Below are 112,315 nucleotides of genomic sequence, written 5' to 3'. Positions count from 1 at the left end.
GGCATCGGCGATAACTGGGTGCTGGAAGCCAACCTCGAAGCCCAATTTTACGCCAAGAATGACGACTATTTTGGCAGCGAACTCAAGCAAGCCCCGCTGTATCGCCTGCAAGCCTTCGCGTCCTATGACTTCAGCGCCGCCACTTACGGGGCACTGCGCCTGATCCAGGCGGATGGTGGTGCGCTGCGCATCAACAATCGCCGTATCGACGATACCCACAAACGCTACACGCAACTGGGCCTGGAACTGGGGCATTGGCTCGACACCCAGAACCAACTGATGGTCAGCCTTTCGCAAAACGTCGCTGCCTCCAACGGCTATGCCGGGACCGAGGCATTGCTGCGTCTGGTCCATGTGTTCTGATCCCCATTCCTGGAGTTTGAAAATGCCTACTCAACCCTCTGCGGCAAAGGCACGGCTGGCAGCAATCGTGCTGTTTGCCGCCATCACCCCGACCATCCTGATGACCGCACCCGCCGTGGCCGCGCAGTTGGCCAGCGAATGGCAACTGAGCCCGGCACGCATTGGCGATTTGTTTTCCGTGGAGCTGGGCGCGATGAGCCTGGCGACCTTGCCTGCCTGGTGGTGGCTCAAGCGCGTTGACTGGCGCACCGCGGCCCTGATTGCAGCGCTGCTGTTTATCGTGGCCAATCTGTTGTCGATGCGCGCCGACACCTATGCAGCGTTACTGGCGCTGCGCTGTGCCAGCGCCCTGGCCGGCGGCTCATTGATGATCCTCTGCTTGGCCAGCGCCGCCACTACCGCCAATCCCAGCCGTGTCTACGGGCTGTGGGTGATGGGCCAATTAGTCGTCGGTGCACTCGGGCTGATCGTACTGCCGGGCTTGTTCGAGCGGTTTGGACTGAACGCCTGCTACCTGATCCTGGCAGGCTTGATGACCCTGTTGCTGCCTCTGGCCCGGGCGTTTCCCGCTGGCAATGCCACGGCACCGGCAAACCACGGCCCTTCATTGCCTGGCTCGCGCTGGAAAGCCGCGCTGGGGGTCGGCGCGGTCCTGGCCTTTTACATCAGCCTGGGCGGTGTCTGGACCTTTATCGGTGCCTTGGGCGCCAGTGTCGGGATTTCCCCGCAACACAGTGGTGAGGTACTCGCCATCGCAACCGTAATGGGCATTGCTGGCGCCGCGAGCGCGTCGCTGATTGGCGGGCGACTGCCCCGAGCAATTCTGTTGCTCGGGGGTTATGCGCTGATGGTGGCGGCTGTGCTGCTTTTGCTCGGCGAGCCAGCGCTGCTGCGTTTTGCCCTGGCGGCGCTGCTGTTCAAGTTCACCTGGACGTTCATCCTGCCGTTGGTGCTGGCCTGCCTGGCCGACCTTGATCACAGCGGCAAACTCATGAACGCCTCCAACCTGGTGATCGGCGGTGGCCTGGCCATCGGCCCGGCGATTGCCGGCCGCCTGATCGAGGCCAGCGGCGGGTTCACCCTCCTGCTGCTGGGCGCTGCCGTCATCACGTTGCTTTCCCTGGTGATGATCCTCACCAGCCGTCCCAACCACCTCACCGAACTGGAGCCGGTATGAACCGAACCACCGCATTTTTCTTCGATGAAATGAGCCTGTGGCACAGCGCAGGTGCGCACGCGCTGACATTACCCGTAGGCGGCTGGGTACAGCCGCCGGCTGGCAGCGGTCATGCCGAATCCCCGGAGACCAAACGCCGCTTGAAAAGCTTGTTGGATGTGTCTGGATTGACGCGTCATCTGCACCTGCTTAGCGCACCGCCGGCCAGTGAAGCAGACCTGCTACGGGTGCACAGCAGCGCTTATCTGCAACGCTTCAAGGCCCTGAGCGATGCTGGCGGCGGCGAGCTCGGCCCGCAGGCGCCGATTGGGCCGGGCAGCTACGAGATCGCGAAACTGTCTGCGGGCTTGACCATCGCCGCCGTAGACACGGTGCTCAAGGGTCAGGCGCACAATGCCTATTCCCTGTCTCGGCCGCCTGGGCATCACTGCCTGGCAGACAGCGCCATGGGCTTCTGCTTTCTCGCCAATATTGCCATTGCCATCGAAGCGGCCAAGGTCCATAACGGGCTCGGCAAAGTCGCAGTGATCGACTGGGACGTGCACCACGGTAACGGCACGCAATCAATCTTCGAGGAGCGCGCCGATGTGTTGACGGTTTCACTGCACCAGGACGCTTGCTACCCACCGGGCTACAGCGGCGAACGGGATCGTGGCCGGGGTGCCGGCCTGGGCGCCAACATCAATATCCCGCTGCCGCCGGGCAGTGGTCACGCAACCTATGCGCATACGATGGAACGCATTGTGCTGCCCGCCCTGGAGCGTTTCGAGCCAGAGTTGATCATCATCGCCTGCGGCTATGACGCCAATGCCGTCGACCCACTGGCGCGCATGTTGCTGCACAGCGAATCGTTCCGGCTGATGACCCGCAGCCTGCGCGAGGCAGCCGAGCGTTTGTGCCAGGGCCGTCTGGTGCTGGTGCATGAAGGCGGTTACAGCGAAGCCTACGTACCGTTTTGCGGGTTGGCGACTCTGGAGGAATTAAGCGGCGTGCGCACCGCGGTGCAAGACCCAATGCTGGAGTTTGTGCAATTGCAGCAACCCGGTGCGGCGCTGCAAGCGTTTCAGGAGCAGTGGGTGGAGCGGTTGGCGCAGGGGGTCAGCGATTAGCAGCAAGGCGCCACACCCGCGCAATATCCGCGGCGCGCTCGCGCAACAGGCGTGGCGCCTCGCTGCAGGCTTGTTCCAGGCTCATTGGTCCCGACGGTAGGGCAAATGCTGCATCCACACCGTGGGCATACATCTGCTCGTAACCGTCGCCCAAGGTGCCTGCGATCACAATGACCGGTACGCCGTGCTGGCTGGCGATGCGCGCAACCCCGAACGGGGTCTTGCCGCGCAGGGTCTGAGCGTCGAAGCGGCCTTCGCCGGTGATGACCAGGTCGGCGCCACGTACGGCGTTTTCGAGGCCGACCAGTTCGGCGACCACCTCCACGCCCGGACGAAATTGCGCACCGAGGAATGCCTTGGCCGCGAAGCCCAGACCACCGGCAGCACCACTGCCGGGTTCATCGCGCACATCCTTGTGCAGCACCTGGGCGCAGTGGTGGGCAAAATGGTCAAGGGCGGCGTCCAGTTGTGCCACCTGCTCGGGACTCGCACCTTTCTGCGGGCCGAAAATCGCTGAGGCACCGTGAGGACCGCACAGGGGGTTATTGACGTCAGCAGCGATCTCAAAACGCACCTGCGCCAAACGCGGGTCGAGCGTTTCAAGGCTAATACGCGCCAAGCGCGCCAACGCCAGCCCACCCGGGGATAGCGGCTGACTTTCTGCGTCAAAAAGTTGCACACCCAGGGCCTGCATCGCACCAGCCCCGCCATCGTTGGTAGCACTGCCGCCAATCGCCAGGATAATACGCCGCGCCCCCGCATCCAGGACGGCGCAGATCAACTCCCCGGTGCCATATGTTGTCGTCGAACACGCGTCGCGCTGGCCGGGCGCGACCAGTTGCAAACCACTGGCCTCGGCCATCTCGATAATCGCGGTATGGCTGTCGGCCAACCAGCCCCAACGCGCCTCGACTTCGTCTCCCAGTGGGCCTCGCACGGTTTGCCGGCGCAACTGGCCATTGCACGCGGCAAGTACCGCATCCACCGTGCCCTCACCGCCATCGGCCATCGGGCATTCGACCAACTGCGCATCCGGCCAGACCTGGGCCAACCCTTCGGCAATGGCCTGGGCCGTGCCTGCGGCACTGAGGCTGTCCTTGAACGAGTCGGGGGCGATGATGATCTTCATGATGGGCTTTCTCCGGTTTTTATAATGCCCATGCTGCCAGTTGGCCTGGGCAATGACGCCGGTCCGATGCACAAGTGCATATGGGGTTTGTTGGTCATTTCTACAAAGCCTGCGCCTCCAGAGGGTGAGGCAACAACTGCACGCCCAGGTACAAGGCAAGCATACCGTCGAGGGTCAGCGGGTCGACGCCGCTGAGTTCGGCAATACGCTCCATGCGGTAACGCAAGCTGTTGCGGTGGATGCCCAAGGCATCGGCACACGCCTGGCTTTGCCCGTCGTGCTCGCACCAACTGCGCAAGGTCGCCAGCAGTTGCCCATTGCTATCCTTGGCCAGCACCTTGCGCAATGGGTTGAGCAGCTCGTCCAGCGCGTCGTCGTTGCGATGACGCCAGAGCATGACCGGCAGACGATAACGGGTGAGGGTCAATAGGCGTGTTTGCGGCAGGAGATCGCGGCCATAGGCAAGTAGATCACTGACCCTGCGGTAACAGCGGCGCAGCCCTGGCAAGCCATCCGCTTGCCCGCCAACCGCAACACGCAGGATAGTCCAACCCAGGCCGTCGAGCTTTTCCAGCAAACGCGGATTATCGACCTGCACAGCGGCAGGCCGGCACCACAGCAGGGAGAACTGCGCAGGGCTGACGCACCAACTGTCGGGATAGCGGCTGGTAAGCCAGGCACTCAAGGCTTCTGCCGATTGGCCCGGGCCCAGTTCGAACAGGTATGGCGTGCGCGCCAGATGCGGTTTGAGGCCCAGTTGCCGGGCTTCGTCCACCAGGCGGGGGGAGTCGCCATTGTCGGCCAGCAGCAAGGCCAGCAAATCATCGCAACGCTGGCGTCGCCATTGCTGCTCAGCTTGCTGATGGCGGTGGCTGACCAACATTTCAGCCGTCATACGCACCAGTTCGGCATAGGTGCGCAGGCCATCGGGTTCGCCGGTAATGCCCAGCACGCCGATCAGCCGCTGATCGTGCATAAGCGGCAGGTTAATGCCCGGTTGCACGCCCTTGAGATGCTTGGCGGTCTGCCCGTCGATTTCCACCACCCGGCCATTGGCCAGGACCAACTGCGCCCCTTCGTGACGAGTATTGATACGCTCCGGCTCACCGCTGCCGAGGATCAGGCCCTGGCTGTCCATGACGTTGACGTTATACGGCAGGATTGCCATGGTGCGATCGACAATCTCCTGCGCCAAGTCATGATCCAACTCGAACATGGGGCTAATTTCCTGAAAAGACGGGTTGTTCACCGGCACAGCGCAAAGGCGGCTTCGCTGTGCGCCGGCACAAAGACAGTCGCCCATTACGTCGCCGAGACTGTTGGGGCGGTCAACGTTACCCTCGCGCCGCGAAAAATCATAATAAAGAGAGAATCCCATGCCACAGAGCGCCACTGCAGCACTGGCCAGCGATGACGATAAAAACGCCATCTACAAGCGCATCACCCTGCGCCTGATCCCCTTCATCTTTATCTGCTACCTGTTCAATTACCTCGACCGGGTAAACGTTGGCTTTGCCAAGCTGCAGATGCTCGATGCGTTGAAGTTCAGCGAAACCGTGTACGGCCTGGGCGCCGGGATTTTCTTTATCGGCTATGTGCTGTGCGGCGTGCCGAGCAACCTGGCACTCACCCGGTTCGGCCCACGGCGCTGGATCGCGTTGATGATGATCGTGTGGGGGACGCTGTCTACCTGCTTGCTGTTTGTGACCACGCCGACGCATTTCTACACCTTACGCCTGTTTACCGGTGCCGCTGAAGCCGGCTTCTTCCCCGGCGTGGTGCTGTACCTCTCGCAGTGGTTCCCGACCTTCCGCCGTGGGCGGATCATGGCGCTGTTCATGTCGGCAATCCCGGTGTCCGGCTTGCTCGGCAGCCCGTTCTCTGGGTGGATCCTCAACCACTTCGCAGCCGGCCAAGGTGGCCTGGCGGGCTGGCAGTGGATGTTCCTGCTGCAGGGCATCCCGACTGTGATCCTCGGCGCCCTCGCCTACTTTCTGCTCAGTGACAGCTTCGCCAATGCCAAGTGGCTCAAGCCCCATGAGCGCGCAGTGTTGGAAGCCGACCAGGCCACGGACCTGGCGAACAAGCCCGCAACCACCAGCGATTCGCTGGCCGAAGTCTTCAAGAACCCGGCGATCTGGGCGTTCGGCCTGATCTACTTCTGCATCCAGAGCGGCGTGTATGCGATCAACTTCTGGCTGCCTTCGATCATCAAGAACCTGGGGTTCAGCGACAACCTGGTGATTGGCTGGCTCAGCGCGATCCCCTATTTGCTGGCGGCGGTGTTCATGCTGCTGGTGGGCCGCTCCGCTGACTTGCGCAAGGAACGCCGCTGGCACTTGGTAGTGCCGATGCTGATGGGCGCCATCGGCCTGGTGATTGCGGTTAACTTCGCCACCACCCCGGCCATCGCCATCCTTGGCTTGACCATCGCCACCATGGGTGCACTTACCGGCCTGCCAATGTTCTGGCCGGTGCCCACCGCCATGCTCAGTGCCGGTGCCGCAGCGGGTGGCTTGGCGTTGATCAACTCCATGGGGCAGATGGCGGGGTTTCTCAGCCCGTATATCGTCGGTTTTGTGAAAGATGCCACTGGTTCAACCGATGTGGCGTTGTACCTGCTGGCGGCGGTGATTGTGGGTGGGAGTATGTTGGCTTTGCGGATGACGCGTGCGCTCAAGGTTTAACCTCCATGGGACGGCGCAGATGCTCTTGGAAGGCGTGAGGGTGTTTGCGTCGGCACACGCTGCCTTGAATGGAATTAAAGGCTTGCTTTTTATACCTGTCACTTTTGACAGTATTCAAATTTTTGGATCGCATTTAGCCTTCACTGTGAATTCATTTCACTTCTTGAAGGGCTATCGAGATGATCAGTAAAACAGCACAGGGCACCCAAGGTAAGTTAACAGTCACAGTAGCAGGCGCGCACAACCTGACCTTCCAAGGTGACGCGGATAAAATGGATATGTACCAGGAGCCAAATGGAATATGGCATTTGGTGGCGACAAAACGTCTCTCTCCAGAGCCCAACCATTTTTATGGCATTGATATTTATCTTCCCGCTGAGCTACCGAGTGACGGGACCGAACACAGCTATAGCTTTGCCGATGGGCACGCCAGGTTGCTCTTTTCTGCGTATGAAAACTCGGGCATTTCTCCCTATTGGGCAACTGCCGGGGAGATAACAGTGTCATTCGACGGTGAACGGATGCAGGCGTCTTTCTCGGGTAAAGCGCAGTTTGGTAGCGATAAACAAATAACGCTGACAAAAGGTGATGTCGACCTGACAGGCGTGTCAATGGTTCACAGCGCCCAGTATCCGGCCAAGGGTGAACTGGACCTGACTTTCGAGGGTGGGCCGCTACCGGGTTCTTACTCGTTCAAAACCGACCTGCGGATTGATAGCTCCGACTTCGGGGGCCACCGCCCGGATCGCCGAATCTTCATGGGCGACTATTACGATGACGGCTTGCCGCAGACTCGGAATATTTTTGCCATCGTGGTCTATAACGACGCGAAGGGATTGATCCATGACCTGGCCGGCAATAATGACGTCCGCGTTCAGTTTCAACGACTCGACACTTATGGGACGGTGACAGCCCATGCTGGGGTGCTGAAACTGAACGAAGAAGTCACTGACGAGCATGGCTCGGGTGAGTTTGCCTGTTCCTTTCGAAGAAATGACGGGCCTGAGTTTACTGCCATAGGGACGTTTACACTGGACAAGGCCCGTCATTAACCAAAGGGCACCGGCGGTGGGCGGTTACAGCTGCCCGCCGCCGTCGATATCGATGATGCTTCCCGTTATAAAGCTGTTCTCCATGGCCAGCACATACCCCGCCGCCACTTCTTCAGCCTGCCCTACCCGGCCAACCGGCAATGCCCCGCCTGCGTTGGCAAACATCGCCACGCGCTGCTCTTGCGCCAACCCGGCATAGGCCGGGGTGTCAATCACGCCCGGGCTGATGACATTGACTCGACGTGGCGCCAGTTCCTTGGCCAGTTGCTTGCCCAATGCTTCGGTCGCAGCGTTGATGCCGGTCTTGATGAACTGCCCCGGTGCCAGCTTGCGCCCCAACTGACCGGAAGTCAGGCTGATGCTGCCGTGTTCATTCAGGAACGGCAGCGCCTGTTGAATCGCACGCAGCGCGCCCCAGAGTTTCACATTGAAATTTTCCTGGGCTTCGTCAAGGTCGGTTTCGATCAGGGGCTTGGCCCGCACCGAAGGGCCCGAGGTGTAGACCAGGTGGTCAAAATGCCCCACCGTTTCGAACAATCGCTGCAACGACGCGCTATCGGTGACGTCCACCGGTTCGCTGCGTGCGCCTTTCTCGATGCCGGAGGTCAAGCGACGCCCGGCCAGCACCACGTGCGCGCCGCGAGCAATGGCCGCCTGGGCCACTGCCGCGCCGATACCGCTGCTGCCGCCAATAACGATGACGGTTTTACCGCTCAGAGAAGAGACCATGTGCAAACTACCTGGATAAGAAAGTGAGCCTTCATCTTCACAGCTTGGCAATCGGTGAAAAATCCGGGTAAAACGACAAGATCTTTAAAGGATTTTTATCAATGGGCTCGATTCTCGACCTTGAAGTCTTTGTGCGCAGCGCCGACACCGGTAGCCTGACCGCTGCCGCCCGTAGCCTCGGCCTTACCCCAGCAGCGGCCAGTATTGCCCTCAAGCGTCTTGAAACCCGGCTCGGCATCCGACTGCTTGCCCGCTCCACCCGCAGCATGCGCCTGACCGAAGAAGGCCGGCGTTATCTGGACAGCGTGCGAGTGGCGCTGGAAGCCCTGTCCGAAGGCGAACATGCCATCAAGCAACAAGGCCAAAGCCTCAGTGGTTTATTGCAATTGGCCGCTCCCTCGGACTTTGGCCGCAATGTGCTGCTGGGCTGGCTGGATGAGTTCAAGCTCGAGCATCCGAACATCCGCCTGCAATTGTTACTCAACGACAGCAATGCCGATTTGTTTCGCGACACCGTCGATATAGCCCTGCGCTTTGGCGTGCCGAGGGATTCCAGCCTGGTGGCGCTGCCGGTGGTGCCCGGCCACCAGCGCATCGTCTGCGCCAGCCCTGACTACCTGGCGCGCTACGGTGCACCGCAGGTGCCTGCAGATTTGGCGCAGCACAGTACGCTGCGCTACATGCGCCGCGGGCAGGCCAATAGCACCTGGTATTTCCGCCAGGGCACACTGCTGCAGGAGGTCGAAGTCAGCGGCGACTACCTCAGCGATGACGGCGAAATCGTTCGGCGCTGGGCGCTGGCCGGCCATGGCATTGCCTATAAAGCCAACCTGGATGTGGCCCGAGACATCCAGGCCGGGCGGCTGGTGCCGCTGCTTCCCGACTGGCAAGGCGAACCCACGCCGTTCAACCTGATGTGCCCTCACCGTCTGCAAGTATCGGAGCGGGTGAAAGTGCTGCATCGTTTTTTACAGGCCCGCTGCCAGACATTGCTGCGCGGATGAAGAAATGCGCCCAGGGCTTGTTCCAGAGCCGTCGGGTCTGGTATTGCATGACTCACATTTGCCTGCAATGAGGAGCTTTGCATGATTTACCGCACATTGGGCCAGTCCGGGTTGAAAGTCAGCGCACTGACGCTCGGCACCATGATGTTTGGCGAACAAACCAGCACCGAAGACTCGCTACGTATCATCGACAAGGCCTGGGACCAGGGTATCAATTTTATCGACACCGCCGACGTCTACACCGGCGGGCGCTCCGAAGAGATCGTCGGCGAAGCCATTGCGCGCAATCGCCAGGATTGGGTGCTGGCCACCAAGGTCGGCTTCGGCCCCGCCGATGGTTTGCCCAACCGCAGCGGGTTGAACCGCAAGCGCATCTTCAATGCGTTGGAAGCCAGCCTTGCGCGCCTGGATACCGATTACCTGGACATCTACTATCTGCACCGTGAAGATCACGACACGCCTTTGGAGGTAACCGTGTCGGCCATTGGCGACCTGATCCGCCAAGGCAAGATCCGCTACTGGGGCCTGTCCAATTATCGCGGTTGGCGCATCGCTGAAGTGATTCGCGTGGCCGAGCGCCTGGGGGTAGATAAACCCATTATCAGCCAGCCGCTGTATAACATCGTCAACCGCCAGGCCGAGGTCGAGCAAATCACAGCGGCGGCAGCCTATGGTTTGGGTGTAGTGCCTTACAGCCCGCTGGCACGTGGGGTGCTCAGTGGCAAGTACGCACCTGACGTTACACCCGAGCCAGGCAGCCGTGCCGCGCGCCAGGACAAGCGCATCCTGGAAACCGAATGGCGGGTGGAGTCGCTACGCATCGCCCAGCTGATCCAGCAATACACCCAGGGACGTGGCGTGGGGATTGTAGAGTTCGCAATTGCCTGGGTGCTGAACAACGCGGCAGTGAGTTCGGCGATTGTGGGGCCGCGTACCGAGGCGCAGTGGGATGCCTACACTCACGCGCTGAACGTAAACATCACGCCTGAGGATGAGGCCTTCATTGATTCGTTGGTCACGCCCGGGCACTCGTCCACTCCGGGGTTCAACGACCTGGGCCATTTTGTTTCCGGCCGCGTGGCGTTGCGAGCGGACTGAAATCTGCCTGATAGCATGGAGATTGAAATGTGGGTGGAAGCAAACTCCCGCCCGCATTCTATTTCTCGCAAAAAACGCCATACTCCCCTCCTGGAACTGGATATGAATCGGCTTTCGCGAGGACAGTGTGTCTAAAGGTGTGGTGTTATCGGTCTTGGCCTCGGTGTTGTTTGCCGTGATGTATTACTTCACGTCACTGCTCACACCGTTGAGTGGTCTGGAGATTTTCGGCTGGCGCATGTTGCTTACAGTACCGTGCATGACGGTGTTCATGATCGTCAGCGGCGAGTGGCGGCGGGTGTGGGAACTGTTGCGGATGTTGGCGGCCAAGCCGCGCCTGATCGCCGGGGTGCTGGTGTCTTCTGCCTTGCTCGGCGTGCAGTTGTGGCTGTTTATGTGGGCGCCGCTGAATGGGCGCAGCCTGGACGTTTCCGTGGGGTACTTCCTGCTGCCGCTGACCATGGTGCTCACCGGGCGCCTGGTCTATGGCGAGCGGTTGTCACGGTTGCAACAGATCGCCGTGGTGTTTGCCGCGCTGGGCGTACTGAACGAGTTGTATCAGGCTGGTGGTTTTTCCTGGGCAACGCTGGTGGTGATCATAGGCTACCCGGTGTATTTCGTGGTGCGCAAATACCTGACCACCGATCATTTGGGCGGGCTGTGGCTGGATATGGCGTTGATGCTGCCGGTGGCCTGGTGGTTTGTGCAGAGCGGCGAACAGGGTTTTGCGGTGCTCGATGTGCATCCCAAGCTATACGGGTTGATTCCGATGCTGGGCTTGATCAGCGCTTCGGCGCTGGTGAGCTACATCATTGCCAGTCGCTTGCTGGCCTTCAGCCTGTTCGGGCTGCTGAGCTACGTAGAACCGGTGCTGCTGCTGGCGGTGGCCCTGCTGTTGGGCGAAGGCATCCAAGGCGGGCAATGGCTGACCTATATCCCGATCTGGCTGGCGGTGATGGTCCTGGTGTATGAAGGGTTCAAACATCTAGTGCGTCAGCACCGAGCTTGAGTGGCTGGATGGAAGTGGCGCAATGGCGTGGGGTATCCATTCCCCTCTGTCGAGTCAGGTCCTGACTTCGGTCGTCGGTAATTCAGGCGTACCTACGCTTTGTTCAATGACGTCGGCTGTGTTCTCCAACCTTTTCCTCCACTTACCGTAATGGGGGATGTTGCTCTGGATTTGACTGCCCACCCTTTCCAAGTTGGCATCCATCTCTGCCTTATCAACACCAAACACCTTGCCGACACGATTGTCGTGATTCAATTCAAGCAGCGTTCCTTTGATGGGGTCTTTCAGGATGGTTTCGATGGAATTCGCCACGTTGTCAGAAAGACCCAGCGCTTTCAACGCGGTGGCCAGGCCATGCCCAGGACTTCTGAGTTGCTTCAGGAACTCGTCGTAAAGACCCATTAGGTCATTAGCGCGCACGTTGTCCAGGGAGACACTGGTTATTTTCTTGCGGAACTCGTTGAAGGTCATGGGTTCAAGCGGTTTGTTTTGGTTCAACCCGTTTTGGACGAAATAAAATCTCCTCGCCTTGGCGTCCTTTTTTTGGCCGCCGCCTTGCAAGTTTCCATAAGCGTCGTAGCTATAGACGATGGCTTCTCCATCTGGCCGATACCCGACATAAAACGCCTTTCCATCTGGTTCCAGTTTATAGAGCTGCGTTCGCACCAGCCCGTCGACCTGAGCGGGTGGGACCGAGGCGTCTTTGTTCAACCGCTCGAAAATATCCCCCCGCTCATGGCCGAAACTACCCACGACCGCATTAATATCGCCAGCCGCGAACTCGCCGAACTGCTTGTTGACCCGTTCCTGCTGTTTGGGTGCTTCAGGATTGGAAAAATGCTGGGTAAATCGCTTTCGCTCAGTCGGGTCATTGGCTACGTCCTTGAGCCAGGCCGTCATGTCCTCTGCATCCTTGAACTCATGAAACGAGGTCACGTCATCTTCCGGCATATACAGGACGAGATTAGGCCCATCTTCGGTAGGCAGCACCCGCTTGATCACCATCATGTCATTGGACTGGGCGCCATCAACCGCGAATGTCGAGACCTGCACTCCGGGCGCACCCGGTTTGTTGGGTGAGACCACAGCCTTCACCAACTGATAACCCTCGGCACTGAGGGTGTCGCCCAGGAACTCGGTTTCGCCATCATCCAGAAACTTCTTACGCGCCTGATTGACCAGGTCTGCATCATCGGATGAACGCACATAGCGAACTGGCTCGGTCTGTTCCGCTGGTAGGCTGGGCTCGATCGGGCGTTGAGGGGTAGGACAATTCACATTCATAAGCGGACCTCTTCGGAATGGAAGCGCAGGTTTTTCTGCGCTCCTCGCCTCTGTGTGATATTTGAAAAACCATTTGTTCCTATTTCACCGCCCGGCAATTACAACCCGATATAACAGACACAAAAAAGCCCGGTAAAAACCGGGCTTTTTCGTTATCCATTGAATTACTCGGCAGTCAGTACGCCACGACGCACCTGGTCGCGCTCAATCGACTCGAACAGCGCCTTGAAATTGCCTTCGCCAAATCCATCGTCGCCCTTGCGCTGAATGAACTCGAAGAACACCGGCCCCATCAGGGTTTCCGAGAAGATCTGCAAAAGCAGGCGCTTATCGCCTGCAATCGAGGAACCATCCAGCAGGATGCCACGCGATTGCAACTGGTCTACCGGCTCGCCGTGGTTCGGCAGGCGGCCTTCCAGCATTTCGTAGTAAGTGTCTGGCGGTGCGGTCATAAAACGCATGCCGATCTTCTTCAACGCGTCCCAGGTTTTGACCAGGTCGTCGGTGAGGAACGCCACGTGCTGGATGCCCTCGCCGTTGAACTGCATCAGGAACTCTTCGATCTGCCCGGCGCCCTTGGACGATTCTTCGTTCAACGGGATGCGGATCTTGCCATCCGGTGCGCTCATGGCCTTGGAGGTCAGGCCAGTGTATTCGCCCTTGATGTCGAAATAGCGCGCTTCGCGGAAGTTGAACAGTTTTTCGTAGAAGTTGGCCCAGTAGATCATGCGTCCGCGATAGACGTTATGGGTCAGGTGGTCGATGACCTTGAGGCCGGCGCCTACCGGATTGCGGTCAACGCCTTCGAGATAGACGAAATCGATGTCATAGATCGAGTTACCTTCGCCGAAGCGGTCGATCAGGTACAGCGGCGAACCGCCGATACCCTTGATCGCCGGCAGGTTCAGTTCCATCGGCCCGGTTTCAATATGAATCGGCTGGGCGCCCAGTTCCAGGGCCCGGTTGTAGGCTTTTTGCGAGTCCTTGACGCGGAATGCCATGCCGCACACCGACGGCCCATGTTCGGCCGCGAAGTAGGCGGCGAGACTGCCGGGTTCGTTGTTGAGGATCAGGTTGATCTCGCCCTGGCGATACAGGTGCACGTCCTTGGAACGGTGGGTCGCCACCTTGGTGAAGCCCATGATCTCGAAGATCGGCTCCAGCGTGCCAGGCGTCGGCGATGCGAATTCGATAAATTCAAAGCCCATCAGGCCCATCGGGTTTTCATATTGGTCGGTCATTTCGATGCCTCATCATTCTTGTAGGTAGCAATTGATCAGTTGCGAGCAAGGATGAGGTTCGAGGGTGGCGCACAGGAAAGACCCCGCACGCTGCGGGCGAGGAAGTCACCAAAGATGAGGGGGGAGCCGAGTAGCTTCATGGTGTCATCAATCTCTGACGGCCGAGGCTTGCGTGAGCGCAAGTCCATATTCTTGTATGCGTAAACCGATTCTACACAGCGTAAACAGATTTGTCCGTACTCTTATCAAATCCCCATTGCCCTCCTTCGTGCAAGAGGTTTGTAGCAAGCGCGCCGGCTGGTTAAGCACCCGGGACACGCGTGAATAGGCCCACAGCCCAGAATCAACAATAGGTAGCGAGCGTACTTGGGCAATGCCATCTATCATCGGCACATACCCTTCTTTTTTCAGCGACTGACTGTCCCTATGCCCCTGACCTCCAAAGGCCCACGAGGCCGAGCCACACGTTACGTCATCAGCGCAACCTGTGGACTGCTCCCGATTCTGCTGGGGGTCGCGATTCTTTACTGGCAAGCTGAACGCACACTTGAACAAAGCACCACACAAACGGCTCAGGAAGCAGTGCGCCAGTTCGATTTGATGCTCGACAATACCGCCCTCGCCGCCCGGGATTTGCTGCCATTGGCAGGCAAGCCGTGCGATAACGCGGCGAAACTGGCGCTGCGCGAACAGGTCACGCGCCGGCCGTTCGTACGCGCCACCACGTTGTCCTGGCAGAAAAACATTTATTGCAGCTCACTGTTTGGCGGCGACTACCAATCGCCGGTCAACCCGGACGACTATGTGGATGGCCGGTTGTGGTTGATGAATGGCAACCCTGTCACGCCAGATACTGCGTTACTGGTTTACCGCCTGGTGGAGGGTGAGCAAGGCGCGTTTGCCTCGATCGACAGCTACCACCTCACCAATGCCTTGCGCCTGATCAGTCGTTACGCCTATTTGGTGCTGCAAGTCGGGCCCAATTGGCTGGATGCCGACGGCAAAGTGCATAACGACGCAGTGCCCGTGTTCGCCGTGGCGCATCATCACCTGGCGTCGGCGCGCTATCACTACAGCGTCGAGGCCGGGATGCCTGCCGGGGAAACCTGGCGTTATATGCAGGCCCGCTATCCGGCGGTGTTCAGCCTGGTGGCGTTCTTTGGTGTGCTGGCTGGCATCCTCGCCCATTGGCTGCAAAAACGCTCGTCGGCACCCACCCACGAACTGCAACGTGCATTAAGCGCCAACGAATTTATCCCGTATTTCCAACCCGTGGTGCGCGGTGATACGCGTCAGTGGGCCGGTTGCGAAGTGCTGATGCGCTGGAAACATCCCAAAGAGGGCCTGGTGCGGCCAGATTTGTTTATTCCCCTGGCCGAAGACTCCGGCCTCATCGTGCCGATGACCCGCGCCCTGCTGCGCCAGACCGCCGCGCAACTGGCGCCCCATGCCGAACGCTTCAACCCCGGTTTTCATATTGGCGTGAACATTACCGCGCGGCATTGCCAGGACCTCGAACTGGTGAACGATTGCCAGGAGTTTCTCGCAGCCTTCCCGCCCGGCCAGGTCACCTTGGTACTGGAGCTGACCGAACGCGAACTGATCGAGCCCACCGAAACCACCCGCAGCCTGTTTGACGCCCTGCATCAGTTGGGGGTGATGATCGCGATCGATGACTTCGGCACCGGCCATTCCAGCCTCGGTTACTTGCGCAACTTCAATGTCGACTACTTGAAGATTGATCAGAGCTTTGTCGCCATGATCGGTGTGGATGCACTGTCACGGCATATTCTGGACAGCATCATAGAACTGTCAGCCAAGCTTGACCTTGGCATTGTTGCCGAAGGCGTGGAAACAGCAGAACAGTGTGAATACCTCGTCGCCCAAGGTGTGGATTTCTTACAAGGTTACCTGTTCGGCAAGCCGCTACCCTGCGATGAGTTCATTAAATCGTTAGGCAACCGATGAAAGATTGTTATTTGGACAGAAGACATGATTTACTCCAGAGGGATTAACTACTACAATTTTTCTGCCTGTGCAGAACTCGCAGAAGGGTCTTCTTCGTTGACGTCGTGTTAACGTTTCTGGCTTATAGCTTTGTCTGCAGTTGATATCAGCCACTACACTATTGGAGTACAGATTTTGTCCAGACTCGCCGAATTTCGCGCAGCAGAAAGAGCCCTTCAAGAGCAGCTGGCCCAGCTGGAATCCTTGAAGAATGACGCAGGCTTGAAGAAAGAAATCGAATTCGAAGAAAAGCTCAAAAAGCTGATGGACAGCTACGGCAAAAGTCTGCGCGATGTCATCGCCATTCTTGATCCAGCCCCGCGCAAGGCGGGTGCAACCATCGCCGCAGCGCCAAAGCAGCGCCGTGCACGGGTCGTCAAGGTTTACCACAACCCGCATACCGGTGAGCTGATCGAGACCAAAGGCGGCAACCACCGCGGCCTGAAAGCGTGGAAAGAAGAGTACGGCGCTGCCACGGTAGATTCCTGGCTGCGCGGTTAATCATCCCGCACTAAAAAAAGCCCCGCACATGCGGGGCTTTTTTGCAGTTGACTGTTCGAAAGCGAACTTAACCAGCCGTTCATTTTGTTCAAAACCACTAAAAAGGGTCGATTCAAAGTTTCAGGCTGTTGCGCACCGAACTGACTTCGTCTTTGCTCGCCTCGTAGGCTTGCGCCTGGCCCGCGTAAGAAAATACATAGGCCTTATCTGTATCCACTGCGCCGACTAATGTTTGTGACAACACGTGCCGTCCATTTTCGGTTATCACGCAAGTAGTCTCCAACGCTTCAAGGCGACTCAGTGTCGTAGGATGCATCTTGCTGCACACGCTTTGATAACCGCCCTGGGCGAAATCTTTCTGAATCGATTTGCGCATTTCCAGTAACACGCCTGGAAGATTAACTTTATGTCCGGTTTCAATTGGCGTGCCGGTCAACTCCATGACCATCAGGGTTGCGCCGTTTTCATCATTTTTGATCGCGCGCTGGCGAGACACTGTTTGAGCCTTCGCGGGGACTTCGTCGTCAGGTATGACTTCTTCGACCTGCCAGCCGCTGGGCCAATGAATCTCCGGGTCGGCCGCCAATACGAACGGGCTCCCCAGCATCAGGCACAACGTACTCAACAGCGATTTACGAAACTCGATCATTATGAAAAACGCCCAGGGTTCAAGCCGCAAAGTTTGCGGCCCCGGACCCGCCGCTCGCAAGGGCCGCGTGCGTTTTTTCATTTGGCGCGGCAGGTAGCCCTTGCGTATCATGAGCCGGCAGCACGGATGCTTGCCGCACGCCAAGGGACCGCTTTGCCCCATTTTTTCTGGAGGGCCCATGAGCCTGCACGAACTGAACACCTTCCCGGGCGTCACTGCCCAACCTGACACCGCCACTGCAAATTTTGTGTTTAACCACACCATGTTGCGGGTCAAGGACATCACCAAATCGCTGGACTTCTACACCCGCGTGCTGGGTTTCTCCCTGGTTGAAAAACGCGACTTCCCGGAAGCCGAATTCAGCCTGTATTTCCTCGCCCTGGTGGACAAGGCCCAAATCCCGGCCGACGCCGCCGAGCGCACCCAGTGGATGAAATCGATTCCGGGCATCCTTGAGCTGACCCATAACCACGGCACCGAAAACGACGCCGACTTTGCCTATCACAACGGCAATACCGACCCGCGTGGCTTTGGCCATATCTGTATTTCGGTACCGGATATCGTCGCTGCGTGCGAGCGTTTCGAAGCGCTGGGCTGCGATTTCCAGAAGCGCCTGACGGATGGCCGCATGAAGAGCCTGGCCTTCATCAAGGACCCGGATGGTTACTGGGTCGAGATCATCCAGCCGGCGCCGATGTAACACGCGGCGCGTCTCGCGCAGTACGCAGGAATGAAAAAGCCCCATGATTGCTCATGGGGCTTTTTTGGTTTTTCGCGTGTCACTTATGCCGGGGCTGATGTGCGAATCAAGTGATCGAATGCACTCAGGGAGGCCTTGGCACCCTCGCCCACCGCAATGACGATCTGCTTGTAGGGCACGGTAGTGACGTCACCGGCCGCAAATACACCCGGCAGTGACGTCTCGCCACGGGCATCCACGATGATCTCGCCGCGAGGCGTCAGCTCCACCGTGCCTTTGAGCCAGTCGGTGTTGGGCAACAAACCGATCTGCACGAAGATACCTTCCAGGTCGATAGTCTTGAACTCACCACTGTCGCGATCCTTGTAGGCAAGGCCGGTGACTTTCTGACCATCGCCTTTGACTTCGCTGGTCAGCGCGCTGGTAATCACATCCACGTTCGGCAAGCTGTAAAGCTTGCGTTGCAGCACCGCATCGGCGCGCAACTTGCTGTCAAACTCCAGCAACGTGACATGGTTGACGATCCCGGCCAGATCAATAGCCGCTTCCACACCGGAGTTACCGCCGCCGATCACCGCAACGCGCTTGCCCTTGAACAGCGGCCCATCGCAGTGCGGGCAGAAGCACACGCCCTTGGCCTTGTATTCCTGCTCGCCCGGCACACCCATCTCTCTCCAGCGGGCGCCAGTGGCCAGGATAACGGTCTTGGACTTGAGGGTCGCACCGCTTTCGAAGCGAATCTCATGCAACTCACCGGCATTTTTCGCCGGCACCAGGCTGCTGGCGCGCTGCAGGTTCATGATGTCCACGTCGTACTGACGCACATGCGCTTCCAACGCACTGGCCAGTTTCGGCCCTTCGGTTTCCTGTACCGAGATAAAGTTCTCGATGGACATGGTGTCCAGCACCTGGCCACCAAAACGTTCAGCCGCTACACCGGTACGGATACCTTTACGGGCTGCGTAGATGGCCGCCGAGGAACCGGCTGGGCCGCCGCCGACAACCAATACATCGAACGCCTCTTTGGCACTGATTTTCTCGGCGGCTTTTTCGAGGCCGCTAGTGTCGAGCTTGGCAAGAATTTCTTCCAGGCCCATGCGGCCCTGGCCGAAGTTCACTCCATTCAAGTAGACACTGGGCACCGCCATGATCTGGCGTTCGTCGACTTCGGCCTGGAACAGCGCGCCGTCGATGGCCACATGACGGATATTGGGGTTCAGCACCGCCATCAGGTTCAGGGCCTGGACCACGTCCGGGCAGTTCTGGCACGACAGCGAAAAGTATGTCTCGAAGCTGAACTCACCTTTAAGGGCGCGGATCTGTTCAATCACTTCGACACTGGCCTTCGACGGGTGGCCACCGACTTGCAACAGAGCCAGCACCAGCGAAGTGAATTCATGACCCATGGGGATGCCGGCGAAGCGCAGGCTGATATCGGCACCCGGGCGGTTGATGGAGAACGATGGCCGGCGCGCATCATCGCCATCGGTTTTCAGGGTAATCAGCGTGGTGAGGCTGATGACGTCCTGTAAAAGAGCAAGCATTTCCTGGGATTTCGCGCCGTCGTCGAGGGAGGCGACGATCTCGATCGGCTGGGTGACCCGTTCCAGGTATGACTTCAACTGAGCTTTAAGATTGGCGTCCAACATACGGGCGATTTCCTGTTCATTCGGTTTATTGCAGACAAAAAAACGCCCGAGCGAATCTCGCCCGGGCGTTTTGAGGGCGGATGCAGCTTACTTAAGTGCGGATTCCCGCCCTTGATACGTCTTCACAGACTTAGATCTTGCCGACCAGGTCCAGGGACGGAGCCAGAGTGGCCTCGCCTTCTTTCCACTTGGCTGGGCACACTTCGCCTGGGTGGGCAGCGACGTATTGAGCAGCCTTGATCTTGCGCAGCAGCTCGGAAGCATCACGGCCAACACCACCGTCGTTCAGTTCGACGATCTTGATCTGACCTTCCGGGTTGATCACGAAAGTACCGCGGTCAGCCAAGCCAGCTTCTTCGATCAGCACGTCAAAGTTGCGGGAGATGGTCAGGGTTGGGTCACCGATCATGGTGTACTGGATTTTGCCGATGGCTGGCGAAGTGTTGTGCCAGGCAGCGTGGGCAAAATGGGTGTCGGTGGACACGCTGTAGATTTCGACGCCCAGTTTCTGGAATTCGGCGTAGTTGTCAGCCAGGTCTTCCAGTTCGGTTGGGCAAACGAAGGTAAAGTCGGCTGGGTAGAAGAACACTACCGACCACTTTCCTTTCAGGTCAGCGTCGGTCACATCCAGGAAGCTGCCGTTTTTGAAAGCGGTGGCTTTAAACGGTTTTACTTGGCTGTTGATGATAGGCATCGTTGACTCTCCGTCAGGGGTTAAGAAGTTGATGAGATGAATCCTACCGACTCTTTCGGTCGATGGCCCATTGGCAAACCTGATGCTGATGATTGGCTTTCTCTATCAAGTGGCGGTATTAATAGAAGAAATTTCAAATCAGCGGCTGGGTGGCCAGGGTCATGCCGAGAAACGGCGTCGCTTCAACATAGCGCATGGCGGATTTCATGTCGTTCCACCCGACGTAATTCATCAGCGACTTCAAGTCCCAGCCACTGCGATGGGCCCAGGTGGCAAAACCGCGCCGCAGGGAGTGGCTGGTGTATTGCTCGGCGGGGATGCCTGCGCGTTCCAGGGCCTGGCGCAATAATGGGATGACACTATTGGGATGCAGCCCCTCCTCGCCCAGGTTGCCCCAACGGTCGATGCCGCGAAAGACCGGGCCGCGAACCAGCGCCGAGGCGCTGAGCCAGTCGCTGTAAGCTTGCACCGGGCACAGGCGCAGCAGCGCTGGCGTCTGGTATGTCTTGCCCAGGTTTTCCCGATCGCCTTTGCTACGCGGTAGGTACAGGCTGATCCCGGCGCCGGGCACAGCCTGGACGTGCTCAATGCTTAATCGGACCAGCTCATCACTGCGAAACCCCCGCCAAAAGCCCAGCAGGACCAGCGCAGTGTCACGCTTGGCGCGCAGCAATCGGGGCTGGTCCTGGTTTTCGCTGGCCTGGCTTGCTTCAAGCGCCAGTGAAGTGACGACCTGCTCAAGATGCTGTAGCTGCAAAGGCTCTGCCTGCCGCTCGCGCGCTGGATGCACGGCACGAATCCCCTTGAGCACCTTGCGCACCACGGGCGCTTTCGTCGGATCGGCAAAGCCCTGGCTGGTATGCCACTGCGCCAGTGCCGAAAGCCGCAGTTTCAAGGTGTTCACCGCCAACACTCCGGCGTGCGCCACCAGATAACGCGCCACGCTGTCGCTGGTGGCCGGCAGAAACCCTCCCCAACTCACTTCGAAGTGCTCGATCGCCGCACGGTAGCTGCGGCGCGTGTTGTCGCGGGTCGCAGCGTTGAGATATCGATCCAGCTCGCTCATGGGTGTCGTTTCGTACTGCCGTCAGGGGAAGTGGCGGTTAAAACCGTTATGACACGGGATAATACGCCAATATCCCATCTGTTAAATCATGAATTTCAACGATTTTTTATACGTGCTAAAGTATGTATATACATACCATGTACCACAGTACTAAATCGACGGAGACTCCATGGCTCGCGGCGGCATAAACAAAGCAGTAGTTCAAACGGCACGCTTGGCAATCCTTGCCCGCGGCGAAAACCCCAGCATCGACGCAGTACGGATCGAGATGGGTAATACCGGTTCCAAAACCACTATTCATCGCTATTTGAAGGAGCTGGACGAAAGTGAAACCCGGCTGACCATCACCGAGGCGCCGATTGACGACGAGCTCGGCGAGCTGGTCGCACGCCTGGCCCAGCGCCTGAAAGAGAAGGCTCAGGAGCCGATTGACTTGGCGCTGGCGCAATTCGAACAGCAGAAAACCGCCCTGCTCGCCCAGGTTGAAGCGCTTGAAGAGGCGCACACTCAGCTCAAGCAGCAATTTGACATCCAGGCCGCGGCTCTGGCGGAAGAAAGCGCTGCGCTGCAAACCGCCAGCACGAGCCTGCAAGCCGAGCAAACCCGTAACGCCGGGTTGAGCCAGGCGTGCAGGGATTACGAGTTGAGGATCAACGACAAGGACGAGCAGATTCGTTCACTGGAAGAGAAACACTTGCACGCACGCGACGCGCTTGAGCATTACCGCAACGCGATAAAAGAACAGCGCGAGCAAGAGCAGCGTCGCCATGAAGGCCAGCTGCAGCAGATTCAAGCCGAATTGCGCCAGGTTCAGCAAAGCGCACTCGTACGCCAGGATGAAATCACCCAACTGCATCGCGATAATGAACGCCTGCTGATTGAGCAGCGAGTGACCACCAAGGAACTGAACGCATTGCAGGATCAGACTCGCAAGGATCAGGCCGCACAACTCAAGCTCAACGAGCATCTGAGCAAGATCGACAGCGAGCGCGCCCTGCTTCAGGAGCGCCTGCGGGTTGCAGCACTGGACAGTCAGGCACGCCAGGAGGCGCTGCTTGAAAATCAGCAGCGCAACAAGGCACTGGAACTGGACCTGATCAAGGCCCAGGCCAGCATCGACGCGCTGCGCCTGGCCGCCGCCGTTGCAACGGCGCCAGAGGCAGCACAACCATCCTGATCAATCGGCCACAGGCGTGCGCATGGTGACGAACTCTTCGGCCGCCGTCGGGTGCACGCCGATGGTCTCGTCGAAATGCTGTTTGGTCGCGCCCGCCTTGAGCGCGATCGCCAGCCCCTGCACGATTTCGCCTGCATCCGGACCGACCATGTGGCAGCCCAAGACCTTGTCGGTGTCGGCATCGACCACCAGCTTCATCAGGGTCTTTTCCTGGCAATCGGTCAAGGTCAGCTTCATCGGTCGGAAACGGCTTTCAAAGATCTGCACGTTGCGGCCTTGCTTGCGCGCGTCTTCTTCCGTCAGCCCAACGGTGCCGATATTCGGCAGGCTGAACACCGCCGTTGCGATGTTGGCGTAATCCACCGCACGATACTGCTCCGGCTTGAACAGGCGCCGCGCCACGGCCATGCCTTCAGCCAGGGCCACCGGCGTCAGTTGCACCCGACCAATCACATCGCCAATGGCCAGAATCGATGGTTCGGCGGTCTGGTAAAGATCGTCCACTTCGACAAAACCGCGCTCGTCCAACTTCACGCTGGTATTTTCCAGCCCCAGGTTGTCGAGCATCGGGCGGCGGCCGGTAGCATAGAACACACAGTCGGCTTCCAGCACGCGGCCATCCTTCAAGGTGGCGTTGAGGCTACCGTCGGCTTGCTTGTCGATGCGCTCGATATCGGCATTGAACTGCAGGTCCAGCCCGCGCTTGGTCAGTTCTTCCTTCAGATGGGTGCGCACCGAACCGTCGAAACCGCGCAAGAACAAGTCACCGCGATACAGCAAGGTGGTGTTGGCACCCAACCCATGGAAAATTCCGGCGAATTCCACTGCAATGTAACCACCACCCACCACCAGTACGCGCTTGGGTAGCTCTTTAAGAAAGAACGCCTCATTGGAACCGATCGCGTGTTCACGCCCTGGAATTTCCGGGATCTGCGGCCAGCCGCCGGTAGCGATCAGGATGTGCCTGGCAGTAAAGCGCTCGCCGTTGATCTCTACCTGATGCGCATCTACCAGACGCGCATGGCCTTCATGCAGGGTCACCCCGCTGTTGACCAGCAGGTTGCGATAGATGCCATTAAGACGGTTGATCTCGCGATCCTTGTTGGCAATCAGGGTTGCCCAGTCAAAGTTCGCTTCGCCCAATGACCAACCGAAGCCACTGGCTTGCTCGAAGTCTTCGGCAAAATGCGCGCCGTACACCAACAGCTTTTTCGGCACGCAGCCGACGTTCACACAGGTGCCGCCCAGATAGCGGCTTTCCGCAACGGCCACCTTGGCACCGAAGCCTGCGGCAAAGCGCGCCGCACGAACACCGCCGGAACCGGCGCCAATTACATACAGGTCAAAATCGTAGGCCATTTCACTCTCCTCGGCAGAACACCAGCATACCGACTTACATGGGGCTGAAAAACGAAAAAGCCACCCGAAGGTGGCTTTCTCTTGAAACAGTGCGGCAAGCGTGAATCAGTAGGCCTTGCCAGTCTTGTAGAAGTGCTCGTAGCAGAAGTTGGTTGCTTCGATGTAGCCTTCGGCGCCACCGCAGTCAAAACGCTGCCCTTTGAACTTGTAGGCAATTACGCAACCGTCTTTGGCTTGCTTCAACAGCGCATCGGTGATCTGGATTTCGCCACCCTTGCCCGGCTCGGTTTCTTCGATCAGTTTGAAGATGTCCGGGGTGAGGATGTAACGACCGATGATCGCCAGGTTCGACGGAGCATCTTCCGGCGCTGGCTTCTCGACCATGTCACGCACCCGGATCAAGCCATCGCCAATATCGTCGCCGGCGATAACACCGTACTTGTTGGTTTCGGTTGGGTTGACTTCCATGACCGCAACGATGGTGCAGCGGTATTTCTGGTAGAGCTTGACCATCTGGGTCAGCACACCATCACCTTCCAGGTTCACACACAGGTCATCCGCCAGAACCACGGCGAACGGTTCGTCACCGATCAGCGGGCGACCGGTAAGGATAGCGTGGCCGAGGCCTTTCATTTGAGTCTGACGGGTGTAGGAGAACGAGCACTCGTCGAGCAGTTTACGGATACCGACCAGGTATTTTTCCTTGTCGGTGCCTTTGATCTGGTTTTCCAGCTCATAGCTGATGTCGAAGTGGTCTTCCAGGGCGCGTTTGCCGCGGCCGGTAACGATGGAGATCTCGTTCAGGCCGGCATCCAGGGCTTCTTCCACACCGTACTGAATCAGTGGCTTGTTCACCACCGGCAGCATCTCTTTGGGCATGGCTTTGGTCGCTGGCAAGAAGCGAGTGCCGTAACCGGCTGCTGGGAACAAGCATTTCTTGATCATATGAGTCCTTACAAAGGGCTGTGCGTACGGAATTCGGCGCAGTCTAATCAGGCCGCAGTCACCTTACAATGGGTCCTGCTGGCGTTGCGATGTCATCATAGAGAAAAAATGTCGGCGTAAGTTCCGCTGATCTTGCAAAGGGGTTGCCCACGATCAGACGAAACACACCCGCCCCCCCTTTATTTAAAAGGGCTGCAATGGTTTTAGCACGCTTTTCGCCGCCTGGCACTGACCTGCAACAACTTGCGCCCCCCCTAGCCGTTTGGCGGTATCATGGCCGCCTTGAATCAGACCACGAGATTGCCAATAGATGTCAGAACCCAAAGGTGTAAACGGCTACCTGATCACGCAGCGTGCAGACGGCTGGCACTTGATCAATTTTCACGGCGACAGCGTTGCCGGAACATTTGCGACCGAGAGCCAGGCGATTGCCGTAGCTGAAGTGTTTGTGGATGAAGCAGGCCACGCGTCGAGCAAACGTCCGAAAAACAAGTAAGCCTCGCCACACCGCCACAAAAAAGCTCCGGTCGACGGGGCTTTTTTTTGGACGCCTGTATTTGTCGGCGCCGTGCGACCTCTCCGCCCTCGACACTTAGTTGTTTCGCTTCGTAATTAACTATTGTTTTTTAGTTCGCGTAATCCCATTCTTACATCCGCAGCCCCAACTAACATATTCTTATTTATTAGAGTGTGGCTCATTTCCTACAGTCAAAATCAGCTTTTTGGCAAATCGCCATATCCTTCCTATATATCCTTACACCGTGTAGCTACACAACTAACGGAATGTGCCGACTTACTTTCTCATGGCAACACAGCACAATCACTTCCACTTCGAGCGTACCCGTGAATTGCAATACAACTAGTTGGAAACTGTGATTATTCAACAGCCGACTCGGCCGACGACTGGCCGGCGTTCCGGGAGCTACGTTTGGGGTGAAACAGTCAGTCCCGCTCGCAATGGTGACGGGGCTCTTCAATGACATTTTTATGCGGGCATCTGCAAATGAAAACCAAGTTCAAAACTGCGCTGTTTACCCTCGGGCTGTTCGCGGGCTCGATTTCTGGAGCTAACGCGGCAGATGGGACCATTACCTTTCTGGGATCGGTCCACTCGGGGGCCTGCTCCATCAAGCCTGAATCCGTAGATCAGAGCGTTCACCTGGGCGCAATCGCAAAGCATCAATTGCAGGCAGGCGGAAAGTCTGAAGCCCGCCGTGTGCTGATAGAGCTTGAAGGCTGTGACCTGGCGGGCCTCACCGACAACACCGTGACCACAACCTTTACCGCGGCGCCGTCAACCGACGTCCCTGGGGCGATCGGCACCGTCGGTAGTGCAGGCCGCGTGGGCATCATGATGACCCATGGCGGCAGCCCTGTTCAGCTCGGTGTGGCGACGGTGCCCCAGGCCATTTCTACCGGTGATAACACCCTGGAGTTCGGCGCCTATGTTCAAGGCGCTGCTACCGGCGACATCGTCCCGGGCGATTTCAGTGCAGTCACTAATTTCACCTTGGCTTATCAGTAAGTTTTCCCCCCGCCACTTTCGGTGGCGGGGGGCTGGTGGAGATAGCGGTGAAAACATTCATAAGTCTAGCGATCACCTCGTCGCTGGCGATGCTCATCAGCCCTTACGTTTTTGCGCAGACGCTTGCACAGGGCGAGGGTGTGGTCACGCTGGGCGGAGAAGTCGTTGACTCGGCTTGCGGGTTGGAGCTGACCAGTGCTGATCAATCCATTGAAATGACGCCCGAACCCATAGGTCGGCTTTTACGCAATGCGTTGGGAGAGCCTCACCCTTTCGAGTTGCGCCTGGTCAATTGCTCGCTGACACGTCCCGACCCGCATCGCCCAGGGGCGACGTTGCCTGATTGGCAACATCTGCGCGTCACGTTTGACGGCCCTCGCGACAGAGAAGGCCGCTCCTTTGCCGCCTTTGGTGATTCACAGGGGATCGCCTTCCATATTTGGGATTCGGCCGGCCAGGAGAGTGTTCCGGGTGAGCAGATGGCGCCGCACCCCTTGGCGGAAGGTGACATGACACTTCACTACACGCTGCGGCTGGTGGGTAACGGGCTGCCGCTGGCACCTGGCGCACATCGCGTCGCCGTGCGGTTCAAGTTGGAATACTTTTGAACATTGATGGGTTGCTTTCATGCTGAATGCGTCGAAGATCAAAAACAAGCTGCGTCCGAGCCTGGTTGGCGGGCTGATGTCACTGGCAGGAACTGCATGGGCCGGCGGTGATATCGAATTCAATACGGACGTTCTTGATCTCAATGATCGCACCAATATCGATTTGTCTCGATTTGCACGCAGCGGGTTCATTTTGCCCGGCACCTACACGATGCTTGTACAGATAAATGGCCAGCCTGTTTCCGAGCAATCGGTGGCATTTTACCCGCCCGAGGATGACCCCAAAGGAAGCCAGGCGTGTTTGTCAGTTGACCTGGTGGAACAACTGGGCCTGAAGGCATCCGAAGCGGCCAGCCTGACCTGGTGGAAAGGTAGCGAGTGCCTGGACATTCACAGCCTGCCAGGTACGGAGGTCAGCGCGGATCTGGCGACCTCCACGCTGAGCATCAACCTCCCCCACGCCTACCTTGAATACAGCGCGATCAATTGGGACCCACCCGCACGCTGGGATGAAGGGGTGCCAGGGCTTTTGATTGACTACAACATGACGGCGCAGTCCAACGCTCAAAAAAACGAGCGTACCCGCAATCACCTCAGTGGTAATGGCACCGTGGGTGCCAATGCCGGGGCTTGGCGCCTGCGGGCCGATTGGCAGGGGCGTGTCGACAGCGCGAGGGACAGATCTGCCGGGGAGCAAAAACTGGAATGGAGTCGTTACTACGCTTATCGCGCAATACCTGCGCTGAAGGCGCGCCTGTTGGTGGGAGAGAACTACCTGTATTCGGATCTGTTTGACAGCTTCCGTTTTACCGGGGCGGCGCTCAACTCGGACGAAAGCCAGTTGCCACCTAATTTGCGCGGTTACGCCCCTGAAGTGGTCGGGGTGGCCAAAACCAATGCCAGGGTGGTAGTCAGCCAACAAGGACGCGTGCTGTATGAAACCCTGGTGGCAGCCGGCCCATTTCGCATTCAGGATCTTAATGATGCCGTCGCCGGTACGCTGGATGTGCGCGTCGAGGAGCAGGATGGCTCGGTGCAGACTTTCAAGCTCAACACTGCTGGTGTGCCCTACCTCACGCGCCCCGGGCAGGTTCGATACAAACTGGCAACTGGTCGCCCTTCCAGTCTTCAGTACGGCGCTGACGGTAATCTCTTTGGCACGGGCGAGTTTTCGTGGGGGGTCAGCAACGGCTGGTCGCTGTTTGGCGGCGCTATAACGGATAAGTACTACCGGGCGGCAACGATTGGGGCGGGACGTGACCTTTTGGCTTTGGGCGCCCTCTCGCTGGATGTTACCCAATCCCACGCCAACGTGTGGAATGAAACGCTGTCCGGTAAATCTGTGCGCCTGCAATATTCGAAGAACTTTGAACAATACGACAGCCAAGTAACCTTTGCCGGTTACCGGTTCTCCGACAAGAACTTCTTGAGTATGAGTGAATACTTGGATGCTCGTCACTACGGAATGAACGGCGAACTGGCTGGGCGCGAAAAATACGATGAGCACGGTCAATACACGGGTGGATGGAAGCCTGTGGGTGGCAGCAAGGCGCTTTATACAGCCACTGTAAATAAGCAGTTTCGAGACTTGGGTGCCACCGTCTACGCCAGTTACAACAAACAAACTTATTGGACCCGACCGGCGACTCAACGTTGGAACTTATCGCTGTCACGTTATTTCAATATTGGTACCGTCAAAAACATGAGCCTGTCTTTGAACGTGTACCGCACTCAGGATTATAACTATAAGGATAACGGTATGGCGCTGACGGTCAGTGTGCCACTGGGACGCAGCGGCACGCTATCGTTGGACGCTAACAGAACCGCGGGCAAAAACGGGTTTTCAACCCGCTACAGTGATCGCATTGATGAGCGCAACAGTTACCAACTCAGTGCGAGCGACAATTCGGCCAGCGGCTATCTGAGCCATGCGGGTGACCAGGCTGACTTGACGCTTGCTGCCAGTCGGCAGCAAGGCAACTACACCAGCCTCAGCATGTCAGCTCGCGGCGGTGGCACGCTCACGCCTCACGGGGCAGCGCTGCATCGTACCAACAGCATGGGCGGGACCCGCCTGATGGTCGATACCGGCGGTGTTGCTGATGTGCCGGTGCGCGGTTACGGCACGCCAACCCGCAGTAATGCGTTTGGCAAGGCCGTCATTTCCGATTTGAGCAGCTACCAGCGTACGGCCGCCAGTGTCGACCTGGAACGCTTGCCGAGCAATGTCGAAGCCACCCAGTCGGTCACCCAACTGACGCTCACGGAAGGGGCCATCGGTTATCGCGCCCTGGAACTCATTTCCGGTGAGAAAGCCATGGCTGTCCTGCGTCTGCCGGATGGCAGTGCGCCGCCCTTCGGTGCAATGGTCAAAAACACAAAACAGCAGGACACCGGGATTGTGAATGACGGCGGCAATGTCTACCTGAGCGGTATTCAGCCAGGCGAGCAGATGGTCGTCAGTTGGAGCGGCCGCGAGCAATGCACCCTCACCTTACCCGTCGTTTTGCCTGCGGATGGCCTGACCAACGCACTGCAACTGGACTGCCGGATGGCAGTCACCGATCAACCCTTGTCCGCGCCGGCAGAGCTGACCGGCAAGCACACCGCCCCGGAGACTACATCATCATGACATTGAACATACGCATCACACTCTCGACCCTCACACTGCTGGCGCTCAGCCTGAGCCAAAACGCCACCGCAGCGATTGGCCTGGACCGTACCCGGGTGATTTTTGATGGCGGCAAGGATGCCACCAGCGTGAGCATCACCAATAACAACACCCAGCTGCCTTATCTGGCCCAAGGCTGGATCGAGGATGAGCAAGGCCAGAAGATAACCACACCCTTGATCGTGTTGCCACCGGTGCAGCGCGTAGAACCCGGCAAACAAAGCCAAGTGAAGGTCCAGGCGTTACCGGCAGCCAAGTCCCTGCCCCAAGACCGGGAGACGGTCTATTACTTCAACCTGCGGGAAATTCCACCTCGCACCGATAAGGCCAACACGTTGCAAATCGCGTTGCAGACCCGTATCAAATTGTTCTACCGACCACAAGCCATCGCGCCCAGCCAACAAGAAGTTTCCAACCCCTGGCAGGAGCGCCTGACCCTTACCCGACAAGGCGAGCGTTATCAAGTCAATAACCCGACGCCTTACTACGTGACGCTGGTGGACGCACGTAGCAGCAAGGACGGCAAGACCGTCGCGGGCTTCGAGCCGCTGATGGTCCCGCCCAAAGGTGCGGTGACGTTAGGCCCGACGGTCAAAGCCCTCGGTTCCACGCCTCATCTTGCCTACGTCAATGATTACGGCGCACGCCCACTGCTGGCCTTCTCCTGCAGCGGTGAGACTTGCAAGGTGAACCTGCAAGCAGCACCGCCTAAACAGTAAGTCTGCCGCCGGAGTAAGCCATGAAACCGCACTATATGAAGGTACTGAGCGGCCTGTTACTGGCCTGTTGGGGGAGTGCGCAGGCCGCGGATGTCGAGGGTATGAATGGCGTGCTGAATATTTCCGGGTCCATGCATGAAACACCTTGCAGCCTGGAAATGAACTCGCTGCATCAAACCATTGACCTGGGCGTGGTATCCACCAGCCAGTTACGCCGGCCCGGCGATCAGGCAAACCAGGTGGCGTTCCAGTTGCGCTTTACCGATTGCAATCGCACCGCCGGCAGCATCCGCAGTGAACGCACCGGCAATCTTACGTGGAGTGCCTTTCAGCCGGTGCTATCGGTCGCATTCCTTGCGCCTGCGGATGCCGATGATTCACGGCTGGTCAAAGTGCAAGGCATCACCGGGATGGGCCTGCAGCTGACCGACTCGCTTGGGCGGGATGTACAACTGGGATCGAGGGGCGAACCGCTGTTCTTGCCCCTGGGCGGAAACACCAAAACCTGGAACGTCCGGCCCACTCGCACCTCCGCGCCACTGTCCAGCGGGGCATTCCGCGCCGTGGTGGATTTCAGGCTCAATTATGAGTAAGAGCAGAGCAATGGCTAAATCAAACGGTTCGTGGGCTGTATTTATCGCGAGCAACCTGCTATTGGCGCTCAGCCAGGGGGTTCAGGCCGATACCAACCTGACCATCCGAGCGGTCATCATCGCGCCGCCCCCGTGTGTCATCAACAGCGGAAGCACGCTCAACGTGCCTTTTGGCAATGACCTGCTGACCTCTCGGATTGACGGCGTCAACTACCGTCGAGATGTGCCCTACACCGTCACCTGCGCCTCCCCTTTCAGCAATGCGTTGACACTGGAACTCAAGGGCACGAGTGCCGCGTTTGACAATCGCGTGCTCGTGACCCGCAAACCGGATCTTGGCGTGAAGCTGTTCGTCAATGGCGCTGATTGGCCCTTGAACACGGCGGTGAACTTTACCTATCCCAACGTTCCGGTGGTGCAGGCAGTACCGGTCAAACGCGCAGGCAGCACCTTGACCGGTGGAACATTCGATGCGGCGGCCACTCTGGTGGTGGATTACCAATGAAATCGATCACCGATAGAGAGAACCGAGCCATGACCCTTTGGCCGCAGAGAGCGATGCTCGCCTTGTGTTCCATCGGCTTTTGCAGTGGTGCATCAGCCAACCTGACTTTCAGCGGCACGCTGAATGAGCCGCCGCCTTGCACCATCGATGCCGGCAACACGATTGAAGTCGATTTTGGTGATGTCGGGATAAAGCGTGTCGACGGTGTGAGGTACCGCCAGGGCGTCGGCTACACCATTAGCTGCGGCACCGACACCCTGCCATGGGAGCTGAAGTTAAGCGTCAACGGTACCGCCACATCGTTTGACGGTTCAGCCGTACAGACCAGCGTGCCGGAGCTGGGCATTCGGGTTTTCCAGAATAACCAGCCGTTTCCACTCAACACACCCCTGGACATCATCCTGTCGTCACCGCCCGTACTGGAAGTGGTCCCGGTCAAACAGCCGGGGGCAACCCTGGCACCCGCAAGGTTTACGGCGGTGGCCACGCTGTTGGCCGAATACCAGTAGGAGTCGAATCAATGGGACACAAGCGCCATACAGCTTGGCCGTCTACTGCGCTGATACTGGCCTTGGGCCTGATCGGCGAGGGACAAGCAGCGGACAATCTGAGCTTCAAGGGCAACCTGGTTCAGGAGGCTTGCACGCTGCGTCCTGGTGACGATGCCGTCACCTTGGAACTCTGGGACGTCACCAGCAAACACCTCTACATCAACACACGCTCACAGGGCAAAGATTTCAGGCTGCACCTGGAGAACTGCGACACCACGGTTGGCTCCACCGTCACCATCACGTTTGGCGGCAGGGAAAATGCCGCGCTGCCCGGAATGCTCGCGCTGGACGCAGGAAGTGGCGCCTCGGGTATCGGGGTTGGCATAGAGACGCCGAGCAACAAGCCACTGCCGTTGAACACCGTCAGTGATGCGCAGGTGTTGAGTGACGGCAGCAATGTGATCGCGCTTAAAGCCTTTGTGCAGGGCGAGCCGCAGGCCATCAGTGACCAGACCATCGGGCAAGGCGTGTACAGGGTGACCTCTACTTTTACGTTGGACTATCCGTAGCCGCTCCTCGGCAGAGAACGGCATGGACAAACCCTTAACTCTCTTCCGGACGGTTTCAGCACGGGGCTGTATACCTGCGCAGCGACCTGCGGACAGAGGAGCAATGAGAGATCAAAAATGAAACAACTCTATGGAGCTATAGTGCTTCTCGTGCTGCTGAGTAGTGTCACCACGACCGTGCGAGCAGCGGATTGCCGCGTTAATGGCGGACCATGGCAATACGTAGGCGACGGCGGAATTCTTAACCTGCAGGTCCCCGTCAACGTTAGTCTCGGCTCGGACAGCACCCGTATCATTCTTGAAGGCGCGTGGCTGGACTGCCGATTTACCTTCTGGGCTGCTCACCCTACGCGCATAGACTTTTGGGGAACAGCGGCGCCAGCCGGCCCTCCCTGGGTGCCCGGTCCGAAATTTTCCAACCAAGGTACCGGCTTACGCATAAACGGCGCGTTTTATAACACTCCAGTGCCGTTTAACATCCGGATCGCGACCATGCCTAATAACGGTGCGGCGTATCCCATCAGTGTGGCCCCCTATATCTTGCTGCGAAACGATCCGAGCAACCCTATCGAGGTTCAAAGAGGGGATGTCCTGGGCATGCTGAATCTCTACCAAACGAACAATTACAGTTCGGGAACTACGAGGCTCGTACTCACGTACACCGCCGCGAACAACTTCGGCGTCTCCCCATCGACTTGCACGATCAACAATAACAACCCGATCGAGATCAACTTCGGCGACGTAAACCAGCGGGCGATCGGCAGCGATCCACTGACCACGCCCATTCGCACCAACCGCAGGCTAAGCTACTCGTGCCCGAATAGCGGAATTACCACGCCGATAACCATCACCTACAAAGGCATCCCGTCGTCGTTTGATAATCGGCTCCTGACAATGACCAACCCCAACGTAGGTACCGCCCTTGTACGTGCAGGCTCTGCGGTTCGAGTCAACGGTTCATTCCTGACCCACATTACCAACAGTGTAGGAGGCGATGATGTGACGTTTTCGCTGGTGGGACGAGCGGGCTCGCTCCCTGCAGCTGGGGCTATCAGCGGGAGCGGCGTGCTGGTGATGGGAGTGCCCTGACGGCCACCAACAGCTGACTTACGCTAACCAAAGGTGCGCAAGCGCAGTACTTGCAACGGCGACTGCACACCAGGTGGCAGTTCGCTATAATCCGCGCCAACGCCCCACGATAGTGTCAGCGCCCTCTACCCTCTCGACGAAGACCTTTTATGAAAAAAATCCTGGCACTGACTGCGGTACTAGCACTTGCCGGCTGCACGACCGCTTCCGACACTTTGCTGAAAAATGGCGAACAAGGCTTGACTATCGACTGCTCGGGCGAGGCCAACTCATGGGCCAGTTGCTACGAGAAAGCTGACGCCTCTTGTGCCGGCACCGGTTACCGCATCGTCGGCACCAACGGCACGCCAGCCCTCAAGGACAGCGACAAGACCCTGGGCCAGGACGTAGGCAATTTCAAGGGCCGCAGTGTGGTGGTGGTGTGCAAGTAAACCGCCGGGCTACAGATGCACTTCGGCAAACTTGATACCCAGGCCGCGCAAGATTTCGATGAGGTCATCCAGGCGTGCAAATGATTCGACCTCGTCCTGATCGTCTACCAGGAAGTAACTGCGGCCGCCGCTTTTCTTGAAGAATACGATCCACTCGCCCAGATCGGCGGGGTTCTGGATGACATGGGTCGCCGAAATCTGACCTTCGGCCTGACGGGCTTTGACGTGTTCTCGTTTCATAACGGGCTTTCCAGAAAGAACAAATGCCGCTCGAACCCAAGGTTTGAGCGGCATCTTTATAGTGAATGCACGACAGTTTAACGGATGCCCTGCCCGATCAGCACGGACGCATAGGCAAAAAAAGCCCCAATCCTGCAGGATCGGGGCTTTTTATCGGATTCAGTGCGTAGGGTGAGACGCCTTGCCAGCGCAACCAGACTCAGCCGGAAATGCACTCTTCCCCAGCTTTCTTCACGTCGCCCGGCCGGATCGGCACGTTGGACATGCTTTCATAGAGCTTGATACTGCTACCACTGGAGCGGTCTTCGATTTCGAAGATCGCAGAAGGGTCCGCCGAAAACTTCTGCGGCACGATGACCTGGATACCGTCTTTATGGGGTTCGATCTGTGGCGGCCGACGGGTCGCCTCCAGTTTGCGCACAACACACGCCGCATATTCCTGCGGTTTCTTCCCTGAGATGACCACCAACGTTGGCGGGGTCTGCTTGATATCTGCAACCGAAGCACACCCAGCAATTGCCAAGGCCAGCACCAACACACTCCACTTCATACTAAAACCTCCGATAAAGACCCTACGACAGCGGGGATGGTAAATTTCTCCCAGCAACGTAGGATTTATCTCTGATAACACGGTAAATAACTGTTTTTAATTGTCGAAGTCGTCGACGACGGCCCGATAATAAACGCGCTGGGGCTGATAAACTCCATCTTAACCTACGTATCGTTCTGATTTTTCAGAAAAAGCCCTTCTGGAGACACCCGCATGAAATTCATTCACCAGCGTGAGCACCTCAACGAGGGAGACATTGTCGTTATCGAATGCTCACAGACCTGCAACATCCGCTTGATGAGCGATGCGAACTTTCGCAGCTTCAAAAATGGCGGGCGCCATACCTACCACGGCGGTGCATTCGATAAATTCCCGGCCAAGATCACTGCACCCAGCACCGGCTTCTGGAACATCACCCTTGATGTGGTGACCCGTCGCGCCATCAGCGTGACCCGCAAGCCTGCGCTGTCCCACAAGATCCGCATCGTTCGTCGCACCAGCACCAAGCTGAGCTGAACCAGCAACTGACAGGAAAAAAGCAGTGACCCCTACGACCAAATACGTCATCAAGTACAAGCTCAACGGCGAACGCCGCTTCGAATTTGCCCAGTTGCAAAGCAACAGCGTCGAAGAAGCCAAGCAAGCCCTGGCGGAAAGTCACGATGCCAGCGACGTAATTACCGACATCACCGTGAGCAAGGCGCTGTAAGTCATGCCGGGCCCTACTGCCGATTTGTTCGCCGATGATGCCCTGCAACAACCTGCCGGGCGCGAGCAGATCGGTGAAGAGTCCTACGTTCTAAGGGGCTATGCCCTGCCCTGGATTGAGCGGCTGCTACCTGAGTTGCGGCGCGTGCTGGCCCAGTCCCCCTTTCGGCAAATGGTCACGCCCGGTGGCTTTACCATGTCGGCAGCGCTGAGCAGTTGCGGCGAACTGGGCTGGACCACCGATACCCGCGGCTATCGCTACAGCCCACTCGACCCGCGCAACCAGCAACCCTGGCCAGCCATGCCGGATGCGTTGCGCCAACTGGCCATGGCGGCGGCAACCGAGGCCGGCTTCCGCGACTTCCTGCCTGACGCCTGCCTGATCAACCGTTACGTGCCAGGGGCAAAGATGTCTCTGCACCAGGACAAGAACGAGCGCAGCTACAGCGCGCCGGTGGTCTCGGTGTCCCTTGGCCTGCCGGCGATTTTCCTGTTCGGCGGCCATGAGCGCAGTGACAAAACGCAAAAAGTTTCGCTGTTCCATGGCGATGTGGTGGTGTGGGGCGGGGTTGATCGCCTGCGCTTTCATGGGGTGATGCCGATCAAGGCCGGCGAGCATCCGGTCATGGGGGCACAGCGCATCAACCTGACCTTTCGCACCGCCGGCTAATTTGACCGCAAGCTTCGGAGTTTTACCGGTGGGCGACCCGCTTAATCTGCCCCTGAACCGTCTGGAGTGCAGGCCATGAACAACGAACACGATCCGCGCTGGGCCGCCATCATTGCCCGCGATGCCAAGGCAGATGCCCTGTTTGTCTACGGCGTGAAAACCACGGGCGTGTATTGCCGCCCCAGCAGTGCTTCGCGTTTGCCACGCCCTGAGAATATCGAGTTCTTCGACACACCGGCCCAGGCCGAAGCCGCGGGTTATCGTGCCAGCAAACGCGCTACGGGCGATCAGACTCAACTGGCGGCTTACCATGCGCAGTTAGTCGCCGACGCCTGCCGGCTGATCGAACAGGCTGAAACGCCCCCGAGCCTGGATGTACTGGCAGGCCAGGCCGGGTTGAGCCCGTTCCACTTCCACCGTGTGTTCAAGGCCGGCACTGGCTTGACCCCCAAGCGCTACGCCAGCGCCCTGCGCTCACGTAAGGTCCGCGATGGCCTCAAGGGGCAGCAGTCGGTGACAGACGCCCTGTATGACGCAGGCTTTAACGCCAACAGCCGTTTTTATGAAGCGGCTGACCAGCTACTCGGCATGAAACCCAAGGACTACAAAGGCGGCGGCGTCAATAACACCATTCGCTTTGCCGTTGGCCAATGCTCGCTGGGCGCAATTCTGGTGGCGCAGAGTCAGCGTGGCGTGTGTGCGATTTTGCTCGGGGATGATCCGGATAAACTGGTGCGCGACCTGCAAGATCAGTTTCCCAAGGCAGAGTTGGTTGGCGCGGATCAGGATTTCGAACAACTGGTCGCCCAGGTGGTGGGCTTTGTCGAAGCCCCTGCCCTGGGCCTGGATCTGCCTCTGGACCTGCGCGGCACTGCCTTTCAGGAACGGGTATGGCAGGCATTGCGCGAAATCCCGGTAGGAAGTACTGCCAGCTATGCCCAGATAGCCAAGCACATCGGTGCGCCCACCGCCTTTCGCGCCGTGGCCCAGGCCTGTGGTGCCAACCACCTGGCGGTGGCGATTCCCTGTCATCGTGTGGTACGCAGCAATGGCGAACTGTCGGGGTACCGCTGGGGGGTGGAGCGCAAACGTGAGCTGCTGAAGCGCGAAACCCCCTCCTCATAAAATGCCATTCTCGTCCAGTGAATAAAACAGAGTGGCCCGGAGCCAACGGCCCTGCTAAAACAGCGAAATGCCCTACTAACGCTGGAGACGCATCCCATGAGCACCTGGCCAGACACCCGTATTCTCGACCTGCTGGGCATCGACGTGCCGATCATCCAGGCGCCAATGGCCGGCGCGACGACCACCGCCATGGTCATCGCTGCCCAACGCGCGGGGGCGCTGGGTTCCATGCCTGCCGCAGCGCTGAGTATCGAGCAACTGCGTGAAGCGGTCACTGTCATCCGCCAGGCCAGTACACGGCCGTTGAATCTGAACTTCTTCTGCCATCAGCCGCCTGTGGCCGATGAAGAGCGTGACCGCCATTGGAAGGATGTGCTGCAACCCTACTATCACGAACTTGGTGCCGATTTTGATGCGCCCACCCCCGTGTCCAATCGCGCACCGTTCAACGACGCGGCGTGCCAGTTGGTGGAACAACTGCGCCCGGAAGTCGTGAGCTTTCATTTTGGCCTGCCGGAAAAGTCCTTGCTCGATCGGGTAAAAGCCACGGGCGCCAAAGTGCTGTCATCGGCCACCACCGTTGAGGAAGCGATCTGGCTGGAAAAACACGGCTGCGACGCAATTATTGCCATGGGCATTGAAGCAGGTGGGCACCGTGGCCTATTCCTCAGCGATGACCTGAACAGCCAGATCGGGTTGATGGCACTGGTGCCGCAAGTGGTCGACGCGGTCAGCGTGCCGGTGATTGCCGCAGGCGGCATCGGTGATGCGCGTGGCATCGTAGCGGCCCTTGCCCTGGGTGCCTCGGCAGTCCAGATTGGCACGGCGTACCTGTTCACGCCCGAAGCCAGCATCACCGCCTCTCACCACCACGCGCTGCGCCATGCCCAGGCCAGTGAGACGGCACTGACCAACCTCTTCACCGGCCGCCCGGCGCGGGGCATCGTCAACCGCGTGATGCGGGAGCTCGGCCCGATCAACCCGAGCGCCCCGGCATTCCCCAAAGCCGGTGGTGCGTTAATGCCGCTCAAGGCCAAGGATGAAGCAGGTTTCAGCAACCTGTGGGCGGGCCAGGCACTGGGGCTTGGCAAAGACCTGTCCACTTATGACCTGACGCGTCAACTGTCCGAGCAGGCGTTGACCCGACTCGCGCGCCACTGACATCAGCGGCAACTTTGCACTGTACCGGCAATGGCCAACCGCTATATATTCCCATACATAGCGGTAGAGCCTTCTACCTGAACGCCCCGTACAGCCCAAGGAGTCGCTTCACGATGAACCGTATCTCGCGCCTGGCCCCCCTGCTTGCCGTGTTCGTGCTGGGTTCGGCCCATGCCGGTGAAGTGCAGGTGGCCGTGGCCGCCAACTTCACCGCGCCGATCCAGGCAATTGCCGTCGACTTCGAAAAAGACACCGGCCACACGCTCATCGCAGCCTACGGTGCTACCGGGCAGTTCTACACCCAGATCAAGAACGGCGCGCCGTTCGAGGTGTTCCTCAGCGCCGATGACACTACCCCCCAGAAGCTCGAAAGCGAAGGCCAGACGGTCAAGGGGTCGCGCTTCACCTACGCCGTCGGCACCCTTGCGCTGTGGTCGGCAACAGCAGGCTACGTGGACGCCAAAGGTGAAGTGCTCAAGCACAATCAATTCAAGCACCTGTCCATCGCCAACCCCAAAGCCGCGCCCTATGGCCTGGCCGCCACCCAGGTACTGGCCAAGCAAGGTTTGACCGCGCAGGTCAAGGACAAGCTCGTCGAAGGCCAGAACATCACCCAGGCCTATCAGTTCGTGTCCACCGGGAATGCCGAGCTGGGCTTTGTCGCCTTGTCACAGATCTATAAAGACGGCAAAGTCACCAGCGGTTCGGCGTGGATTGTTCCGGCATCGATGCATGACCCGATCAAACAGGACGCCGTGATCCTCAACAAAGGCAAGGACAGCGCCGCTGCCAAGGCGCTGGTTGAGTACCTGAAAGGCCCGAAAGCCGCTGCCATCATCAAATCCTACGGCTACGAGCTGTAAATGCCCCTGTCGAGTGCTGATTTTTCCGCGATCTGGTTGACCATCAAACTGGCGTCACTGACGACTGTGATCCTGTTGATCATCGGCACTCCGATAGCCCTATGGCTGTCGCGCACCACCTCATGGTGGCGCGGCCCCGTCGGTGCAGTAGTCGCATTACCGTTGGTGCTGCCGCCAACGGTCATCGGTTTCTACTTGCTGTTGACGATGGGGCCCAACGGTTACTTCGGCCAGTTCACCCAATGGCTGGGCCTGGGCACGCTTACATTCAGTTTTGCCGGGCTGGTGATCGGCTCGGTGATCTATTCCATGCCGTTCGTGGTGCAGCCGTTGCAGAACGCCTTTTCCGCCATCGGCACACGCCCATTGGAAGTAGCCGCGACCTTGCGCGCCAATCCGTGGGACACGTTTTTCACAGTGATCCTGCCCCTGGCACGCCCGGGTTTTATCACCGCGTCGATCCTCGGCTTTGCCCATACCGTCGGCGAGTTCGGCGTGGTGTTGATGATCGGCGGCAATATCCCGGACAAGACCCGAGTAGTCTCGGTGCAAATATACGACCACGTCGAAGCCATGGAATATGCCCAGGCCCATTGGTTGGCCGGCGCCATGGTGGTGTTCGCGTTCCTCGTATTGCTGGCGTTGTACTCCAGCCGCAAAACCAGGATGGGGTGGAGCTGATCGCGATGATTGATATACGCCTGAACTTGAAATATTCCGCCTTTGCGCTGGACGTGGACCTGCAATTGCCTGGGCGTGGGGTGACCGCGTTATATGGACAGTCCGGCTCCGGCAAGACCACCTGCCTGCGTTGTATCGCCGGTTTGGAGCGCGCCGAGGAGGGTTTTGTACAGATCAATGATGAGGTCTGGCAAGACAGCCGCAACGGGCTGTTCGTACCGCCGCATAAACGCGCCTTGGGGTATGTATTCCAAGAGGCAAGCCTGTTTGCTCACCTGTCGGTACGGGCCAATCTGGAGTTCGGCCTCAAGCGCATCCCGCGCGCGCAACGGCGTGTGGATATGGCCCAGGCCACCGAGCTGCTGGGCATCGGTCACCTGCTTGAGCGTCACCCACAACACCTGTCCGGGGGCGAGCGTCAGCGCATCGGTATCGCCAGGGCCTTGCTCACCAGCCCCAGGCTGTTACTGATGGATGAACCGCTGGCCGCCTTGGACAGCAAACGCAAGAACGAGATCCTGCCGTACCTGGAGCGCCTGCACGACGAGCTGGATATCCCGGTGCTCTACGTCAGCCATGCCCAGGATGAAGTCGCGCGCCTGGCCGACCATATCGTCCTGCTCAGCGACGGCAAGGCCCTGGCCAGCGGCCCCATCGGCGAAACCCTGGCGCGCCTCGATTTGCCCCTGGCCCTGGGCGACGATGCCGGCGTGGTGATCGCCGGCAGCGTCATTGCCTACGACGCGCACTATCAGTTGCTCACCCTGCAACTGCCTGACTGCCTATTGCAGATTCGCGTGGCCCATGCGCCGGTGGCGGTGGGTAAACCGTTGCGGGTCAAGATCCAGGCACGGGATGTGAGCCTCAACCTGCAAGCGGACGAACACAGCAGCATCCTCAATCGTTTGCCCGTGACCATCATCCAGGACATGGGGGCGGATAACAGCGCCCATGTCCTGGTACGCCTGGATGCCGGCGGCACACCATTGCTGGCACGTATCACGCGTTTCTCCCGCGACCAGCTGCAACTGCATCCGGGCCAGGTGCTGTGGGCGCAAATCAAGGCGGTGGCGGTGCTGGCTTAAGCAATTGGCACGACCGCAAAACGCTGCGGTCAATCAGACATACCGGCCTGATTTGTTGCCAAGGAACCCGCACCATGCCCGACTCTTCGTTGCCCGCCGACCTGCCCCGTGACCTGCATTATGTGGATGACACCCAGCCTGGAATCCGCCGTAAAAAGCTGCGGGGCAAGTTTCAATACCTGGACGCAAAAGGCCAGCGCATTACCGATGCTGATGAAATAAAACGTCTGAACGCGCTGGCGGTACCGCCCGCCTACACCGATGTGTGGATCTGCGCCGACCCGCGCGGCCATCTGCAAGCCACCGGCCGCGACGCCCGTGGCCGCAAGCAATACCGTTACCACCCACGCTGGCGCGAAGTGCGTGACAGCGACAAGTATTCGCGGTTGCAGGCATTCGGCAGCGCCTTGCCAAAATTGCGCAAACAGCTGGAAGCCCAAATCGCCGAGCCCGGCTTTACCCGCGAAAAGGTGCTGGCCACGGTGGTGACGTTGCTGGACGCCACGCTGATCCGCGTCGGCAATACCCAATACGCCCGCGAGAATAAATCCTACGGCCTGACCACCCTGCGCAATCGCCATGTGGACATCAAGGGCAGCGAAATCCAGTTTCAGTTTCGCGGCAAAAGCGGTGTCGAGCACCAAGTGAGCGTCAAGGACCGACGCCTGGCCCGCGTGGTCAAGCGCTGCATGGAATTGCCCGGGCAGAACCTGTTCCAGTATCTGGACGAAGACGGTGAACGCCACACCGTCAGTTCCCATGACGTCAACGCTTACCTGCACGAACTCACCGGCGAAGACTTCACCGCCAAGGACTACCGCACCTGGGCGGGCACGGCGATGGCATTGGCGGTGTTGCGCGAGTTGGCGTGGCAGCCGGAGTCAGACGCCAAGCGGCACGTGGTAGGAATGGTCAAGGACGTGGCCAGGCAGTTGGGCAACACGCCCGCCGTGTGCCGCAAGTGCTACATCCACCCCGCGGTGCTTGAGCATTTCAGCCTCGGCGAACTGTCGAAACTGCCCAAACCACGAGTGCGCAAGGGTCTGAAAGCCGAGGAAGTCGCCCTGGCGATGTTCCTGGAGAAGCTGGCCGAAGACTTGCCGCACAAAGCCAAGGTGGGTTAGCCTTTGCGCCCCTTTTGATTTATGGGACGAGCGCCGACGTGAATAACTAAGCCTTCCAAAATGTATCCGCAACGAGCCGCCTGGCGCGCTTGTTGGCCTGTTCGACATTTTTTTGGAGGTGCTGATGACTGACGTCAACCGGCTGCCCGTTCTTATTTCCCTGCAACATGTGTCTTTCCAGTTCGCCAATGGCGAAACCTTGCTGGAGGACGTGAACCTGTCCATTGATCGCACCCACACCGGCATCGTCGGGCGCAATGGCCGTGGTAAAAGTATCCTGGCGAAGTTGATGGCCGGCATCCTGCAACCGTCTTCAGGCACATTGAAAAGACCACTCAGCCTGATCTATGTGCCCCAGGCGTTGACGATTCAAGCGGGAGAAACTGTCGCCCATATCACCGGCACCGCCCCTGCCCTGGCCGCCCTGGAGCGTATGGCACGCGGCGACGGCCGCCAGGGCGATCTGGAACTGATCGATGATCGCTGGGACCTCGCAGAGCGCCTACGCCTGGCATTGGATGCCGCAGGCTTGCCAACACTTGCCGCCGACACTCAAGCCGACCGACTCAGCGGCGGCCAACTGGCCAGGGTCGCGCTGATCGGAGCGCTGTTGGCGGCGCCGCAGTTGTTGATTCTGGACGAACCCAGCAACCACCTCGACAGCGCCGGGCGCGAGTGGCTGTTGCGCGAACTGGCTGATTGGCGCGGCGGCCTGGTGGTGGTCAGCCATGACCGCCAATTACTCGACACCATGGCGCGCATCATCGAATTATCGCCCCTTGGCGTTCAGGTGTATGGCGGCAACTACGCTGCCTATCGACAGCAACGCGATACCCAACAGCACGCCGCTATCGCCGCATGGGAACATGCGCGCCAGGAACGTAGCCGTGAGCGTCGGCGCTTGCAAAAAGACCATGACAGCCTCCAGCGCCATGCTGCGCGCTCACGCAAGCAGGCCGAGACCGCCAACGTCGACCGTTTTACCAAGTCCCGCTGGAAAAGCGCTGCCAAGGAAGTCGTCAGCACGGTACGCAGTGCCCACCACGATCACAAACACCAACTCGACGCCCAGGTGCGCCAAGCCTACGCGCGCGTAGTGGATGAGACACCGACCCTGCTCGCCTTGCCAGGCTCGGCAGTACCCAACGGCCGGCAGGTCCTGACTCTGGAACGTGCGCAATTGCCCTGGCTCGACCCCAAGGCGTCGGGCACCTACCTGACGATCAGCCTGTCGGGGGCCGCACGCGTTGCCGTGCGCGGGCCGAACGGTTGCGGTAAATCCACCCTGCTCAAATTACTTGCAGGCCAGTGGCAGGCGGTGAGTGGCGGGTGCACAGTGGCGGTGCCCAGCGCTTATATCGATCAGCAGCTGACGTTGCTGGATGACCGGTGCAGCGTTGTCGAGCAGCTTAACCTGCTCGACACGCCGTTGGCCGAAGCCGAACTGCGCACGCGCCTGGCGCTGCTGCAGCTGGATGCTTCGCGGGTCACGCGGCCGACCGGGCAACTCAGCGGTGGCGAGCGCTTGAAAGCCGCCATGGCCGTTGCCTTGTGGCGTGATACACCGGCGCAATTGTTGCTCCTGGATGAACCCACCAACCACTTGGACCTGGAGTCGGTGCTTGCCTTTGAACAGGCCTTGAAGGGATTTACCGGCGCGATGCTGGCCGTGTCACACGACCCTGCATTCTTGCAGTCGATCGAGCCGACTCATCATCTGACCTGGCACCCCACAGGCTGGCAACTGGAACGTGCCTGAAGTCATTGCGCATACACGCAAAGCGTCCTACGGTAGTGGCCGAATAATCTCATCGTGGAACCCAGCCCCATGCTGCCTTCGTCCCGCAAGCCTTACACCAATGCCACGCTCGCCCATCGCCAGCGCTGGCGTGGCCGCGTGGGCTTGATGCTGGTGGCCTGCCTGTCGGTGCTGGCGGGCATGACCGATGCCATTGGCTTTATGGCCAGCGGCGATTTCGTCTCGTTCATGAGCGGCAACACCACGCGCCTGGCGGTGGCCATCAGCGCGGGTGACCTGGGGCTCACCGGGCGTCTGGTGTTGCTGGTTGCCACCTTTGTGGTCGGTAATGCCTTGGGTGTGGTGGTCAGCCGTTTCAGCAAGCGCCACGCACTGCCGTTGTTGCTGTGCATCGGCGCCTTGCTCTGCGGCGCGGCGCTGTTGCCGGCGACCGACACCTTGCCCGCGTTGCTCGCGGCAATTATTGCCATGGGCATGCTCAACGCGGCGGTCGAAGAAGTGAACGGATTACCCGTGGGGCTCACTTACGTCACCGGGGCGCTCTCACGCTTTGGTCGCGGGCTGGGGCGCTGGGTAATGGGCGAGCGTCGCAATGGTTGGCGCGTGCAATTGATTCCGTGGGCCGGAATGTTTGTCGGTGCCGTGATCGGCGCACTGCTGGAGCAGCAAATGGGACTGCGCGCACTGTGGGTCAGTGGTGCATTGGCGGGGTTATTGGGGCTGGTGACATTGATGATTCCGCGGCGCTGGCACTTGGGTTTTATGCCGCGTTGAGGCTGAACAAAGAGGTGCTCGCTCGACGTTTAAGCCTCGACATCCGTGTACCGGTAAAGAGCCATCACGTCGAGCGAGCGATTGAATCATAAGGCAATGCCCGGCGGCTGTCCCGCCAGGCGTTTCGGAATCGGGTCAAGGCAAGGTATTACAGACAAGTGGCAAGCGCTGCCAGGCGACGTTTGGCTGGCATGTTGTCCTCCACGGCATAGTATTTGACGGTAGAACCCGCTCCAGTGCTTTGTATGTCAACAAAGTAGTCGCCGGCCGTGGTGTAGACGGTGTAGCCACCTGCCTCGGTGGGTTCCTTGAAACCGCCGGCATCCACGCCGAACACGCGCTCGTCCTGCCAGCCGAACTGAATGCATTGGGCGACCACCAGGGTGGCCTTGTCCGATGCCAGGGTTTTATAGGGGCTGCCTGCACGCGCCTCTTTCATCTTCGAGCCCGCGCAACCGGCCAGTGCGGCCAGTACCAATGCGCCGATTACCATCTTGAACATGCCTGTGCTTCCTTGGAAAAACCGTGACTCTACCACTGTGCCGCGGCCAACTGACGCGCCCGTGAACTTTGTTTCACTGTGACGGGCCAACCCGCCGTCTATAGTGGCCAAGCTCATTTTTTGGAAGTCTCTCTTCTGCCCGCCCTCCCGCGGGCTTTTTTTTGCCCTGGCGTCAGAACCACCAGCGAAACAGATAGAACAGCGCCATGCTCAACAGCACCGTGATCAGCACACTGCGCGTCCAGAACATCAAGGCCACGGCGCAGATACCTGCGAGCAAGTAAGGGTTGCTCGGGCTCAGGTTGAGCCGGTGATCTGCCAGGAAAATAATCGGCCCGCAGATCGCCGTAAGCATCCCCGGCACGGCAAAGCCCAGGAACTCACGGGCGCCACGATTAAGCCTCACCGGCAAACGTGGCTCGATAAACAGGTAGCGGTTGAAAAACACCACAAGACCCATGGCCACAATCATCAGGTAAATCATCGCTGCCCAACTCCCAATCGCTTGCAGGCAAAACCTGCGCTCATCCCCAGTACACCCGAGACCACTACCGCCGACTCCCAGTGCAAATAACTCAACCACACCGAACACAGCAGCGCGACCGCGACACACACCACGGTCGGCACATCACGCACCACCGGAGTGATCAGGGCGATAAAGGTTGCGGCAATGGAAAACTCCAGCCCCAGCTGATCAAGGCCCGGAATGCTTTTGCCCAACACAATGCCGGCCAGGGTGAACAGGTTCCAGATGATGTAAAACGTCAGGCCGACGCCCAATGCGTACCAGCGATTGAAGGTCTGGCGGTCATAGTGGTTGACCAGGGCAAAGAATTCATCGGTCAGCAGGAAACCCAGGCTCATTCGCCACCGGGCGTTGAGCGACGACAGCGTGGGACGCATGTGCATGCCATAGAGCAGATGCTGGGAAGTCAGTAACAAAGTGGTGAGTACGATGGATATCAGGCTGGCGCCACTCTTGACCATGCCGATGGCCACCAACTGCGCCGCACCGGCAAACACGATGGCAGACAAGCCTTGGGCTTGCAGCGGGGTAAATTGCGCATCGATGGCCATGGAGCCGGCGAGCAACCCCCACGGGGCGCAGGCAAGAGACAAGGGAATAACGGCGATGGCGCCGCGAGTGAAGGCGTAATGAGGTAATGCAGTGGGCATGGAAACGGCTCATCGACGGACAGTCGACAAGCATGCCAGTGCAATCAGGGGCTTGTCTTGAACGATCTTGCTCAGGCGAGCCTCACCGAAACCTGCTCCACCGAATCCCGCGCTTCACGCAGTTCGTACGCGTCCTGGTTCAGCCGGTGGATGGTATTGAGCAGGCGCTGGCGCAGCACTTCGTCACCGAGTTTTTCCACGGCGCGCATCAGGTCGAACGCCGCGGTTTCGTTATTTTCCGCGACGGAATCCAGGGTCTTGCGCAGGTTGCGAGTGGCACGGGTCACGCGGGTTCTTCCTTCATCAGCAATGAGCAGGCACTGTAGGACCTTTGTGTTTCATTTTAATTTCAAACAGTTGTGGCTGTTTCACGGGCATTTGATCCACATCAACTGAAACAGGATTTGACCGAGACATATGGAAATACGTATATTCGAATAACCATATATGGATACCCTGATCATGTCGGATCTCCTCTCTCCTCCCACCCTGTTCAAGTGCCTGGCTGATGCCACCCGCGCTCGGATGACCCTATTGATCCTGCGCGAAGGCGAACTTTGCGTATGCGAACTGATCCATGCCTTGGACGATAGCCAGCCGAAGATCTCCCGTCATCTGGCGCAACTGCGCAGTTGCGGGCTGCTGCTGGACCGCCGTCAAGGGCAATGGATCTACTACCGCATCAACCCGGCACTGCCCGCCTGGGTCACACAGGTGCTGGACACCACCCTGCAAGCCAACCAGCCATGGTTGCAGAACGACGCGCTGCGTCTGGATGCAATGGGCGACAGACCACAACGGGCCAGCACCTGCTGCTGAGCCATCGGAGCGTTTATTCATGCTTGTCGCAATTGCGATTTTCCTCGTCACCATCGTACTGGTCATCTGGCAGCCCAAGGGCCTTGGCGTGGGCTGGAGTGCCAGCCTGGGCGCGATCCTGGCCCTGGGTTGCGGGGTGATCAGCCTGGCGGACATCCCGGTGGTGTGGCACATCATCTGGAATGCCACCGGTACCTTCGTCGCACTGATCATCATCAGCCTGTTGCTGGACGAAGCCGGCTTCTTTGCCTGGACAGCCCTGCATGTGGCGCGTTGGGGGCGTGGCCGCGGACGGCGGTTGTTTGCCTATATGGTGCTGCTGGGTGCGCTGGTGTCGGCGCTGTTTGCCAATGACGGTGCGGCGTTGATTCTCACGCCCATCGTGATGTCGATGCTGCTGGCCCTGCGTTTTTCACCGGCAGCGACCCTGGCATTCGTCATGGGCGCGGGGTTTATCGCCGATACGGCGAGCCTGCCATTGGTGGTATCGAACCTGGTAAACATCGTCTCGGCTGATTATTTCAAGATCGGCTTCAACGAATATGCCGCCGTGATGGTGCCGGTGAACCTGGTCAGCGTGGCCGCGACCCTGGCAGTGCTGCTGTGGTTTTTCCGCCGGGACATTCCCCAGACCTACGACCCGGCCGACCTGGAAGACCCCGCCAGTGCCATCCACGACCCCGCGACGTTCCGCGCCGGTTGGTGGGTACTGGGTATTCTGCTCATCGGCTGTTTCGCCCTGGAACCTCTGGGCATTCCCATCAGTGCGATTTCCGCCGTCTGCGCCGTACTGCTGCTGGTGATTGCCGCCAAGGGCCATAAGATTTCCACGCGTAAAGTCCTCAAGGAAGCGCCCTGGCAGATCGTGATCTTTTCCCTGGGCATGTACCTGGTGGTGTATGGGCTGCGTAACGCCGGCCTGACCGACTACCTGGCCACCTGGCTCGACACTTTCGCCACCTATGGTGTGTGGGGCGCGGCTATGGGCACCGGGGTGCTGACGGCGCTGCTCTCATCGGCGATGAATAACCTGCCGACGGTGCTGATCGGCGCACTCTCCATCGAGTCCAGCCATGCTGTGGGCGTGGTCAAGGACGCAATGATCTACGCCAATGTGATCGGCAGCGACCTGGGCCCGAAAATCACCCCCATAGGCAGTTTGGCCACCTTGCTGTGGCTGCATATCCTGGCACGCAAAGGCATCACTATCACTTGGGGTTACTACTTCAAGGTCGGAATCGTGCTGACTTTGCCGGTGCTGTTGATCACCCTCGCTGCCCTCGCCTTGCGCCTGAGCGTTTAAAGGAGCCTGCAATGAAAGTGCTTTTCATGTGTACCGCTAACAGTTGTCGCAGTATTTTGTCCGAAGCCATGTTCAATCATATGGCGCCTGAGGGCTTCGAAGCGATCAGCTCCGGCAGTTTCCCCAAGGGCCAGGTTTTGCCGCGCAGCCTGAGCACGCTGCAGGCAGCCGGCATCAGCACCGAAGGTTTGTACAGCAAGGGCAATGACGCCTTTGAAGGCAGCCCGCCGGATGTGGTCATCACGGTGTGCGACAACGCGGCCGGGGAAGCTTGCCCTGTGTATTTCGGTGCGGCGGTGAAGGCGCATTGGGGGTTGCAGGACCCTTCCCACGTGCAGGGTGATGAAGCCCAGGTAGACGCTGCATTCAAGGCCACCCTCGACATTATTGCCGCTCGCTGCGAGGCGTTTTTTGCGCTGCCATTTGCCAGCCTCGGCGCGGATGAATTGAAGGTTGAACTTGAGCGTATAGCCTCAATGTGGGAGGGGGCTTGCTCCCGATAGCGGAGGGTCAGCTACAGATGAGCTGACTGACACACTGCTATCGGGGGCAAGCCCCCTCCCACATTTGGATCGTGGACCATTAAAATCTGCATGGTTTCTTAACCCTGCGCTGACGTATGCTTTCGCACTTTCCTGAAAGGACACGGGCATGCTGTCGATCTTTGTCTATGCGCTGGTATTCGGTTTTGTGTTTTGCCTGTCTCCTGGCGCGGTGCTGGCAGAGACCCTGCGTCGCGGCTTGCTGCATGGTTTCACACCGGCCCTGATGGTGCAGTTTGGTTCCCTCGTAGGCGATGCGGTCTGGGCAGTGATCGGCCTCACCGGTATCGCACTGCTGATTCAGCATGATGCGGTGCGAGTGCCACTGACGATCTTCTGCGCGCTGTACCTGGCCTGGCTGGGCATCCGCAGCCTGATTGATGCGTGGCAGTTACCCGCAACCGACAACGTCCCTGCCAGCTCAGGCAAAAATGCGTTGGCCGTAGGCGCGGCGATCTCCCTGGCCAACCCGAAGAATATTGTCTACTGGGGCGCCCTGGGCAGCGCCCTGTCGGGCATCGTCGGCGCAACCCCCAGCCAGGGGCAGACCCTGACGTTTTTTGCCGGATTCATGCTGGCGTCGGTGCTCTCGTGTTTTCTCACCGCCGCGTTGGTGAATCTGCTGCGCAAGAACGCATCACCGACCTGGCAACGCGTGAGTTATGCGGCGTGCGGTTTAGTATTGATCTATCTGGCGATACTCGCCGCGCAAGGTATATAAAGTTATCTGGCCAGTAACTTGAACATGCCTCTTGTCTGAACAAACTCTGAACGCGGACTAATTTAGTTAATCATGCGTTGACATTCTGTAACGCTCTGAGTAGATTGCCCGTGCCCGCAACTGGGGCCTTTTTTAAACCTCACAAAAGAAGCCAATGGACACAGTATCTAGTCGCTGTCCGAGCACCGCCTCTGCGGGCATCGGGCGCCAAACCCAGAATATGACAGGACTCGCCTTCCAGGTCCGGTAAGCTGCGCTAGAGCTCGATGCTCCACCGTAACTGCCTCACCGGTCGCGTGTCCGGTCCCGAGGTGTGTTATGACCTTCCAACTCATTGCTTTACCCGATGTACCTACACTGGCCGCAGCCTTGCGCGCCAAGCTGTGCCGCGAGCCCGTGGGCTTCAGGCCAACCCGCCCGGCCTTTGCTGCACCCTCCTCCCAAGTACGCCCGGTACCGCCGCTGGCGCACTGGCGTATCTGCCCTGACAGCGGCCAACTGGTGCAGCACTGGGATCACGCCGACCCTCAAGACCCACAGAGACCCAAGGTTTCCCGCCTGGCGCAAGCCAGCTTGATGCTCGGTCTTTACGTGAGCGCTCGCGCCGCCTGACCTGGCTGGAAACAACAACTTTCTTATTGATGCCCTGGAGTTCTTTATGAACAAGTCCAGTAGGAGCCCGCTGCGCGCAAGTTAATTAATGCGCTGTTAGCGGGCATTGTAGAAGTTACCTGAACACTTTATTTAAACCGATCGCGAAGTCCGCGGCTCGGCATGCTTTCGCTCGCCTGTATGCAGGTAAGTACCGGGTATGTTTTGTCGAGAATTGGCGACAGGAGTACAGACAATGAGCGCCGTAAAAAACACGCCTCTGCACAAGAAAAATGGCACCGCTGCCGACACCAAGCTGTCGATGCGCGCCGCCCGTGAAGCCCAGAATGGCCTGGCGGCCACCCTCGCCAATGTACGAGCCACCCAGGACGGCCTGACCGAACTGGACGCCTCGGCCCGCCTGCAACGGGAAGGCTATAACGAAGTCGCCCATGACAAGCCGCCACACGCCATCGTCCAGTTCCTGCAGGCACTGAACAACCCGTTCATCTACGTGCTGTTGACCCTGGGCGGTATCAGCTTTGTCACCGACTATTGGTTGCCACTGCAGGCGGGTGAAGAAGTCGATCTGACCAAAGTCATCATCATCATGACCATGGTGTTGCTCAGCAGCCTGCTGCGCTTCTGGCAGGAACACCGCTCGGCCAAATCCGCCGAGGCCCTGAAGGCGATGGTACGCACCACCGCCACCGTGCTACGTCGCGAACAGGTCGGCGCCCAGCCCACTTTGCGCGAAGTGCCGATGCGCGATCTGGTGGCCGGCGACATCGTGCAGTTGTCGGCCGGCGACATGATCCCCGCCGACATCCGCCTGATCGAGTCACGCGACCTGTTTATCAGCCAGGCCGTGCTGACCGGTGAAGCCTTGCCGGTGGAGAAGTACGACACCCTGGGCGATGTCACCCAAAAATCCGCCTCCAACCTCGCCGCCGACCAAGGCAATCTGCTGGACCTGCCGAACATCTGCTTTATGGGCACTAACGTGGTGAGCGGCCGCGCCAAGGCGGTGGTGGTGGCTACCGGACCGCGCACTTACTTCGGCTCCCTGGCCAAGGCGATTGTCGGCTCCCGGGTGCAAACCGCCTTCGACCGTGGCGTGAACAGTGTCAGTTGGCTGCTGATCCGCTTCATGTTGGTGATGGTGCCGATCGTGTTCTTCCTCAATGGCTTCTCCAAGGGGGACTGGGGCGATGCCTTCCTGTTTGCCCTGGCGGTGGCCGTCGGCCTGACCCCGGAAATGCTGCCGATGATCGTCAGTGCCAACCTGGCCAAAGGCGCTACAGCCATGGCCAAGCGCAAAGTGGTGGTCAAGCGCCTCAACGCGATCCAGAACTTCGGTTCAATGGATGTGCTGTGCACCGACAAGACCGGCACCCTGACCCAGGACAAGATCATCCTTGAGCATCACGTCAACGCCTTCGGCCAGCGCGACGACGCGGTGCTGTCCCTGGCCTGGCTCAACAGCTTTCACCAGAGCGGCATGAAGAACCTGATGGACCAGGCCGTGGTGCAGTTCTCGGCGCAAAACCCCAAGTTCCAGGTGCCATTTGCCTACAGCAAGGTCGATGAATTGCCCTTCGACTTTGTACGCCGTCGCCTGTCGATCGTGGTCAAGGATGCCGCCGGTGACCAGTTGCTGGTGTGCAAAGGGGCCGTGGAAGAGATGCTGAGCATTTCAACCCACACCCTGGAAGACGGCGCCGCCGTACCCCTGGACGATCGCCGTCGCGAGGCACTGCTGGCGATTGCCAACGACTACAACGAAGACGGTTTCCGGGTACTGGTGGTCGCAACCCGCCATATCCCCAAGGCATTGGCGCGTCAGCAATACACCACTGCCGATGAACGCAACCTGGTGATCCAGGGCTTCCTGACCTTCCTCGACCCGCCGAAGGAAACCGCGGGCCCGGCAATTGCCGCGCTGCAACAGATTGGCGTGGCGGTCAAAGTGTTGACCGGCGACAACGCGGTGGTCACCAGCAAGATCTGCCGCCAGGTTGGCCTCGAACCCGGCCAGCCGCTGCTGGGCGTGGAAATCGAAGCCATGGACGACGCCACCCTGCTGCGCCGCGTGGAAGAACGCACGGTGTTCGCCAAGCTGACACCGCTGCAAAAATCCCGTGTGCTCAAGGCGCTGCAAGCCAACGGCCATACGGTGGGCTTTCTCGGCGACGGCATCAACGATGCACCGGCGCTACGGGATGCCGACGTGGGTATTTCGGTGGACAGCGGCACGGATATCGCCAAGGAGTCGGCCGACATCATCCTGCTGGAAAAGAGCCTGATGGTGCTGGAAGAAGGCGTGCTCAAGGGCCGCGAAACCTTCGGCAATATCATGAAGTACCTGAACATGACCGCCAGCTCCAACTTCGGCAACGTGTTCTCGGTGCTGGTAGCCAGTGCGTTCATTCCGTTCATGCCGATGCTGGCGATCCACCTGCTGCTGCAGAACCTGATGTACGACATCTCCCAATTGGCTCTGCCGTGGGACAAGATGGACAAGGAGTACCTGGCCAAACCGCGCAAGTGGGATGCAAAAAATATCGGCCGCTTCATGATCTGGATCGGGCCGACCTCATCAATCTTCGACATCACCACCTTTGCCCTGATGTGGTACGTGTTCTCGGCCAACAGTGTGGAAATGCAGACGCTGTTCCAGTCCGGTTGGTTTATCGAAGGGCTGCTTTCGCAAACCCTGGTGGTGCATATGCTGCGCACCCGCAAGATTCCGTTCTTCCAGAGCACGGCCGCCTGGCCGGTGTTGATGATGACCTGCATCGTGATCGCCTTGGGCATCTACGTGCCGTTCTCGCCGCTGGGCACCCTGGTGGGTCTGCAACCGCTGCCGATGGCGTACTTCCCATGGCTGGTAGGCACCCTGCTGGCTTACTGCTGCGTCGCTCAACTGATGAAAACGATCTACATCCGCCGCTTCAAGCAGTGGTACTGATCCCCCGCCATTCAAACGGTGGTGGTCGCCCGGCCGCCACCGCGCAATACAAGGATGCTCCCTATGCGCGTCTTGATCTGTGCAGGTCGTCATTACGCCGACACCAAAAAGTCCCGCCACGTGCTGGACGCTTACCACCGCCTGCACCCAGTGCAGGTGTTGATCCACGGCGGCAACCAGTTCCTCGGCAGCGAGATCGAGGAATGGGCGCGGGAAATCGGTATAGACGTGGTGCGCTACCCACCCAATTGGCAGCGCCACGGCAAGCAGGCGGAACGCCAGCGCAACCACTTCATGCTGGCCGACAGCCGCCCCGACCTGATCATCGCCCTGCCCGGCGGTGACGATACCTCGGAGCTGGTCTGCCAGGCCAAAGCCAGCGGCATTTCGGTGCTGACCGTAGAAAGCTGAATTCAAGCGAGGTGCACCATGCACACCCCACACAACCCGAAGCACCCGGACGGGTTTGCCAAATATCGCGCGCGCCATTTGCGCAGGGCGCGTCCCACCCTGCTGCTCTTGCCACCGGCCAAGCGCCGCGCCCTGCAGCGCAACCTGATCTTTATCGGCGTGACGCTGGGCACGCTGTTAATCCTCGCCCTGGTTTCCAAGGCGAATGCTGCCGGCGGCGCCTACGTGGTGGATGATGGCGCGATCAATGCGCCTGGCGAATGCAACATCGATGCCTGGCACACCGCCAATCGGCACGCAGGCAGTACGCACAACGAAACCTTGTCCCCGGCCTGCACGTTCAGTGGTATGCCATGGGTGCAGTGGGGCGCGGCGTTATCGCGGGCCACTGACGCGGGAAAGGGCGAAACGCAAGTAAGCCCACAGGTGAAGGCGCAGCTGTTGTCACGAGAAGACCTGGGGCTGGAGCTGGCAATCGCCGCCGGGGCGCACATTGCCCTCTATCGTCAGCACGCATTCGACGGCGCTGACTTCAACCTGCCGTTAACGTGGCAGGCCATGGATGCATTGCGCCTGAACCTGAATGCCGGCTGGAACCATGCCTATAACGACGGCGCGCAACAGCACCGCCTGACCTGGGGCATGGGTTTCGAATACCAGCTTGCGCAGGTGTTGACGTTGATTGGCGAACGCTATGGCCAGGAAGGCGGTGAACAAGCATGGCAGGCGGGGCCGAGATTCCACGTCGGCAAGTTTGTCGACGTGGACCTGGTGGTCGGGCGCAGTTTGACTGGGGACCGTGCCCAGTGGCTGACCACTGGGGCTACTTTCAGGTTCTAGGCCTTGGCCTGTTGCTCCAGGTGTACCTGCAACTGGGGGTCGATTTGCAGCTGCCCGGCCAGATCGTCCAGGTAGTTGCGCTCGGCGTCCTGCTGATCATTAACCAGCAGGACGCTGGCCAGGTAAATCTCCGAAGCGATTGCTGGGTCCTTGGCATATTCAGCGAAATCTGCGGCATCCAGTGGCTTGGCGACTTCGGCGTCGAGCCACTGCTGCAGTTGTGGATCGTCGGTATGACGGCCGATCTCGGTAGAGATCATCTTTTTCTCTTGCTCATCGATCCTGCCGTCCGCCTTGGCTGCTGCGATCATTGCACGCAGTACGCCGTGGCTATGGGCTTCGGCTTCAGGCCCTTCAAGCTGGTCAACGGTCTGGATGGCTTGCTGCGGTGCATTCGCCTGCTGACGTTGCCACGCTTGATACGCCTGGAAGGCGGCCATGCCGAGAGATGCCAGCGCCGCGTAATTCATTCCGCCGCTGCTACGCGTCTGGGTCGTGCCGCCTGCCGGAGCGCCGCCCAACAAGCCACCCAGGCCACCCAGTAAACCACCCAAGCCGCCACCGGCTGATGCATTGCCGGTACCGGCGTTTTTCAACAAACCTCCAAGCAATCCGCCCAGGCCGCCGCCCGAAGCGCCGCCGCCTTGCTGCCCTGCTCGCCACAGTTGTTCCAGTAGATCGCTGGTATTCATGGTGTCGCCCTCCCGGGGCGCAATAATGGCGTTTATCAAACATAGTTCGCCTGCGATGGAACACCATGACCGCCGGGCGGGCAAGCTTTATGATGTCGCCACCATGCCGTCAAGGGAGAACCGCGGTGAACCGCATCGAGCATATTGGGTTGATGGCCCACTACAATCAATGGATGAACCGTAAGGTCTACGCCGCCGCCGGCACCTTGACCGACGCGGAGTTGAGGGTGGATCGCCAGGCGTTTTTCGGCTCGATCCTCGGCACCTTGAACCACCTGATGCTGGGCGACACAGTCTGGCTCAAGCGCTTTGCCGAACATCCGGCGGGCTTTCGCGCGTTGGCACCGTTGAGCGACATCCCTACACCGGTGGATCTCAAGCAATTGGCCTTTGCCAACCTGAGTGAACTGTCAGCCCATCGCGCCTGGCTGGATCAATTGATCATTGATTGGGCCAACACGCTGCAGGAGTCTGATCTGGACCAGCGCCTGCGCTACCACAACATGCGCGGCGTGGCAGGTGAGAAGCCCTTCTTCGGCCTGCTGGTGCACTTTTTCAACCACCAGACCCACCACCGGGGCCAGGTGACAACACTGCTGACCCAGGCTGGCGTGGACGTGGGTACTACCGACCTGCTGGCACTGATTGACTGAACGCGGGCACAGCGCATTACACAAATCTTGTGGGAGCGGGCTTGCTCGCGAATGCGGTACGTCAGGCACTGAGCCAGTTACTGAAGCACCGCTTTCCCGAGCAAGCCCTCTCCTTTACTTCACCTTGCTGCTCAACGTCTCCACACTGCGCTTCAAATCATCCAGGCCGCGCTTGAGGCCGGCGATTTCGTCTTTCTGCCGATCTATCGTATTTTTCTGCTCATCCACCGTGCGCTTGAGACTCGACAACTGGCTATCACTGCTGCTGGAACTCGACCCGTCTTTACGCTTGAACTCGTCAAATGCACGATCCTGATCATCCATTTTGGTTTTCAGGCTTTGCAGCTCGCTTTCGCTACGCTTTTGCGCCGCTTGCAACGCCTCGATATCGCCGACGGAAATACTCGACGACTTCAACACATAGGTATTGCCCGCCTCTATCGAGGCGCCCGTCAATCTGTCTGTCGACGATGCACTGAACTCTCCCCACCGCACCGCACTCGCCGCCTGCGCCGGGCCAGCTATCGCCGCACCCAACAGCCCCACCACGCCTGCAGCCATCATCCAAGAACGCCTACGGACACTGAGCATCAACTGACTCCTTTGCGATTTGCCGGGATGGCATGTCGCTATGACTGTCATTTATGAGGCGTGTTCCTGCGGCGCAAGCATTCATCAGGACTTAACCCAAAGGCCCTGTAGATCACTGATCTGCCACACTTTTTCATCGGTATCTTTATGCAGGAAAGCGCGCTTCGAGGTTGCGCCGAAGCGACAGGATCTATATATTCCCAACCCTGCTACACCGCGCTACCGCCCGAATGGCGAAACTGGTAGACGCATGGGACTTAAAATCCCCCGCTCGTAAGGGCGTCCCGGTTCGATTCCGGGTTCGGGCACCATAGATATCAAGGGCTTGCCAGGGAAACCTGAGCAGGCCCTTATCTTTTCAGCTCCGCAATTCTCTCTAAGCTCTACGAAAACCAACTGGCTCTAGAAACTTCCATCATTGAGTTGCCGAGCCGGGTGGAAGCAGCGAGGGCTAAAGTGCTTATTTACTCCAGACTGAATACTAGGCAATGGGCCTATGCGAAAGAACTCGAGTGAATAACAACTATTTCAAAATCTTATTTAACCATTCGTCGGAATCGACGCGTTGGCAAGGTAATGACACCTTGCATTTTCCCGCCTGTAGGCTTGACTGCGGAAGCAGGTAGAACAATATACATGCAACAAATTACATTTTACTTGGAGTCCAGCATCGAGCTGGACTCCAGTATCAATTGAATATGGCGCCAGCGAGTTAACCTAACTACGGCTTTTCTGTAGCAGTGGCAAGTCTGCAGCTTTATTTTAAATAGGGAGCCAACTCATGGAATTTAAAATCCAAAAGGAATGCAAATATGGCTATCACAATCACAAACGGCGCAAGCAGAATTGTCAAAGTTGCAGTAAGTGCATGGCATACTGATACAAACCCCAGTGAGGACTACTACCCAATAGAGCAAGGTAATAGCGACACGTGGACGCGCAGCGATTCAAGAGGCTATTTAATGGTCGTCCAAGGTCTAGCAAAGACAAACGAGTACTACATTTCCTCCAGCAGCAAAATCGTTATCGAGGATGACCGTGTCAAAGATCACGGCCAATCTATTAGCCCACTAACGTCTGTCAATGCCTGATGTGTGTCGGTAAACGCATGTAGAGGTCACTCAAAACAGGAGACGGCCGAGAAAATTCATGCCCGGGCCGGAGTTGCCAACCCGACACATTAGTAAGTATTGGCACGTCCTCTTCAGTATTTTGGAGCTTCTATAGTTCCCCAATCTGCAAAAAAACTCCGTAGATGTCAATCTACGGGGTTTTTAAGAGTAGAGGCCAAGGTTTTTTGCAAGAGCAATCTACGGGCGAGTGAGATCAAATCGTTCGTTCGCTTTCGTTGTTATCTCGAAGCGAGAGCAATGCCAGGCAGAAGACAGCCGCATGACCGATCTCTACACACTGACCGGCTAACTGACCGAGTCAGCATGAGAAGGGATCTGGCCGTGATCAATATATTGAGGGCGAGCCATCAATAGGCCGCCACACTACTTAACCGCCTCTTGGATGCACCTTGAGAACCGTGAATTACCCCCCCGCAATAAAATCAGTCAATTGACTCACCAACCCAAGGCGTCTTAATAATTTTTAAGAATATATCAACAAGTTATATACCATATTTAATTTTTAAATAACACTAAACCCATAAGTCCTTTATAAATGACTACCACAACAAGAAGGCAACGAAAACGTGATAAGCATATAACACTTCAAATCAATGGACACGAAGGAATGTACTCGTATGACTATCTTGGCGAAAAATCTTGTTAGCCCACTCACCACTTCGGCGCAGCTGCGAACAAGTGACGATTACCAGGCACTCTATAATTTTTCACACACCTATGATCGAGGAGGATTTAATTCCTCACAGGGCAAGCCGTCTTACACTATTGCGCAGGCCGCGGATGAAATAACTCGAGGAGGTTACTATTGGGGTGACAACGACCACAATGGGAAATACAACTTCACCTACAGCTTTCTGACTTCAGAAAGTCAAGCATACGCCTCCGAGAACGTGTCTGGATTCAGCGCATTCAACGCTCAACAGAGATCCCAAGCAGCCCTTTCGTTCCAATCCTGGTCGGACGTCGCCAACATTTCATTCATCGAATCCAGAAGCGGAGGTGACGCACATATATCACTGGGCAATTATAGTAATGACCTGCAGCATGGTGGTGCCAGATCAGCTTTCGCCTTCTACCCCAATAACAGCGGAAATAGCGATGCGTTGTTTTATACCAATCAAAACTATCAAGAAAATTTAACACCGGCAAACGGCAATTACGGTCGTCAAACCTTGACCCATGAAATTGGTCACACGCTTGGACTGCAGCACCCAGGTTCGTACGACGCCAGTGTGGGTCAACCGTCGTATTCGGATGCGAAATATGCCGAAGATACACATGCTTACTCCGTGATGAGTTACTGGAGCGAGAGCAACACCAACCAGAACTTCAGTAAAGGTGGTGTCGAAGCCTATGCTGCCGGCCCGCTGATCGACGACATCGCCGCGATCCAGAAGCTCTACGGTGCCAACTACAGCACTCGCGCCGGTGACACGACCTACGGGTTCAACTCCAATACCGGGCGTGATTTCCTCACTGCCACATCCGATGCCGACAAGCTGGTGTTTTCGGTATGGGACGGCGGCGGCAAAGACACTCTAGACTTCTCCGGTTTCACTCAAAACCAGAAGATCAACCTCACTGCCACCTCGTTTTCTGATGTGGGCGGCCTGGTGGGCAACGTGTCGATCGCCAAGGGCGTCACCATCGAGAACGCATTCGGCGGTTCGGGCAACGACCTGATCATTGGTAACCAGGTCGCCAACCTCATCAAAGGCGGGGCCGGTAACGACCTCATCTATGGAGGTGGCGGCGCAGACCAATTGTGGGGCGGCGCCGGCAACGACACGTTCGTGTACGGTGCCAGTTCCGATTCCACGCCACGCGCTGCGGACAAGATCTTTGACTTCACCTCGGGCTCCGACAAGATCGACCTGTCGGGCATTACCAAAGGTGCGGGCTTGAGCTTCGTCAATGCATTTACCGGCCATGCCGGCGATGCTGTGCTGAACTATGCCTCGGGTACCAACCTGGGCACCTTGGCTGTGGACTTCTCCGGACACGGTGTGGCGGATTTCCTCGTCACCACCGTTGGCCAGGCAGCCGTCAGCGACATCGTGGCGTGATACAAAGCGCGGCGCTTGGCGCGCCGCGCTCAGTGATTGGAAAGGAGCTCACGATCAAATACTCAGTTCTACCCATGCAGCTGCGCCCCACTATTGCTGCAATGTGGAGCGGCTGCACTTCTCCCTAGTTGATTTCGGTTACGAAATTTTCGCGAGAGCGCCGTACTTTTTTCAGGTTTACCAGCCAGTCAGACTCTGTTGCCCGATACCCCAAAGGCAGGAGCACCACACTGCGCAGATGCCTGGTTCCCAGTCCCAGAATCTCATCGACAGCCGATGGGTCGAAACCTTCCATGGGCGTCGCGTCGACTTGCTCGGATGCCGCGGCGATTAAAGCCGAGCCCAGGCCAATATAGGCTTGGCGCGCAGCCGCTTGATAGTTGGCCTCCTGCCCACGCTCGGCGACTATACCGAGGAGCATTTGACGGTAATCTTCCCAACCCTGGTTGACGGTAGCTCGTACCGTATTGGTCAGGTCGAACATCATGTTGACACGCTCAGGCGTGATGTCATCCCAGGCGGCGAACACCAGTAAATGAGAGCAGTCGGTCACCTGGGACTGATTCCAGCTGACCGCCTTAATCTTTTCGCGAATTTGCGGATTGGTCACCACCAGCAATTCAAATGGCTGGAGCCCGCTCGACGTCGCCGTCAGGCGTACCGCCTCCAGGATTCGCTCCAGCTTTTCAGCAGGTATTGTCTTGGACGAATCGTAACTTTTCGTCGCATAACGCCAATTCAGCAACTCGGTTATTTTGCTCATTCTTCACATTCCACGTAGGTCAACGGTGTTTATCCAGCCCAATCCGATTACCTTCCGGATTACGCTGCGGCTTATACTGCGGATTAAAGTCAACTTGAAGGTCAAGCAAAAAATGAAGATAGGCGAGATTGCGCGACGTACCGGCCTTGCTGCTTCAGCAATACGCTACTACGAGGAGCAAGGCCTGCTGGACGCCCCCACGCGCGACATGAACAACTATCGCTATTACAGCGAGTCCACCATTAAACGCCTGGAAGTCGTGATCCACGCGCAAAGGCTGGGGTTTTCCCTCGACACCATTCGTGGCCTTTTCCTTCATGACGGGAGCTGCTCCAAATCCCTCACTCTGGAACAGATCAATGTACGTCTGGAGGAGATACAGCAAATCGAAGCCACACTAAAAGTGCAGCGTGAGGAGTTGTTGATGCTGCAACAAACCCTTGAAGAAAGCCTTCGTACTGGCATCGCACCGGGATTGGATTGCCCGCGCAGCGCTGAGCGATCAAGGCCTGATCGAGCCGTAGTCATGCGAAGCAAGCACATGATGGCTACCGGCAAGTGAGGAAAACGCGATACTGCGGGATATAGATTGCTATAAAACGATAAGCAAGAAAAAACCCCACAGCATCAGCGATCCTGTGAGGTTTTACCGCCAACTGTACCGATGCCGCATCAAACCACGCTGATCATCTCTGCGCTCAGCTGTGCCGCATTGAACCCCACCAGGGTGACACTGCTGTCCCCCGCCAGAATCACGCTGTCACTGCCGTTCTGGGTGGTGGACCCGATTACAGCATCGGCGCTCGCAAACAACGACTTGGCGAACACCAGCAGATCATGCCCGTTCTGATGGATGTTGAAGTCGCTGATCACGTCGTGGCCGAACCCGCGCTGATCGAACACAAACAAGTCGCTGCCCACGCCACCACTGAGCTGGTCATTGCCCTGCCCGCCGATCAAAACATCATTACCGCTGGCGCCATACAGCGAGTCGTTACCCATGCCGCCCAGCAACGTGTCGTTGCCGTCACCGCCGTGCAGCAGGTCATTGCCGGCGCCACCGTCGAGCCGATCATTGCCGTTCTGGCCGAATATCAGGTCGCGTGCTGCAGTGCCTTTCAGGGTGTCGGCCAGTTGGCTACCTTCAATGGATCTGGCGTAAGCCTTGTCGGCGCCGAACAGGCCATCGAAATCCAGCTTGCCGTTGGTGACCGTATAAGACGGCGTCAGCGTCTGCCCGATACCGCTGAAGATGCCACCGATAACAGGCAGTTGACCGAGCGTGTTGGCAAGGCCCGTTTCGAACTCGACATGCTCTACGCCATGCAGTTCTTTAAGGCCGTATTGGCCGCTGCTATCGTTCAAAAACAACGTACCGTCGCTCAGTTTCACGGCTTCGTAGGCGGACGCCGTACCTTTGAGAAAGACTTTGTCATCGCCTGCACCGCCAGCAACGATATCGGTACCGGTACTGACCCGGAAACTGTCGTTACCACTGAACCCGTCGAGGAAGTCATCGCTGCGACCATCCTGCAGCTTGTCTGCACTGTCGGTGCCCAGCAGGAAGGCCGGTGTACCGTAATGGTTGGAGGTGGCGGTCTGTTTGTCGCTGACCCAGGTGAAGCTGCGGCTGATCGCGTCGAGGTTGCTGATCACGATGGTGCTATCGCGCTCGATGTAATCGTAGAACGTCGACTGGGCGATGCGCTGGATGGGGTTGATAAAAATACCTTCGAGGTGCGCGGCCCATCCTGACAAGTTGGCGATGGAAAACGGACCGTTGGGCCAGGTTGGCAGGGCGTAGATCGTATCGAACAGCACGATATTGTCGGTCGTCGAGGTGTAACTGGCGTCACTCCCCTGAAGAGCGTCGATGATGGCGCTTCCCACGTTGGTTTCCTGACCGGTGAGGCGGTGCACCACATCGTTTTCAAAACCGAAGTTGTAGATTCCGTCGCTGTTGCTGGACTTGGGTGACTCCATGCCAAAGTAGTCCGAATCCTTGAAGAAACCGTCTGCCAGCGTGTCTTTGCCGATATACATGCTGTTAGTGACTGAGCCGCCCTGGCTGTAGCCGGTTACCAGCACATCCTTGCCGCTCAGGTTGTGGCCTATCGCGTAATCCTTGATTGAATTGAGCAGGTACTCATAGCCGTTGATATACGAGTTATCGATCATGGCCGGCCAGCCCAGCAGATCAGTCAGGGAGTTGGTGCCGGCAATGGAAAACCCCATTTTCAGCAATTGACCACTGTCATCGTATTGACCAAACACCCTGGCCTGGGAACCGAACACGCCATCGCCGGTGAAGCTTGCGGTGATATCGGTGTGACTGCTATCAACGCTCAGTTCATTGGCGCCGATTTCACGCCAGCCTTTGGGCAATGCAAAGGTGTTGCCCTCCCCCAGTACCGCCCCTGGAAGGTTGTAGAGCGCGCCTACGGTCGCGACACCGCTGGTGTAAGTGGCGAGGTTCCAGGCATCTGAAATCAGCACACGGGCATCTTGACCCTTGTAATCGAATATAGCCATGTCAGTACTCCTTGAGCCCAGCGATCAACACCGAAGTCGACGGTAATAACTGATACGTCGGGCTAAACAATATGCATTGAAGTTGTTGTTGTGCATTCTGTTCAGGCTGCTTCTTTTCTTAATATCGACTTTGACCATTAAGGAAGCTTGTCAACATTAGCGTAGAAACATTGCCGTACATCGACCGACTATCGGATTGTAAGGAGCTGTTATTAAGCCCCCATACAAAAAAAGCGCCGGGAGCGCTATTTAACAAACAATAAGTGGGCGTTTGTTTTTTACGTGACTAATGGGTCAGGACTAATTAAACCCGCCGCGCGCGTTATGGATGACTTACTCAACCCAATAACGATCCAATATCAAATAGCGATGCAGATAACACTCGCCCTCAGGAAGAAAAAACTTCAGCACCTTGTCGCGCCGGCTTTTGATATCGGGGCACTTGCTGCCTGGCCAATTGCGCCTGCACGCCCGCGACAGCTTCAAGTACTCTCTGCGCCCACTGCCCATCCTGCGGGTCAACCACGACCACACGAAAGCCATGTTCATGACCTTCTATGCGCACGCCCTCGGAATCATCCACGTGTAAATCGATATCGAAGGCCGACGGAAGCTTCGACGGCGTGTTCAACAGCCCGCGCGCGTTGAGGGCTTGGTTATGCACGACGCTGTTCACCACGCCATCGACGCGTATGCCGTACAGCATCAGCCAACGCCTGATATACGAAGGCGCCCGGCCTGACGAGGTGTAAACCCAGATGCTGCACCCCTGACGCCGTAGCTCCCGGGTCAGGGAGCGGGTGCCGACACGCAGCGGCTCGCCCCACCAGCGATGGACGCAGGCCGGCAACCAGCTGCTTTCCACGGGGGAATGATCAAGTTGGCAGGCCAGGGTGTCGTCGATATCAAACGAGATCCGTACGCGTGGTCGGGTGAGCAGACGCGTGGACAGGGCTTGAACGAGTAGGTTGGCGGACGTTCGGCATTTGCCCGCAAAGGTTTGATACCTGCTCATCATTGGCCTCCCTGATAGATTGGCTGCGGTGTGTCGCTCAAGAAAAACACACCCGGATCAGGCGCTTGTTCCTCCAGGAACGCGGCGTACTTTTTCTTGATCTTGGGCAATTCATACAGGGCCTTCACCCCATGTTTGGCCGAGTTGCGGATCACCGAGGAGGGGTTGAAGTAGCCTTCGGCGTTTTCGAGTGTCAGCACGAACGGCGGCAACCCTGCACGCATCAGCAGGTAGCTGACGATCAGCGAGCCACTGCGGTTATTACCTTCGATGAACAATTGCGGTTTGCTGAGGATGCGTACATACACACCTGCTGCACGCTTCCACACCGATTCACTGCGGTAGGCGCAGTACCAATTGAACAAGTCCTTGATGCCACCCTCAACGTTGTTGAAGAAGTGCTCCTCGGTTGCGGCCAGGTGTTGCGCGTATTCCAGGCGGCGTGCCGGATCTCGACCACAGAGCACCGTGGCGTTGATCTCCAGCATCAGGTCAAGGTGGTGCAGATCAAACAGGTCCACGCCCTGGGCGACGTAGTCGTCAACCAGCGCATAACCTGCAAGCACATTCTCCAACACCTCGTCCGTCAGCGGGTCCCGCGGCTCGGTAAACTGCGTGCTGAGCTGGGCAAAGCGGCTCTGCACCTTACGCAGGGCGCGTTCAATCGCTGGCAAATCTAGACGATGCGTTACAGGCATTGGCATTCCCGAGAAGACGTTGGCGCAGGTGCGGCTGTTATCGAACATGGATGGCTCAGCTGAACTTGCCGCTGATGTAATCCTCGGTCATCTGCTCACGCGGGCTGCCGAAAATCTGCGCAGTCGGGCCCATTTCCACCAGGTAGCCAGTGCGCGTGCCTTGGGAAATATCCACCGAGAAAAACGCCGTGGTGTCTGCTACGCGGATGGCCTGCTGCATGTTGTGGGTCACCAGTGCGATGGTGTAGTCCTTCTTCAATTCCACCATCAGCTCCTCCACCCGGCGGGTCGCGATGGGGTCGAGGGCCGAACACGGCTCATCGAGCAACAGCACTTCCGGCTCGGTGGCGATGGCGCGGGCGATACACAACCGCTGCTGCTGACCACCAGAGAGCGACAAGCCACTGACCTTGAGCTTGTCCTTGACCTCATCCCACAGCGCCGCGCCTTGCAGGGCGTGCTTGACGCGGTCGCCCAGGTCGCCTTTGTAGCGATTCAGGCGCAGGCCGAACGCGACGTTGTCGAAGATGCTCATGGAAAACGGGTTGGGCTGCTGGAACACCATGCCGATATAGCGGCGTACCACCACCGGGTCGACGCCCTTGCCATACACGTCCTGGCCGAGGAAATGCACGTGGCCCTCGAAGCGAAAGCCCTTCACCAAATCGTTCATGCGGTTGAGGCTGCGCAGCACAGTACTTTTGCCGCAGCCCGACGGGCCGATAAACCCGGTGATCTTGTTTTTTTCAATCGGCACATGGCTGTCACGCACCGCCATGAAGTTGCCGTAGAAAATCCTGTCCAGCTTGCAGTCCATGACCACAGGCGACTGGGTGACAAACGGAGCGGCTATTTGCGCAGTTGAGACGTTCAAAATTCAGATGCTCCCGTTCTTAATACTTGGGCTTGCCGAAGATACGGCTGACAATATTGACAACCAGCACAATCATCACCAACACCAACGAGGCCGCCCAGGCGAGCTCAAGCTGGTTGTCGAACGGCATGCCGGAGAAGTTGTAGATCAGCACCGCCAGCGAGGCCGTGGGGTTCATGACCGCGAGGTCGCCGTCGTGGTAGATCCAGTAGTTGCTGAACAGCGCGGTAAACAGCAGCGGCGCGGTCTCACCGGCAGCACGGGCCACGGCGAGCATCACGCCGGTGAGGATCGCCGGCAGGCCGGTCGGCAAAATGATCTTCCAGATCACCTGCGAGCGCGTACAGCCCATGCCGTAGGCGGCGTCCTTCATGATTTTGGGCACCATGCGCATCGACTCTTCGGCGGTGAGCACCACGATCGGCAGCATCAGTACCGCCAGGGCTACACCGCCCGCCGGCGCCGAGTAAGTACCGGTGGTCATGACCACCAGAGCGTAGGCGAACACCCCGGCCAGGATCGACGGCAGGCCCGTGAGCATCTTGGCGGCAAAGCGCGCAGTGTTCGCCAATTTGCTATCCGGCCCCAGTTCGGCCAGGAAGATCGCCGCCATGATGCCGACCGGCACCGCGATGGCAGCAGCAATGCCGACCATCACAAAGGTGCCTGCCATGGCGTTGCCGAAACCGCCGCCGGTTTCGAAGCCGGTGGGCGGCAGTTCGGTAAACACTTCCAGGCTCAGGCGTGCGCCACCACGGGTGATCAGCATGTAGAGCACGGAAATCAGCGGCACACTGGCCAGCAGCGCGCCCAGCCAGACCAGCGTTGTCAACACCAGGCTGCGCAGGGCGCGGCCTTCGAACTTGCGCTGCAGGCTGGGCACCGCGGTGATTGGGGACGTGAGGTCAGTCATTGTTTAGTACCGCGCTGGGCGTAGAGCATGATCATGGAACCGATGACGTTCACCAGCAGCGTGATAAACATCAGCACGAGCGCGGCGTACATCAACACCTCGATCTCATTCGGCCCGGCTTCGGGAAAGTTCAGCGCCAACAAGGCCGCCAAGGTATTGGCCGGCGCAAACAGCGACAGTGAGATGTTGTTGGCGTTGCCCACCAACATCGCCAGCGCCATGGTTTCACCCAGCGCGCGGCCGAGGCCGAGCACCAGCGAACCGAAAATACCGGTGGCGGCAGAAGGCACCATCACCTTGAGAATCGCCTCCCAATGGGTAGTCCCCATACCGTAGGCAGCCTGCTTGGTTTTCATCGGCACGCTGGTCAGGGCGTCCTGGGACACGGCGGCAATCGTCGGCAGAATCATGATCGCCAATACCAGCGCCGCAGGCAGCAACCCTGGCCCGCTCAAGGAGGTGCCGAAAAACGGGATCCAGCCCAGTTCACTGTTCAACCAGGTGGTCAGTGGCCGGATCGCCGGGATCACCACGTAGATGCCCCACAGGCCATACACCACGCTGGGGATGGCCGCGAGCAATTCAACGATGGTGCGAAACACCGCCGCCAGCTTCGCCGGCAGGAAATCCTGAGTCAGGAAAATCGCCATGCTGACGCCGAAAACCCCTGCAATCAGCAGCGCAATCAGGGCGCTATAGAGCGTGCCCCAAATCGCTGGCAGGATCCCGTACTTGCCTTGGTTGACATCCCAGACACTGCCAAAAAGCACGTCGAAACCGTGCTTCTCCATGCCGGGAAGAGCCTTGCGTCCCACCTCGAATACCAAGGCTGCGACCAACGCCAGAATCAGTACCACCCCGATTCGCGCAAGCCCACGGAAGGTGCGATCGACCAGGAAGTCTTTTGCAGAGGGGGGTTGGCAGGCAGAATCCGGGTTAACCGGGACGACGAAAGGTTTGATCATGGGCGAATTCCGGAACAAGGGGGGAAACGCTCCCGGCCTGGCTGACAGCCCAGGCCAAGAGCGACCTCACGGGTGTTACTGGATGTTGGCGGAAGCTTTACGCACCTGATCGACCACCGATTGCGGCAGTGGGATGTAGCCCATCGAGTCGGCGATTTTCTGCCCCTCGGTCAAGCTGTACTCGACCATTTCGCGCATGGCCTTGGCCTTGGCCGGATTACCGTTGTCCTTGCGGAAGATCATCCAGGTGTAGGACGTGATCGGGTAGGACTTGGCACCGTCCGGATCCGGCAGCCAGGCCACCAGGCTTTCCGGCATTTTCACTGCTGCCAGGGCCTCGGCACCGCTCTCGGCGTTCGGTACCACGTACTGGCCGGCCTTGTTCTGCAACTGGGCGAAGTCGACCTTGGCCAGCTTGGCGAAGCCGTACTCGATGTAGCCAATCGCGCCTGGCGTCTGGCGTACGGTGGCCGTCACGCCATCGTTCTTGGGCGACTTGATGAATTTGTCGCTGGCAGGCCAGTTGACCGTGTTGCCCTCGCCCAGCGCCGTTTTGAATTCAGGATTGATGGTCGCCAAATGCTTGGTGAACACCGCCGTGGTGCCGCTGGAGTCTGCACGCACTACCACGGTGATCGGTGTGTCGGTCAGTTTCAGGTCCGGGTTGGCGGCGACTATCTGTGGGTCGTTCCACTTGGTGATCTTGCCCAGGAAGATATTGGAATACACATCGCGTGGCAGCTTGAGGCCCTTGGGGTTACCCGGCAGGTTATACGCCAGCACGATTTCACCCGCGGTCATCGGCAGCAATTGCACGCCTTCGGCCACCTTGGCGATGTCTTCATCCTTCATGGCCGAATCACTGGCGGCGAAATCGACGGTTTTATTCAGGAAGTCCTGCACACCGGCGCCGCTGCCCTTGGATTGGTAGTCCACGGTGACGCCAGCGGTCTTCTTGCTGAAATCCTTGAACCAGGTGAGGTAGATCGGTGCAGGGAAGCTGGCGCCGGAGCCGGTGAGACGCACGTTTTCGGCGGCGAAGGTCATGGAGGAGGCACACAAAGAAACCGTAACGGCCAGTGCTGCAGACTTCATCAAGCTTTTCATTAAAAGAACTCGTTGTGGTGACGGGCTCCCGAACTGTGCAGCAGGGTTGTTACATTTTTATGAAAATTGAATGGCGAACCGGGGTTTTGTCCCTGTTTGCCGCTACAACGATGTATTTTCGGACGATTGGTTAGTAACAAATTGCGTCTAAAATGCTGCGATCCCCTATAGCGGGGGCGCTTGCTCCTGCTGAGCTACGCAGCAGCCCCGCCCCCGCAGGGCTCATGGCTGGCGACAAATCAAGGCGGCCCCCCTGATCTCGGCGCCATCGGCCGTTTCCTTGCCATCTGCCACAGCCATGCTGTCTGCCCCAAGAACCGCCGCCTGGTTGAGCGCCCGTCGCAAGGTGTCATCCGGCCCAGCCCCCTGCACGGTGAACATTTCAATCAGTCGACACTGGTTCGAAGACGAGGCAGTGACCAGGTTGACGTTAAAACCGCGCTCGGTCAGTTGGGTGGAACACGCAGGCAATACGCTTACCGCCGCAAAGGCCAGCGTTACTAGAAAAAGATTGTGCATAGCATGACTGCCTCTAAGTATTAAGCGCTAAAACGCCTGGAGGTAACGTAGCGTCAGTTGCGTCCCTTGGGCGCGATTTTCAGCGCCACTTTCAAAATACAGGTTCGCAAAGAATGTTCGCTTGCCTTGCTGATACATCACGCCGGGTCCTATGCCTACCACTTGCTTCCTGGAGTGCTGTTGCCGATGGCCATCGATACGGTCATCGCTGATCTGCTTGAGTTGATACCCCGTCACGCCGACCCGCCAGCGTTCGGCAACAGCGTAGGACACCGCGAGGTTACTGTGGATCGCTTGGCCCGGCTGGATACTGCTGGCGTTCTGACACTGTCCGCCTCGCTGGTGGCGCAGGCCAATGCAGAGCTGATGCCCAGTACCTGAATCCATTGTGTTTGACGCATACAGCACCTTCATTGACTGCCGATTAAAAAACGTTGAATGGGTAATCCACGATCACCCGGTACTCATCGGCATTCGAGTTGCCACGGGTATTGCCCGGCGCGGTATAGCCTTGGCCGGATCGATGCGCGGCCCAGCGCAATGTAACGTTCAAGCCCTTGGCCTTGCCGCCCGGCACCGCATAACGCAGGGCGACGTCGCGTTCCCAGTGGTGCGCATCCTTGCCCGCAGCGTTATAGATGTAGCCGTAGCCGGTGCTGTTGGGGTCGACTCGCGTCAGGTCCGCTTCACCCTGGGTGTAGGAGGTGCTGAGCTGGAAGTCCGGTGCGTTGATGAAGGCCAGGCTGGTCTGATATTGGATCTTCCAGGACCTTTCACCCGGGGCATTGAAGTCGGCGTATTGCTGGGAATTGTTCAGGTACATGAACGTGCGGTCGTCCTGCACGACGTAGTCGAACGGCGTGTCGCCGTCGACCTTCTGCACACCGAGGGTCAGGCTCTGGCCTGCGCCGGACAGGGTCAGGCCGCCGGTGTAAGTATTGTTGTCGATGCGCCCCAAGTGGCTTTGGCCCTGGTCACGGGTCTTGAAGTAATGCACATACGGCGTCAGCGTGACCCCATGGTTCAACGTGAAGGGGTAGCTGACCCCAGCGTAATACTGGCTCCAGATATCGCTGAGCTGGCCGCCATACAGCGTCAGCGTAACCCCGCCCGGCGCACTGTAAACGCCGCCCAGCCAGCTCATGTGCGAACTCTCGCGCTCGGCCGCCACACCGGCCTTGTTGCCAGTGCCGTAACTGGTGGTCAGGTGGCTCTGGCCGCTCTGGTTGCGCAAGCGTGTGGAATCGACCCAGCCGGTATCGAGGGTCAGGTTTTGCAAGCTGTAGTTCTTCAGTGTCACACCGCGAAAAGTCTGCGGGACCACACGGCTCACTCCGCTGGCCACCAGTGGGTTATCCAGGTACTGGTCACCGGCCTGCACCAGGCTGCCAAAACCGCGCAGCTTGAGTGCCGCGCCCGCTGCAGAGAAGTCTGACTCCGGGGCCTTTTTCGAATCCAGCGGCAGCAAACCCGCCCCGCCACTGCCTCCACCGCCATCGAGCTTGAGACCATAGAACCCATGCACATCGACCCCCACACCAATCGGCGTGTCGGTGTAACCCGAGCGAAACGACAGGTACACACCTTGCACCCATTCACGCTGATCCAGGCGCGACGGCGTGTTGTGGTTATCGCGGCCCAGGTAGTAATTGCGCAGCAGCCCGTTGAGGGACGAGCCGCCGACAAATCCCGGCGTCACCGCCAGTTCGGCTTTCTGTCGTTCATTGATACCGGTGCTGAGGTTATCCCGTTGGCCCAAGGAGTTATCGGCCTGCACGCCCGCCGCCGAGAGTGACACCGTGAGCGATATGGAGACACGCACGATCCGCTTGAAAATAGGCATCAGCGTTGCTCCTGTGGTTGTTCAATCACCGTCACGGTCGCCGTAGTGCCCGCGCGCAAGCGGCCCTATCCCAGGAGCAAGTGCAAGCTGCCAATACATCGGCAGCCTGCATTCCAGGCTTACTTGCCTTCAGTCAACGCGTTGTAGCTGGTGAACAGGTTGCGGTAGTCAGGGATGTGGTTGGAGAACAACGTCCCCAAGCCTTCGATATCGTTGCGCCAGTCGCGGTGCAGCTCACAGGCCAGGCCAAACCAGGTCATCAGTTGCGCGCCGTTGGCCGACATGCGGGCCCAGGCCGATTGCTGGGTCAGCTCATTGAAGGTGCCGGAGGCGTCGGTAACCACAAACACCTCGAAGCCTTCCGCCAGCGCCGACAGCGCCGGGAACGCCACGCACACTTCGGTCACCACGCCGGCAATGATCAGTTGCTTCTTGCCGGTGGCCTTGATGGCCTTGACGAAGTCTTCGTTGTCCCAGGCATTGATCTGGCCGGGACGGGCGATATACGGGGCGTCCGGGAACAGCGCCTTGAGCTCGGGAACCAGCGGGCCGTTCGGGCCGGTTTCGAAACTGGTGGTCAGGATGGTCGGCAGCTTGAAGTACTTGGCCAGGTCAGCCAGGGCCAGCACGTTGTTCTTGAATTTGTCCGGGTCGATGTCGCGGACCAATGACAGCAGGCCAGCCTGATGGTCGACCAACAACACAGCGGCGTTATCTTTGTCCAAGCGAACGTAAGGTGTAGACATCGTGATACTCCTGATAAAGAAGGTGACGCCCCGAGTGGGCGCCCGGTAAAGAACCCAGCGTGTTTACTTGCGCTGTGAGTCTAGTTCTTCGTGATTGTTTGCCACTTCCTGAGCCTTGATGTAGCTCTCGATCAGCAGTTGGTAGTGCGGCATCGCCTGGGTGTAGACGTTCGCCCACTCCTGGGCATCCGGACGGTTCCACGAACCTTGCAACTCCGAGAGCGTGCCCATGATGTCGATCGGCACCGCGCCGGCTTGGGCCAGGCGCGCGATGGTCAGGTCGGTGGCCAGCCTGGAGTGGTTGCCCGAAGCATCGACCACTGCGAACACCTTGTAGCCTTCGTGCACCGCTGCGATAGACGGAAAGGCCAGGCATACGCTGGTCAGGGTGCCGGCAATCACCAGGGTCTTCTTGCCGGTGGCTTTGACGGCGGCGTGAAACTCAGGGTTATCCCAGGCGTTGATTTCGCCGCGACGGGCGACGTACTTGGCGTGGGGCGCGGCCTCGTGGATTTCCGGGATCAGCGGGCCATTGGGGCCTTGTGGAACCGAAGCGGTAGTGATGACCGGGATTTTCAACAGGGTCGCGGCCTTGGCCAACGCGATAGCGTTAGCGCGCAGTTGAGGAACATCAATGTCCTTGACGATCTGGAACAGACCACTCTGGTGGTCGATCAGCAACATGGCCGTGTCGGCGGGATCAATCGTCGGCTTTTGACCATTGAAGTTTGCAGCGTTACCTGATGCAGTCATTTGCATTTCCTCTTTGCTTGGATAAACCTCCCTGGAATGGTGTGCCGGAACAGTGCCCGGCAGTGTCTGCACTTCCTGTATAGACACGCTCCGACCGGTATCCACGACTTGCGCCTGTAGGACACCTGCGAAAAAACAATGGAGCCACCTTAATCATCAGGTTCAGGGTTAGGTAGTGGCTGAACCGGGCCGCTGCATCTCAAAAATGGAACGATGTGCCGCCCCTTCCACATTGGATCAGGCTCGCCTCAATGGCTGGTCATGCCAGCCATGTGCATCATCCAGCGCAAGCCACTCGCAAGGATGCCGAGGGCGAGCACGCTGGCGAACCAGATAGCGATCAGCCAGAACACCCGCTGGTACCAACGGCCAGCAGGCCGCGGCTTTTCACCCTTAGTGGTAGCCATCGCCAATCCTCACTTTGCCGCGGAATACGTAGTAGCTCCAGCAGGTGTACATCAGGATGATCGGCAGGATGAACAGCGTGCCGATCAGGATGAACAACTGGCTCGAAGGCGGCGATGCAGCGTCCCACAAGCTGATGGATGGCGGCACAATGTTCGGCCAGATGCTGAAGGCCAGCCCGATATACCCCAGGAACACCAGCATCAGGGTGAATACGAACGGCCAGTGCGAGTGGTGTTGGCGCAACGTTTTCAACAGCCCCACCAGTGCCAGTACGCCCAGCAGCATCAGGCCGCCAAACACCACAATGTGCGCCTGGGCAAACCAGCGCAGGGCGATTTCCGGGTGCAGCCACGGCGTCCACACGCACACCACCGCCACCACCGCCATCAGCGCGAAGGCCAAGTAGCGGCTGAACAGGCGCATGCGCGATTCGAGCATGCCTTCGGTCTTGACCAGCAACCAGGTGCTGCCCAGCAACGCGTAGGCCACCACCAACCCAACCCCGCAGAACAGCGGGAACGGCGAGAGCCAGTCGAGGCTGCCCCCGGCAAACTGGCGATTGACCACCGCAATGCCGGCGATGTAGGTGCCGATCACCACGCCCTGGCAAAAGGTCGCCAGGAACGAGCCGCCGATAAACGCCATGTCCCAGATATGCCGCTTCTGCGGGCTGGCCTTGAAGCGGAATTCAAACGCCACGCCACGAAAGATCAGCCCGGCCAGCATGAAAATCAGCGGTAGGTACAACGCCTCCAGGATCACCGAGTACGCCAGCGGAAACGCCCCATACAACGCCGCGCCGCCGAGTACCAACCACGTCTCGTTACCGTCCCATACCGGCGCCACGGTGTTCATCATCACGTCGCGCTCCTGCTCGTCCGGGATCAGCGGAAACAGGATGCCCAGGCCCAAATCGAAGCCATCCATGATCACGTACATCATCACCCCGAAGGCAATGATCACGCCCCAGATCAACGACAGGTCTATACCTACAATGCCCATGTGCAATCCCTTTGATCAGTTGGTGTGGTCGCCGGACGCGAGCGTCTCGGTGACAGCGGACAGAGGACGGCGCGGTGTGCGTTCCTGGCCGGGGCCGCCCTGTGGCGGATGGTCGTGATGGGGCTGCGGGCCCTTGCGCACCAGCTTCATCATGTAGCCGATACCCACGGCAAATACCGAGAAGTAGATCAGCACAAACAACGCCAGGGAGATGCTCAGTTGCGTGACGCTGTGATTGGACGCCGCGTCTGCGGTACGCATCAGCCCGTAAACCACCCACGGCTGGCGCCCTACTTCAGTGGTGATCCAGCCGGCCAGCATGGCGATCAGCCCGGTCGGCCCCATGAACAGCACCAGGCGCAGGAATAACCGATTGCGATACAGCGCGCCGTTACGGCGCAACGCCAAGCCCAGTATCCCAGTGAGGATCATCAACATCCCCAGCCCGGCCATGATCCGGAAACTGAAGAAAATGATGGTTGAGTTCGGCCGATCTTCCTTGGGGAAGCTCTTGAGCGCCGGGATCTGTTTGTCCAGGCTGTGGGTGAGGATCAGGCTGCCCAGGTACGGGACTTCTATCGCGTAGCGGGTCTTTTCGGCCTCCATGTCAGGGATACCGAACAGCACCAGCGGCGTCGCGCCGTTACCGACGTTTTCCCAATGCCCTTCAATCGCAGCAATTTTCGCCGGCTGGTGCTCCAGAGTGTTCAAACCATGGGCATCACCGACGACCGCCTGGATCGGAGCCACGATCAACGCCATCCACAACGCCATCGAGAGCATTTTACGCACTGCCGGGGTGTCGTTTTTACGCAGCAAGTGCCAGGCCGCCGATGAGCCGACGAAGAACGCCGTGGCAACAAAGGCAGCGATTGCCATATGCGCCAGGCGGAACGGGAACGACGGGTTGAAGACGATGGCGAACCAGTCCAGCGGCATCACCCGACCATCGACGATGGAGAAGCCCTGGGGCGTTTGCATCCAGCTGTTGGACGCCAGGATCCAGAACGTCGAGATCAACGTACCGATGGCGACCATTACGGTGGAAAAGAAGTGCAAACCCCGCCCCACCCGGTTCCAGCCAAACAGCATGACCCCGAGGAAACCCGCTTCCAGGAAGAACGCCGTCAGCACCTCATAGGTGAGCAACGGCCCGGTGATGCTGCCGGCAAAGTCCGAGAAGCGACTCCAATTGGTGCCGAACTCGTAGGCCATGACCAGGCCCGAGACCACGCCCATGCCGAAGTTGACGGCGAAGATCTTCGACCAGAAGTGATACAGGTCCTTGTAGACCGCGTTGTTGGTTCTCAGCCACAAGCCTTCGAGCACCGCCAGGAAACTGGCCAGGCCGATGGTGATAGCGGGGAAAATAATGTGAAACGAGACCGTGAAGGCGAATTGAATTCGCGCAAGGTCCAGCGCCTCGATATTTAACATGGCAATACCCTTATGGAAACTTGATGCGCACGCGCACCCAGATCGGCGTGCCTCAGGCCTGGTGGCCTGGGGCAAGCGGATGTGCAGTGATCAGGGAAAACCAGGGCGCCATACTGGCCGCCCCGGTACGACTCAAGCGCCGTGGGACTGGATCAGATTGCTGACCGGCGCGGGTTCAAGCCGGATGGCGATGAACTTCGACGTCGGGGTAAAGGTGCGGTCGCCATAGCTTTCCAGCGGCACCAACGGGTTGGTTTCGGGGTAATAGGCGGCGGCCTGCCCGGCGGGAATGTCATAGGCGATCAACGTGAAGCCGCTGACCCGACGCTCACGGCCATCGCCCCACAGCGAGACCATGTCGACTTTCTGCCCCGGCTCGTAGCCCAGTTTGCGGATGTCCTGTTCATTGACGAACACCACATCGCGCATGCCATAGACGCCGCGATAGCGGTCATCGAGCCCGTACAGGGTGGTGTTGTACTGGTCGTGGGAACGCATGGTCTGCAGGATCAGCTCCGGCTTGACGTCCAGGTTGCGCACGCCTTCGCTGACCAGGTGCGCCGGCAACACGCTGGAGACAAACTGGGCTTTGCCGCTGTTGGTTTTCCAGATGCGTCGCGCTGCGTCGTTGCCCAGATGAAAGCCGCCCGGGTGCAGCAGTTTGGTGTTGAAGTCCTTGAAGCCGGGAATGGTGTCGGCAATCAAGTCGCGGATGCGGCCGTAGTCGGCCACCGTCCACAGCCAGTCAATCGGGTGATTGCCCAGGGTCGCATTGGCGATCCCGGCAATGATTGCCGGTTCCGAACGCATCAGCGGCGATTTGGGTTTCAGCTGGCCGTGGGAGATGTGCACCATGCTGAAGGTGTCTTCAACGGTCACGCCTTGCGGGCCTTGTTCCTGGATGTCGATATCGGTGCGGCCCAGGCACGGCAGGATCAAGGCTTCGCGCCCCGTCACCAGATGGCTACGGTTGAGCTTGGTGGCGATATGCACGGTGAGGTCGCACTTGCGCAGTGCCGCGTGGGTGCGCGGGGTGTCCGGCGTGGCTTGGGCAAAATTGCCGCCCAGGCCGATGAAGACCTTGGCGCGCCCTTCTTCCATGGCCGCAATCGCCATGACCGTGTTGTGACCATGGCGGCGCGGGACCTTGAAGTCAAAGCGTGCTTCCAATGCGTTGATCAATTCCGGCGGCGCCAGTTCGTTGATGCCCATGGTGCGGTCGCCCTGCACGTTGCTGTGGCCACGCACGGGCGATAGCCCCGCCCCTGGCCGGCCGATATTGCCGCGCAACAGTTGCACGTTGATGATTTCCTGCACGGTCAGCACCGAGTGTGTGTGCTGGGTCACGCCCATCGCCCAGCACATGATCACCCGCTTGGCGCGTCGGTACATGCGTGCGGCCAGCTCGATATCCTCAAGGCTCAGGCCCGATTGCGCGACGATATGCTCCCATGAGGTGGCGTCCACTTGCGCCAGATAGTGCTCCAGGCCCGAGGTGTGCTGGGCAATGAAAGCGCGGTCGAAGACTGCCTCGCCATCGTTCTCCAGGGCTTCACGTTCCCATTTGAGCAGGAACTTGGCGATACCACGAAAGGCCGCCATGTCGCCGCCCAAGGCCGGGCGAAAGTACGCCGACGAGGTAGGTTCGGAACCGTTGGTGAGCATCTCCAGGGGATGCTGCGGGTGTTGGAAACGCTCCAGCCCACGCTCCTTGAGCGGGTTGAAACAGATCACCTGGGCTCCGCGCTTTACCGCCTCGCGCAGCGGTTCGAGCATACGTGGGTGGTTGGTGCCGGGGTTCTGGCCGATGACGAAAATCGCGTCGGCTTCTTCCAGGTCATCGAAGGTCACCGTGCCTTTGCCCACGCCAACACTGTCGTCCATGCCCAGGCCGCTGGCTTCGTGGCACATGTTCGAACAGTCGGGAAAGTTGTTGGTGCCGTAGGCGCGAACGAACAGCTGATACAAATAAGCCGCCTCGTTACTGGCGCGGCCCGAGGTATAGAACTCGGCCTGGTCCGGCGACTCCAGTTCGTTTAGGTGCTTGGCGATCAGGGCAAAGGCATCATCCCAAGTGATTTCGACATAACGGTCCAGGGAGTCGTCATAGCGCATCGGGTGTGTCAGGCGGCCCTGGTATTCGAGCCAATAGTCACTTTGCGCTGCCAGCGACGACACCGTGTATTTGTTGAAGAACGCCGGATTGACCAGGCGCCCGGTGGCTTCCCAGTTGACCGCCTTGGCGCCGTTCTCGCAGAACTTGACCATGCCGCTTTCCGGCGACTCGCCCCAGGCGCAACCGGGGCAGTCGAAACCGCCGTTCTGGTTGGTCTTGAGCATCGCACGAATGTTCTTGAGCGCGTTTTCACTGCCCAGCCAGTTTTTCGTCACCGCGATCAGCGCGCCCCAACCGGCGGCGGCCCCCTTGTACGGTTTATAACGTTCAACTTCGCTCATGATGTTTCTCCAGGACTTCACGCATAGGCAGCGCCTAACTTAAAGCCTTTATTGATGGTTATTTTCAGGCATTGCAGAACGCAAACAGTGTTTGCACCGATCTTTCCACGGTCTAGAAATCGGTTTACATACTCAGGCTAGGCCCTGCAAAAACATCTGTCTAATCACAAATAACGACCACGCCATCGACACCATCTATCAAGATTAAAATCTTTATTTTTCATAGTGATACGAACCTGGAAAGCCCCAATAAAATCGTTATAGATTTCATCGATCACTCAGTTGTTAATAGTGATTAGACGCCCTTGAAAAACAACTTTAGGCTTGAATCAAATAAGGCTCCCATCTCTGTCGAGCGCTCAAAAACAACGCCATGGCTACGCTCTTATTGAGTCGCAGCCGGAGGTTTCCATGACCGATAAAATCCTGATGGATAGTTTTTCTCGCCGGGTCGACTATCTCAGAATGTCGGTGACCGACCGCTGCGATTTCCGTTGTGTGTATTGCATGGCCGAGGACATGCAGTTCCTGCCGCGCCAACGCATCCTCACACTGGAGGAGCTGTATCAACTGGCTGAAAGCTTCGTCACTCTGGGCACTCGCAAAATCCGCCTGACCGGCGGCGAGCCGCTGATTCGCCCAGGTGTGGTTGACCTGTGCCAGCGCATCGCCGCCCTCCCCGGCCTGCGCGAGCTGTGCATGACCACCAACGGCTCGCAGTTGGGCAAGCTCGCAGCCCCCTTGTTCGACGCCGGCCTCAAGCGCCTGAATATCAGCCTCGACAGCCTTGATCCCCAGCGCTTTCGCGAACTGACGCGCACCGGCGACCTAGCCAAAGTCATCGCCGGTATTGACGCTGCGAATGCTGCGGGTTTTCAACACACCAAACTCAATTGCGTGGTGATGAAAGGCCGCAACGATCACGAGATCAACGACCTGGTAGCGTTCGCCATCGAGCGCGGCGTGGATATCAGCTTTATCGAGGAAATGCCCCTGGGCGTGATCAGCGAACACAGCCGTGCCGAGGCTTTCTATTCCAGCGCGCAAGTGCGCGAGCGCATCGCCGAACGCTACACCCTGATCGACTCGGCCGAATCGACCCAGGGCCCTTCACGCTACTGGCGCCTGGCCGAAGCACCGCATATTCGCCTGGGCTTTATTTCCCCCCACAGCCACAACTTCTGCGGCACCTGCAACCGCGTGCGGCTGACCGTTGAAGGCCGCTTGCTGCTGTGCCTGGGCAACGAGCATTCGGTCGACCTCAAGGAGGTGCTGCGCCGTTACCCGGGTGAACCGCAACGGCTGGAGCACGCCATTCTCGAGTCGATGAAGATCAAGCCGTACCGACACAACTTCGAGCTCAACGATGACGTGCAGGTGGTGCGTTTCATGAACATGACCGGCGGCTAGCTGGCCGGCTTCTCTTTCTTTGTACTCAGTTGACCCGAGGTACCCCATGCACAAACACTCGCCTACCCTGACCCATCTGGACGCCGCAGGCCGAGCCAGCATGGTCGACGTCACCGACAAAGCCGCCACCACCCGCGAAGCCCAGGCCCAGGCTTGGGTGCACATGTTGCCGGCCACCTTGCAACTGATCCAGGCCAACGGCCATCCCAAGGGCGACGTGTTTGCCGTGGCACGTATCGCCGGGATCATGGCCGCGAAGAAAACCCATGAGCTTATTCCGCTGTGCCATCCGCTGATGCTCAGTTCGATCCACCTCGAACTGCGCGCCATCGAGCCTGACAGAGTGCAGATCCTCAGCACCTGCCGGCTCAACGGCCAGACCGGCGTCGAACTCGAAGCCCTGACCGCCGCCAGCGTGGCAGCCTTGACGATCTATGACATGTGCAAGGCCGTGGATCGGGGCATGGTCATCGACCGAATCCAGCTGCTGAAAAAACACGGCGGCAAGTCAGGCACCTTCATTGCAGGAGACGCCCAATGATTCTGATCAACTACTTTGCGCGCTACCGTGAACAACTGGGCGTTGGCGGTGAAAAGCTCGTATTGGATGAGTCCCTGCGCACCATTGCAGACGTCAGGCAATTGCTATGCGCCCGCGGTGAGACCTGGCAGCAGGTGCTGGGTGAAACCAGCCTGATGTGCGCGCTGAACCAGGAACTCTGCACACCGCAAGCGCTGATCGAAGACTTCGACGAAATTGCGTTCTTCCCCCAAGTGACCGGAGGCTGACCCATGCCGGTTCAGGTGCAGACCGAACTGTTGGACCTGGGTGAACTGACCCGCAGCGTACACGCCGAAGACCCCGGCGTTGGCGCCGTGGCCACGTTCGTCGGTTATGTACGCGATATCAACCAGGGCGATCAGGTCAGCGCGTTGTTCCTTGAGCACTACCCGGGCATGACCGAGCGCTCACTGCAGTTGATCGTTGATCAAGCCCACGAACGCTGGCCGTTGCAGCGGGTAAGCATCGTTCATCGTGTGGGCGCGTTGCAAGTGGGTGAGGCCATCGTCTTCGTCGGCGTCGCCAGTCAACATCGCCAGGCGGCCTTTGAGGCCTGCGCGTTCCTGATGGACTACCTCAAGACTCGGGCGCCGTTCTGGAAGCGGGAGCAAACGCCAGCTGGAGAGCGTTGGGTAGAAGGACGGGAAAGTGATCGACTGGCGCAGGAGCGGTGGGCGCTTTAGATCTGAATGTGGAAGCGTACATCGCCCTGTGTAGGAGCGAGCTTGCTCGCTCCTACAACTGGCATTAGCGTGCCCGAATCAGAACAACTCAGAGAACGGTATAAACCGCGCCGTATCACCCATCTGCAACCTGCTGCCCTCGCAAATTTCAACCAACCCATCCGCCCACGACGCCCCCAGCATCACTCCGGAACTCTGGTTCGGATACAGCACCGCCCTGCCCGCCTCGATCCTGGCTCGCAGGTACTCGCGGCGACTGCCGGCCTTGGGCCAGTCAAACCCCACATTCACCTCAAAGCTCATCGGCGTGACATCATCGACGCCCTGGATACGCAGTAGATAAGCCCGGGCCAGCAAGCCGAAGGTCACCAGTGCCGAGGCCGGGTTGCCGGGCAGGCCAATCACCGGTACTCGGCCAAACGAACCGACGGTCAGGGGTTTGCCCGGTTTGATCGCAAGTTTCCAGAACAATGGCTTGCCGCATTCACGCAGTACCTGGCCGAGGCAATCGGCATCGCCGGCCGACACGCCGCCGGTGGTCAGAATCAGGTCGGCCGCCTGTTGCAGTTGCTCCAGCTTGAGCCGAGTCAGTTGCGACTGGTCGGGCAGAATGCCGCCGTCGATGACCTCACAACCCAGTGCCCCCAGCCAATGGCTGAGCAAAGTGCGATTGCTGTTGTAGATGCAGCCAGGCTTGAGCGGTGTGCCCGGCTCGGCCAGTTCATCGCCGGTGGACAGCAGCGCCACCCGTGGCCGGCGTACCACCGACACATGGGTACAGCCCTGGGCCGCCGCAATGGCCAGCTCGAAAGGGCCGAGTCGCTTGCCGGCCTGCAGTAATACCTCACCGGCGCGGTTTTCCTGGCCTTGGGTGCGGATATTCTGGCCCTCGCGCAGCGGCTGGGTAAAGCGCACACGCGCATCGTCCAGCACCTCGGCGTTCTCCTGCATTTCGATGCAGTTGGCCCCGTCCGGCACCGGTGCGCCGGTGAAGATGCGCGCACAGGTACCGGGCTGCAGCGGTTCAGGCGCTTGACCGGCGAAGATCTGCTGCGACACCGGCAGTGGCTGGCCGTGCCAGTCTGTGAGGTTCAGGGCGTAGCCGTCCATGGCACTGTTGGGCCAGGGCGGCAGGTCCAGGCTCGCCACCAGGTCATTGGCCAGCACCCGTTGCCGGGCATCGCTGAGCAGCACCGGCTCGCTGTCGTGCAGGCGGTGCTCCTCGGCCAGGGCCAACAACGCAGCAATGGCCTCCTCCACCGACATCAGCGCGGCGCGGCTCATCCTCGCGTGCCGCACAGAGCCACCGGCTTGAGGTGCGGCACGAAGTTACATGGTCGGTGGCGCGCATCGAGCTGCTCGGCCAGAATACCTTCCCAGGCAGTACGACAAGCACCCGTCGAGCCCGGCAGGCAGCACACCAGCGTGCCGTTGGCCAACCCGGCCAAGGCGCGGCTCTGCACCGTGGACGTACCAATATCAAGAATCGAGATCGCACGGAACAGCTCACCAAAACCATCAATGTGCTTATCCAGCAAACAGCCCACCGCCTCGGGGGTGCTGTCGCGGCCGGTAAACCCCGTGCCGCCGGTAATCAACACCACCTGCACGCGCTCATCGGCGATCCAGGCCGCCACCTGGGCGCGAATTTTGTACAGGTCATCCTTGAGCAGGTTGCGCTCCAACAGGCTGTGCCCAGCTTCCAGCAGGCGACTGACCAGCAATTGCCCGGAGGTGTCATTGGCATATTCGCGGGTATCGCTGACCGTCAACACGGCAATATTCAGGGGTACAAACAATGCATCCGACGTGACGCTCATGTGATTCTCCGGCAGGCAATTATCAAAACAATGGCCTGAGGCTAAAGCGCTGAAACGATGGCTGTCTAATCGTTACGACTGACCGGGTTATCGAGCGTTTCTATCACGGCTTTTACTGCCGGCCCTGGACTGCTATCGAGTGCATCAATCACTCTGTCAATACAGGTGATTGGACGTGCCTGCCGTTACAATGAGATCGTCTGCTCATTCATTCGCCGGGTTGCGCGGGGTTCCAGCACCTTGCGCCATGAACGGCTTTTCACTTATTCCCAGGCAGGTGCATTAATGGACATAAAGCAACTCAAATTCCTGATCGCGCTGGAGCAGACCCGGCACTTCGGCCAGGCTGCCGCACGCTGCCATATCACCCAGCCGACCCTGTCGATGCGCCTGCGCAACCTGGAAGATGAGCTTGGCCTGGAGCTGGTCACCCGCGGCCAGCGCTTTGAAGGCTTCACCGAAGCCGGCGAGCGTGTGCTGGCCTGGGCGAGGACGCTGCTCGCCGCCCATGACGGCCTGTTTGCCGAAGCCGCCGCATGCCGTGGTCAACTGGTCGGTAACCTGCGCCTGGGCCTGGTGCCCCTGAGCGGCTTCAACCCGATCAGTTTCATTCAGGACTTGTCCCACACCTTCCCGGAACTGAAGTTCAGCCTCACATCCATGAGTTCGGACAGGATCATCGAAGCGCTGGGCACCAACCAGCTGGACCTGGGTGTGTGCTACCTGGACCACGTCAATCCCAACTATCTCGATTTTTTCGAAATGGGCGAGACCCGTGTCGGGCTGCTCTACGACACCCGCCACTTCCATTTCGAAGGCACCCAAATGAGCTGGGAAGACGCCGCCGAACTGCCACTGGGGATGATCAGTAACGGTATGCACTACCGCAAATCCATCGACCTGAGTTTCCGCAGCCGTGGCCTGGATCCGCAGCCCATCCTCGAAAGCGATTCCACCTATCAACTGTTTCAGGCGATCCACGAAGGCTTCTGCTGCGCGATCATGCCGTTGGACAGCGGCCTGGAAAGCCCGATCGAGAACCTGGCGTTCATCAACCTGCCGGACGCCAGCGTCCTCGCGCCCCTGGGCATGGTGATGCGCAAGACCGAACCACGCTCGGCCATTGCCGAGAAGTGTTTTGCCGAAGCCAGGAAGTTGTTTGCGATCAAGGGCGAGGGTTAACGCGCACAAAAAAGGCGCTCCGTAGAGCGCCTTTTTACCGCCGTTTGCGTTACTGCACACTTACCTGACGCAGTTCAGGCTTGGTTTCGCCACCAATCGTGATGCGTTTGGGCTTGGCCTCTTCAGGCACCTCGCGCTGCAGGTCGATGCTCAGCAACCCGTTGGTCAGGGCTGCACCGCGCACTTCGATGTGGTCCGCCAGGCGGAACGACAACCGGAAGGCACGTTGAGCAATGCCTTGGTGCAGGTAAGCGACCTTATCGTCGGTTTCGCGTTTACCGCCGGAAACCGTCAAGACGCCCCTTTCGACCTGGATATCCAGATCCTCCTCGGTCAGGCCGGCAACCGCGATGACAATCCGATAGGCGTCATCACCGTGCTTTTCCACGTTGTGAGGTGGATAGGAATTCGGAGCCTCGCTACGCAGCGCCGACTCGAACAGGTCATTGAAGCGGTCAAAGCCCACCGATTGACGGAACAGTGGGGCCAACGAAAGGGTAGTAGCCATTTTAAAATCTCCTGAGTTTCTCCAAGTGATTTAGTACGCGACCCGCATTCGGCATCGCGTGATCAAAAATTTATGGACGCGAAAAAGAAATTCAAGAGGGCTGCAAGAAATTTTTTCTTGCGCCAATGACTATCGCAAAAACCGCAGTGATACCGCATGTGCTCTAATCTGAATGCCAGGCGTGCTTTAACCCGTGAGCGCCTGAGACAGCCCTTGAGGTACAAAAAAATGAAAATGACATTCCCTGCCCTGGCATTGGGCATCCTGATTTCCCAAGGGGCCCTGGCCGCCGGAGATGGCACTGCCGCGCTGGGCGGCGGTGTCGGCGGCGCGTTGGGCAATGTGGTAGGCCAACAGCTCGGCGGTTCGACCGGCGCGGCTATCGGTGCAGGCGTGGGCGGCGCCGCCGGTGGCGCAGTTGGCGCGCAAAAGGGCAATAAAACCGAAGCGGCGATTGGCGGCGGTTTGGGCTCGGCAGGCGGGTCGCTGATTGGCAATCGCCTGGGCGGCACCACCGGTTCGACCATCGGCGCAGGCGTCGGTGGTGCAGCCGGTGGCGCGCTGGGTAATAACCTGGCCGATGACGAGAGCGATCATCGCTCAGGCGGCGCCAAGCACAAAGGCAACAAGCATAAGCACAAGAATAAGCATCATTGATCGGCTTGCCATAATGCCAGGTGTAGGAGCGAGCAAGCTCGCTCCTACGTCGGGCCAATATCCATTTACATCGGCGTGCTGCTCACTACCCGCAACGCCAGCCCTTCATAGGCATCCAGCGTAATCGTGAACGTGCCCTCCTCTGTCAAATCGCCTTCCACGCGCTCATTGATGATATCCACCACCGGCCCCGGTGCGATGTTAGGCAGGTGCAGGGATTCGGTGATCGGCGTGGCACCAAAGTTCAGCGCAGTGATCTGCGTCCCCTTACCCGCCGGCAGTTCGTGAACCATGACCAGCAACCCCGGATGCTCGACATCCGGTATCAGGATCTGACGGCTCGCGGCGATGTCGTAGGCGCGGCGTACGCTGAGGATTTTCTGCAGTTGCGAAGCGAATGAATCCGGATCCTGCAACTGGTGGTTCAGGCTGCCGTACAGGCTTTTGGAGCGCGGCATCTGCCCGGCCGACAGCTCGGCCTCGGGGTTCAGGTCGACCAGATCGTAAGCGCCGCGATGTATCCAGCGGGTATCACCATCGGCCATCAGGTGCGCCACGTCTTCGGCCGCCAACGGCAGCGCGCCCACCAGGTCCCAGCCGGATAACGCGAACACCCCAGGCTGCATGGCGTTATACATCACCAGCAGCAAATGGATCTGGCGAATCTGCTGGATATCCGCAGCGGTAATCGCCTCAAGGTCACGAATGCCCAGGGCAGCAGTGATGATGCTGACCGTGGTGCAGGACACACCGTTGGTGACGAACTTGAGGTTGTACGGCGCATGTTCACCGGTCAGGCGTTCGTACATCTGCTCGCGGATATGCTCGCGCAGGATGTTGCCGGGAAAGGTCTGGCCCTGGAACAGGAAGGTGTCATGGGCGTGCAGCGTCCAGAAATGCACCAACTCCAGAGTCAGTTCATCGTGGTTCTGCAGCGCATGGATCAACGAACCCGGGTCGATGCCCAGCGTGTGCATCTGGCGCAGCATCAGGCGCAGGAATTCGGTGTCGCCCATCAGCAACGCGTGCTGGTAGGCCGGCCGGGTGATGAAGTCGTATGACAGGTCTGCACCGCCGTGGGACATGGAGGCAATGTCATCCACAGTCAGGTTGAGTTCCTGGAAGCTGAAACCACCGGCCTTGCGAATTGCGCCGCCGAGCAACTGGTTGCCGGTGATCGACAGCGGATGGCTTTCCGACCAGGCCGTACCATCGAGCTTGCGCTCCACACCGAGAAAACCGTTGGCGTCCAGGCGCAGGATCTTTGCGCCCATCACATCAATGGCGTGCAACGCATCACCGATGATCATCTGCTGCGCGGCGAACGAGGGGTCCAGCCAATTGAGCGACGGTTGGCCTTCCTTGAAGTAATGCAGGTACACCCATCGCCGTGGTTTGCCATCCACGCCGACCACCTCTGGCGTGGCGCTCCAGTCGGTTTCCTTTACACCGGGTTCGAAGAAGATCACCCGCTGCAACTGGCCAACGATGTAGTGCTTGTCGCGCAGCGCATCCACCTGCATCGGGCTGAGGTTCTGCGCATCACGGCCCTCGAGCACGTCCGGCAGCAACGGCCAATCTTCCTCACGGATTTCCACCATGTGGTACAGCCCGGGGTAGTCCTCGTAGGCCATCTCCGCGAGGCGAAAGTCCGCGCCCTTGCCGGTGTGGGATGGGATTACATCGTCGATGATCACCGCATTGTGCGCGGCGGCCATGCGCGTCAAGGCCTGCAACTGCGCCTCGGTGCCCAGTTGAGGGTCGATGTCGAAGCTGATGCGGTCGAAATTGCCGTCGATGGTCGGGGTGTGTTCGGTGCCAGCCAAGCCACCGGACTTTTTCAATGGGCCGTTGTGAATGCCTTGAATGCCGATTTTCGACAAGGCATGCCACAGGGTTTCATCCCCCAGCGCTTCGAGCACCGTGCCGCCTTCGCGGGTGACAATCGACGCCGGGTAGGCGGTGAACCACACTGACGACAAGGCTGACGCATCACGCGGCCGGGTATGCGCGTAGGGCTGCTGCCACAAGCGCCCTTGCCCGGAGTAGAGCTTGGCCCGCTGCCGCGCCGCGTGCAGCATGGATTGTTGCACCAGCCAGTTCACATGATCGTTGTTCGCCGCGGTCATAAGCTCGGTACCTGTGGTCATTAAAGGTTACTCGTAAGCATATGAGGGGCGTGCGCGCCATTCGTTGCATTGAAATAGAGCCAGGGCCGGCAGCAATCTAAAATGTGGATAGCGGTGTGTCAGTCAGCATATGTTTATCTGACCCATAGCTATCGGGAGCAAGTCGAATCGTCGCACCGCCCCTCCCACACTAGATTTTCGTCTGTCTTGTCTCTTGGCGTTGTCTGCCGATACTGCCTGGGGGTGAACCCGGTCGATGCCTTGAACTGGCGGGTAAACGCGCTGTGGTCGGTGTACCCGCATTGCAACGCCACCTCGGTAATCGGCAGCTCGGTATGCAACAGCCGCCGGGCATGTTCCAGGCGTACCTTCTGGATCATCTGCCGGGGCGTCAGGTGGAAAACACGCTTGCAGTAGCGCTCCAGTTGCGCCACGGATATCCCGGCAATACGGGTCAGTTCACCGAGGGTCACGCGACGGTTGAAATGGGCGCGGATGTGTTCATCCACCGCCGCCAGGCGTTGATAAGCCGGATGGGTTTCGCTGGCCGATTGCAGGTCTACCGAAATCCCGGCCAAGCCGATGATTGCACCGAGCCGGTTGTACAGCGGCCATTTGTGCGTGAGGCACCAGCCGGGTTCGCGGGTGCCGTAGAGGTGTAATTCAAGCTGGTCTTCCAGCACCCGCCCCTGTTCAAGCACACGCCTGTCCTGCTCGGTATAGCCCGGCCCCAGTTGCGCAGGGAACACCTCGGCGCTGGTCTTGCCCAGCAGCGGTTGCAACTGCCTCAGGCCGCAGCGCTGCACCAGGGTGCGGTTGGCGAGCACGTAGCGGGCGTCGATGTCCTTGATAAAAATCGCGGCGTTGGGCAGCACGTCGAACATCGGTAATAACTGCTCTACCCCGTTCAATAGCTGCTCGATGCTGTCGGGGCGGCTGCCGTGGAGAAGGCTCGCAAACGCGCTGTGCAACATGACTTTCACCGCCCTTTTATTGATCGACGGCCAGCAGATTGCGCCATGTGCCGGGCGCTGTCGAGTGCGAGAAATTGTGCTGAATTCGTCATTCATGCGCACGTAAAACATCAATCGCCGCCGGGCTGGCGGGTTCACGATAGCGCCACTGCATGCCTATCCAATAACTCACAAGAAGGCGCCGCTATGTCAGGCCAAGGCAAGTTCAAGAAACAGTTGTCACTGATGGACCTCACCTTTATCGGGCTGGGAGCCATCTTCGGTTCGGGTTGGTTATTCGCCGCCAGTCATGTGTCGGCCATCGCCGGCCCGGCAGGGATTTTTTCCTGGTTGCTGGGTGGGTTCGCCGTGCTGTTGCTGGGCATTGTCTATTGCGAACTCGGCGCCGCCCTGCCCCGCGCCGGTGGCGTAGTGCGTTACCCGGTGTACTCCCATGGCCCGTTGCTGGGCTACCTGATGGGCTTTATCACGCTGATCGCGTTTTCCAGCCTGGTGGCGATTGAAGTGGTTGCCTCGCGCCAATACGCTGCAGCGTGGTTTCCGGAGTTGACCAAGGCCGGTTCCAGCGACCCGACCACCCTGGGCTGGCTGGTGCAGTTCGCGCTGCTATGCCTGTTCTTTATCCTCAACTACCGCAGCGTCAAGACCTTTGCCATCGCCAATAACCTGGTGAGCGTGTTCAAGTTCATCGTGCCGTTGCTGGTGATCGGTGTGCTGTTCACCTTCTTCAAACCGGCGAACTTCCAGATGCATGGTTTTGCACCGTTCGGCCTCTCGGGCATTGAGATGGCGGTGTCGGCTGGCGGCGTGATCTTCGCCTACCTGGGGCTGACGCCGATCATTTCGGTGGCCAGCGAAGTGAAGAACCCGCAGCGCACCATTCCCATCGCGCTGATTCTCTCGGTGCTGTTGTCGACTGCCATTTATGTGCTGCTGCAAACCGCGTTCCTCGGCGGTGTGCCCACCGAAATGCTCGCCAATGGCTGGGCCGGCATCAGCAAGGAGCTGGCCCTGCCGTATCGCGATATCGCTCTGGCGCTGGGTGTAGGTTGGCTGGCTTATCTGGTGGTGGCCGATGCGGTGATCTCCCCCAGCGGCTGCGGGAATATCTACATGAATGCCACCCCGCGCGTGGTGTATGGCTGGGCGCAGACCGGCACCTTTTTCAAGATCTTCACGCGCATCGATGAAAAGTCCGGCATCCCGCGTCCGGCGCTGTGGCTGACCTTTGGCCTGTCGGTGTTCTGGACCCTGCCGTTCCCTTCCTGGGAAGCGCTGATCAACGTGGTGTCCGCCGCGTTGATCCTGAGCTACGCCGTGGCCCCGGTGACTGTCGCCGCTCTGCGCCGCAATGCACCGGACATGGCGCGGCCGTTCCGGGTCAAGGGCATGGCGGTATTGGGTCCGCTGTCATTCATCATCGCCGCGCTGATCGTGTACTGGTCAGGCTGGAACACGGTGTCATGGCTGTTGGGCCTGCAAATCCTGATGTTTGTGGTGTACCTGCTCTGTGCACGCTGGGTACCGACCGCGCACCTCAATCTCAAGCAGCAAGTGCGCTCTTCGGCCTGGCTGATCGGCTTCTACGCCGTGACCATTTTGCTCTCCAAGCTCGGCAGCTTTGGCGGTATTGGTGTGATCAGCCACCCGTTTGACACGCTGGTCGTAGCGGCCTGCGCCCTGGGCATCTACTACTGGGGCGCCGCCACCGGTGTGCCGGCCCACCTGGTGCGCCTGGAGACCGAAGACGATGAAAGCGAAGCGGTCACTGACAGCCACTACGACACTCCCCTCTCGGCGGCCACTCACTGATGGAACCTTCCATGAAGCGACTGCATGTAATCGACTCCCACACCGGTGGCGAACCCACGCGCCTGATCATGAACGGCTTCCCGGCTTTGGCGGGCACAACCGTCGCCGAGCAGCTTGAAGATCTGCGCACTCATCACGATCAATGGCGTCGCGCCTGCCTGCTGGAGCCACGGGGCAACGATGTGCTGGTCGGTGCACTGTACTGCGCGCCGGTCACGCCGGGCGCCACCTGTGGAGTGATTTTCTTCAACAATGCCGGCTACCTCGGCATGTGCGGCCACGGCACTATCGGCCTGGTCGCCTCCCTGCATTACCTCGGCCTTATCGCGCCAGGTGTCCACACCATCGACACCCCGGTAGGCCCGGTGGCAGCCACGCTGCACGAAGACGGTGGCGTAACCCTGCGCAACGTGCCCGCCTACCGCTACCGCCAGCAGGTACCGGTGCAGGTGCCCGGGTATGGCGTGGTGCTGGGCGACATCGCCTGGGGCGGCAACTGGTTTTTCCTGGTGTCGGACCACGGCCAGGCCCTGCAGATGAGCAACGTTGACGTCTTGACCGACTACACCTGGGCGATGCTCAAGGCCCTTGAGGCCCAAGGTATTCACGGCGCAGACGGCGCGTTGATCGACCATGTCGAACTGTTCGCCGACGACGCCCAGGCCGACAGCCGCAACTTCGTGATGTGCCCCGGCAAAGCCTATGACCGCTCCCCCTGCGGCACCGGCACCAGCGCCAAGCTCGCGTGCCTGGCCGCCGATGGAAAACTCGCTGCGGGGCAGACCTGGGTACAAGCCAGCATCACCGGCAGCCAGTTCCAGGGCCGCTATGAATGGGACGGCGAACGCGTGCGTCCCTTCATCACCGGCCGCGCGTACATGACTGCCGACAGCACCTTGCTGATCGACGAGCAGGACCCGTTTGCCTGGGGCATCTGAGCCTTTTATTTATTAACCTGAATGGAGTTAGCACCATGAGCGACAACATCTTCACCGGCTGCATGCCCGCCCTGATGACCCCCTGCACCGCCGAGCGCCAACCGGACTTTGACGCACTGGTCGCCAAAGGCCGCGAGCTGATTGATATCGGCATGAGCGCAGTGGTGTATTGCGGCTCCATGGGCGATTGGCCGCTGCTCACCGAGGCTCAGCGTCAGGAAGGCGTGGCGCGTCTGGTCGCGGCCGGCGTGCCGACCATCGTCGGCACCGGCGCGGTGAACAGCCGTGAGGCGGTGGCCCACGCGGCCCATGCCGCCAAGGTCGGCGCCCATGGCTTGATGGTGATTCCCCGCGTGCTGTCCCGTGGGGCTTCGGTCACCGCGCAAAAGGCCCACTTCGCGGCGATCCTCAACGCTGCGCCCAACCTGCCGGCGGTGATCTACAACAGTCCCTACTACGGCTTCGCCACCCGCGCCGATCTGTTCTTCGAACTGCGCCGCGAGCACCCGAACCTGATCGGCTTCAAGGAGTTCGGCGGCGCCGCCGACCTGCGCTACGCCGCAGAAAACATCACCTCCCAGGACGATGATGTAACGCTGATGGTTGGCGTCGATACGCAAGTGGTGCACGGCTTCGTCAATTGCAACGCCACCGGCGCCATCACCGGCATCGGCAACGCCTTGCCTCGGGAAGTGCTGCAACTGGTGGCCCTGAGCAAAAAGGCCGCCAAGGGTGATGCCAAGGCGCGGCGCCAGGCCCGCGAACTGGAAGCTGCGCTGGCCGTGCTGTCGTCGTTCGATGAGGGCTGTGACCTAGTGCTGTATTACAAGCATTTGATGGTGCTCAACGGCGATCAGGGCTACGCCCTGCACTTCAACGAAACCGATGTGCTTAGCGCTGCCCAGCGCCGCTATGCCGAGCAGCAGTACGCGCTGTTCCGCCAGTGGTATGCCAACTGGTCGGCGGAACAGAACGTCGCTTGATTTTCTGTAGGAGTGAGCTTGCTCGCTCCTACAACACCCCTCTGTTTTTCAGGATGCCCCATGACTCTGACAGGCAAGATGCTGATTGGTCAGCAATCCCTTTGCGGCCATCGCGATGCGATCCGCGCTATCAACCCCGCCACCGACACGCCACTGGAACCCGCCTATGCCGGCGGCGATGGCGAGCAGGTCGAGCAGGCCTGCGCACTGGCATGGGCCGCGTTCGATACTTACCGCGAAACCACCTTGGCAGACCGCGCCGGGTTTCTTGAAACCATTGCCGATAACATCGAAGCCCTGGGCGATGAATTGATCGAACGCGCCAGCGCCGAAACCGGCCTGCCCCGCGCACGCATTCAAGGTGAACGCGGTCGTACCTGCGGGCAACTGCGCGCCTTTGCCCGCACTGTACGCCTGGGTGAATGGCTCGACGTACGAGTCGATACCGCGCAACCCCAGCGCCAACCGCTGCCCCGCGCCGACCTGCGCCAGCGACATATCGCCTTGGGCCCGGTCGCAGTGTTTGGGGCAAGCAACTTTCCCCTGGCCTTCTCCGTGGCGGGCGGCGATACCGCGTCGGCACTGGCAGCCGGTTGCCCGGTGGTGGTCAAGGCCCACAGCGCCCACCCCGGCACCAGCGAACTGGTGGGCCGCGCCGTTGCCCAGGCGGTCAAACAGTGTGGTTTGCCCGAAGGGGTATTTTCACTGCTCTATGGCGCGGGTAACGAGGTGGGTATCGCACTGGTGACCGACCCGCGCATCAAGGCCGTGGGTTTTACCGGGTCACGCGGTGGCGGTATCGCCCTGTGCCAGGCCGCGCAGGCACGCCCTGAGCCGATCCCGGTGTATGCGGAAATGAGTTCGATCAACCCTGTGTACCTGTTTCCTGCCGTGCTTGAAGCACGGGCCGAGGCATTGGCCGAAGGTTTCGTCGCGTCACTGACCCAAGGTGCCGGCCAGTTCTGCACCAACCCTGGCTTGGTAATCGCCGTGAAAGGCAGCGCCCTGGACCGATTTATCAAGGTCGCCAGTGATCTGCTTCCACGTTGCCCGGCGCAGACCATGCTCACCCCGGGCATTTTCAGCGCCTACGAAACCGGCGTGAATGCACTGGCCCAGCACGCCCAGGTTGCCGCCAAGGGCCTGGCGGGAGCTGGGCCGAACCAAGGCCAGGCCCATCTGTTCGTAACTCAGGCCCAGGCATTCCTGAGCAACGAACACCTGCAGGCCGAGGTCTTCGGCGCCGCCTCGCTGGTGGTGGAATGCGGCGATGCCGAGCAAGTGCGACGGGTATCCGAACACCTGGAAGGTCAACTCACCGCGACCTTGCATATGGATGACCTGGATCTGCCACAAGCCCGGGCCCTGCTGCCCGTGCTGGAGCGCAAGGCCGGGCGCCTGTTGGTCAACGGCTGGCCGACCGGCGTGGAAGTCTGCGATGCGATGGTGCATGGCGGGCCGTTCCCGGCGACCTCGGATGCGCGCAGCACCTCGGTGGGCACGGCGGCGATCCAAAGGTTCCTGCGGCCGGTGTGCTATCAGGATTTTCCGGATGCCTTACTGCCCGATGCGCTCGGGCACGACAACCCGCTAGGGCTGCGGCGCCTGCTTGACGGCCAGAGAGAGGCGTAGCCATGGCCCAGCCCAATCAAGCAGACATTGTGGTGGTGGGCGCCGGCATCATAGGCGTCGCCTGTGCCTTGCAGCTGGCGCGCCAGGGCCGCCAAGTGCTGGTGGTCGACACGCAGGCGCCGGGCATGGGCGCCTCCTACGGTAATGCCGGTCATCTGGCGACAGAGCAGGTATTTCCCATTGCTGACCTGTCGATCCTCAAGCGCTTGCCGGCCATGCTGCTGGACCCCATGGGCCCACTGCGCCTGGACTGGACCTACCTGCCCCGCGCCCTGCCCTGGTTTATTCGCCTATTGTTGAATCTGCGACCGGCAAGCTACCAGCGCACCGTGGCCGGCCTGCGTGCATTGAACGAAGGCAGCCTGGGCGCGTGGCAGCGCTTGCTGCACTCCATTGGGCAAGCGCATTTGTTGCGTGAAGACGGTTCACTGCTGGTGTTTGAGCGCGCCGAATCCCGCGCTGCCATCGATGCGTTGCAGCAGCGCATGACTCAGCAAGGTGTAGCGGTGAACTTCTGGAGCGGCGATGCGGTGCGCAAGGCCGCGCCACAACTGAGCGACGCGATACAAGGCGGATTGTTCTTCCCCACTACCGGGCACTTTCTCGACCCGTACACCGTGGTGGGCGAACTGGTGAACGCGGCCAAGGCCGAGGGTGTGCAATTTCTGAAGCAGCGCGTGTTGGATGGACGCCTGGAGGGCAACGGCGTTTCATTGATGACCGACCAAGGTGTACTGACAGCGCGCCAAGTACTCATCGCCTGCGGTGCGCACTCGGCCAAACTCACCGCCGCACTGACCGGCAAACAGGTGCCGCTGGACACCGAGCGCGGTTATCACCTGATGCTGCCCCACGAGCATCAGCGCCTGCCCTTTGCCGTCACCTCGCTGGAGCGCAAGTTCATCATGACCCCCCTGTCCGGCGGTTTGCGCCTGGCCGGCACAGTCGAATTCGCCGGCCTCGACCGCCCGGCCAATATGCAACGGGCCTGGCAGCTGCATCGCTTGAGCAAAGGACTGTTTCGTCACGACCTCAGCGACCGTGGCGCCACGCCGTGGATGGGGTTTCGGCCGTCCCTGCCCGACTCGCTGCCGATCATCGACCGGGTGTGCGACGGCAAAGTACTGCTTGCGTTCGGGCACCAGCATTTGGGGCTGACACAGGCGGCGGTGACCGCCGAAAGGGTTGGGCAACTCGCGACGGGAGAGCGGGTGGCTGAGTTACGGCCCTATCGATTGGAGCGGTTCTAAGCCTTGTCGCTGCATGAGCGAGGCACTGTATAAGGCATCAGCGGTGTCTTGGATTTCATCGTGCATCCATAGCTTGTCCAGCCAACCGATAGGGATAGCGTGCACACCATAATATGCACCTGCCAATTGACCTACGATTGCGGCGGTGGTGTCAGCGTCATCCCCCAGATTTGCGGCAGCAAGCACAGCCTCAGCGAAACTGGCAGTGTAATCGAAGCACCAGAATGCGGCCTCCAGGGAAGCCACCGCGTAACCTGAGCCGACGATTTCGGTGTGCGTTTTATCGCGGTATTCGCCGCGTGCGATAGCCGTGACCTTTGGAGCTGACAAAGAGGTATTTGAGAAGCTCAGCACTTCACCTTTCGAAACACCGCTCAGTGCGTTACCGATGGCTTCTGCCAGCAGTTGGCAACACTCGATGGCTTCCTGGGCAGCATGGGTTGTGCGTGAGCTTTGCGCAGTGAAACGGCGGATGTTCTCCAAGTCTGGGAAATAGAACAACACCACAGGCGCAAGGCGCATCATTGATCCATTACCGGCGGAATAGGGATTCGTTGAGCCCGAAAAACCGTCGCCAGTTTGCTGAAACATCGCCAACGCATCGCGAATCGTCATCCCGATATCGAAACACTCACCGGTAGAGCTCAGATACCCGCACTTCCACCAATTCAGATAACGTCCCATCTGGTCGTTCGCATCGAAGCCGCCCTTGTGCAACAAGCTTTCGGCCAGACACAGCGCCATGGACGTGTCGTCCGTCCATTGGCCAGGCTTGAGATTGAACGGCCCGCCTCCCAGCATATCTGTGACGGAAGAAAAGCTGCCGCGGGGCATGAATTCAACCGTGGTTCCTACTGCGTCGCCGCACGCCAGCCCAAGCAAGCTGCCGCGATAACGATCCATAAGCGTTATGACCATTTACATTCCTTCAGAAGGCGCTTCAACTCCTGCCACGTTACCTGACCAACCGCTTCTCCTTGGAGGGGCGATATCCGAAATACGCGCTGTAGCACTTGCTGAAATGGCTCGGCGAGACAAACCCGCATGCTACCAGCACATCCACCTGTGACAGTTCGGTATGCTGCAACAGGCGCCGCGCTTCGGTCACACGCAGTTCCATGTAGTAGCGTTGTGGCGTAGTTCCCAGTTGCTCCTTGAACAGGCGCTCCAGTTGGCGGCGGGAGCGACCGGCATAGACGGCGAGTTGATCGAGTTCCAGGGGTTCTTCGAGGTTGGCGTCCATCAACTTCACCACTTCACGCAGCGGTGCGCTGACACAGACGTTTTCGGTGGGTTTGATACGGCGATAGCGCGACTCTTCGAACGCCAGGATATCTTCGATACCTTCGACCAATGCTTTGCCATGCAGGCTCTTGATCCAGTCCAGCGCCATGTGGAAAGCACCGGAGGGGCTGGACGCAGTGAGGCGATCACGGTCGATCACGTAGGGCTCGCTGGTGACCTGTGCGCCTTTGGATACTTCCGCCAGCGCCGGACGGTGCTCGGGGTGAATGGCGCAGCGATAGCCCTGTAACAGGCCGGCGCGACCGAGAAACCACGAGCCGTTCCACAGACCCGCCAGGCTGACACCCGCCTCGGCCGCGCTGCGCAACAGCTGGATAAAGGGTTCGCTGGCCTTGAGTTCGGTGCGAAAGCCCCCGCAGATGACCAGCAGGTCCAAGTCCGGCAAGACCGCAGGTTCCAGGCTCGCATCGGGGCGGATGACCAGGCCCAGGTCACTGATGACTTCGCCTTCACCCCAACCGAAGGTGCGCGAAGCAAATAGCTCGGGGCGCAACAGATTGGCGGTCACCAGCGTGTCCAGGGTCTGGGTGAAAGCGGGCAGAGAGAAGTGTTCAAGTAGCAGGAAACCGACGCGGGTCACCAACGCTGCTTGCCGGGAGGGATCGTTGAGGTAGCGCAGGTTCTTGCCTTGCATGCCACCGCTGAACTGGCGTCTTTCCATCGAGGGTGGACCCACTCTTATTGTTGATGCAGTGGGCGCTATCTTAGGGGCAAATGCGGTGGCTGTCTCAGGGCGCGGCGCTGATCTTTATAAAAACTGTTGGCTTGAAAAGGCCCGGCGCAGGCGCTAACGGGCAATCTGATACGGTTTTTTCTTTTCTATCTGCGTCTGTATTGAAAACCGCTCCAGGCGGACAATAGCCCCATCCCGACATTCCTGTCGTCCCCCCTTCCCTTCGGAGGCCTTATGACCAAGATGGCAATTTTCCTGTTCGGCTTTTTGGTGCTGACCATTGGTATCGGGATGCTGGCGACTATTTCGCCTGTGTAGGCGCATTTCAATTCAGGAGCGCGTTTCACAAAGCTTTCACAGACGAGCGCCTATTGTGCCTACAGCTCCTGAAAACATCCCCTTTAGCCCGCCCCCCATCGCGGGCTTTTCTTTGTCCGTAATTTTCCCTTGTGCGTCGGTATGACTACCCTGTCGTACACGCTTAAGCTTTTTACCCCACACAGAGTGCACGCTTTTGATAGACGACCTCGACGGCCCCAGGACAGCACAACAGGAACTGTTCTACGACCTTGAAGACGCCAGCGCGGTTATCGGCTGGTCGGTGGTGCAACTGACGGCATTGGCAGCTGGCGGCGCATCCAATAACGTAGCGACGTTAACGAAAGTCTGCGCGCTACTCACAGCTCAGCAGCAAAGGCTTGAAGCCTACGCAAGTGAAGTCAAGGCCCAGAGAATCAATAGATCCGAGGCCAGTGGCTGACGCCGAGCCTCGGAGCATCGAACTAAAACCGGCGCGAATGGCTGGCCCGGATTTATGCTCAATCAGCGGTTTTGAGCGGAAGGCTGCTGATTACCACCTTGTTGTTTTTTTACACGCTTGCGTGACCTGAGCTCGTATTGATGGTGAATAAACCAGGCAATCAACAGCACGCCCGTCACGGCGAAAACCAGGGTCAACAGCTCTATTGCGGTGCCTTCGTGTGAAAACATTTTTTCGTCCCTCATCCTGAAGTCGTTTGACCGAAAAAAGCCAAACCGAAATTATTTGTAATAATTCAAACATTTTCAGGGTAGTTGGCAAACACACACGTGACAACCCCAACCGAGCTGGAACCGTTGATCTAGACATGTCACTCGTCGAAAACCGGCCATTTTCTCGAACGTCACCGGCTTTGGGTCTCGGTTACTGACTAGTCCCGGAAGCGTCCTGCTCGACCACCATATCCAGTACGTAGACCTTTGAAGGTGCGTCTGCGGGCGGATTTTTCCATTCGTATTGCTTGACCCGCAGTACAGTGCGCACGCCGTCATGATGCTCGAAGCCTTCGATAGACTGATACAGCGGATGCCACGCATCCTGGGTCGCAAGTTGCAGGCCGGCGTCGTCATAGCGTCGCTCGCGCACTTGAAGGCACTGATAGTCAGGAATCATCGGGTGACTGCACTTGACGGTCTTGGCGGCCACCTCCAGGAATTTGACCTCACCCTTGCTCCCGTAACGCGTCTGCGGCGTAGCCTCGCCCTGCAGCTTGAGCACCGAGCCGTTGGCGGTAGTCAGTTGCAGCGTCGGCGCCGTGTTATCGCCGGTGATGACGGCGCGCAGGTCGCCCTTGAACAGTCGAGCGACCTCTGCGTCAAGGTCCATCAGGCTCTTGTCGCAAGCCATAAGCGTTGAAGCCAGTGACTGCACTTTCAACACCCCATCCTGATACTGATAGCCGCCGAACTGGCCGTTGCAGCCACCGCTGATATTCAGATTCTTGTCACCGAAGGAAACGCGCAGCTTGCGCTCGATGCCTTTGTTCAGAGCGATGAAAGGTTTACCCGAGGCATCATTGGCCGAAACCAGGTTCCAGTAATAGGCGGGTAAAGCTGGCTGGGCTACAGCAGCCGAGGTAGTCGGGAGCATGGAGGGCGAGTCCTCATGGCTTTTGGAGGTGGAGGCACAGCCCTGGATCAGTACAGCGCAAACGGCTGCAAGAAGAATGTTCTGTTTCATGGTTGTCTCGGTCAGCTTTGATAAGTACGGACATAGTCCTGCGCTTGCCAACATACGCACTGAATAAGTGCACGGGAAGCGTTGCCAAATCGCAGGCAATAAAAAACCCCGTAGACGTTAATCTACGGGGTTTTCAAGAGTGGAGGCCGAGGTCGGAATCGAACCGGCGTAGGCGGATTTGCAATCCGCTGCATAACCATTTTGCTACTCGGCCTCAAACGATCAATGCCCTTATCGCTGACATTCACCGCATACAAACTTGAGTGGGCTATGTGAAGCCTGCCTCTACTCTAACTCATTGAATACATTGAAGTTTTTAATGCTTCATTGCGTTCGATGGGCGCCATTATGTACTCATTTGCCTATGCCTGCAACCCCTTGATTTCAAAAAATATTCTGCTCTGGCATCAAGGGGTTGCGGGTCTGCCCTACTCCTTCACGGTGTGGAGCTGGTACTGCGGATCGGCCTTGATCTGAGCGTCGGTGAACGGCAACGGGCGCAGTTTTTTCTCGGAGAAGGCCTGGGTCTGGTCCTTTGAGTAAGGGGACGCCGGGTTGCTGGATTCGGAGAACGCCAGCACGCCGACTGCGTTGGGGCCGTCGTTATCGAAGGTGACGATTTGCAGGTAGCTGGTACCGCTGACGACCTCGCGCTTGCCGTCGGCGCGGGGCACGGTTTGCATGGCGTTGTAGACACCCAGTTCTTGCGGGCCGCCGTGGATGGGGGTTTGGCCGCTGACCTGGATCTCACCCCAACGGCTCAGGCCGAGTTGGTTGACGTCTGCGCTGGAGGCCAGCATGGCTTCACGCAGCGCGGCGGCCACCGGCGCGCGATCGATGGCGAGGCCGCGGGGCGTGGTCAGGGGGTGGGCCGGGTCGAAGGCGACACGCCAGGCATCGGGAGTTTGCTGCAGGTGCTGCATCAGGTTGATGAAGTGCACCAGGCCGATGCCGCTGTCGAGGTTGGCGCGCCGGTCCCAGGTTTTCAAGCTGGTGCACAGTGGCTGGAGCGCGGCGGCGTCGGTGCCAAGTTGCTTGGCGCAAAAATCGAGCAGGTCCGGCATGACTTGGCCCGCCAGGTACACCTCGTTGTCCATGACCATGTTTTGCAGGTCGCTGACGCTGATCGGCTGTTTGTCCAGGGATTGCAGGCGTTGCAGGGCGAAACGTGCGCGTGGACTCAGGCCAATATTGTCCTGGCTGATCACCGGCGAGAACCCGCTCAGCGGCGCCTCGGGGTTAGCCATCCAGGCAGAGTCGTTGGAGTGCTGTACATAGTCGGTGCGTTGCAACTGCGGCAACTGCGCCGCCGGGAAGATCCCTGCTTGCGCAGCCTTGGGGTCGATGTCCCAGGCGCAGGCGCTGCGGCTGCCGTCGAGCATGATCATTTGCAGGCCGGCCCGTGGGTCGCTGCATTGCGCCAGTTTGGCGGCGCTGACGTTGGGTACTACCGACAGGTTCATGTACAGGCTCTGCCCCTGATCATCGGCAGCCAGGGTGTTGACCCATGGGATGCCCTGAAGGGAGTGCACCGCAGTTTGCAGCTCAGTGATGCTGCCCGCACGGTTCATGGCATGCCACTGTTGCAGTACGCGGTCGTTGCCCAGGTTCGCGTCGCGCAGGCTGAAGGCGTATTTGTTGTCCCAGTCCAGCTTGCCGGGCCATTGCACCACGGGGCCGAACTGCGAACTGTAGACGGTGTGGGCAACGTCCTTGAGGCTGCCATCGGCCTGTTTGACCTGCACGGTCAGCGTGGTTTTATCCAGGGCAACGGACTTGCCGTCGAGCATATAGCGCGTGGAATCCTTGGGGTCCAGGGTCAGTCGGTACAGGGTGAAATGCTTGGAGGTGTCCACTGTATGCGTCCACGCCACGTGCTGGTTGAAGCCGATATTCACCACGGGTAAACCTGGCAGTGCGGCACCCATTACATCCAGTTGGCCAGGGATGGTCAGGTGCATTTCGTAGAAACGCATGCCACCCACCCATGGGAAATGCGGGTTGGCCAGCAACATCCCACGGCCATTGAAAGAACGATCACGCCCCACCGCGACGGCATTACTGCCCCGGTCGAGGCTGAAGCGTTGCTGATGCGCGGCGGCCTGTGCAAATGCCTGCGCGCCGGGTTGCACACCGGCGACGGCTTGGGGCGGCGTGGCGCCCACCAAGGCTTCGGCGAACTGGCCAACGCCACCTTCTACCAGCAACCGGCGCGTCAGTTTGACCAGATCCTCTTTAACCAGCGGTCGTACCCACGCCGCCTGGCATTGTGCGGGCGCGCCCTGCTCCTTCAAATAGCGGTTATAGCCGGCCACGTAGCCTTCGATACGCTGGCGGATCTGCGGGGTCTGCGCACGCCAGAATGCCTGCACCGCGCCGGGTGTATTGAGCCAGGTAAAGAACACATCGCTGGCAAGGTTGTTGCGTTCCTCCAGGGTTGCCTGCTCGGGGCCGAAATAGCGCGCGCGCTCGCCGTTCACCGTGACCACTTCATTGGCCAGCAGGCACAGGTTGTCCTGGGCATACGCGTAACCGATGCCAAAGCCCAGGCCGCGCTCGTCGTCGGCGCGGATATGTGGCACGCCGTAAGTGGTACGGCGAATATCGGCCGACGCCTGAGCCACATGCTCGCGCGCCGAGGCCGCAAAACTCAGCCCCAGTAACACCCCTGCCACGCAGACTCTGGACAACCCGTTGGAAATAATCACGCAGACCCCGCAGTCAAATTGAACACCCTCGGTAGATACAACTACCCCACCGTAAGGACGCATTTAACCGGGAATAATTTAGCCACGAACGGGGCTTATCCAGGCCGGCGACAGTGTGACAAACCTGATACCGACAAATTTTCTACATTCGGCACTTCATGATTTTGCTCTCTCGTTCGTCTTATTGAATAAGAGCACCATCATTTTCCTGATCAGGCTCTGATAAGGAGTTTTTGCATGTACAACCCGCAAGTGCCCACGGATGGACATTCACCGACTGCCGAGGCCAACTACGGCAACGGTTCACAAGACTTTGGCAAGGCACCCGAACAGCAAGGCAACCAGCGCATTCGCCATTTGCTCAAGTGTTTCGGTCTGCGCACCAGCCTGATTCGGCTGAAGGTCATCGACGCCCTCCTCAGCGCCGCCGACAATCAGCGCACCCTGGGGGTGCGGGGCGTGCACAGCCACTTGCTGGAGCTGGGCATCCCGTTGTCGTTTCTCAGTGTGCGTGAGGTGCTCAAGCGTCTGTGCAGCGAGGGCGTGATCACCCTCAATGCCGATAAAAGCTACAGCCTCCATGAAGAGGCTGCCAAAGTGCTCGAAGGTCGCGCCTGAGTCACGCCGCGCTGATCAGAAGTGCGGCTTGACCTTGCGACGCATGATGCCGTTGATCACCACTACCACCACGGCAATCGCAATGGCCAGGTACTGGAAGGTCTTTTCGCTGATCACGCCAATGTTCTGCAGGTAGGACAGGCCGAACATCGAGGCCAGCACGGCCAGGGCGATCAGAATCGAGTATTTCAAGCGTTGCTTTTGGGTCATGACGAAGTTCCTGAACCTTAAAGAATGTATCCGCTGTGTTTCGCCGCACATACCCGAAAATCGGGACGAACCGGGTCGGCTGCGTCTCATGTTACAGGCGATCAAAAATTTTGGCTTGTTCGGCGCTCACACGGGCCGTCGGTTTTAATCGTTGAGAGGGCAATCCCCTCGCGTCTTGCTGACTTGATTTCTCACACACCACGGGTAGCCATGTGGGAACCGTAATGCCCAGAGCGCACACGAATCAGTGCGCTCAAGCTACAGGTATGTAGCCTTTTGGAGCGTTGACGTTTCCATGCCTGAAAGGTGAGTGACTGTGAACATTCAACATGCTGCCCCACTTCGTAGTTTGCAATTTTCGCCGCTATCTACCGACCTTCCCCAAACACCGCCAGATGTTGACGCTCAGGTGGGCGATACCACCGCCACCGCTGAGCCAGCGCTGCCGGATGGACGCCAGACACTGAGAAAAAAATTAAGCGACCGCCAGGAGCTGCATAACCTTGCCAAGGCCCTCGATACGGCGCTGGAGAAACTGCCCGAAGACGCAACACCAGAGGCCGTAGCCGCGTATTTCCTGTCCACCCATCTCACGCTTGCGTCCGCCGATGCGTCCCCACGCACCGCCAGCCTCGAATCGCTCATCAAAGCAGCAAGCCCTTACTATCCCAAGACCCGAGTAGAGCTGCAGGAGCTTGCCCAGAACCTCTGCGAGCACGTCCAGAAGCACCCATTGGGCAACTTGAGTGGTGCTCTGGCCTGGACACTGCCATTGAGCATTGAACATCAGCGCACGGCCTACAATGTCATCGCGTCGAATAGCGCGAATCTGCCAGGCTTGCCACTGCCCAAGCCTGGCGTCGGCGCCCTGGACTACCTTGCCAACGCCGTCACCCTGTCTCCACAACTGATGCAAGACCCTGCTGCCGCGCTGGAGAAACTGCTCGACTCACCGCAAGCCGCAGCGCTAGGCGCCGCGGTTCAAGCCAGTGTGGGCGGGATTGCCACAAGCAGCAGCGCCAATGACTATGTGCTGGCGACCATCCATTTGAGCCTCGACCCTGAAGCGCTGGATCAAAAATCCAATCGAAACATAGTGGCCGGCTTTGATTTGGGCGTCGAAATCCACAGGGACTCATCGCCCGCCTCCGTGGTTGAGGCCCTTGCCAATCACCTGAGCAGCACTGGCCGTACTTCCCCTGCTACCGCCGCGCTGGCAGCCCGGTTGCTGCTGATGCGGGTCGCCCCCCAGTTTTTGATCAAAGACATTCCAGCGTCAGTACGTTGCCACAGCCAGGCGTGGGCAAACTTATGTATCGCGGTGGCCGGTATCGAAGCCCACACGCCCGGGAGGACGATGAACATGAACTTCGCCGAAGTGATGTGCGCAGACCCGTCGCAATACCCAGCCAGTGAAGCGGCAAAGAAAAATGCACTGATTGACTGGTGTGTGGCCAACGACGTGATTTACCGCTTCGACGACGCACACTACACCGCGGAGGATTTCGAGTACGCCCGCACAGCTTTCAATGCTCAACATGAAGCGTTGAAAGAGGCGTCCGCTTTGCTCGACAAGCCCTTGCCGAATCGAGAAAGAATGGCACAAGAACGAATCCAGCAGCACTTGGGTGATGACTTTCCTCTGGATGACAAACTCTTTTGTCTGAATTATCACAAGATGGGGCTCAAGGGCCAACGCTTCGGCCCTCTCTACTCGCTGCGCGAGCTCACCATGCAAGGGCTGAAAATCAACACCAACGACTGGGTGATCCGCAATAACACCAAGGGCGTCAACCTGGGTGCCGTCGCTCTTTTCACCCACAGCCCACACTTCAACGTCCCCCAGGAATTTGATAAACAATTCGCCGAAGTAACGACCCATTGTAAAAAAATCCACCATTACACGTGGATGAATGCCATTACCCAGTTGCCTGTCGCAGATCGAGAGATTTTAAACAACGCAAAGCTTAGTTTTTATCAAGAGAACACCTACCGCAGCTCGCCTATTCCGTTTTGGCCAAACAAACTGTTCCACACCAGCCCAAGAGTTTTGATGCAAGCAGAGCTCAAGGGCGAGAAACACGTCTACGAATTCGACCCGGTCACCGCGACTATCAAAAAAGCTTCTTCGGGACGCATCGCAGCGGATGAATACATAGCCAATGAAGTCACCAAGATCGAAGCGCTCCCACTCAGCAAGAACCTGAATAATCTGGGTGTCGAAAAGACCCGAGAAGGCCCCCCTGTCAATACATTCAAAAACCCACGCATCCACGACATCGCCCAGATGATAGTCAACGCGCAGGGCATCGACAGTGACGCCGTCAGGCGGCAAGCAGAAGGTAGGACGTCTACGGAGAGGAACCGTGACACCCTCAATACCATCGGCGAATTTATCCTCGACCTGATTCCGCTGAGAACGGCCATCGTCAATTGGCGTAACGGCAACTATAAAGATGCGGCTGTCGATCTGGCATTTGACGTCTTCGGTTTTCTCACTGCCGGCGTGGGCACCGCGTCAAAACTGCTGAAGGGCGCGCATAAAACCAGCAACGCCATCAGCAAACTGGCGCGCGCCACACGAATAATCGGCGCCGACGTCTTGAGCGCTTTCAACCCGCTGGGTGGTTTAGGCGATGCAGCGGTGGGCGCCGGCAAGCTGGCTCTGGCAGGTGCCGGCGCCGCCGGTGACGGCATACAGCGTCTGCGAGGCATGGCCAGGGGCAGCGACCTGATCGAGGCAGGCGCGCCCTTCGATGATGTCGCTATCGGCCTGTTCAAGCGTGGTGACAAAAACCTGGAAGCCTCTGCCGTTCTACATGAGGGCAAATGGTACGCCGTAGATGCGGGCACCCGGGAGCCTTACGGCCCGCCTCTCGATGCGTTCGTTCCGACGCATACTTACATGCCTGTGGCATACGCCCCGAGTCATTCGCAAGCGCATCGATTCGACCCGATAGGTCGACCTACACGTCCCAGGATCAGCAGCAAAGTCACAAGAAAGGAGCTGCCCAAAGGCAGCTATGTAGAAAGCATGAAAGGGAAACTGGAGCCAGGGCACTTCCTGCGCGGTGACGGCAAAGATGAAACCCTGAAAAAATTCATCGAGGAAATGTACGAGACCTATGACGCCCTCAAAGAGGGCGCCCTGCCACCACGCATAGTGGCGCCGCAAATCTCCAAGACCGCGCCCGCAGCCGAAGTGATCACAGAGGCACTGAAAGTTTCCAATGGCATCGTGTTCGGAGAGTCCCATAAAGAGATGGCCAGCTTTAAGTTGCTCTTCGACAACGTTGAGAAATTCAAACAGGAGGGGGTGAAGAAGATCTATTTCGAGGGCGTCATCGACTTACCTTCCAAGGGCATTGTCGATGATGGCATCGGCAACCTTGCCAATCCCGACCTCCCTCGCACCCAACCGACATTTGACGAGCTCAAAGCCAAATTCGAATTGCATGGCATCGAAGTGTTGCCGCTTGATCACTATTATTTAACCCGGCATAAAGACGCAAAACTAGGCCGCACCGAGACAGGGTTCGGCTCCAGGCAACGCCTCGAAGAGTTCAATTACTATGCGTCAGAAGTGATCCAGGCCAACTCCGGAACGGAAAAGTGGCTTGCCTTGGTCGGTCAATCACACATGAATACCACTGAGGGTGTTCCGGGCTTGGCCGAGATGACAGGCAGCATCAGTATCGGGGTCTTCGACAAACCTTCGCCCAACGTACGAAACCCTCTCTCCCCCACAGACTTGCCAGGTGACCTGGTTATTCAGGTTTAACCCTGCCCTGCGCTTCGAGCGACAGTGTGTCGCTCGAATGTGCGTGTTTATCCCCGCTGCACCCAGCGCTGGTGCAGCCCACGTGCCAGCGCATCCAGCGCAAACCCCAACAGCCCGATCACCACCACCATCGCCATCAACTCCGAATACGCCAGGCGATCACGGGTATCGAGGATGTAATAGCCCAGCCCTGCACTGACCCCGAGCATCTCGCACGGCACCAGCACGATCCATAGGATACCGATGGCCAGGCGTACGCCGGTCAGCACATGCCCGACCACACCAGGAATGATGACTCGACGCAACGTCTCCCAGCGCGTGGCACTCAGGCTCTTGCTCAACTGCAACCACCGCGGGTCGAGTTGACGCACGCCGGCTGCGGTGTTGAGCACGATCGGCCATACCGCGGCAAACGCCAGCAGGAAATAGATCGGCTGGTCGCCTACCCCCATGAGCATCACCACGATCGGCATCCAGGACAACGGCGAAATCATCCGCAGAAACTGGAAGGCCGGCGTAGTCGCCGCCTCCAGATTGCGCGAACTGCCCACCAGCAGACCCAGTGGCACCCCGATCAACAGCGCAAGAAACAGCCCGACAAAGATACGCTTGAGGCTCACGGCGATGTGCAGGTACAGCTCACTGCGGCCAAGCAATTCCCACAGGCTGCTTGCGGTGGCCGCCAGCGAAAAGCGCGCCGACAGGCCATCGGCCTCGCCGAACACTTTCACACCCAGCCACCACAGCAACATCAAACCTGCCAAGCCGCTCAACCCCAGCGACCAGCCCAGGATTCTACCGTTGTTCAAACGCCAATCTCCTCATGCCGCTCATAGCCGTCCGGCAAGCCGAAGGTTTTCATGCCGCCCACCGCTTCGATCGCCTGACGCACAAAGCGATCATCCACCAGGTCCTTGGCGACAAACGCCGGATCGAGGTCAGCGAGGAATTTCTTGTCGCCTTCGATCAGAGTGTCCTTCAAGCGCCGCACCAGTTCCTCGGTATAGCTCGGAAATGGATAAGGCTGGAAATCGATGCGGTGCTCGTCCCAATTGGCATGCTGGATCGCCCCGTCCGCCAAATAGGCGGCGCGGTCGCTGGCAGCCGGGGCCAGGACTTTGCTCAACACCGGCTCGGCGTGTGGCGTGTAACGGTTCGGGCCATCCTTGGACAAGAGTTTCACCGCCTCTTCGCGGTTGTCGCGGGTCCACACCTGGGCCTTGACGATGGCGTTCACCACCTTCTGCGACCACTCCGGGCGGTTGGTCAGGTCGTGCTCGTGCATGAACACCACGCAGCACGCGTGGTTGCGCCACACATCACCGGTAAAGCGCTGCACGCGGCCGACCTTGAGGTTCTCGGCCAGCGCGTTGAACGGCTCGGCGACGATATAGCCGTCGATGCGCTTGCTGGCCAGTGCGGGCGGCATGTCCGACGGCGGTAATACGATCAGGTTGACTTCATTGGCGGCAATCGAACTGCCGGTCGCACGCGTCACCGGCGTGAGGCCGTTGTCGCGGAACAGTTGCTGCACCACCACGTTATGGATCGAGTACCAGAACGGAATCGCCACCGACTTGCCGCCCAGTTGCTTCACATCGGTTATGCCTGGCGATACGGTCAGGCCCGAGCCACCCACATGGTTCCAGGCCACGACTTTGGCCGGCACCTTGCTGCCGTAGCGCGCCCACACGGTCATCGGTGACAGCAGATGAATCACGTTGACCTGCCCTGAGATGAACGCTTCGATCACCTGAGCCCAACTGCGCAACAGTACCGGACGTTCGGCCTTGATGCCTTCGGCTTCGAACAGGCCGTTGTTGTGGGCAACCAGCAACGGCGTGGCGTCGGTGATCGGCAGATAACCGATACGCACCGGCGCGTCGGGCTCATTGGCGGCGCGCGCCTGCAGGCTGCTCAACAGCGGCAAGGCGCCGGCGGCACTGAGCACCGCCGAGAGTTTGAGAAAGTCACGGCGCGAGTGGGTCAGGTCATCCAGACACATGGCTAAGCTCCTGTTGTTCAAGGGGGTTGGGTTGAGGGCGGCTCGCCTGCCGTAAGGTTTTCAGAATATCGATACGCAGCGCGCCGATGGCCTCGACCTGTTCGTCCCGAGGTTGCGGCAAGTCGATATGCCATTCACCCAACGTCCGCGCCGGGCGGTTACCCAGTAGCAGGATGCGGTCGGACAGCAGTAGCGCTTCGTCAATGTCATGGGTGATCAATACCGCCGCCGAACCTTGCTCACGGTTGACCTTGAGCAGCAGGTGCTGCATGTCGGCGCGGGTCACTTCGTCCAGCGCGCCGAAGGGCTCATCCAGCAGCAGCACTTGAGGCTGGCGGGCCAGGCAGCGGGCCAGCGCGGTGCGCTGGGCCATGCCGCCGGACAGTTGCGCCGGGAACTGCTGGCGCGCATGTTCCAGGCCTACCGCCGCGATGGCGTGGTCGACACGACGGCGGCGCTCTTCAACACTCAGGTGCGGCTGGCGGGCGAAGTCCAGGCCGAAGGCGACGTTTTTTTCCAGGTTCAACCAGGGCAACAGGCTGGGGTCTTGAAAGGCCACCGCCACCCGTGGGTGCGGACCGCTCAAGGGTTCGCCCAACACGTGCACACGACCGGCCTGGGGTAGCTGCAAGCCGGCAAGCACACGCAGCAGGCTGGATTTGCCCACGCCGCTGGGCCCCAGGATCGACACCACTTCGCCCGCCTGCAACTGCAAGTCAAACCCTTGCAGTACCGGGCCGCTAGCATACCCCAGGCAAATCCCCTGGGCCGTCATGACCGCCTGGCTCATAGGTTGGCCTGGCGCTGCAACTCAGTGCGCAGTTGCACCAGGCTGGGCGTCACAATCGGCACAAATGCCGACTCGCGCCAGCGCCGCGCAAAGCCACTACCGTGGGCGGTGAGGTAGGCTTTGCCGCCACTGGCCTGCAGTTCAAGCTGCACGGCGCTGGCGGCGGTTTCTGCCAGGGCAATGCGCAGCTTGAACAAGGGGATCGGCTCGGCAGCAAAACGCCCAGCCAGCAACCCGCTCTTGAGCTCGCTGACCAGATGGTCCAGCGTCGCCCGCAAGGCTTCCAGCTCTTCGCGCAACACCGTACGGCTGGCCCCCAGATGATTGGCCACCTCGGCCAGGGAGCGGCGGGCCAGGCCAATCGACATGCCGCACTGCAAACCAAGGAACGCCGGGCGCACTGCCGGCAGGAACTTGCGCGCGTCCTCGTGCAGCAACCAGTCACGGCTCAGCTCCACGCCTTCCAGGCCAAGGGCAGCGGTGTTGCTCGATTGCAACCCAAGCAGCTCCAGATCGCGGGAGCGCTGCAAGCCCGCCACTGAATCCGGGATCGCCAGGATAAACGGCGTACCACCGCCCGCATGTTCGATAGCAGCTGCGGCGACAAAACCATTCTTGCGCAGGTTGGTCACCCAATGCAGACGACCGTTGAGCGTCCAGCCATGCTCGTTGGGCTCGGCGCTGATCTGCAACGACTCGATACCCGATATGAACTTCATCGCATTCGACAGCCCGGTGGCTCCGGCCAACTTGCCGCTGAGCAGGTCCGGCATCAGGTGTTCGCGCAGGCGCTGATTGGGGCTCTGCAACAAGTACTCGATAAACGAGCGCTGGCCCCAGCACACAAATGCCGCCGCCAGGGAATGGCTGGCCACATTGGCGATGGCCTCGACCGCACCCGCCACATCACCGCCCAGCCCGCCCAGTTGGGTGGGCACACCGATTTTCAGAATATTGGCTTCTGCCAGGCGTGGCAGCACTTCCTGTGGATCGCAACTGCCCACGTCCAGGGCCTGCGCTTGAACATCGAGCCAACGGCTCAAGATTGGGTCAAGCATTCATGTCTCTCCTTTTACAGCAGGTGGACCAACGCCGATTCAGCTTGCCGGTTTTTCCCAGCGGTACTGCGCCAGTTCCGGGTTCAGCGGGGTACGGGCAAACACGTTAGCGAAGTTGCACAGGGTTGCCAGGCTTACGCCCAGGATGACCTCCAGCGCGTGGCCCTTGGTATAGCCGGCCGCGAGAAACGCCTCAAAGCCGGCATCGCTGACATCACCCCGAGTGGCGATCACTTCACGGGTAAAGGCGGCGAGTGTCTCATAGCGAGTGTCAGGCAGCTCACCCAGCCGGCGCAGGGCCTCGATCACGTTCTCGGGCAGCTTGGCCTTGTTGCGCGCAACGGCGGTGTGGCCGGCCACACAGAAATCGCACCCGTGGGTAGTAGCAGCAATCAACTGCACCACTTCGCGGTCGGCCAGGCTCAGTTCGGCCTTGGCATTCAAGCCGGAGACAGTGATATAGGTTTCCAGCGCCGCCGGTGCATTGGCCAACACCGCCAGCAGATTAGGAATGAAACCCGAGGCCTTCTGCGCATTTTCCAGGAAAGGTTTCGCCGCTTCCGGGGCGGTGTCAGGGGTGAGCAACGGTACACGGGACATGGAGTGGTCTCCTGTTGGGTTCGAGTGCGCCAGTCTGTTGGTTCTAAAAAAATCGCTCAATAGGCTAAAGTAGCGATTACTTGCTCTTGAGTCTTTCCATTAGATGAATTCGTCCAGCACTCTTGTCGATTGGTTATTAGATAGCCTTGAACTCAATACCAATTTGTTTCACGTCGGCCGCTACTGCGGTGACTGGCACGCCAGCACGCACAGCCTGGCCCAGGCAAGCTTCCATTTGATCGTGCAGGGCGATTGCTGGCTGCATATCGACGGTGATCCAACGTCCCGGCACCTGAACAATGGTGACGCCGTGTTTCTACTGCGTGACCTGGCCTATCGGTTGTCCGGGGAAAGTATCGCGGCAAGCGCCCAAGAGTGCCCTCGCCGGCCGATGCTGCCCCTCGATAGCAGTGCCATGGATGGCGTGGGCCTGGTTTGCGGCTTCTTCCATTTCCAATCCGGCTTGTCGGCGATGATTGTCGACAGCCTGCCCGCCTGGATCATCCTGCGTGCCGGTGATCCATCGTTGACCGCTGCGCGCAATCTGTTCGAATTGATCCTGCAGGAGTGCGAGCGCCTACCCGCGCCCTCCTCGGCCTTGCTCGAACGTCTTTGCCACTTGTTGTTTTTATATGTACTGCGCCAGCAAGTCATCGACAACACTGAGCTGGGCGGCCTGGCAGCGCTGGGCCGGCAACCGGCATTTGCCGGCCTGCTGGAGCAGCTGATTGCGCGCCCGGCCGAGCCCTGGAGCCTGGAAAGCATGGCGGCGTGCACGGGGTTATCCCGTTCGGCGTTTTTCAAGCGTTTCAGGGAGTTATGCGGGCAGTCGCCGGGGCAGGTATTGCTGGTGATACGTATGCGCCATGCCTGTGGGCTGCTCAAGGCGGACCAGACCGTGGCCGAGGTCTCGCTGGCAGCCGGGTATCAGTCGGTGGCCGCATTTACCCGGGCCTTTCATAAAGTCACCGGGCAGCAACCTGGCGCCTATCGCAGGGCACAAGCCTAACCTTGTAAACCCGTGCCGGGCCGAGCACGCAAGTGCACCAACCAATCCGTGACGGCCGAGCAACTGGCACTGGCCTGGGTATTGGCCCAAGGTGACTACATCATCCCAATCCCCGGGACCAAGCGGCGTACCTACTTGCAAGAGAATGTCGCGGCGGTATCGATCACCCTCAGCAAGGACGAACTGGCTGGGCTGGATGCAATCTTCCCGGCCGATGCAACCGCCGGTTTGCGCTACCCCAAGGAAGTGATGGCCCTGTTGGATATCTAATTTTCAGCGTGCTGATCAACGGCCTGAATACTCCCGTGCGAAGCGCGGGAGCCAGACTATTCTGACAGCTCCCAGTGTAAAAACCCGCCACACAGGAGGTGTGCCATGCACGCGACTGAGCAGCCGATCCGCTTGGAGCAGATCAGTCAGGAACGCTTTATCCAGGCCCCAATCCATACTGTTTACGATTATGTAACCCAGCCCGACCGCTGGCACGAATGGCACCCCTCCTCCCTTAGCGCCGACACCGGCACCCGCGGCTCGTTGTCGGTCGGCTCGCGCTTTACTGAAGACATCGATCTGCTGGGCATTCGCGTATCCATGAGCTACCGCGTGCAAATCGCTCGCTGCCCCGACGAGTTCAAGACCGTGTTCACCTCACTGGCGGTGGACGGTTGTATCCATTATTTTTTGCAAGCCCATCAGGGTGGCACTCGGTTCAAGCGCGTATTGACGTATGAAACCGAACTGCAACTCGCTACCTTGCACAAACGCATGATCAAACTCTCCGCCATTGCCCTGGACCAGCTCAAGCAGCGGTTGGAAAGCCCAGGCTTCGTATAATTTAGAAACATTACCAGCGCGTCTCAGTGTAAAAAGCAGGGAGAATGCGCGGTTTATTGCTGCGCTTTCAGTGAGACCCCTGATGAAAAACCCATTGCGACTGGCCTTGCTCTGCACCCTGCTTGCCACCCCCCTGGCCCAGGCCGCCGAGCTGATTCCCATCGATGTACACCGCGATGCCAATTGCGGTTGCTGCAAAAAATGGATCAGCCATCTGGAAAACAACGGTTTCAAGGTCAACGACCACGTTGAAGCAGACATGAGCGCGGTCAAGCAACGCCTGGGCGTCGCCCCGCGCCTCGGTTCGTGCCATACCGCTGTGATCGACGGCAAGTTCGTCGAAGGCCATGTACCCGCCGAGCAGGTGTTGGCCTTGCGCCAGCGTCATGACCTGCTGGGTCTTGCCGCACCGGGCATGCCTTTGGGCTCGCCGGGTATGGAAGTGGAAGGGCGTAGCGAGGCGTATCAAGTCATCGGTCTGACCCGTGAAGGCAAGGATGTGGTGGTGGCCGACTACCCGGCCCACTGACCGGTGCTGATGGGTTACCTGGGGCTGTTCGGCGCGGCGTTTG

General features: G+C 59.0%; 114 protein-coding genes, 2 tRNA genes and 2 pseudogenes (1 of these 118 cut by a window edge). 65 read left to right on the top strand and 53 right to left on the bottom strand.

Annotated elements, in window-relative coordinates:
- The 3 genes in view from E3O56_RS18555 to E3O56_RS18545 are tightly spaced (at most 22 nt apart) and all read left to right on the top strand, a layout consistent with a single transcriptional unit that may run on beyond the window.
- Positions 1-363, top strand: the 3' end of a protein-coding gene (locus E3O56_RS18555; RefSeq protein ID WP_248128699.1) for a transporter. The gene continues 513 nt to the left of window position 1, outside the view; the window shows 363 of its 876 coding nt (coding positions 514-876); its start codon lies beyond the left edge, outside the window; its stop codon occupies positions 361-363.
- 22 nt (positions 364-385) lie between these two features.
- On the top strand, positions 386-1,540 hold the full coding sequence (locus tag E3O56_RS18550) for an MFS transporter (protein ID WP_223018331.1): 1,155 nt from the start codon (positions 386-388) through the stop codon (positions 1,538-1,540).
- Positions 1,537-2,649 carry a class II histone deacetylase gene (locus E3O56_RS18545; RefSeq protein WP_216091400.1) on the top strand — a complete coding sequence of 371 codons (1,113 nt, stop codon included), beginning with the start codon at positions 1,537-1,539 and terminating at the stop codon, positions 2,647-2,649. Before E3O56_RS18550 ends, E3O56_RS18545 begins: the two co-directional genes overlap by 4 nt.
- Here E3O56_RS18545 and E3O56_RS18540 read toward each other — a convergent pair.
- Together E3O56_RS18540 and E3O56_RS18535 are read right to left on the bottom strand one after the other, a co-directional pair.
- Positions 2,639-3,778 carry a glycerate kinase gene (locus tag E3O56_RS18540; protein WP_248128697.1) on the bottom strand — a complete coding sequence of 380 codons (1,140 nt, stop codon included), beginning with the start codon at positions 3,776-3,778 and terminating at the stop codon, positions 2,639-2,641. The two genes, E3O56_RS18545 and E3O56_RS18540, sit on opposite strands and share 11 nt — an antisense overlap.
- A 100-nt stretch (positions 3,779-3,878) precedes the next feature.
- Positions 3,879-4,994, bottom strand: coding sequence for a sugar diacid recognition domain-containing protein (locus E3O56_RS18535; RefSeq protein ID WP_248128695.1), 1,116 nt, complete (start codon positions 4,992-4,994; stop codon positions 3,879-3,881).
- Between the two features lie 160 nt (positions 4,995-5,154).
- Between E3O56_RS18535 and E3O56_RS18530 the strand changes: the two genes are divergently transcribed.
- Positions 5,155-6,465 carry an MFS transporter gene (locus tag E3O56_RS18530; RefSeq protein WP_032875421.1) on the top strand — a complete coding sequence of 437 codons (1,311 nt, stop codon included), beginning with the start codon at positions 5,155-5,157 and terminating at the stop codon, positions 6,463-6,465.
- Positions 6,466-6,644: 179 nt separating this feature from the next.
- The gene (locus E3O56_RS18525) at positions 6,645-7,517 is read left to right on the top strand and encodes a hypothetical protein (RefSeq protein WP_248128693.1); all 873 of its coding nucleotides are present in this window, start codon (positions 6,645-6,647) and stop codon (positions 7,515-7,517) included.
- A gap of 24 nt (positions 7,518-7,541) precedes the next feature.
- Here the strand turns inward: E3O56_RS18525 and E3O56_RS18520 are convergent, their stop codons facing one another.
- A complete protein-coding gene (locus tag E3O56_RS18520) occupies positions 7,542-8,246 on the bottom strand; it encodes an SDR family oxidoreductase (RefSeq protein WP_223018334.1) in 705 nt (234 codons plus the stop codon).
- Positions 8,247-8,347: 101 nt separating this feature from the next.
- On the opposite strand from E3O56_RS18520, the gene E3O56_RS18515 reads away from it, so the two are divergent.
- The 3 genes from E3O56_RS18515 to rarD all read left to right on the top strand — a co-directional run bounded on the left by E3O56_RS18515 (position 8,348) and on the right by rarD (position 11,357).
- Positions 8,348-9,250, top strand: coding sequence for a LysR family transcriptional regulator (locus E3O56_RS18515; protein ID WP_078821340.1), 903 nt, complete (start codon positions 8,348-8,350; stop codon positions 9,248-9,250).
- A gap of 81 nt (positions 9,251-9,331) precedes the next feature.
- Positions 9,332-10,348, top strand: coding sequence for an aldo/keto reductase (locus E3O56_RS18510; RefSeq protein WP_032875432.1), 1,017 nt, complete (start codon positions 9,332-9,334; stop codon positions 10,346-10,348).
- Between the two features lie 127 nt (positions 10,349-10,475).
- Positions 10,476-11,357, top strand: coding sequence for an EamA family transporter RarD (gene rarD, locus E3O56_RS18505; protein WP_032875435.1), 882 nt, complete (start codon positions 10,476-10,478; stop codon positions 11,355-11,357).
- Positions 11,358-11,411: 54 nt separating this feature from the next.
- On the opposite strand, the gene E3O56_RS18500 is transcribed toward rarD, so the two are convergent.
- Positions 11,412-12,641, bottom strand: coding sequence for a DUF6543 domain-containing protein (locus E3O56_RS18500; RefSeq protein WP_248128691.1), 1,230 nt, complete (start codon positions 12,639-12,641; stop codon positions 11,412-11,414).
- 164 nt (positions 12,642-12,805) lie between these two features.
- Positions 12,806-13,882, bottom strand: a complete 1,077-nt coding sequence (hppD, locus tag E3O56_RS18495) for a 4-hydroxyphenylpyruvate dioxygenase (protein ID WP_032875438.1) — start codon at positions 13,880-13,882, stop codon at positions 12,806-12,808.
- A gap of 426 nt (positions 13,883-14,308) precedes the next feature.
- On the opposite strand from hppD, the gene E3O56_RS18490 reads away from it, so the two are divergent.
- Together E3O56_RS18490 and E3O56_RS18485 are read left to right on the top strand one after the other, a co-directional pair.
- Complete coding sequence (locus E3O56_RS18490; protein ID WP_103735145.1) at positions 14,309-15,850, top strand: EAL domain-containing protein; 1,542 nt, start codon at positions 14,309-14,311, stop codon at positions 15,848-15,850.
- A 174-nt stretch (positions 15,851-16,024) separates the two neighbouring features.
- Positions 16,025-16,390 carry a histone-like nucleoid-structuring protein, MvaT/MvaU family gene (locus tag E3O56_RS18485; RefSeq protein WP_248128749.1) on the top strand — a complete coding sequence of 122 codons (366 nt, stop codon included), beginning with the start codon at positions 16,025-16,027 and terminating at the stop codon, positions 16,388-16,390.
- A 112-nt stretch (positions 16,391-16,502) separates the two neighbouring features.
- Here the strand turns inward: E3O56_RS18485 and E3O56_RS18480 are convergent, their stop codons facing one another.
- Entirely contained in the window at positions 16,503-17,039 is a 537-nt protein-coding gene (locus tag E3O56_RS18480) for a DUF4946 domain-containing protein (RefSeq protein WP_078821338.1), read from the bottom strand.
- A 178-nt stretch (positions 17,040-17,217) separates the two neighbouring features.
- Here E3O56_RS18480 and gloA point away from each other — a divergent pair, with 178 nt between their 5' ends.
- Positions 17,218-17,739, top strand: a complete 522-nt coding sequence (gene gloA, locus E3O56_RS18475; protein WP_005788230.1) for a lactoylglutathione lyase — start codon at positions 17,218-17,220, stop codon at positions 17,737-17,739.
- Positions 17,740-17,822: 83 nt separating this feature from the next.
- On the opposite strand, the gene ahpF is transcribed toward gloA, so the two are convergent.
- From ahpF to E3O56_RS18460, 3 genes are all read right to left on the bottom strand, one after another.
- Complete coding sequence (gene ahpF / locus E3O56_RS18470) at positions 17,823-19,388, bottom strand: alkyl hydroperoxide reductase subunit F (protein WP_032875448.1); 1,566 nt, start codon at positions 19,386-19,388, stop codon at positions 17,823-17,825.
- A 130-nt stretch (positions 19,389-19,518) separates the two neighbouring features.
- Positions 19,519-20,082 (bottom strand): alkyl hydroperoxide reductase subunit C, encoded by a 564-nt coding sequence (gene ahpC / locus E3O56_RS18465; RefSeq protein ID WP_005788226.1) that lies wholly within the window; start codon positions 20,080-20,082, stop codon positions 19,519-19,521.
- Positions 20,083-20,215: 133 nt separating this feature from the next.
- Positions 20,216-21,148, bottom strand: coding sequence for a site-specific integrase (locus tag E3O56_RS18460; RefSeq protein WP_248128689.1), 933 nt, complete (start codon positions 21,146-21,148; stop codon positions 20,216-20,218).
- 169 nt (positions 21,149-21,317) lie between these two features.
- Here E3O56_RS18460 and E3O56_RS18455 point away from each other — a divergent pair, with 169 nt between their 5' ends.
- Positions 21,318-22,325: a DNA-binding protein gene (locus E3O56_RS18455; protein WP_248128688.1), complete on the top strand. Its 1,008-nt coding sequence runs from the start codon at positions 21,318-21,320 to the stop codon at positions 22,323-22,325.
- Here E3O56_RS18455 and gorA read toward each other — a convergent pair whose 3' ends face one another.
- Both gorA and galU read right to left on the bottom strand, forming a co-directional pair.
- Positions 22,326-23,684, bottom strand: coding sequence for a glutathione-disulfide reductase (gorA, locus tag E3O56_RS18450; protein WP_248128687.1), 1,359 nt, complete (start codon positions 23,682-23,684; stop codon positions 22,326-22,328).
- 105 nt (positions 23,685-23,789) lie between these two features.
- Positions 23,790-24,629 (bottom strand): UTP--glucose-1-phosphate uridylyltransferase GalU, encoded by an 840-nt coding sequence (galU, locus tag E3O56_RS18445; RefSeq protein WP_003173830.1) that lies wholly within the window; start codon positions 24,627-24,629, stop codon positions 23,790-23,792.
- A gap of 310 nt (positions 24,630-24,939) precedes the next feature.
- On the opposite strand from galU, the gene E3O56_RS18440 reads away from it, so the two are divergent.
- The 11 genes from E3O56_RS18440 to E3O56_RS18390 all read left to right on the top strand — a co-directional run bounded on the left by E3O56_RS18440 (position 24,940) and on the right by E3O56_RS18390 (position 33,830).
- Complete coding sequence (locus E3O56_RS18440) at positions 24,940-25,125, top strand: hypothetical protein (protein ID WP_032875460.1); 186 nt, start codon at positions 24,940-24,942, stop codon at positions 25,123-25,125.
- 507 nt (positions 25,126-25,632) lie between these two features.
- The gene (locus E3O56_RS18435; protein ID WP_032875466.1) at positions 25,633-26,154 is read left to right on the top strand and encodes a fimbrial protein; all 522 of its coding nucleotides are present in this window, start codon (positions 25,633-25,635) and stop codon (positions 26,152-26,154) included.
- A gap of 47 nt (positions 26,155-26,201) precedes the next feature.
- Complete coding sequence (locus E3O56_RS18430) at positions 26,202-26,762, top strand: fimbrial protein (RefSeq protein ID WP_032875469.1); 561 nt, start codon at positions 26,202-26,204, stop codon at positions 26,760-26,762.
- A 19-nt stretch (positions 26,763-26,781) separates the two neighbouring features.
- Complete coding sequence (locus tag E3O56_RS18425) at positions 26,782-29,394, top strand: outer membrane usher protein (RefSeq protein WP_103735142.1); 2,613 nt, start codon at positions 26,782-26,784, stop codon at positions 29,392-29,394.
- On the top strand, positions 29,391-30,152 hold the full coding sequence (locus E3O56_RS18420) for a fimbria/pilus periplasmic chaperone (RefSeq protein ID WP_248128686.1): 762 nt from the start codon (positions 29,391-29,393) through the stop codon (positions 30,150-30,152). Before E3O56_RS18425 ends, E3O56_RS18420 begins: the two co-directional genes overlap by 4 nt.
- 20 nt (positions 30,153-30,172) lie before the next feature.
- Positions 30,173-30,745 (top strand): fimbrial protein, encoded by a 573-nt coding sequence (locus tag E3O56_RS18415; protein WP_032875475.1) that lies wholly within the window; start codon positions 30,173-30,175, stop codon positions 30,743-30,745.
- Positions 30,746-30,755: 10 nt separating this feature from the next.
- Positions 30,756-31,250 carry a fimbrial protein gene (locus tag E3O56_RS18410; RefSeq protein WP_032875478.1) on the top strand — a complete coding sequence of 165 codons (495 nt, stop codon included), beginning with the start codon at positions 30,756-30,758 and terminating at the stop codon, positions 31,248-31,250.
- A gap of 29 nt (positions 31,251-31,279) precedes the next feature.
- Positions 31,280-31,759 (top strand): fimbrial protein, encoded by a 480-nt coding sequence (locus E3O56_RS18405; protein ID WP_248128747.1) that lies wholly within the window; start codon positions 31,280-31,282, stop codon positions 31,757-31,759.
- Between the two features lie 11 nt (positions 31,760-31,770).
- Positions 31,771-32,310, top strand: coding sequence for a fimbrial protein (locus E3O56_RS18400; protein WP_103735139.1), 540 nt, complete (start codon positions 31,771-31,773; stop codon positions 32,308-32,310).
- Between the two features lie 117 nt (positions 32,311-32,427).
- Entirely contained in the window at positions 32,428-33,399 is a 972-nt protein-coding gene (locus E3O56_RS18395; protein WP_248128685.1) for a fimbrial protein, read from the top strand.
- Positions 33,400-33,548: 149 nt separating this feature from the next.
- Entirely contained in the window at positions 33,549-33,830 is a 282-nt protein-coding gene (locus tag E3O56_RS18390; RefSeq protein ID WP_032875487.1) for a hypothetical protein, read from the top strand.
- A 9-nt stretch (positions 33,831-33,839) separates the two neighbouring features.
- Here E3O56_RS18390 and E3O56_RS18385 read toward each other — a convergent pair whose 3' ends face one another.
- Both E3O56_RS18385 and E3O56_RS18380 read right to left on the bottom strand, forming a co-directional pair.
- Entirely contained in the window at positions 33,840-34,070 is a 231-nt protein-coding gene (locus E3O56_RS18385) for a hypothetical protein (RefSeq protein ID WP_032875489.1), read from the bottom strand.
- A gap of 199 nt (positions 34,071-34,269) precedes the next feature.
- A complete protein-coding gene (locus tag E3O56_RS18380) occupies positions 34,270-34,620 on the bottom strand; it encodes a hypothetical protein (protein ID WP_005788197.1) in 351 nt (116 codons plus the stop codon).
- Positions 34,621-34,833: 213 nt separating this feature from the next.
- Between E3O56_RS18380 and E3O56_RS18375 the strand changes: the two genes are divergently transcribed.
- The 11 genes from E3O56_RS18375 (at position 34,834) to E3O56_RS18325 (ending at position 44,570) form a co-directional block, all read left to right on the top strand.
- Positions 34,834-35,136 (top strand): DUF1883 domain-containing protein, encoded by a 303-nt coding sequence (locus E3O56_RS18375; RefSeq protein ID WP_003173824.1) that lies wholly within the window; start codon positions 34,834-34,836, stop codon positions 35,134-35,136.
- A 25-nt stretch (positions 35,137-35,161) separates the two neighbouring features.
- On the top strand, positions 35,162-35,329 hold the full coding sequence (locus E3O56_RS18370; protein ID WP_164699482.1) for a hypothetical protein: 168 nt from the start codon (positions 35,162-35,164) through the stop codon (positions 35,327-35,329).
- A gap of 3 nt (positions 35,330-35,332) precedes the next feature.
- Positions 35,333-35,998 (top strand): DNA oxidative demethylase AlkB, encoded by a 666-nt coding sequence (alkB, locus tag E3O56_RS18365; protein WP_032875491.1) that lies wholly within the window; start codon positions 35,333-35,335, stop codon positions 35,996-35,998.
- Positions 35,999-36,073: 75 nt separating this feature from the next.
- Positions 36,074-37,123 carry a bifunctional DNA-binding transcriptional regulator/O6-methylguanine-DNA methyltransferase Ada gene (gene ada, locus E3O56_RS18360; protein WP_248128684.1) on the top strand — a complete coding sequence of 350 codons (1,050 nt, stop codon included), beginning with the start codon at positions 36,074-36,076 and terminating at the stop codon, positions 37,121-37,123.
- Positions 37,124-37,219: 96 nt separating this feature from the next.
- Entirely contained in the window at positions 37,220-38,284 is a 1,065-nt protein-coding gene (locus E3O56_RS18355) for a nitronate monooxygenase (RefSeq protein WP_103735137.1), read from the top strand.
- Between the two features lie 113 nt (positions 38,285-38,397).
- Positions 38,398-39,147, top strand: a complete 750-nt coding sequence (gene modA, locus E3O56_RS18350) for a molybdate ABC transporter substrate-binding protein (protein WP_248128683.1) — start codon at positions 38,398-38,400, stop codon at positions 39,145-39,147.
- Entirely contained in the window at positions 39,148-39,828 is a 681-nt protein-coding gene (gene modB / locus E3O56_RS18345) for a molybdate ABC transporter permease subunit (protein ID WP_005788186.1), read from the top strand. It abuts the gene before it with no gap.
- Between the two features lie 5 nt (positions 39,829-39,833).
- A complete protein-coding gene (gene modC, locus E3O56_RS18340) occupies positions 39,834-40,913 on the top strand; it encodes a molybdenum ABC transporter ATP-binding protein (protein WP_248128682.1) in 1,080 nt (359 codons plus the stop codon).
- A 74-nt stretch (positions 40,914-40,987) separates the two neighbouring features.
- Positions 40,988-42,037, top strand: a complete 1,050-nt coding sequence (locus tag E3O56_RS18335) for a DNA topoisomerase IB (protein ID WP_005788182.1) — start codon at positions 40,988-40,990, stop codon at positions 42,035-42,037.
- A gap of 124 nt (positions 42,038-42,161) precedes the next feature.
- A complete protein-coding gene (locus E3O56_RS18330) occupies positions 42,162-43,796 on the top strand; it encodes an ABC-F family ATP-binding cassette domain-containing protein (RefSeq protein WP_248128681.1) in 1,635 nt (544 codons plus the stop codon).
- A 69-nt stretch (positions 43,797-43,865) separates the two neighbouring features.
- Positions 43,866-44,570 carry a YoaK family protein gene (locus tag E3O56_RS18325; RefSeq protein ID WP_032875504.1) on the top strand — a complete coding sequence of 235 codons (705 nt, stop codon included), beginning with the start codon at positions 43,866-43,868 and terminating at the stop codon, positions 44,568-44,570.
- 148 nt (positions 44,571-44,718) lie between these two features.
- Here the strand turns inward: E3O56_RS18325 and E3O56_RS18320 are convergent, their stop codons facing one another.
- From E3O56_RS18320 to E3O56_RS18305, 4 genes are all read right to left on the bottom strand, one after another.
- Positions 44,719-45,072: a hypothetical protein gene (locus tag E3O56_RS18320; protein WP_005788175.1), complete on the bottom strand. Its 354-nt coding sequence runs from the start codon at positions 45,070-45,072 to the stop codon at positions 44,719-44,721.
- A 172-nt stretch (positions 45,073-45,244) separates the two neighbouring features.
- Positions 45,245-45,556, bottom strand: a complete 312-nt coding sequence (locus E3O56_RS18315) for an AzlD domain-containing protein (RefSeq protein WP_005788173.1) — start codon at positions 45,554-45,556, stop codon at positions 45,245-45,247.
- Entirely contained in the window at positions 45,553-46,248 is a 696-nt protein-coding gene (locus E3O56_RS18310; RefSeq protein ID WP_248128680.1) for an AzlC family ABC transporter permease, read from the bottom strand. Before E3O56_RS18310 ends, E3O56_RS18315 begins: the two co-directional genes overlap by 4 nt.
- Positions 46,249-46,319: 71 nt before the next feature.
- Positions 46,320-46,535: a hypothetical protein gene (locus tag E3O56_RS18305; protein WP_005788169.1), complete on the bottom strand. Its 216-nt coding sequence runs from the start codon at positions 46,533-46,535 to the stop codon at positions 46,320-46,322.
- Positions 46,536-46,710: 175 nt separating this feature from the next.
- On the opposite strand from E3O56_RS18305, the gene E3O56_RS18300 reads away from it, so the two are divergent.
- The 8 genes from E3O56_RS18300 to E3O56_RS18265 all read left to right on the top strand — a co-directional run bounded on the left by E3O56_RS18300 (position 46,711) and on the right by E3O56_RS18265 (position 54,446).
- A complete protein-coding gene (locus E3O56_RS18300) occupies positions 46,711-47,067 on the top strand; it encodes a metalloregulator ArsR/SmtB family transcription factor (RefSeq protein ID WP_078821421.1) in 357 nt (118 codons plus the stop codon).
- Positions 47,068-47,086: 19 nt separating this feature from the next.
- A complete protein-coding gene (locus E3O56_RS18295) occupies positions 47,087-48,370 on the top strand; it encodes an arsenic transporter (protein WP_103735133.1) in 1,284 nt (427 codons plus the stop codon).
- Between the two features lie 11 nt (positions 48,371-48,381).
- Complete coding sequence (locus E3O56_RS18290; RefSeq protein ID WP_032875512.1) at positions 48,382-48,873, top strand: arsenate reductase ArsC; 492 nt, start codon at positions 48,382-48,384, stop codon at positions 48,871-48,873.
- A gap of 148 nt (positions 48,874-49,021) precedes the next feature.
- Positions 49,022-49,633 carry a LysE family transporter gene (locus tag E3O56_RS18285; RefSeq protein WP_032875515.1) on the top strand — a complete coding sequence of 204 codons (612 nt, stop codon included), beginning with the start codon at positions 49,022-49,024 and terminating at the stop codon, positions 49,631-49,633.
- A 318-nt stretch (positions 49,634-49,951) separates the two neighbouring features.
- A complete protein-coding gene (locus E3O56_RS18280; RefSeq protein ID WP_148854601.1) occupies positions 49,952-50,245 on the top strand; it encodes a hypothetical protein in 294 nt (97 codons plus the stop codon).
- A 235-nt stretch (positions 50,246-50,480) separates the two neighbouring features.
- Complete coding sequence (gene mgtA / locus E3O56_RS18275) at positions 50,481-53,195, top strand: magnesium-translocating P-type ATPase (protein ID WP_032875522.1); 2,715 nt, start codon at positions 50,481-50,483, stop codon at positions 53,193-53,195.
- Positions 53,196-53,258: 63 nt separating this feature from the next.
- Positions 53,259-53,606, top strand: coding sequence for a DUF2493 domain-containing protein (locus E3O56_RS18270; protein WP_005788155.1), 348 nt, complete (start codon positions 53,259-53,261; stop codon positions 53,604-53,606).
- Positions 53,607-53,624: 18 nt separating this feature from the next.
- On the top strand, positions 53,625-54,446 hold the full coding sequence (locus E3O56_RS18265) for a hypothetical protein (protein WP_248091366.1): 822 nt from the start codon (positions 53,625-53,627) through the stop codon (positions 54,444-54,446).
- Here E3O56_RS18265 and E3O56_RS18260 read toward each other — a convergent pair.
- A complete protein-coding gene (locus tag E3O56_RS18260) occupies positions 54,443-55,138 on the bottom strand; it encodes a tellurite resistance TerB family protein (RefSeq protein WP_228308388.1) in 696 nt (231 codons plus the stop codon). The genes E3O56_RS18265 and E3O56_RS18260 overlap by 4 nt on opposite strands.
- 125 nt (positions 55,139-55,263) lie before the next feature.
- Between E3O56_RS18260 and E3O56_RS18255 the strand changes: the two genes are divergently transcribed.
- The gene (locus E3O56_RS18255) at positions 55,264-55,791 is read left to right on the top strand and encodes a DinB family protein (protein ID WP_248128679.1); all 528 of its coding nucleotides are present in this window, start codon (positions 55,264-55,266) and stop codon (positions 55,789-55,791) included.
- Positions 55,792-55,905: 114 nt separating this feature from the next.
- Here E3O56_RS18255 and E3O56_RS18250 read toward each other — a convergent pair whose 3' ends face one another.
- Positions 55,906-56,382, bottom strand: a complete 477-nt coding sequence (locus E3O56_RS18250) for a hypothetical protein (RefSeq protein WP_248128678.1) — start codon at positions 56,380-56,382, stop codon at positions 55,906-55,908.
- A gap of 224 nt (positions 56,383-56,606) precedes the next feature.
- Between E3O56_RS18250 and E3O56_RS18245 the strand changes: the two genes are divergently transcribed.
- The 3 genes from E3O56_RS18245 to E3O56_RS18235 all read left to right on the top strand — a co-directional run bounded on the left by E3O56_RS18245 (position 56,607) and on the right by E3O56_RS18235 (position 59,581).
- Positions 56,607-56,693 (top strand) — tRNA-Leu (locus tag E3O56_RS18245).
- A 501-nt stretch (positions 56,694-57,194) separates the two neighbouring features.
- The gene (locus E3O56_RS18240) at positions 57,195-57,473 is read left to right on the top strand and encodes a hypothetical protein (RefSeq protein ID WP_078821311.1); all 279 of its coding nucleotides are present in this window, start codon (positions 57,195-57,197) and stop codon (positions 57,471-57,473) included.
- A gap of 659 nt (positions 57,474-58,132) precedes the next feature.
- Entirely contained in the window at positions 58,133-59,581 is a 1,449-nt protein-coding gene (locus E3O56_RS18235; RefSeq protein ID WP_187432819.1) for a serralysin family metalloprotease, read from the top strand.
- 124 nt (positions 59,582-59,705) lie between these two features.
- On the opposite strand, the gene E3O56_RS18230 is transcribed toward E3O56_RS18235, so the two are convergent.
- Positions 59,706-60,344 (bottom strand): NAD(P)H-dependent oxidoreductase, encoded by a 639-nt coding sequence (locus E3O56_RS18230; RefSeq protein WP_248128677.1) that lies wholly within the window; start codon positions 60,342-60,344, stop codon positions 59,706-59,708.
- Between the two features lie 25 nt (positions 60,345-60,369).
- On the opposite strand from E3O56_RS18230, the gene E3O56_RS18225 reads away from it, so the two are divergent.
- Positions 60,370-60,906 carry a MerR family transcriptional regulator gene (locus E3O56_RS18225; RefSeq protein ID WP_236648006.1) on the top strand — a complete coding sequence of 179 codons (537 nt, stop codon included), beginning with the start codon at positions 60,370-60,372 and terminating at the stop codon, positions 60,904-60,906.
- A gap of 110 nt (positions 60,907-61,016) precedes the next feature.
- Here E3O56_RS18225 and E3O56_RS18220 read toward each other — a convergent pair whose 3' ends face one another.
- The 16 genes and pseudogenes from E3O56_RS18220 to E3O56_RS18145 all read right to left on the bottom strand — a co-directional run bounded on the left by E3O56_RS18220 (position 61,017) and on the right by E3O56_RS18145 (position 77,613).
- Entirely contained in the window at positions 61,017-62,876 is a 1,860-nt protein-coding gene (locus E3O56_RS18220; protein WP_248128676.1) for a calcium-binding protein, read from the bottom strand.
- A 388-nt stretch (positions 62,877-63,264) separates the two neighbouring features.
- Entirely contained in the window at positions 63,265-63,891 is a 627-nt protein-coding gene (locus E3O56_RS18215) for a hypothetical protein (RefSeq protein ID WP_032875543.1), read from the bottom strand.
- A complete protein-coding gene (locus E3O56_RS18210) occupies positions 63,891-64,589 on the bottom strand; it encodes a hypothetical protein (protein WP_148854365.1) in 699 nt (232 codons plus the stop codon). The genes E3O56_RS18215 and E3O56_RS18210 overlap by 1 nt, the downstream gene beginning before the upstream one ends.
- A 55-nt stretch (positions 64,590-64,644) precedes the next feature.
- On the bottom strand, positions 64,645-65,406 hold the full coding sequence (gene pstB / locus E3O56_RS18205) for a phosphate ABC transporter ATP-binding protein PstB (RefSeq protein WP_019817112.1): 762 nt from the start codon (positions 65,404-65,406) through the stop codon (positions 64,645-64,647).
- A gap of 76 nt (positions 65,407-65,482) precedes the next feature.
- Positions 65,483-66,376 carry a phosphate ABC transporter permease PstA gene (pstA, locus tag E3O56_RS18200; RefSeq protein WP_005788134.1) on the bottom strand — a complete coding sequence of 298 codons (894 nt, stop codon included), beginning with the start codon at positions 66,374-66,376 and terminating at the stop codon, positions 65,483-65,485.
- Complete coding sequence (gene pstC, locus E3O56_RS18195) at positions 66,373-67,341, bottom strand: phosphate ABC transporter permease subunit PstC (RefSeq protein ID WP_005788132.1); 969 nt, start codon at positions 67,339-67,341, stop codon at positions 66,373-66,375. The genes pstA and pstC overlap by 4 nt, the downstream gene beginning before the upstream one ends.
- A 75-nt stretch (positions 67,342-67,416) precedes the next feature.
- A complete protein-coding gene (gene pstS, locus E3O56_RS18190; RefSeq protein WP_005788130.1) occupies positions 67,417-68,448 on the bottom strand; it encodes a phosphate ABC transporter substrate-binding protein PstS in 1,032 nt (343 codons plus the stop codon).
- Positions 68,449-68,670: 222 nt separating this feature from the next.
- Positions 68,671-68,967 carry a hypothetical protein gene (locus E3O56_RS18185; RefSeq protein WP_032875547.1) on the bottom strand — a complete coding sequence of 99 codons (297 nt, stop codon included), beginning with the start codon at positions 68,965-68,967 and terminating at the stop codon, positions 68,671-68,673.
- A 27-nt stretch (positions 68,968-68,994) separates the two neighbouring features.
- Positions 68,995-69,285, bottom strand: a pseudogene (locus tag E3O56_RS18180) (transporter); the annotation flags it as partial.
- A 106-nt stretch (positions 69,286-69,391) separates the two neighbouring features.
- The gene (locus E3O56_RS18175) at positions 69,392-70,810 is read right to left on the bottom strand and encodes an OprD family outer membrane porin (RefSeq protein ID WP_103734437.1); all 1,419 of its coding nucleotides are present in this window, start codon (positions 70,808-70,810) and stop codon (positions 69,392-69,394) included.
- Positions 70,811-70,929: 119 nt separating this feature from the next.
- Positions 70,930-71,556 carry an isochorismate family cysteine hydrolase YcaC gene (gene ycaC / locus E3O56_RS18170; protein ID WP_003191542.1) on the bottom strand — a complete coding sequence of 209 codons (627 nt, stop codon included), beginning with the start codon at positions 71,554-71,556 and terminating at the stop codon, positions 70,930-70,932.
- 63 nt (positions 71,557-71,619) lie between these two features.
- A complete protein-coding gene (locus tag E3O56_RS18165; protein WP_005788122.1) occupies positions 71,620-72,309 on the bottom strand; it encodes an isochorismatase family protein in 690 nt (229 codons plus the stop codon).
- Positions 72,310-72,557: 248 nt separating this feature from the next.
- Positions 72,558-72,716, bottom strand: a complete 159-nt coding sequence (locus E3O56_RS18160; protein ID WP_103734436.1) for a DUF2474 domain-containing protein — start codon at positions 72,714-72,716, stop codon at positions 72,558-72,560.
- Positions 72,703-73,719, bottom strand: coding sequence for a cytochrome d ubiquinol oxidase subunit II (cydB, locus tag E3O56_RS18155; RefSeq protein WP_248128674.1), 1,017 nt, complete (start codon positions 73,717-73,719; stop codon positions 72,703-72,705). Before cydB ends, E3O56_RS18160 begins: the two co-directional genes overlap by 14 nt.
- A gap of 15 nt (positions 73,720-73,734) precedes the next feature.
- Entirely contained in the window at positions 73,735-75,156 is a 1,422-nt protein-coding gene (locus E3O56_RS18150) for a cytochrome ubiquinol oxidase subunit I (RefSeq protein WP_248128673.1), read from the bottom strand.
- A 132-nt stretch (positions 75,157-75,288) separates the two neighbouring features.
- The gene (locus E3O56_RS18145) at positions 75,289-77,613 is read right to left on the bottom strand and encodes an FdhF/YdeP family oxidoreductase (protein WP_032875563.1); all 2,325 of its coding nucleotides are present in this window, start codon (positions 77,611-77,613) and stop codon (positions 75,289-75,291) included.
- 411 nt (positions 77,614-78,024) lie between these two features.
- Between E3O56_RS18145 and moaA the strand changes: the two genes are divergently transcribed.
- From moaA to moaE, 4 genes are read left to right on the top strand one after another with little or no spacing between them, the layout of a single operon-like run.
- Positions 78,025-79,023 (top strand): GTP 3',8-cyclase MoaA, encoded by a 999-nt coding sequence (gene moaA, locus E3O56_RS18140; protein WP_078821303.1) that lies wholly within the window; start codon positions 78,025-78,027, stop codon positions 79,021-79,023.
- A 46-nt stretch (positions 79,024-79,069) separates the two neighbouring features.
- Positions 79,070-79,564 (top strand): cyclic pyranopterin monophosphate synthase MoaC, encoded by a 495-nt coding sequence (gene moaC / locus E3O56_RS18135; protein WP_103734433.1) that lies wholly within the window; start codon positions 79,070-79,072, stop codon positions 79,562-79,564.
- Entirely contained in the window at positions 79,561-79,812 is a 252-nt protein-coding gene (moaD, locus tag E3O56_RS18130) for a molybdopterin converting factor subunit 1 (protein ID WP_078821301.1), read from the top strand. The genes moaC and moaD overlap by 4 nt, the downstream gene beginning before the upstream one ends.
- Before the next feature lie 3 nt (positions 79,813-79,815).
- The gene (gene moaE / locus E3O56_RS18125) at positions 79,816-80,268 is read left to right on the top strand and encodes a molybdopterin synthase catalytic subunit MoaE (RefSeq protein ID WP_078821300.1); all 453 of its coding nucleotides are present in this window, start codon (positions 79,816-79,818) and stop codon (positions 80,266-80,268) included.
- 78 nt (positions 80,269-80,346) lie between these two features.
- Here moaE and glp read toward each other — a convergent pair whose 3' ends face one another.
- Together glp and moaB are read right to left on the bottom strand one after the other, a co-directional pair.
- Positions 80,347-81,552 (bottom strand): gephyrin-like molybdotransferase Glp, encoded by a 1,206-nt coding sequence (gene glp / locus E3O56_RS18120; RefSeq protein ID WP_216091431.1) that lies wholly within the window; start codon positions 81,550-81,552, stop codon positions 80,347-80,349.
- On the bottom strand, positions 81,549-82,088 hold the full coding sequence (gene moaB / locus E3O56_RS18115; protein WP_005788101.1) for a molybdenum cofactor biosynthesis protein B: 540 nt from the start codon (positions 82,086-82,088) through the stop codon (positions 81,549-81,551). Before moaB ends, glp begins: the two co-directional genes overlap by 4 nt.
- A gap of 285 nt (positions 82,089-82,373) precedes the next feature.
- Between moaB and E3O56_RS18110 the strand changes: the two genes are divergently transcribed.
- A complete protein-coding gene (locus tag E3O56_RS18110; protein ID WP_032875580.1) occupies positions 82,374-83,270 on the top strand; it encodes a LysR family transcriptional regulator in 897 nt (298 codons plus the stop codon).
- Positions 83,271-83,319: 49 nt separating this feature from the next.
- On the opposite strand, the gene E3O56_RS18105 is transcribed toward E3O56_RS18110, so the two are convergent.
- On the bottom strand, positions 83,320-83,778 hold the full coding sequence (locus E3O56_RS18105; RefSeq protein ID WP_103734430.1) for an Hsp20 family protein: 459 nt from the start codon (positions 83,776-83,778) through the stop codon (positions 83,320-83,322).
- A 228-nt stretch (positions 83,779-84,006) separates the two neighbouring features.
- Between E3O56_RS18105 and E3O56_RS18100 the strand changes: the two genes are divergently transcribed.
- Entirely contained in the window at positions 84,007-84,435 is a 429-nt protein-coding gene (locus E3O56_RS18100; RefSeq protein WP_032875586.1) for a glycine zipper domain-containing protein, read from the top strand.
- 65 nt (positions 84,436-84,500) lie between these two features.
- On the opposite strand, the gene treS is transcribed toward E3O56_RS18100, so the two are convergent.
- Both treS and E3O56_RS18090 read right to left on the bottom strand, forming a co-directional pair.
- A complete protein-coding gene (gene treS / locus E3O56_RS18095; protein ID WP_248128672.1) occupies positions 84,501-86,564 on the bottom strand; it encodes a maltose alpha-D-glucosyltransferase in 2,064 nt (687 codons plus the stop codon).
- 149 nt (positions 86,565-86,713) lie between these two features.
- Positions 86,714-87,538 carry an AraC family transcriptional regulator gene (locus tag E3O56_RS18090; RefSeq protein ID WP_248128671.1) on the bottom strand — a complete coding sequence of 275 codons (825 nt, stop codon included), beginning with the start codon at positions 87,536-87,538 and terminating at the stop codon, positions 86,714-86,716.
- 186 nt (positions 87,539-87,724) lie between these two features.
- On the opposite strand from E3O56_RS18090, the gene E3O56_RS18085 reads away from it, so the two are divergent.
- From E3O56_RS18085 to E3O56_RS18065, 5 genes are read left to right on the top strand one after another with little or no spacing between them, the layout of a single operon-like run.
- Complete coding sequence (locus tag E3O56_RS18085) at positions 87,725-89,350, top strand: APC family permease (protein ID WP_005788090.1); 1,626 nt, start codon at positions 87,725-87,727, stop codon at positions 89,348-89,350.
- 11 nt (positions 89,351-89,361) lie between these two features.
- Entirely contained in the window at positions 89,362-90,288 is a 927-nt protein-coding gene (locus E3O56_RS18080; protein ID WP_032875595.1) for a 4-hydroxyproline epimerase, read from the top strand.
- 35 nt (positions 90,289-90,323) lie between these two features.
- Positions 90,324-91,271, top strand: a complete 948-nt coding sequence (locus E3O56_RS18075) for a dihydrodipicolinate synthase family protein (RefSeq protein ID WP_057012563.1) — start codon at positions 90,324-90,326, stop codon at positions 91,269-91,271.
- A 60-nt stretch (positions 91,272-91,331) separates the two neighbouring features.
- Entirely contained in the window at positions 91,332-92,903 is a 1,572-nt protein-coding gene (locus E3O56_RS18070) for an aldehyde dehydrogenase (NADP(+)) (protein WP_248128670.1), read from the top strand.
- Between the two features lie 2 nt (positions 92,904-92,905).
- Positions 92,906-94,153: an FAD-dependent oxidoreductase gene (locus E3O56_RS18065; RefSeq protein WP_248128669.1), complete on the top strand. Its 1,248-nt coding sequence runs from the start codon at positions 92,906-92,908 to the stop codon at positions 94,151-94,153.
- Here E3O56_RS18065 and E3O56_RS18060 read toward each other — a convergent pair.
- Both E3O56_RS18060 and E3O56_RS18055 read right to left on the bottom strand, forming a co-directional pair.
- Complete coding sequence (locus E3O56_RS18060) at positions 94,124-95,071, bottom strand: ADP-ribosylglycohydrolase family protein (protein WP_248128668.1); 948 nt, start codon at positions 95,069-95,071, stop codon at positions 94,124-94,126. The genes E3O56_RS18065 and E3O56_RS18060 overlap by 30 nt on opposite strands.
- A gap of 37 nt (positions 95,072-95,108) precedes the next feature.
- Entirely contained in the window at positions 95,109-96,092 is a 984-nt protein-coding gene (locus tag E3O56_RS18055) for a GlxA family transcriptional regulator (RefSeq protein ID WP_050549421.1), read from the bottom strand.
- A 553-nt stretch (positions 96,093-96,645) separates the two neighbouring features.
- Here E3O56_RS18055 and E3O56_RS18050 point away from each other — a divergent pair.
- Complete coding sequence (locus E3O56_RS18050) at positions 96,646-96,891, top strand: hypothetical protein (protein WP_032875609.1); 246 nt, start codon at positions 96,646-96,648, stop codon at positions 96,889-96,891.
- 62 nt (positions 96,892-96,953) lie between these two features.
- On the opposite strand, the gene E3O56_RS18045 is transcribed toward E3O56_RS18050, so the two are convergent.
- The 4 genes from E3O56_RS18045 to E3O56_RS18030 all read right to left on the bottom strand — a co-directional run bounded on the left by E3O56_RS18045 (position 96,954) and on the right by E3O56_RS18030 (position 100,838).
- Positions 96,954-97,121, bottom strand: a complete 168-nt coding sequence (locus E3O56_RS18045; RefSeq protein WP_216091436.1) for a hypothetical protein — start codon at positions 97,119-97,121, stop codon at positions 96,954-96,956.
- Between the two features lie 193 nt (positions 97,122-97,314).
- A complete protein-coding gene (locus tag E3O56_RS18040; RefSeq protein WP_248128667.1) occupies positions 97,315-98,040 on the bottom strand; it encodes an META and DUF4377 domain-containing protein in 726 nt (241 codons plus the stop codon).
- Positions 98,041-98,270: 230 nt separating this feature from the next.
- Positions 98,271-98,344: transfer RNA gene (locus E3O56_RS18035), tRNA-Cys, on the bottom strand.
- Positions 98,345-98,558: 214 nt separating this feature from the next.
- The gene (locus tag E3O56_RS18030; protein WP_248128666.1) at positions 98,559-100,838 is read right to left on the bottom strand and encodes an acylase; all 2,280 of its coding nucleotides are present in this window, start codon (positions 100,836-100,838) and stop codon (positions 98,559-98,561) included.
- A gap of 237 nt (positions 100,839-101,075) precedes the next feature.
- On the opposite strand from E3O56_RS18030, the gene E3O56_RS18025 reads away from it, so the two are divergent.
- Positions 101,076-101,456 carry a fe2+ zn2+ uptake regulation protein gene (locus E3O56_RS18025; protein WP_248128665.1) on the top strand — a complete coding sequence of 127 codons (381 nt, stop codon included), beginning with the start codon at positions 101,076-101,078 and terminating at the stop codon, positions 101,454-101,456.
- A gap of 15 nt (positions 101,457-101,471) precedes the next feature.
- Here E3O56_RS18025 and E3O56_RS18020 read toward each other — a convergent pair whose 3' ends face one another.
- Positions 101,472-101,666, bottom strand: a complete 195-nt coding sequence (locus E3O56_RS18020; protein ID WP_005788056.1) for a hypothetical protein — start codon at positions 101,664-101,666, stop codon at positions 101,472-101,474.
- A 316-nt stretch (positions 101,667-101,982) separates the two neighbouring features.
- On the opposite strand from E3O56_RS18020, the gene E3O56_RS18015 reads away from it, so the two are divergent.
- On the top strand, positions 101,983-105,447 hold the full coding sequence (locus E3O56_RS18015) for a membrane-targeted effector domain-containing toxin (RefSeq protein ID WP_146097877.1): 3,465 nt from the start codon (positions 101,983-101,985) through the stop codon (positions 105,445-105,447).
- 47 nt (positions 105,448-105,494) lie between these two features.
- Here E3O56_RS18015 and E3O56_RS18010 read toward each other — a convergent pair whose 3' ends face one another.
- From E3O56_RS18010 to E3O56_RS17990, 5 genes are read right to left on the bottom strand one after another with little or no spacing between them, the layout of a single operon-like run.
- Positions 105,495-106,199, bottom strand: coding sequence for an ABC transporter permease (locus E3O56_RS18010; RefSeq protein ID WP_177464484.1), 705 nt, complete (start codon positions 106,197-106,199; stop codon positions 105,495-105,497).
- Between the two features lie 53 nt (positions 106,200-106,252).
- Complete coding sequence (locus E3O56_RS18005; protein WP_032875622.1) at positions 106,253-107,452, bottom strand: ABC transporter substrate-binding protein; 1,200 nt, start codon at positions 107,450-107,452, stop codon at positions 106,253-106,255.
- Positions 107,439-108,242 (bottom strand): ABC transporter ATP-binding protein, encoded by an 804-nt coding sequence (locus E3O56_RS18000; protein WP_005788050.1) that lies wholly within the window; start codon positions 108,240-108,242, stop codon positions 107,439-107,441. The genes E3O56_RS18005 and E3O56_RS18000 overlap by 14 nt, the downstream gene beginning before the upstream one ends.
- Positions 108,239-109,300, bottom strand: coding sequence for an acyl-CoA dehydrogenase family protein (locus E3O56_RS17995; protein ID WP_032875625.1), 1,062 nt, complete (start codon positions 109,298-109,300; stop codon positions 108,239-108,241). Before E3O56_RS17995 ends, E3O56_RS18000 begins: the two co-directional genes overlap by 4 nt.
- Before the next feature lie 39 nt (positions 109,301-109,339).
- Complete coding sequence (locus E3O56_RS17990; protein WP_032875627.1) at positions 109,340-109,900, bottom strand: carboxymuconolactone decarboxylase family protein; 561 nt, start codon at positions 109,898-109,900, stop codon at positions 109,340-109,342.
- Between the two features lie 103 nt (positions 109,901-110,003).
- Here E3O56_RS17990 and E3O56_RS17985 point away from each other — a divergent pair, with 103 nt between their 5' ends.
- The 4 genes and pseudogenes from E3O56_RS17985 (at position 110,004) to E3O56_RS17970 (ending at position 112,272) form a co-directional block, all read left to right on the top strand.
- Entirely contained in the window at positions 110,004-110,909 is a 906-nt protein-coding gene (locus E3O56_RS17985; RefSeq protein ID WP_032875630.1) for an AraC family transcriptional regulator, read from the top strand.
- Between the two features lie 39 nt (positions 110,910-110,948).
- Positions 110,949-111,179, top strand: a pseudogene (locus E3O56_RS17980) (aldo/keto reductase); the annotation flags it as partial.
- A gap of 105 nt (positions 111,180-111,284) precedes the next feature.
- Positions 111,285-111,743, top strand: coding sequence for an SRPBCC family protein (locus tag E3O56_RS17975; RefSeq protein ID WP_248128664.1), 459 nt, complete (start codon positions 111,285-111,287; stop codon positions 111,741-111,743).
- An 82-nt stretch (positions 111,744-111,825) separates the two neighbouring features.
- Positions 111,826-112,272 (top strand): DUF411 domain-containing protein, encoded by a 447-nt coding sequence (locus tag E3O56_RS17970; RefSeq protein WP_032875638.1) that lies wholly within the window; start codon positions 111,826-111,828, stop codon positions 112,270-112,272.
- Positions 112,273-112,315 lie beyond the last annotated feature (43 nt).

Source organism: Pseudomonas sp. W2Aug9 (genome assembly GCF_023127755.1).
GTDB lineage: Bacteria > Pseudomonadota > Gammaproteobacteria > Pseudomonadales > Pseudomonadaceae > Aquipseudomonas > Aquipseudomonas synxantha_A.
The sequence above is the reverse complement of the archived record's forward strand: the minus strand, read 5'-3'. Positions and strand labels throughout refer to the sequence as shown.

Bases quoted from the DNA above. Each gene is read 5' to 3' on its own strand.
- E3O56_RS18550 (WP_223018331.1), top strand. From the start codon at position 386: ATGCCTACTCAACCCTCTGCGGCAAAGGCACGGCTGGCAGCAATCGTG.
- E3O56_RS18545 (WP_216091400.1), top strand. From the start codon at position 1,537: ATGAACCGAACCACCGCATTTTTCTTCGATGAAATGAGCCTGTGGCAC.
- E3O56_RS18540 (WP_248128697.1), bottom strand. From the start codon at position 3,778: ATGAAGATCATCATCGCCCCCGACTCGTTCAAGGACAGCCTCAGTGCC.
- E3O56_RS18535 (WP_248128695.1), bottom strand. From the start codon at position 4,994: ATGTTCGAGTTGGATCATGACTTGGCGCAGGAGATTGTCGATCGCACC.
- E3O56_RS18530 (WP_032875421.1), top strand. From the start codon at position 5,155: ATGCCACAGAGCGCCACTGCAGCACTGGCCAGCGATGACGATAAAAAC.
- E3O56_RS18525 (WP_248128693.1), top strand. From the start codon at position 6,645: ATGATCAGTAAAACAGCACAGGGCACCCAAGGTAAGTTAACAGTCACA.
- E3O56_RS18520 (WP_223018334.1), bottom strand. From the start codon at position 8,246: ATGGTCTCTTCTCTGAGCGGTAAAACCGTCATCGTTATTGGCGGCAGC.
- E3O56_RS18515 (WP_078821340.1), top strand. From the start codon at position 8,348: ATGGGCTCGATTCTCGACCTTGAAGTCTTTGTGCGCAGCGCCGACACC.
- E3O56_RS18510 (WP_032875432.1), top strand. From the start codon at position 9,332: ATGATTTACCGCACATTGGGCCAGTCCGGGTTGAAAGTCAGCGCACTG.
- E3O56_RS18500 (WP_248128691.1), bottom strand. From the start codon at position 12,641: ATGAATGTGAATTGTCCTACCCCTCAACGCCCGATCGAGCCCAGCCTA.
- hppD (WP_032875438.1), bottom strand. From the start codon at position 13,882: ATGACCGACCAATATGAAAACCCGATGGGCCTGATGGGCTTTGAATTT.
- E3O56_RS18490 (WP_103735145.1), top strand. From the start codon at position 14,309: ATGCCCCTGACCTCCAAAGGCCCACGAGGCCGAGCCACACGTTACGTC.
- E3O56_RS18480 (WP_078821338.1), bottom strand. From the start codon at position 17,039: ATGATCGAGTTTCGTAAATCGCTGTTGAGTACGTTGTGCCTGATGCTG.
- gloA (WP_005788230.1), top strand. From the start codon at position 17,218: ATGAGCCTGCACGAACTGAACACCTTCCCGGGCGTCACTGCCCAACCT.
- ahpF (WP_032875448.1), bottom strand. From the start codon at position 19,388: ATGTTGGACGCCAATCTTAAAGCTCAGTTGAAGTCATACCTGGAACGG.
- ahpC (WP_005788226.1), bottom strand. From the start codon at position 20,082: ATGCCTATCATCAACAGCCAAGTAAAACCGTTTAAAGCCACCGCTTTC.
- E3O56_RS18460 (WP_248128689.1), bottom strand. From the start codon at position 21,148: ATGAGCGAGCTGGATCGATATCTCAACGCTGCGACCCGCGACAACACG.
- E3O56_RS18455 (WP_248128688.1), top strand. From the start codon at position 21,318: ATGGCTCGCGGCGGCATAAACAAAGCAGTAGTTCAAACGGCACGCTTG.
- gorA (WP_248128687.1), bottom strand. From the start codon at position 23,684: ATGGCCTACGATTTTGACCTGTATGTAATTGGCGCCGGTTCCGGCGGT.
- galU (WP_003173830.1), bottom strand. From the start codon at position 24,629: ATGATCAAGAAATGCTTGTTCCCAGCAGCCGGTTACGGCACTCGCTTC.
- E3O56_RS18440 (WP_032875460.1), top strand. From the start codon at position 24,940: ATGTCAGAACCCAAAGGTGTAAACGGCTACCTGATCACGCAGCGTGCA.
- E3O56_RS18435 (WP_032875466.1), top strand. From the start codon at position 25,633: ATGAAAACCAAGTTCAAAACTGCGCTGTTTACCCTCGGGCTGTTCGCG.
- E3O56_RS18425 (WP_103735142.1), top strand. From the start codon at position 26,782: ATGCTGAATGCGTCGAAGATCAAAAACAAGCTGCGTCCGAGCCTGGTT.
- E3O56_RS18420 (WP_248128686.1), top strand. From the start codon at position 29,391: ATGACATTGAACATACGCATCACACTCTCGACCCTCACACTGCTGGCG.
- E3O56_RS18415 (WP_032875475.1), top strand. From the start codon at position 30,173: ATGAAACCGCACTATATGAAGGTACTGAGCGGCCTGTTACTGGCCTGT.
- E3O56_RS18410 (WP_032875478.1), top strand. From the start codon at position 30,756: ATGGCTAAATCAAACGGTTCGTGGGCTGTATTTATCGCGAGCAACCTG.
- E3O56_RS18405 (WP_248128747.1), top strand. From the start codon at position 31,280: ATGACCCTTTGGCCGCAGAGAGCGATGCTCGCCTTGTGTTCCATCGGC.
- E3O56_RS18400 (WP_103735139.1), top strand. From the start codon at position 31,771: ATGGGACACAAGCGCCATACAGCTTGGCCGTCTACTGCGCTGATACTG.
- E3O56_RS18395 (WP_248128685.1), top strand. From the start codon at position 32,428: ATGAAACAACTCTATGGAGCTATAGTGCTTCTCGTGCTGCTGAGTAGT.
- E3O56_RS18390 (WP_032875487.1), top strand. From the start codon at position 33,549: ATGAAAAAAATCCTGGCACTGACTGCGGTACTAGCACTTGCCGGCTGC.
- E3O56_RS18385 (WP_032875489.1), bottom strand. From the start codon at position 34,070: ATGAAACGAGAACACGTCAAAGCCCGTCAGGCCGAAGGTCAGATTTCG.
- E3O56_RS18380 (WP_005788197.1), bottom strand. From the start codon at position 34,620: ATGAAGTGGAGTGTGTTGGTGCTGGCCTTGGCAATTGCTGGGTGTGCT.
- E3O56_RS18375 (WP_003173824.1), top strand. From the start codon at position 34,834: ATGAAATTCATTCACCAGCGTGAGCACCTCAACGAGGGAGACATTGTC.
- alkB (WP_032875491.1), top strand. From the start codon at position 35,333: ATGCCGGGCCCTACTGCCGATTTGTTCGCCGATGATGCCCTGCAACAA.
- ada (WP_248128684.1), top strand. From the start codon at position 36,074: ATGAACAACGAACACGATCCGCGCTGGGCCGCCATCATTGCCCGCGAT.
- E3O56_RS18355 (WP_103735137.1), top strand. From the start codon at position 37,220: ATGAGCACCTGGCCAGACACCCGTATTCTCGACCTGCTGGGCATCGAC.
- modA (WP_248128683.1), top strand. From the start codon at position 38,398: ATGAACCGTATCTCGCGCCTGGCCCCCCTGCTTGCCGTGTTCGTGCTG.
- modB (WP_005788186.1), top strand. From the start codon at position 39,148: ATGCCCCTGTCGAGTGCTGATTTTTCCGCGATCTGGTTGACCATCAAA.
- modC (WP_248128682.1), top strand. From the start codon at position 39,834: ATGATTGATATACGCCTGAACTTGAAATATTCCGCCTTTGCGCTGGAC.
- E3O56_RS18335 (WP_005788182.1), top strand. From the start codon at position 40,988: ATGCCCGACTCTTCGTTGCCCGCCGACCTGCCCCGTGACCTGCATTAT.
- E3O56_RS18330 (WP_248128681.1), top strand. From the start codon at position 42,162: ATGACTGACGTCAACCGGCTGCCCGTTCTTATTTCCCTGCAACATGTG.
- E3O56_RS18325 (WP_032875504.1), top strand. From the start codon at position 43,866: ATGCTGCCTTCGTCCCGCAAGCCTTACACCAATGCCACGCTCGCCCAT.
- E3O56_RS18320 (WP_005788175.1), bottom strand. From the start codon at position 45,072: ATGTTCAAGATGGTAATCGGCGCATTGGTACTGGCCGCACTGGCCGGT.
- E3O56_RS18315 (WP_005788173.1), bottom strand. From the start codon at position 45,556: ATGATTTACCTGATGATTGTGGCCATGGGTCTTGTGGTGTTTTTCAAC.
- E3O56_RS18310 (WP_248128680.1), bottom strand. From the start codon at position 46,248: ATGCCCACTGCATTACCTCATTACGCCTTCACTCGCGGCGCCATCGCC.
- E3O56_RS18300 (WP_078821421.1), top strand. From the start codon at position 46,711: ATGTCGGATCTCCTCTCTCCTCCCACCCTGTTCAAGTGCCTGGCTGAT.
- E3O56_RS18295 (WP_103735133.1), top strand. From the start codon at position 47,087: ATGCTTGTCGCAATTGCGATTTTCCTCGTCACCATCGTACTGGTCATC.
- E3O56_RS18290 (WP_032875512.1), top strand. From the start codon at position 48,382: ATGAAAGTGCTTTTCATGTGTACCGCTAACAGTTGTCGCAGTATTTTG.
- E3O56_RS18285 (WP_032875515.1), top strand. From the start codon at position 49,022: ATGCTGTCGATCTTTGTCTATGCGCTGGTATTCGGTTTTGTGTTTTGC.
- E3O56_RS18280 (WP_148854601.1), top strand. From the start codon at position 49,952: ATGACCTTCCAACTCATTGCTTTACCCGATGTACCTACACTGGCCGCA.
- mgtA (WP_032875522.1), top strand. From the start codon at position 50,481: ATGAGCGCCGTAAAAAACACGCCTCTGCACAAGAAAAATGGCACCGCT.
- E3O56_RS18270 (WP_005788155.1), top strand. From the start codon at position 53,259: ATGCGCGTCTTGATCTGTGCAGGTCGTCATTACGCCGACACCAAAAAG.
- E3O56_RS18265 (WP_248091366.1), top strand. From the start codon at position 53,625: ATGCACACCCCACACAACCCGAAGCACCCGGACGGGTTTGCCAAATAT.
- E3O56_RS18260 (WP_228308388.1), bottom strand. From the start codon at position 55,138: ATGAATACCAGCGATCTACTGGAACAACTGTGGCGAGCAGGGCAGCAA.
- E3O56_RS18250 (WP_248128678.1), bottom strand. From the start codon at position 56,382: ATGCTCAGTGTCCGTAGGCGTTCTTGGATGATGGCTGCAGGCGTGGTG.
- E3O56_RS18240 (WP_078821311.1), top strand. From the start codon at position 57,195: ATGGCTATCACAATCACAAACGGCGCAAGCAGAATTGTCAAAGTTGCA.
- E3O56_RS18235 (WP_187432819.1), top strand. From the start codon at position 58,133: ATGACTATCTTGGCGAAAAATCTTGTTAGCCCACTCACCACTTCGGCG.
- E3O56_RS18230 (WP_248128677.1), bottom strand. From the start codon at position 60,344: ATGAGCAAAATAACCGAGTTGCTGAATTGGCGTTATGCGACGAAAAGT.
- E3O56_RS18220 (WP_248128676.1), bottom strand. From the start codon at position 62,876: ATGGCTATATTCGATTACAAGGGTCAAGATGCCCGTGTGCTGATTTCA.
- E3O56_RS18215 (WP_032875543.1), bottom strand. From the start codon at position 63,891: ATGAGCAGGTATCAAACCTTTGCGGGCAAATGCCGAACGTCCGCCAAC.
- E3O56_RS18210 (WP_148854365.1), bottom strand. From the start codon at position 64,589: ATGCCTGTAACGCATCGTCTAGATTTGCCAGCGATTGAACGCGCCCTG.
- pstB (WP_019817112.1), bottom strand. From the start codon at position 65,406: ATGGACTGCAAGCTGGACAGGATTTTCTACGGCAACTTCATGGCGGTG.
- pstA (WP_005788134.1), bottom strand. From the start codon at position 66,376: ATGACTGACCTCACGTCCCCAATCACCGCGGTGCCCAGCCTGCAGCGC.
- pstC (WP_005788132.1), bottom strand. From the start codon at position 67,341: ATGATCAAACCTTTCGTCGTCCCGGTTAACCCGGATTCTGCCTGCCAA.
- pstS (WP_005788130.1), bottom strand. From the start codon at position 68,448: ATGAAAAGCTTGATGAAGTCTGCAGCACTGGCCGTTACGGTTTCTTTG.
- E3O56_RS18185 (WP_032875547.1), bottom strand. From the start codon at position 68,967: ATGCACAATCTTTTTCTAGTAACGCTGGCCTTTGCGGCGGTAAGCGTA.
- E3O56_RS18175 (WP_103734437.1), bottom strand. From the start codon at position 70,810: ATGCCTATTTTCAAGCGGATCGTGCGTGTCTCCATATCGCTCACGGTG.
- ycaC (WP_003191542.1), bottom strand. From the start codon at position 71,556: ATGTCTACACCTTACGTTCGCTTGGACAAAGATAACGCCGCTGTGTTG.
- E3O56_RS18165 (WP_005788122.1), bottom strand. From the start codon at position 72,309: ATGACTGCATCAGGTAACGCTGCAAACTTCAATGGTCAAAAGCCGACG.
- E3O56_RS18160 (WP_103734436.1), bottom strand. From the start codon at position 72,716: ATGGCTACCACTAAGGGTGAAAAGCCGCGGCCTGCTGGCCGTTGGTAC.
- cydB (WP_248128674.1), bottom strand. From the start codon at position 73,719: ATGGGCATTGTAGGTATAGACCTGTCGTTGATCTGGGGCGTGATCATT.
- E3O56_RS18150 (WP_248128673.1), bottom strand. From the start codon at position 75,156: ATGTTAAATATCGAGGCGCTGGACCTTGCGCGAATTCAATTCGCCTTC.
- E3O56_RS18145 (WP_032875563.1), bottom strand. From the start codon at position 77,613: ATGAGCGAAGTTGAACGTTATAAACCGTACAAGGGGGCCGCCGCCGGT.
- moaA (WP_078821303.1), top strand. From the start codon at position 78,025: ATGACCGATAAAATCCTGATGGATAGTTTTTCTCGCCGGGTCGACTAT.
- moaC (WP_103734433.1), top strand. From the start codon at position 79,070: ATGCACAAACACTCGCCTACCCTGACCCATCTGGACGCCGCAGGCCGA.
- moaD (WP_078821301.1), top strand. From the start codon at position 79,561: ATGATTCTGATCAACTACTTTGCGCGCTACCGTGAACAACTGGGCGTT.
- moaE (WP_078821300.1), top strand. From the start codon at position 79,816: ATGCCGGTTCAGGTGCAGACCGAACTGTTGGACCTGGGTGAACTGACC.
- glp (WP_216091431.1), bottom strand. From the start codon at position 81,552: ATGAGCCGCGCCGCGCTGATGTCGGTGGAGGAGGCCATTGCTGCGTTG.
- moaB (WP_005788101.1), bottom strand. From the start codon at position 82,088: ATGAGCGTCACGTCGGATGCATTGTTTGTACCCCTGAATATTGCCGTG.
- E3O56_RS18110 (WP_032875580.1), top strand. From the start codon at position 82,374: ATGGACATAAAGCAACTCAAATTCCTGATCGCGCTGGAGCAGACCCGG.
- E3O56_RS18105 (WP_103734430.1), bottom strand. From the start codon at position 83,778: ATGGCTACTACCCTTTCGTTGGCCCCACTGTTCCGTCAATCGGTGGGC.
- E3O56_RS18100 (WP_032875586.1), top strand. From the start codon at position 84,007: ATGAAAATGACATTCCCTGCCCTGGCATTGGGCATCCTGATTTCCCAA.
- treS (WP_248128672.1), bottom strand. From the start codon at position 86,564: ATGACCGCGGCGAACAACGATCATGTGAACTGGCTGGTGCAACAATCC.
- E3O56_RS18090 (WP_248128671.1), bottom strand. From the start codon at position 87,538: ATGTTGCACAGCGCGTTTGCGAGCCTTCTCCACGGCAGCCGCCCCGAC.
- E3O56_RS18085 (WP_005788090.1), top strand. From the start codon at position 87,725: ATGTCAGGCCAAGGCAAGTTCAAGAAACAGTTGTCACTGATGGACCTC.
- E3O56_RS18080 (WP_032875595.1), top strand. From the start codon at position 89,362: ATGAAGCGACTGCATGTAATCGACTCCCACACCGGTGGCGAACCCACG.
- E3O56_RS18075 (WP_057012563.1), top strand. From the start codon at position 90,324: ATGAGCGACAACATCTTCACCGGCTGCATGCCCGCCCTGATGACCCCC.
- E3O56_RS18070 (WP_248128670.1), top strand. From the start codon at position 91,332: ATGACTCTGACAGGCAAGATGCTGATTGGTCAGCAATCCCTTTGCGGC.
- E3O56_RS18065 (WP_248128669.1), top strand. From the start codon at position 92,906: ATGGCCCAGCCCAATCAAGCAGACATTGTGGTGGTGGGCGCCGGCATC.
- E3O56_RS18060 (WP_248128668.1), bottom strand. From the start codon at position 95,071: ATGGTCATAACGCTTATGGATCGTTATCGCGGCAGCTTGCTTGGGCTG.
- E3O56_RS18055 (WP_050549421.1), bottom strand. From the start codon at position 96,092: ATGCAAGGCAAGAACCTGCGCTACCTCAACGATCCCTCCCGGCAAGCA.
- E3O56_RS18045 (WP_216091436.1), bottom strand. From the start codon at position 97,121: ATGTTTTCACACGAAGGCACCGCAATAGAGCTGTTGACCCTGGTTTTC.
- E3O56_RS18040 (WP_248128667.1), bottom strand. From the start codon at position 98,040: ATGCTCCCGACTACCTCGGCTGCTGTAGCCCAGCCAGCTTTACCCGCC.
- E3O56_RS18025 (WP_248128665.1), top strand. From the start codon at position 101,076: ATGTACAACCCGCAAGTGCCCACGGATGGACATTCACCGACTGCCGAG.
- E3O56_RS18020 (WP_005788056.1), bottom strand. From the start codon at position 101,666: ATGACCCAAAAGCAACGCTTGAAATACTCGATTCTGATCGCCCTGGCC.
- E3O56_RS18010 (WP_177464484.1), bottom strand. From the start codon at position 106,199: ATGTTGCTGTGGTGGCTGGGTGTGAAAGTGTTCGGCGAGGCCGATGGC.
- E3O56_RS18005 (WP_032875622.1), bottom strand. From the start codon at position 107,452: ATGTGTCTGGATGACCTGACCCACTCGCGCCGTGACTTTCTCAAACTC.
- E3O56_RS18000 (WP_005788050.1), bottom strand. From the start codon at position 108,242: ATGAGCCAGGCGGTCATGACGGCCCAGGGGATTTGCCTGGGGTATGCT.
- E3O56_RS17995 (WP_032875625.1), bottom strand. From the start codon at position 109,300: ATGCTTGACCCAATCTTGAGCCGTTGGCTCGATGTTCAAGCGCAGGCC.
- E3O56_RS17990 (WP_032875627.1), bottom strand. From the start codon at position 109,900: ATGTCCCGTGTACCGTTGCTCACCCCTGACACCGCCCCGGAAGCGGCG.
- E3O56_RS17985 (WP_032875630.1), top strand. From the start codon at position 110,004: ATGAATTCGTCCAGCACTCTTGTCGATTGGTTATTAGATAGCCTTGAA.
- E3O56_RS17975 (WP_248128664.1), top strand. From the start codon at position 111,285: ATGCACGCGACTGAGCAGCCGATCCGCTTGGAGCAGATCAGTCAGGAA.
- E3O56_RS17970 (WP_032875638.1), top strand. From the start codon at position 111,826: ATGAAAAACCCATTGCGACTGGCCTTGCTCTGCACCCTGCTTGCCACC.